General features: G+C 74.3%; 56 protein-coding genes and 2 pseudogenes (1 of these 58 only partly in view). 15 read left to right on the top strand and 43 right to left on the bottom strand.

The window, feature by feature from the left end:
- Positions 1–2,741: 2,741 nt before the first annotated feature.
- The 8 genes from AB0O11_RS10625 to AB0O11_RS10590 all read right to left on the bottom strand — a co-directional run bounded on the left by AB0O11_RS10625 (position 2,742) and on the right by AB0O11_RS10590 (position 12,759).
- Positions 2,742–2,900 (bottom strand): DUF6760 family protein, encoded by a 159-nt coding sequence (locus tag AB0O11_RS10625; RefSeq protein ID WP_181970396.1) that lies wholly within the window; start codon positions 2,898–2,900, stop codon positions 2,742–2,744.
- Positions 2,897–3,376 (bottom strand): hypothetical protein, encoded by a 480-nt coding sequence (locus AB0O11_RS10620; RefSeq protein WP_363383966.1) that lies wholly within the window; start codon positions 3,374–3,376, stop codon positions 2,897–2,899. The genes AB0O11_RS10625 and AB0O11_RS10620 overlap by 4 nt, the downstream gene beginning before the upstream one ends.
- A complete protein-coding gene (locus AB0O11_RS10615) occupies positions 3,373–3,813 on the bottom strand; it encodes a phage tail protein (protein ID WP_049660364.1) in 441 nt (146 codons plus the stop codon). Before AB0O11_RS10615 ends, AB0O11_RS10620 begins: the two co-directional genes overlap by 4 nt.
- Positions 3,814–3,870: 57 nt before the next feature.
- Positions 3,871–5,403, bottom strand: coding sequence for a phage tail sheath family protein (locus tag AB0O11_RS10610; protein ID WP_363383964.1), 1,533 nt, complete (start codon positions 5,401–5,403; stop codon positions 3,871–3,873).
- A 169-nt stretch (positions 5,404–5,572) separates the two neighbouring features.
- Positions 5,573–7,660, bottom strand: a complete 2,088-nt coding sequence (locus AB0O11_RS10605) for an ATP-binding protein (RefSeq protein WP_363383962.1) — start codon at positions 7,658–7,660, stop codon at positions 5,573–5,575.
- On the bottom strand, positions 7,657–8,367 hold the full coding sequence (locus tag AB0O11_RS10600; RefSeq protein ID WP_363383960.1) for a DUF4255 domain-containing protein: 711 nt from the start codon (positions 8,365–8,367) through the stop codon (positions 7,657–7,659). Before AB0O11_RS10600 ends, AB0O11_RS10605 begins: the two co-directional genes overlap by 4 nt.
- Positions 8,364–11,612 carry a hypothetical protein gene (locus AB0O11_RS10595; RefSeq protein ID WP_363383958.1) on the bottom strand — a complete coding sequence of 1,083 codons (3,249 nt, stop codon included), beginning with the start codon at positions 11,610–11,612 and terminating at the stop codon, positions 8,364–8,366. The genes AB0O11_RS10600 and AB0O11_RS10595 overlap by 4 nt, the downstream gene beginning before the upstream one ends.
- A gap of 409 nt (positions 11,613–12,021) precedes the next feature.
- Positions 12,022–12,759 carry a LuxR C-terminal-related transcriptional regulator gene (locus tag AB0O11_RS10590; protein WP_363383957.1) on the bottom strand — a complete coding sequence of 246 codons (738 nt, stop codon included), beginning with the start codon at positions 12,757–12,759 and terminating at the stop codon, positions 12,022–12,024.
- A 215-nt stretch (positions 12,760–12,974) separates the two neighbouring features.
- Here AB0O11_RS10590 and AB0O11_RS10585 point away from each other — a divergent pair, with 215 nt between their 5' ends.
- From AB0O11_RS10585 to AB0O11_RS10560, 6 genes are all read left to right on the top strand, one after another.
- Positions 12,975–14,363: a hydrolytic protein gene (locus AB0O11_RS10585; protein WP_363383955.1), complete on the top strand. Its 1,389-nt coding sequence runs from the start codon at positions 12,975–12,977 to the stop codon at positions 14,361–14,363.
- Between the two features lie 359 nt (positions 14,364–14,722).
- Positions 14,723–15,391, top strand: a complete 669-nt coding sequence (locus tag AB0O11_RS10580) for a DedA family protein (protein ID WP_363383953.1) — start codon at positions 14,723–14,725, stop codon at positions 15,389–15,391.
- 248 nt (positions 15,392–15,639) lie between these two features.
- Complete coding sequence (locus AB0O11_RS10575; RefSeq protein ID WP_363383951.1) at positions 15,640–16,974, top strand: deoxyribodipyrimidine photo-lyase; 1,335 nt, start codon at positions 15,640–15,642, stop codon at positions 16,972–16,974.
- Positions 16,975–17,097: 123 nt separating this feature from the next.
- Positions 17,098–18,588, top strand: coding sequence for a Dyp-type peroxidase (locus AB0O11_RS10570; protein ID WP_363383949.1), 1,491 nt, complete (start codon positions 17,098–17,100; stop codon positions 18,586–18,588).
- 19 nt (positions 18,589–18,607) lie between these two features.
- Complete coding sequence (locus tag AB0O11_RS10565) at positions 18,608–20,719, top strand: FAD-dependent oxidoreductase (protein ID WP_363383947.1); 2,112 nt, start codon at positions 18,608–18,610, stop codon at positions 20,717–20,719.
- Positions 20,716–22,548 carry a thiamine pyrophosphate-binding protein gene (locus AB0O11_RS10560; protein ID WP_363383945.1) on the top strand — a complete coding sequence of 611 codons (1,833 nt, stop codon included), beginning with the start codon at positions 20,716–20,718 and terminating at the stop codon, positions 22,546–22,548. The genes AB0O11_RS10565 and AB0O11_RS10560 overlap by 4 nt, the downstream gene beginning before the upstream one ends.
- A gap of 99 nt (positions 22,549–22,647) precedes the next feature.
- Here the strand turns inward: AB0O11_RS10560 and adhP are convergent, their stop codons facing one another.
- The 5 genes from adhP to AB0O11_RS10535 form a co-directional block, all read right to left on the bottom strand.
- Positions 22,648–23,664, bottom strand: coding sequence for an alcohol dehydrogenase AdhP (gene adhP / locus AB0O11_RS10555; RefSeq protein WP_363383943.1), 1,017 nt, complete (start codon positions 23,662–23,664; stop codon positions 22,648–22,650).
- A 191-nt stretch (positions 23,665–23,855) separates the two neighbouring features.
- Entirely contained in the window at positions 23,856–24,680 is an 825-nt protein-coding gene (locus AB0O11_RS10550; protein WP_363383941.1) for a GntR family transcriptional regulator, read from the bottom strand.
- Positions 24,681–24,802: 122 nt separating this feature from the next.
- A complete protein-coding gene (locus AB0O11_RS10545) occupies positions 24,803–25,600 on the bottom strand; it encodes a sulfite exporter TauE/SafE family protein (RefSeq protein ID WP_363383940.1) in 798 nt (265 codons plus the stop codon).
- A complete protein-coding gene (locus AB0O11_RS10540) occupies positions 25,597–27,021 on the bottom strand; it encodes a rhodanese-like domain-containing protein (RefSeq protein WP_363383939.1) in 1,425 nt (474 codons plus the stop codon). The genes AB0O11_RS10545 and AB0O11_RS10540 overlap by 4 nt, the downstream gene beginning before the upstream one ends.
- 160 nt (positions 27,022–27,181) lie before the next feature.
- Positions 27,182–28,381, bottom strand: a complete 1,200-nt coding sequence (locus AB0O11_RS10535; RefSeq protein WP_363383937.1) for an FAD/NAD(P)-binding oxidoreductase — start codon at positions 28,379–28,381, stop codon at positions 27,182–27,184.
- Positions 28,382–28,456: 75 nt separating this feature from the next.
- On the opposite strand from AB0O11_RS10535, the gene AB0O11_RS10530 reads away from it, so the two are divergent.
- Positions 28,457–28,669, top strand: a complete 213-nt coding sequence (locus tag AB0O11_RS10530) for a hypothetical protein (RefSeq protein ID WP_363383936.1) — start codon at positions 28,457–28,459, stop codon at positions 28,667–28,669.
- A gap of 106 nt (positions 28,670–28,775) precedes the next feature.
- Here the strand turns inward: AB0O11_RS10530 and AB0O11_RS10525 are convergent, their stop codons facing one another.
- Entirely contained in the window at positions 28,776–31,262 is a 2,487-nt protein-coding gene (locus AB0O11_RS10525; protein WP_363383935.1) for a SpoIIE family protein phosphatase, read from the bottom strand.
- A 359-nt stretch (positions 31,263–31,621) separates the two neighbouring features.
- Between AB0O11_RS10525 and AB0O11_RS10520 the strand changes: the two genes are divergently transcribed.
- Positions 31,622–32,845, top strand: a complete 1,224-nt coding sequence (locus tag AB0O11_RS10520) for an MFS transporter (RefSeq protein WP_363383934.1) — start codon at positions 31,622–31,624, stop codon at positions 32,843–32,845.
- A gap of 235 nt (positions 32,846–33,080) precedes the next feature.
- Here the strand turns inward: AB0O11_RS10520 and AB0O11_RS10515 are convergent, their stop codons facing one another.
- From AB0O11_RS10515 to AB0O11_RS10440, 16 genes are all read right to left on the bottom strand, one after another.
- Positions 33,081–33,764, bottom strand: a complete 684-nt coding sequence (locus AB0O11_RS10515; protein ID WP_363383932.1) for a phosphatase PAP2 family protein — start codon at positions 33,762–33,764, stop codon at positions 33,081–33,083.
- Between the two features lie 323 nt (positions 33,765–34,087).
- Complete coding sequence (locus AB0O11_RS10510; RefSeq protein ID WP_363383930.1) at positions 34,088–34,600, bottom strand: GNAT family N-acetyltransferase; 513 nt, start codon at positions 34,598–34,600, stop codon at positions 34,088–34,090.
- A 93-nt stretch (positions 34,601–34,693) separates the two neighbouring features.
- On the bottom strand, positions 34,694–34,897 hold the full coding sequence (locus AB0O11_RS10505; RefSeq protein ID WP_363384014.1) for an MbtH family NRPS accessory protein: 204 nt from the start codon (positions 34,895–34,897) through the stop codon (positions 34,694–34,696).
- 61 nt (positions 34,898–34,958) lie between these two features.
- Positions 34,959–54,857: a non-ribosomal peptide synthase/polyketide synthase gene (locus tag AB0O11_RS10500; RefSeq protein ID WP_363383928.1), complete on the bottom strand. Its 19,899-nt coding sequence runs from the start codon at positions 54,855–54,857 to the stop codon at positions 34,959–34,961.
- A 10-nt stretch (positions 54,858–54,867) separates the two neighbouring features.
- Positions 54,868–72,462 (bottom strand): non-ribosomal peptide synthase/polyketide synthase, encoded by a 17,595-nt coding sequence (locus AB0O11_RS10495; RefSeq protein WP_363383927.1) that lies wholly within the window; start codon positions 72,460–72,462, stop codon positions 54,868–54,870.
- 128 nt (positions 72,463–72,590) lie between these two features.
- Positions 72,591–73,958, bottom strand: a complete 1,368-nt coding sequence (locus tag AB0O11_RS10490) for a serine hydrolase domain-containing protein (RefSeq protein WP_363383926.1) — start codon at positions 73,956–73,958, stop codon at positions 72,591–72,593.
- Positions 73,959–74,840: 882 nt separating this feature from the next.
- Entirely contained in the window at positions 74,841–75,029 is a 189-nt protein-coding gene (locus tag AB0O11_RS10485; RefSeq protein ID WP_363383924.1) for a hypothetical protein, read from the bottom strand.
- A gap of 120 nt (positions 75,030–75,149) precedes the next feature.
- Entirely contained in the window at positions 75,150–77,900 is a 2,751-nt protein-coding gene (locus tag AB0O11_RS10480; protein WP_363383922.1) for an alkaline phosphatase family protein, read from the bottom strand.
- Positions 77,901–77,904: 4 nt separating this feature from the next.
- Entirely contained in the window at positions 77,905–79,317 is a 1,413-nt protein-coding gene (locus AB0O11_RS10475) for an ABC transporter permease (RefSeq protein ID WP_363383920.1), read from the bottom strand.
- Complete coding sequence (locus tag AB0O11_RS10470) at positions 79,314–80,258, bottom strand: ABC transporter ATP-binding protein (RefSeq protein WP_363383918.1); 945 nt, start codon at positions 80,256–80,258, stop codon at positions 79,314–79,316. Before AB0O11_RS10470 ends, AB0O11_RS10475 begins: the two co-directional genes overlap by 4 nt.
- 358 nt (positions 80,259–80,616) lie before the next feature.
- Positions 80,617–81,450, bottom strand: coding sequence for a PIG-L family deacetylase (locus tag AB0O11_RS10465; protein WP_363383917.1), 834 nt, complete (start codon positions 81,448–81,450; stop codon positions 80,617–80,619).
- A 44-nt stretch (positions 81,451–81,494) separates the two neighbouring features.
- Complete coding sequence (locus AB0O11_RS10460) at positions 81,495–82,175, bottom strand: hypothetical protein (protein WP_363383915.1); 681 nt, start codon at positions 82,173–82,175, stop codon at positions 81,495–81,497.
- A 60-nt stretch (positions 82,176–82,235) separates the two neighbouring features.
- Positions 82,236–83,684: a carboxylesterase family protein gene (locus tag AB0O11_RS10455; protein ID WP_363383913.1), complete on the bottom strand. Its 1,449-nt coding sequence runs from the start codon at positions 83,682–83,684 to the stop codon at positions 82,236–82,238.
- A gap of 20 nt (positions 83,685–83,704) precedes the next feature.
- Positions 83,705–83,839, bottom strand: a complete 135-nt coding sequence (locus AB0O11_RS10450) for a hypothetical protein (RefSeq protein ID WP_363383911.1) — start codon at positions 83,837–83,839, stop codon at positions 83,705–83,707.
- On the bottom strand, positions 83,836–85,647 hold the full coding sequence (locus tag AB0O11_RS10445) for a glycoside hydrolase family 3 N-terminal domain-containing protein (protein ID WP_363383909.1): 1,812 nt from the start codon (positions 85,645–85,647) through the stop codon (positions 83,836–83,838). Before AB0O11_RS10445 ends, AB0O11_RS10450 begins: the two co-directional genes overlap by 4 nt.
- Positions 85,648–85,697: 50 nt before the next feature.
- Positions 85,698–86,960, bottom strand: coding sequence for an MFS transporter (locus tag AB0O11_RS10440; protein WP_363383908.1), 1,263 nt, complete (start codon positions 86,958–86,960; stop codon positions 85,698–85,700).
- A 233-nt stretch (positions 86,961–87,193) separates the two neighbouring features.
- Between AB0O11_RS10440 and AB0O11_RS10435 the strand changes: the two genes are divergently transcribed.
- Positions 87,194–87,868 carry a TetR/AcrR family transcriptional regulator gene (locus AB0O11_RS10435; RefSeq protein ID WP_363383906.1) on the top strand — a complete coding sequence of 225 codons (675 nt, stop codon included), beginning with the start codon at positions 87,194–87,196 and terminating at the stop codon, positions 87,866–87,868.
- 61 nt (positions 87,869–87,929) lie between these two features.
- On the opposite strand, the gene AB0O11_RS10430 is transcribed toward AB0O11_RS10435, so the two are convergent.
- Entirely contained in the window at positions 87,930–88,805 is an 876-nt protein-coding gene (locus tag AB0O11_RS10430; RefSeq protein WP_363383905.1) for an ATP-binding cassette domain-containing protein, read from the bottom strand.
- A 40-nt stretch (positions 88,806–88,845) separates the two neighbouring features.
- Between AB0O11_RS10430 and AB0O11_RS10425 the strand changes: the two genes are divergently transcribed.
- Positions 88,846–90,243 carry an FAD-dependent oxidoreductase gene (locus tag AB0O11_RS10425; RefSeq protein WP_363383904.1) on the top strand — a complete coding sequence of 466 codons (1,398 nt, stop codon included), beginning with the start codon at positions 88,846–88,848 and terminating at the stop codon, positions 90,241–90,243.
- Between the two features lie 199 nt (positions 90,244–90,442).
- Here AB0O11_RS10425 and AB0O11_RS10420 read toward each other — a convergent pair whose 3' ends face one another.
- Together AB0O11_RS10420 and AB0O11_RS10415 are read right to left on the bottom strand one after the other, a co-directional pair.
- Positions 90,443–91,522, bottom strand: coding sequence for an inosamine-phosphate amidinotransferase 1 (locus AB0O11_RS10420; protein WP_363383902.1), 1,080 nt, complete (start codon positions 91,520–91,522; stop codon positions 90,443–90,445).
- Positions 91,523–91,971: 449 nt separating this feature from the next.
- Positions 91,972–93,816: a hypothetical protein gene (locus AB0O11_RS10415; RefSeq protein WP_363383900.1), complete on the bottom strand. Its 1,845-nt coding sequence runs from the start codon at positions 93,814–93,816 to the stop codon at positions 91,972–91,974.
- Between the two features lie 245 nt (positions 93,817–94,061).
- On the opposite strand from AB0O11_RS10415, the gene AB0O11_RS10410 reads away from it, so the two are divergent.
- From AB0O11_RS10410 to AB0O11_RS10400, 3 genes are read left to right on the top strand one after another with little or no spacing between them, the layout of a single operon-like run.
- Positions 94,062–94,997, top strand: a complete 936-nt coding sequence (locus tag AB0O11_RS10410) for a CoA ester lyase (protein WP_363383898.1) — start codon at positions 94,062–94,064, stop codon at positions 94,995–94,997.
- 2 nt (positions 94,998–94,999) lie between these two features.
- On the top strand, positions 95,000–96,235 hold the full coding sequence (locus tag AB0O11_RS10405; protein WP_363383897.1) for an aminotransferase class I/II-fold pyridoxal phosphate-dependent enzyme: 1,236 nt from the start codon (positions 95,000–95,002) through the stop codon (positions 96,233–96,235).
- Positions 96,236–96,253: 18 nt separating this feature from the next.
- Positions 96,254–96,784, top strand: coding sequence for a MaoC family dehydratase (locus AB0O11_RS10400; RefSeq protein ID WP_363383895.1), 531 nt, complete (start codon positions 96,254–96,256; stop codon positions 96,782–96,784).
- An 87-nt stretch (positions 96,785–96,871) separates the two neighbouring features.
- Here AB0O11_RS10400 and AB0O11_RS10395 read toward each other — a convergent pair whose 3' ends face one another.
- The 4 genes and pseudogenes from AB0O11_RS10395 to AB0O11_RS10380 all read right to left on the bottom strand — a co-directional run bounded on the left by AB0O11_RS10395 (position 96,872) and on the right by AB0O11_RS10380 (position 103,251).
- The gene (locus AB0O11_RS10395) at positions 96,872–99,208 is read right to left on the bottom strand and encodes a zinc-binding dehydrogenase (protein ID WP_363383893.1); all 2,337 of its coding nucleotides are present in this window, start codon (positions 99,206–99,208) and stop codon (positions 96,872–96,874) included.
- A gap of 288 nt (positions 99,209–99,496) precedes the next feature.
- Positions 99,497–100,453: pseudogene (locus AB0O11_RS10390) on the bottom strand (chitinase); the annotation flags it as partial.
- Between the two features lie 177 nt (positions 100,454–100,630).
- A pseudogene (locus AB0O11_RS10385) lies at positions 100,631–101,248 on the bottom strand (carbohydrate binding domain-containing protein); the annotation flags it as partial.
- A 470-nt stretch (positions 101,249–101,718) separates the two neighbouring features.
- Positions 101,719–103,251 carry an FMN-binding glutamate synthase family protein gene (locus tag AB0O11_RS10380; protein ID WP_363383892.1) on the bottom strand — a complete coding sequence of 511 codons (1,533 nt, stop codon included), beginning with the start codon at positions 103,249–103,251 and terminating at the stop codon, positions 101,719–101,721.
- Between the two features lie 564 nt (positions 103,252–103,815).
- Here AB0O11_RS10380 and AB0O11_RS10375 point away from each other — a divergent pair.
- On the top strand, positions 103,816–105,831 hold the full coding sequence (locus AB0O11_RS10375) for a SpoIIE family protein phosphatase (RefSeq protein ID WP_363384012.1): 2,016 nt from the start codon (positions 103,816–103,818) through the stop codon (positions 105,829–105,831).
- 41 nt (positions 105,832–105,872) lie between these two features.
- Here the strand turns inward: AB0O11_RS10375 and AB0O11_RS10370 are convergent, their stop codons facing one another.
- From AB0O11_RS10370 to AB0O11_RS10360, 3 genes are read right to left on the bottom strand one after another with little or no spacing between them, the layout of a single operon-like run.
- Entirely contained in the window at positions 105,873–106,841 is a 969-nt protein-coding gene (locus tag AB0O11_RS10370) for an antibiotic biosynthesis monooxygenase (RefSeq protein ID WP_363383890.1), read from the bottom strand.
- Positions 106,838–109,576 (bottom strand): molybdopterin-dependent oxidoreductase, encoded by a 2,739-nt coding sequence (locus AB0O11_RS10365; protein ID WP_363383888.1) that lies wholly within the window; start codon positions 109,574–109,576, stop codon positions 106,838–106,840. Before AB0O11_RS10365 ends, AB0O11_RS10370 begins: the two co-directional genes overlap by 4 nt.
- Positions 109,573–110,400 (bottom strand): FAD binding domain-containing protein, encoded by an 828-nt coding sequence (locus AB0O11_RS10360; RefSeq protein WP_363383887.1) that lies wholly within the window; start codon positions 110,398–110,400, stop codon positions 109,573–109,575. The genes AB0O11_RS10365 and AB0O11_RS10360 overlap by 4 nt, the downstream gene beginning before the upstream one ends.
- A 486-nt stretch (positions 110,401–110,886) precedes the next feature.
- Here AB0O11_RS10360 and AB0O11_RS10355 point away from each other — a divergent pair, with 486 nt between their 5' ends.
- Complete coding sequence (locus AB0O11_RS10355; RefSeq protein ID WP_363383885.1) at positions 110,887–112,677, top strand: beta-galactosidase family protein; 1,791 nt, start codon at positions 110,887–110,889, stop codon at positions 112,675–112,677.
- A gap of 176 nt (positions 112,678–112,853) precedes the next feature.
- Here AB0O11_RS10355 and AB0O11_RS10350 read toward each other — a convergent pair whose 3' ends face one another.
- The 3 genes from AB0O11_RS10350 to AB0O11_RS10340 form a co-directional block, all read right to left on the bottom strand.
- Positions 112,854–113,834 (bottom strand): hydroxyacid dehydrogenase, encoded by a 981-nt coding sequence (locus AB0O11_RS10350; protein WP_363384010.1) that lies wholly within the window; start codon positions 113,832–113,834, stop codon positions 112,854–112,856.
- A gap of 122 nt (positions 113,835–113,956) precedes the next feature.
- Positions 113,957–114,871, bottom strand: a complete 915-nt coding sequence (locus tag AB0O11_RS10345; RefSeq protein ID WP_363383884.1) for a carbohydrate ABC transporter permease — start codon at positions 114,869–114,871, stop codon at positions 113,957–113,959.
- Positions 114,868–115,343, bottom strand: partial view of a sugar ABC transporter permease gene (locus tag AB0O11_RS10340; RefSeq protein ID WP_363384008.1) — the 3' portion only. The gene runs 391 nt beyond the window's last position; only the last 476 of its 867 coding nucleotides appear in the window; the start codon falls outside the window, past its right edge; it ends in the stop codon at positions 114,868–114,870. The genes AB0O11_RS10345 and AB0O11_RS10340 overlap by 4 nt, the downstream gene beginning before the upstream one ends.

Below are 115,343 nucleotides of genomic sequence, written 5' to 3'. Positions count from 1 at the left end.
CGGCTGCGGCTGCGGCTGCGGCTGCGGCTGCGATGGTCCTGCCCACGGCAGGACCGGGACGCTCACGTCCGGTACTGCGGCGCGGGGTTGACCGGGCAGGACGCGTGGCGCAGCCGCGGGTGCGACAGCGATCGGAGCGGCGACGGGTGCCGCCGGACCTCCGTGGGCCGTCGGGTGATCGGCCGCCGCCTGGCCGGCCGCCGGCTCAGACGAACGCCGGGAGAACACACGCTGCACAGCGGCAACCACTCCGCGCGGCGCAGCCGTACCCGGGGGACGGAGCCGTGCCGGACTCGCCTGCGCGCCCGGCTCCCCGGTGGCGGTGCCGCTGTCCCCGGCGCCGGACGAGCGCCGGGGGTGTGAGCGTGGACGCGAGCGTTGCACGGTGGTCGCGGTCGCGGCGACGGCTGCGGCTCCGGCCGGTTCGGCCGCCGGTTCGCCGTCCGGACGGGACGCGAGCGCGTGGGGCCAGACGGCCGGGACCACGGGCCGGGCGGCCGCCGCCGTGCCCCCGCCGACGGGCGCGCCGGCGCCGGGCCCGGGCGCCGCCGACGGGACGGCGAGGGCGACGGTCATCGGGCGCTCGCCGAGCAGTCCACGCCTCTGGCGGGTGAGTCGGACGGCGCGCTGCACGCCCAGGCCGCCGGAGACCGGACGCGCGGGAACCGTCAGGGGAACCACCGGTCCGCCACCGGTTCCGAGCGGGGCGGTGACCCGGTCCCCTGCTCCGGCAGGGCGGGTCCGGCTTGCGGGGACGACCGGCTGTGCCACGGTTCCGGGGCGCCGTTCCGGGCTGCTGCCGGACGGCCGCACGGCGGGGGCGGGTGCCGTCCCCGGCGAGGCGTTCGAGAGCACTGCGGGCCCGGCCGCCGGTCCGCTCCTGCCGCGCTCCGCACCCGGGTGCGCCGGTCGGCCACCGGCGGCCGGGTTCGCCGGACCCGCCGGGCTCCCGCCAACACCATGAGGCGATACGGCAGTTGAATCCGTCGGGCCGTCGGCGGGGCGCGTGGTGGCACGCTGAACGGGCAGCCCTTCACCGGCCACCGGCGAGGCCGTAGCAGGTGCGGCGTCGCCCACCGCCGGGGCCGGAATCCGCCGGACCGGTCGGCGCCCACCGAGCAGCGGTGCGGTGGCCCCCGCCACGGCCGCCGTCGGCGGCAGCGCGTCGAGCGGCGCGCCCAGGCCCGCACGCGTGCGGGCGGGGGTCGGTTCGGGCCGGACCGGTGCGGCAGGTTCGGGGGTCCGTACGGCAGGTTCGGGGGTCGGTGCGGACGGTGCGGGCGAGGAGGGAACGGCCCCGGACGCCGTGCGCTGCACGGGTGCGCCCTCGACGGGCCCGCGTTCGGGACGGGACGGTGCCGGGCTCCCCTTCTCGGCGGCCGTACGGGTGCGGCGAGCAGGGGCGGTGACGTCGCGGACGCCGCCGGACGGCCGGACGACGCCGTCGGTCCCGGCCGCCTCGGGACCGGCGGACCCGGCGTCGGCGGGGACCACGGGCATGGTCGGCGTACCCGAGGCGGCGTCAGCGGTCCGGGGGCCGTTGGCGGCCAGGGGTGAGGCGCTCGCGGGCAGCGCGGTCAGGGGCGCGCCGAGGACCGGACGGGTGGCTGCGCCGCCGCTCGGCACGGCGGCGCGCCGGACCGTCCCTCCGCTCTGCGCACCCTGCGCGGGCGCCGCGGTGGCGCCCGTACCCGGCGCCGTCCGTACGGCCGCTTCGGCGTTCACGGACGGGCGCGTACCGTCGGTGGGCTCTTCCGTCGCCGCTGCGGGCGGCAGCGGTGCGTCCGTGGCCCCGCTCGGCGGCTCGGCGACGGCGTCCGGCTTCCTGACCGGCCCCGGGACGGCCGTCACCGGGCGCGCGGGCAGGGACCGGGGGCGCCGCGCCACGATCAGCGGTTCACTGACGGCGCGCGGCCGCACCGGACGGTGGGCCCGGACCGCCGCCTCGCTCCGGCTCAGGGAGGCGGTGGCCGCATCGGGTGACGACGCAACGGGCGTCGGCGCACCCGGCACGACCGCTCCGGGCACCGCAGGAACCGGCGTCGGCGCAGCAGGCGTCGGCGTGGCGGGCTTCGGCGTGGCGGGCTTAGAGGCAGCAGGCGTCGGCGTGGCCGGCTTGGAGGCGGCGGGCCTCGGCACACCAGGCGCCGGAGCAGCAGGCCTCGCCGCACCAGGCGTCGGCGCGCCGCCGTCGGCGTTCTCCCGCACCGCCTGCCGGTCGGCCCCGCCCGGGCGCGGCGCGCGCGGCCCGGACCGCACCGGAAGCCGCCGGACCCCGACGGACCGCTGGACCGGCCGGGTCTGCCGCGCCGGCCTCGATGCCTCCGACGGCCTGGCCTCCACCGGCTCTTCGGCCCCGGCCTCCGCCGGGACGACCGGCACGACCAGCTCGTCCCCGCCGGTGAGCACGGGCGCCGCAGAGCCCGGCCCCGCCACCGCCCGCAGGATGCCGGCCGGGGCGGTCGGGAGGACCGCGTGGCCGAGCGGGCCGCAGAGCGAGGGGTCCTGCCATGCGGTGAGCCGGGACCGGAACCTCAGGCCGTCGCTGACGCCGCCGGCCGGTCCGGCCAGGGTCGGGACCAGCGGCGCGACCGCGCGCCATCCCCCGTCCCCGGCCGCCGGGCGCCGCCGGGCAGCCTCGCCCGTGCCGACGCCGCCGGCGGCATCACCGGAAGCACCACCGGTGCCACCGGGCTCGCCGCCCCTCCGGCGGCCGATCCAGTCCCGCAGCCCCACCCCGCTCACCCGCCTTCGCTGATGCGGGTGTTGAGCCGGGCGATCTCCCTGACCCACTGCCCGCGTTCGCGGTGGGTCAGGTCGAGGATGTCCTCCCGCTGCCAGTGGAAGTGGTAGGCGATGTACGCGATCTCCTCGTACAGCCGAGCAGGCGCGTACGTCACGATTCCCCCAGGCGCCCACCGGCGAGGTCGACCTCGAAGGCGCCGTCGCAGTGCGGGCAGGTCACCGCGGCGCGCGTGTGGCCTTCGCTGTTGATCCGCTGGTAGAGGTCCTGGAGGAAGGCCACGTCGGTGGCGTACATCCGCTCGACGACCCCGGCGTGCACGTCGGTGATGTCGCCCAGCCTGGTGATCACGTGGCTGAGCAGCACCACGCTGAGGTAGGCCGGGTTCTCCTTGACCCGCAGGTCGATCTGCGGCATCAGCTCGTCCCGGGCGGTGGCGAGGCGCATGGCACCGTGCCGGTGCACGGTGCCCTCGTCGTCGACGTAGCCGAGCGGCAGCTCGAACTCGAACTCGGTGTGCGGCGCCCGCCCCCGGGGCTGTGCCGCTGCCGCCGGGGCCTGCTGCTGCGGCGCTGCGTTCTGCGGGGCCGGAGCCCGCTCCAGCAGCTCCTCCAGGCCGATCTTCCGCCTCACTCGACCGAGATCTCCTCGAACACGATGGTCACGGTCTCGGTCGCGGCGCTGGACTCGCCGGCGCTGAGGGTGGGGCCCTCCCAGCGGCTGGCCCAGGCGTTGAGCAGCTGGATGCGCCGCAGGGTGGCACCGGTGGTGTCCTTGACCTCGATGGTGAGGTTCTGCCGCGCGGTGTTGATCGCCCCGTTGTTCAGGGTCTCCTTGATCCAGTCCGTGAACGCGCCGCTCTTGTCCAGGCCGCGGGTGATGGTCACCTCGCCGGGCAGCCGGGCGCCGGGCTGCTTGCGGACGATCAGTTTGCCCTCTTGGGTCACCTGCTTGTACTCGACGACGTCCTGTTCGACCGTCAGGTTGCTGATCTCCTTGACGGACTCGACGTTGTAGCCGCCGAGTTGGACGCCGAAGATATGTGTGGAGAGCGGATCGCCTTCAGCCATGGGTTTGTGTCACCTTCCGATGCGAGGGGTGCCGAGGGGTGGTGCCGACCGGGCCGGTCACTCGTTGACGAGGCTCGTGCTGTCGGAGAACTGGGACAGCCGGAACACCACGAACTCCGCGGGCTTCACCGGGGCGACGCCGATCTCGCAGATCACCTGGCCGAGGTCTATCGACTCCGGCGGGTTGTTGTCGCGGTCGCACTTGACGTAGAAGGCCTCGGCCGCGGTCTGGCCGAACAGCGCCCCGCGCCGCCACTCCTCGGTGAGGAACGCGGTGATGTTCCGGCGGATGCTGGACCACAGCCGGTCGTCGTTGGGTTCGAAGACCACCCACTGGGTCCCCAGGAGGATGGACTCCTCCAGGTAGTTGAAGAGCCGGCGCACGTTGAGGTAGCGCCACGCGGGGTCGGAGGAGAGGGTGCGCGCGCCCCAGATCCGGATGCCGCGCCCGGGGAAGGCCCGTACGCAGTTGACGCCGATCGGGTTGAGCAGGTCCTGCTCGCCCTTGCTGAGGCGGATCTCCAGGTCCACCGCGCCGCGGATGACCTCGTTGGCGGGCGCCTTGTGCACGCCGCGCTCGGCGTCGCTGCGCGCCCACACCCCGGCGACGTGCCCGCTCGGCGGGACCAGCACGTTGCGGCCGCTCGCCGGGTCGAACACCTTGATCCACGGGTAGTAGAGCGCGGCGTAGCGGGAGTCGAAGCCCGCCTCGTCGTTTCGCCAGGTGCGCATCCGCTGGGCGTTCAGACCGGGCGGAGGATCCAGGACGGCGATCCGGTCGCCCATCTGCTCGCAGTGCGACATCACCGCCAGCTGGACGGTGCGCAGGCCCTCGTCGTCGAGGTCACCGCGCTGGTAGGCGCTCATCAGGTCGGGCACCGCGACCATGGTGATCTCGTCGATCGCCTCCAGGCCGCCGAAGCCGGTCCTGGCGGCGGCGTCGCCGACGTACTCGGCGGGGTCGAGCCGACCGGCCGGGGCCGCGGCCGGCGCGGGGGCGGCCGCCAGGGCGTGGGTGCGGCGCTCGGGGCGGCTCGGCGCGGTGCCGGGCTGTTCGGCGACGGCGACCAGCTTCGACTCCCGCAGCTGGGTGACGAGGTAGCCCTTGGTGCTCTTGCGGGTCGAGACGTCGTAGGTCTCCACGACCTCGGCGCCCCGGCGCACCAGCAGCCGGAAGCGGTCGTCGGGGACGTTCTCCCCCTCCGGGTCGGCGACCTCGACGGACACGTCGGCGCCCGCGCCGGGCAGGGCGGAGAAGAGGAAGCCCGCGATCTCGACGGGCGGGGCCGCTGTGACGGCGGGGGCGGCGCCGGGCGCCTGCCGGGCCGGGTCGCCGACCCGCACGACGTAGGCGGAGCCGCCGCCGTTGGCGAAGAAGCCGTACACCGCGTGCGCCAGGTAGGTGCCCTCGGTGAAGCCGCCGAACCGCTGGACGTACTGGTCCCAGTTGGTTATCAGTGTGGGCTCGTGGAACGGTCCGGTCTCGGCGAAGCCGACGAACGCGGCGACGGCCGTGCCGACGCCCTCGATCGGCCGGGCACCGGACTGGACCTCCTCCACGTACACGCCCGGGGTGAGGTACGACGGCATACGCGCTCCTTCGGCTGGCCAACCATTTCGCCGGTCATTCGCCCCCGAGTCTGCTGCCCGGGCGCCACCCGGAAACATGTCCGCAGGTCCCGTACCGGGGGCAGGAACCGCTGCCCCCGGCGGACACCGCCGTTGGCCCCCACAGACGCCCCCGCCGTCCCGCGGGTGCTCAGCCGTGCCCGGTGTCCCCGAGGACGCCCAGCCACGGCCCGAACTCGCTCGCCAGCACCAGCCGGCCGAGCTTGCGGTACTCGCCGACCACCGCGGAGACCAGCTGCGCCATGCCCAGCGGGGTGCCCGTCCCGGCGGCCCGGTAGGCCGCGGAGACCGCGCAGGCCCGGATGGAGCCGCCGGTGAGCTCGAAGTGCCGGGCGCAGAAGTCCAGGTCGAGGTCGTCGCCGCGGGGCACCAGCGGCCCCAGGCAGCGGTCCCACAGCAGGCGCCGCTGCGCCTCGTCCGGCAGCGGGAACTCCGCGATGACGTCCAGCCGCCGGGTGAACGCCTCGTCGAGGTTGGCCCGCAGGTTGGACGTCAGCACCGCGATCCCGTCGAAGGACTCCATCCGCTGGAGCAGGTACGCCGTCTCCACGTTGGCGTGCCGGTCCCGGGCGTCCTTGACCTCCGAGCGCTTCCCGAACAGCGCGTCCGCCTCGTCGAACAGCAGGACGCCGTTCACCTGCGCGGCCTCGGTGAAGATGCGTTCCAGGTTCTTCTCGGTCTCGCCGATGTACTTGTCCACCACGGTGGCGAGGTCCACCACGTACAGCTCCATGCCGAGCTCGGCGGCGACCACCTCGGCCGACATCGTCTTGCCGGTGCCGGACTCCCCGGCGAACAGGGCGATCACCCCGTTCCCCCGGCCGCCGCCCGGGCGCATCCGCCAGCGTCCGAGCACCTGGTCGCGGTGCCGGGCCCGCAGCACGAGCTCCCGCAGCCGGCCCTCGGTGGGGGCGGGCAGCACCAGGTCGGCCCAGCCGACCGCGGGCTCGATCCGGCGGGCGAGCCGGGCCAGGCCCGCGGCGTTCTGCGCCCGCACCGCCGTCCGCAGGTCCTCGGCCCGCACCGGGCGCCGCTCGGCGGCCGCCGTCCGGCCCGCCACCGAGGCGGCCCGTGCCAGCTGTTCCTGGTCCAGCCGGTAGGCGGCCACCGCCTCGGCCAGTTCCTCGCTCAACTCCCCGCTCGACGCCTCGTCCAGCGCACGGGCCCACTGCTCGGCCCGCTCGGGTGGGTCCGGCGGCGCGACGGTGACCACCACCGGGCTCTGCGCCGCCCAGGCCGGATCCCAGACCTGCGGACCGTGCACGACCAGCGGGACACCGGCGAGTTCCGCACACAGCTCGCGCAACAGCGCGGCCCGCTCGGGCCGTTCGGGTTCGAGCCGGTCCAGCGGTCCGAGCACCACACCGCCGCCTCCCAGCCGCGCCTCGCGGGCGAGCACCCGTACGGTTCCCTCCGGCCGGCGGGCGGCGAGCGCGGCGGCGTCGACCATCAGGGGCGGCGGGCCGTCGGCCGCGAGGGCGGCCACCGCGAGCGGGCCGGCGTGGCCGCCCCGGTCCAACAGGTGCACCAGTCCGCCGTCCGCGGCCAGCGCGCGCAGCCGCTCGACGGGCTTCCGGGCACAGGGCCCGGGCCCGGGCGCGGCGCGGCGGGCCAGCCCGGCGAGCGTGCCGTCCGGCTCGTCGTCGCCGAGCAGATGGGCCGTCACCCGGTCCGGGACGCGCAGGGTGCGGGAGAGCAGCGGGCGGTCCGGCTCGGTGATCTCCAGCAGGCCGCCGGCGATCAGCGGGGCCCGGGTGGAGAAGCGGAAGCGGCCGGCGCCGGCCCCGGGCAGTCCGCACAGTTCGAGGGCCAGTCCGATGGTCGCCCGGCGGCGGGTCAGGTCGTCGTTGAGGTAGCCGTAGAGCTGCTCGAAGCGGGAGTCGAGGTCGGGGGCGAGCGCCACCAGCAGCAGGTCGAGGTCCACCGGGAGCAGCCCGAAGGCGGCGCTGAGCCGCCCGAGCCGGGAGCCGGGCGGCGGCGCGGGCCCGTCGGCGGGGCCTCCGGTGACCAGGCCCGCCGTGGCGGAGGCCGCGAGGATGCGCTCCACCGCCTCGGGGCCGAGGTACTGGCCGCGGTACGGGTCGTCCGGGTCCGGGTCGTCGGCGCGGCGCTCGCGCACCGCGGTACGGACCCGCTGTTCGATCCGGTGCAGCCGCTCCCAGAGGTGGTCGGGCTTCGGCGGCGCACCGTTCACCGCCTGGTCGAGGTCGAGGCTCATCGCGCCCTGCCCCGGGGCCGGCGGCCGGGCGGCAGCCCGCGTTCCCGGGGCGCGGCGAAGCCGTCCGGCCCGGGGTCCGCGGCGCCCTGGTAGCGCAGTCGGCGGCCCGGGCCGTCGGCGGGCGCCGGGCCCGCCGGGCTGGTGTCGCCGGCGTGCAGCACCAGCCCCTCGGTGACCGGCGGTCCCGCCGCACTGCGCTCGCCGGGCAGCGGGGCGAGCACCCGCAGGTCGACCGAGGGCCGCAGTTCCCCGCCGAGCGAGGACCAGACGTCGGAGACCGACGGCAGGCCGGTGTCGCGCCCCGCGATGTCCAGCCCGACGGTCAGTCCGAGTTCGGCGAGCGTGCCGGTGAGCAGCCGGGCGGGCAGCGTGTCGGTGGCGGTCAGGCACTGCAACACCTCGGCCAGCAGCCGGTGTTCGTCCTGCGGCCGGTTGGTCCAGGCGGTGACCAGGTAGGCCAGCTCGAACCAGCGGGGCGCCGGGCGGTGGCCGGTCACCAGGCCGTCCGCGTCGTACTCCGCGACGGTGCCGGCCTGCCGGCGGCCGGTGTCCTCGCGGATCCCGTAGAGGAAGACGCTGACCGTGGGCGCGTTGCGCCGGGCCGCGAAGTCCCGGGTGGGCGCGTCGAAGACCACCTCGATCCCGCGCTCGGGCAGACCGGTCTCGGCGAGCAGCTGCCGCAGCGCCTCGTCGACCTCGTGGATCACCGCCGCTCCACCTCTCCCGGCGGGCCGATGCTGCCCTCCACCACGAGGAAGGGGCAGGTCACCGGGGAGAACCCGGGGCCTTCGGCGGTGATGGTGCGCGGGCCCGTCTCGTCCTTGGGGAGGATGAGCAGCTGGCCGGCGAACGTCCCGTCGGCCTTCGGGCGGGTGGGCGCCGCCGCGGCGGTGATGCCGGGCTGCCAGGTGAACCGGACCGGCGCGCCGGGCGGGAAGTCCACGCCGCGCACCGAGGTCACGAAGCCGGGCTTGCCGATCGGCGGCACCGCGACGATGCGGGGCTGGAGGATGCGCAGCGGGGTGCTCGCCCGGTGCGGTCCCGGGGTGGCGTCGGTGCCGGTGGTGGTCAGCTCCGCGGTGATGGTGGTGTCCAGCGCCGCCACGGGTGAGAGCACCACCCGGACCACCGCGCTGCGGCCCGGGGCCAGGTCGCTCACCGTGCAGGTGCCTCCCCGGCAACCGGGGGGCAGGGCCTCGGTGGGCACCCCCGCGGGCAGGCCGAGCGTCAGCCGCAGGCCGGTCGCAAGGGCCTGGCCGCTGTTGCGCACCGTGTAGCTGACGGTCACGTGGCCGCCGACGTAGCCGGGGTTCGGCTGGGCGTCGACCGCGATGCCGGGGCCTGCCTGGGGCGGCGGAGCGGGGGCCGGGGGCGGCGGCGGGGCGGGGGTGGGCGTGACGGCCGGGGGCGGGGTCAGGGTGGGTGTGGGTGTCGGGGTCGGTGAGGCGGACGGCGACGGGGTTGCGGTCGGTGAGGGGGTCGGGGGCTCCAGCACCGGCAGGAAGGTCCGGGCGGAGTCGTCGTCGGGGTACGGGTCGACCACCGCCCCGGCGACGCTCCAGCCGAACTCCTGGGTGCCGGGCCGGGTGCCGATCAGGGTGGCCGTGATCCGGACCACCGCGCGCGGTGCCAGGGTGCCGAGTTCGCAGCGCAGCGCCGCGGCGTCGCACGATCCGGTCGGGGTGGTCAGCTTGTCGAGCCGGGCGCCGGTCGGCACCGAGACGGTGAGGGCGGTGCCGGGCGAGGGCGCGGGGCCCTTGTTGGTGACGGTGATCGTCACCTCGGTGCCGCCGTCGACGGGGACGGCCGGGGTCCGCTCGGGCACGCTGATCGCCAGGTCGACGGACTGCTGGACGGCCGGCTCCTTCTGGCGCCCGGGCAGGCGCCAGTCGAGCGGGGTGAGCGTGGCGGTCGCGAAGTCGTAGAGGCCGAGCCCCTCCGGCGAGTTCGGCGGCTGGGCCCGTCGGGAGGTGAGCACCAGCTGCGCGCTGTTCGCCGTCCAGGCGACGTCGCGGGGCTGGAAGGGGCCGGCGGTGGAGGCCTCGGGCAGCGGCCGGGTGCAGGCGCCCGCGCCGAGCCCGGTGGGCACGACCACCGTGCAGTCCTCGCCGGTCGGCGTGGTGACCACCACCCCGTCCTGCTGATTGTTCCCGCCGTCACCGGCCTTGCGGTTGAAGGCGATCCGGCGGCCGTCGGGGGCGAACGCGGGGCTGTCGTCGATGACGTTGCAGTTGCCCGGGCAGGCCGTGCGGCTCAGGTCGGTCTGCCGGGTGAGGTCGTCCGCGGCGACGGTCCAGACGTGCAGGTTGCCGGCGTTGCCGTTGACCACGGCGGTGCGGGAGAAGGCGATCAGCTTGCCGTCGGGGGACCAGAACGGCTGGCCGTCGGAGGCGCCCGGCCGGCCGGCCGGCGGCTGGACGGTGCCGACGATCTTCCCGGTGGACACCTCGGCTATCAGGACCCGCCCGGGCCGGGCCGGCTCCTGGCCGGTGGCCGGGGTGCTGCGGCTGAACACGATCAGCCTGCCGTCCGGTGAGAGGGCCGGGTCGGTGTCCCGGTCGCCGGGGCCGCGCCCGGCGAGGTTCATCGGCTGCGGGTTCGCCCCGTCGGCGTCGGCGAGCCAGATCCGCTGGATCCGGCCGGTGGGGCCGTCCTCGTAGCGGGTCACCACGATCTGGCGGCCGTCGGGCGTGTAGGTCTGGCGCTCGAACCAGGGGTCGAAGCCGGGGCGTGGGTGGAACAGCGGGTCGGCGCCGGGGTCGGTACTGGTGTTGGCGCCGGCGGCCGGGTCCTCCCGGAGCACGCTGATGCCGAGGTCGCGCGGGTCGCCCCCGTCGGGGCGGACGTCCTCGACGTTGGCGACGTTGGCGCCGGCGGCGCTGGTCTGCTCGACGACCGGGCCACCCTCGTTCTGGGTGCCCAGCCAGGTCGGCGTGGCGATCAACCGGTTGTCGCGGTAGAGCAGTTGGGGCGGGTTGCAGTCACAGGTCGGTGCCCGGTAGAGGTTCACCACCGGCGGCTGGGACGGGTCGGGCTGCGGGCTCGGGTTGTTGGGGTCGAGCAGGTCGGCGCTGAGGAAGAGCACCCCGCTGCCGTCGGCCAGCCAGGCGGCCGAGCCGGTCTTCCAGGTGGAGCCGGTGGAGGGGAAGAAGGCCTTGTCGCCACCGGTGGGCGAGGTGAGCATCAGGGTCCGGCCCTGGGCCCCCTGGTCCCAGGTGTAGACGATCTGGTTGCGGTGGGCGTCGTCGTTCACCGGGTTCCAGGTCGGGTCGATCGCGTCCCCGTTGGTCACGTTGGTGACCTTGACCGGAGTGCCGCCCTCGAACGGCCGCAGGTAGATCTGGCGGTGCTCCGGTTCACCGGTGCAGGAGTACGCGATCCACTTGCCGTCGGGCGAGACCGTCGGATGGGTCTCGTCGGCCGCGCCGTCGGTGATCCGGCGCAGTCCGCTGCCGTCCCGGTTGACCGCCCACAGGACCTTCTGGAGCCTGCCGTCGCTGCCGGTGGCGTCCAGGGATTCGAAGACGACGCCCTTGCCGTCCGGGGCCAGCGCGGGGTGGGCGGTGTCCATGCCGGTGGTGAGCCGGTGCACCGCGCCGGCCGCGTCGCGCAGGTACACCTGGGGCAGCGGGCCGTCGCGCAGGCTGGTGAAGACCAGTTCGTCGCCGCGGGCCGAGGGGTCGCGGTCGAAGTGGACCGGGCCGGGCCCGAACAGCGGGGTGCTCGACTCCGCGCCGGTCACCTTGCCGAGGCCGCGGTGGTTGGTGCCGGCGAAGACGATCCGCCCGGCCGCCGGGTCGACCGCGGCCACCGGGGCAGCGGCGGCACCCTGCCCGCCGGGGGCGGCGACGATGCCCAGGGTCACCAGGGCCGTCGCGAGCGCGAGCAGCACCGCGACGGCGGCCCGGGCCGGCCGCCGGATGGTGCGGGGAGTGCCGGTGGCGCCGATCACGCTCGACCTCACAGGTTGCAGGGGCGGTCTCCCCCGCAGTCTCCCCGGCCCGGCCGGGCGGCGGGAGAGCCCGGGCACCCTCGGCGGGGGAAACAACCGGTGTCCCCGAAGGGCAGGCCGCCCGCACCTCGCGTGAGAAGTCGGCCGGGCCGACTTCCTGTGTGCCTCCGCCGCCGGGGGCTCGGTCGAACCGGATGTGCTCGACCCCTCGGACCATCTCCTTCATCGGAGCGCCCGGGCGTGGTTCGGGCCGGGGCGCGTCGGGGGCCGTGACGGTGACCTCCGCCCGGCAAGGGCACGCTATTGATGCGGGGCTCCTGCGAGGATGCTGTGAGTGCACGGATGATTGTCCGTCAGAGAAGCGCGTCCGGGCGGTGCCCCGCCCCGGCCGGGCGAGGCACCGCTGCCCCTAGATCAGCCCGCGTCGCATCGCATAGCCCACCGCGTGTGCCCGGTTGCGCAGGCCGAGGCGGGTGATGATCTCGTGCAGCACGTTCTTGACGGTGCGTTCCGAGTACGACGTCTTGGTGGCGATCTCGCTGGTGTCGAAGCCCTCGGCTACCAGCCGCAGCATCTCCGTCTCCCGGGCCGTCAGCGTCGAGAGGGTCAGGCCCCGCCCGTCGAGCATGGTGCGCTGGAGCATCCCGATCCGGTCGAGCAGCTCGCCCAACAGGTCCCCCGGCATCACCCCCTCGCCGTTGGCCAGGGCGGTGATCAGGTGCACCAGCCGGTCCTGGTCGGCCTCCGAGCGGCGCAGCACGGCGGCGACCCCGCACTCGACGATGGTCTGCAGCCCGCCGGCCTCGAAGTGCCCCACCACCAGGCCCAGCCGGCCCGAGGTGGCGAGCCTCAGCCGGCGCAGGTGCTCGGTCACCGTCTCGGTCAGCGCGTCGACCACCAGCAGGGAGACCTCCGCCCGTCCGGCCTCGCTCTCGCTCAGCAGCTCCACCTCGGGCCGCTGGCGCAGTTGCTGGACCACGCCGGTCTGCAGGATGAGGTCCTCCGCGTACACCGCCACCCGCACCTGGCCCCGCCTGCCGCGCAGCTGCTCGGGGACGCGCGGCCCGGCAGCACTGCCGGGCCGCGGCGCCACCCGGGCCCGGCGGTTGGTGACGGCTTCCTCACGGGTTGTATCGGTCGACGTCATCGAACTACTCCATTCTCTGGTCCTGCGAGGGTGACGGCCGGCTGCCGCGAGGCGGGGCCGGCCGGGGGGAATGTGGGGGCGGGTCATGCGGAGTCGGGCCAGGCTCGCGACCGCGCCGGGCGGGGTCTCCGTTCGGTCCGTTCGGGCAAGGGGTGTGCCCCTAGCTTGCCCGTACGGCCCTCTCCCTCGGCGTCGAACGGCCCTACCGTCACGCTATGACCACATCCGCCGAACTCGGCCTGCCAGCACTGACGGTGGCCCCCGGTGGCGTGGCCACCACGACCCTGACGGTACGCAACGATCTTGACATCGTTGAGGCTTACACGTTCGAGGTGGTCGGCGACTGTGCCGCGTGGACGACGGTCGAGCCGGCCCGGGTCTCGCTCTTCCCGGGGACCTCCGAGACGGTGACGGTCCGGCTGGCTCCGCCGCGCTCCACCGCCACCCGGGCCGGCGAGTTCCCGCTCGGCATCCGGGTGCTGCCGGTCGAGCGCCCCGATCTGGTGACGGTCCCCGAGACCACGGTCACCGTGACGCCGTTCCACGAACTGCGGGCCGCGCTCGCACCGCGCCGTCGCCGCGGCTGGCTGCGCGGACGCTACCGGGCCTCGGTGCGCAACCTCGGGAACGCTCCCACCGGTGTGACGTTCTCTCCCGGGCAGGCGGGCGAGGAGCTGCGGTTCCGGGTCACCCCGGAGAAGCTGCGGCTGGAGCCCGGCGAGTCCGCGGAGGTGCGGGTGCAGGCGCGCACCCGCAAGCTGATCTGGTTCGGCAAACCGGCGACCTGGCCGTTCGAGGTGACGGTGGGCCCGGAGGAGCGGGCGGACGGCAAGGACGGAAAGAACGGCGACAGGGGGACGGAAGGCAAGCCCGAGACCGCTCCGGAGGCCGCACCGGCACCTGACCAGAAGCCCGTCCTGGAAGGCGAGTTCCTCCAGCTGCCGATCTTCCCCAAGTGGCTGCTCGCGCTCCTGGCGGCGCTGATCGCGCTGCTGCTGGCCTGGTTCGCCCTGGTCCGCCCGGCGGTGCGCAGCTCCGCGAAGCAGGCCGCCGAGCAGGCCGTCGCCCAGCAGAACGCCACCCCGACGCCGCCCGCCGGTGCTCCGGTCGGCGACGCGTCGGGCGCCCCCTCCAACGGGAACACGCCCGGCGGCCAGACCAAGCCGGGCGCCGGGAAGCCGGGCACCGGCCCGGGCAGTCAGGGCGGCCCCGGCGCAGGCCCGGCGGTGCCGGGGACCGGACAGCAGTTCTCCGAAACGATCGACGTGCAGACCGCGAACGGCGCCGCCGGGACGGGCAGTTACCCGGTGCCGCACGGCAAGGTCCTCGACATCACCGACATCGTGGTCGCCAACTTCCAGGGCGACCAGGGCGTGGTGACCATCACGGCCGGCAACAAGACGATCACCACCATCGCCTTGGAGACCTTCCGCAACCAGGACTACCACTGGGTGACTCCCATCCAGGTCCCCGAGGACCAGGCCGTGACGGCGAACGTGACCTGTGAGGCGCCGGGCACCCCGGCCTCGGGCAAGCAGGCGGCCGCGTGCCACGAACTCCTCAACATCAGCGGGACACTGAGCGACATCCGGCCGGGGAACTGAACGTTTCCGGGCCGTTCGTCTCCGGATTCCCCCTCCTCCCGCATGTCCCCTCACATCTCGTGATCATGTCAACACCCGACGGACACTGTTGCATCGTGCACCCGAACGGACCAAGCCGACCCGCCCGCAACACGCCGCGCTCTGCCCTCCCGGGGCAACCCGCCTGGCACTCCGGGGCAACCCGTCCGCCCCTACGGGCGAAGCGGTTGCCCGGGAACGCCGAACGCCGGCCCCGCCCGTTCAAGGGCGAGGCCGGCGTTCGGCGTTCGGGAGCACCGGCGGCGCACCGCGCCGGGTCACCGAAGACCGCAGGCGTTACATTGAGCGGAGAGGGACGTCGCTCCCGAACGGGGTGGCTGATGAGCTCGATCACCGACTGGCTGAGCGGCCTGTCCGGCCCGGTCGTGTACGCGGTCGTCGGGGCCCTCGTGTTCGCCGAGGACGCCCTCTTCTTCGGCTTCGTCATCCCCGGCGAGACCGCCGCCGTCCTCGGCGGGTTCCTCGCCCACCAGGGCAAGGTCTCCATCGGCTGGCTCGTCCTGGTCGTGGTCTGCGCCGCCGTTCTCGGCGACTCCACCGGATTCGAGATCGGCCGCCGGATCGGCCCGAAGATCCTCGACACCCGCCCCATGCGGCGCCATGCGAACCGGATCGACCAGGCCCAGGACCTGATCCGACGACGTGGGCCGGCCGCCGTCTTCTTCGGCCGGTTCGTCGCCTTCTTCCGCGCCATGATGCCCGCCCTGGCCGGCGCCTCCCGCATGCCGTACCCCCGCTTCCTGCTGTTCAACGCGCTCGGCGGCCTCATCTGGGGCGCCGGGTTCACCCTCCTCGGCTACTTCGCCGGAGCCGCCTACACCCAGGTCGAGGGCGCCGTCGGCCGTGCCCTCGCCCTCCTGATCGCCGCGTTCGTCGTCATCACCCTGCTCGTCTGGCGCCTGCGCCGACGCAGGTCCGAGACCCGTACCCCGACCCGGGACGACCATGACCACCAGGATGACCAGAACGACCGGGACGAGAAGCCCTGACGCCGCGCCGCCGGAAGCGGGACCCCGCCGCCGTTTCCCGGATGCTCGGAGCCCGCGGTTCTCGGGCAACCGCCGGGCGCCGACGGTCACCGGTTCGGGTGAAGGTGGGCGCACGGCGCCGAGTATCCGGCCGTCCGCGCACGGCATGCCGGTAAGGAGAAGGTTCGGCAATCCGCCACGCGGCCGGCTCCGACGACCGGGTGCGGACCGTCCGCGCACCCGACGGCACCACCTGTGAGGCCCCGCCCGTGACCGTATCGATCGCCCTGTTCACCCAGGACCTGCGGCTGCACGACAACCCCGTGCTGCACGCCGCCAGGGCCGCGGCCGACCAGGTCGTCCCGCTGTTCGTCCTGGACCCCGCCGTCGAGGGCGCCGGGTTCGCCGCGCCCAACCGGCAGGCGTTCCTGGCCGACTGCCTCGCCGACCTGGACGCCGCACTGCGCCGGACCGGCTCCCGGCTGATCGTGCGCCGCGGCGAGCCCGCCGAGCAGACGGCCCGGCTCGCCGTCCAGGCCGGTGCCGCCACCGTCCACGTCGCCGCGGGCGTCAGCGCCTTCGCGCACCGGCGGGAGTCGCGGCTGCGCAAGCAGTTCGGCGACCGCCTGCACGTCCACGACGCCTCGCTGACCGTGGTCCCGGCGGGCCGGATCACCCCGGCCGGCCGGGACCACTACGCGGTCTTCACCCCGTACCACCGCGCCTGGCAGCTGGCGCCCCGCCGTACGGTGCTGGGCGCACCCCGGGTGATCGACACCCCGAGCGGCCTCGGCAGCGAGAACCTGCTCCACACCGGGCCGCTCTCCCCCGCCCTGCCACCCGGGGGCGAGAGCGCCGCCCGCGAGCGGTGGCGGCGCTGGGACGTCGACGCGTACGCGCGGGTGCACGACGACCTCGCCGCCGACGCCACCTCCCGGCTCTCCCCGTACCTGCACTTCGGCTGCCTGTCCCCCACCGAACTCGTCGAGCGCGCCCTGCGGCACGGCGGTGAGGGGGCGCAGGCCTTCGTCCGGCAGCTCGCCTGGCGCGACTTCCACCACCAGGTCCTCGCCGCCCGCCCGGACGCCGCGCACCGCGACTACCGGGCCAGGGACGACCACTGGCACCGGGACGAGCGCGAGGCCGAGGCCTGGCGGCAGGGCCGCACCGGCTACCCGATCGTCGACGCCGGGATGCGTCAGCTCGCCGAGGAGGGCTGGATGCACAACCGGGCCCGTCTGGTGACGGCGGGCTTCCTCGCGAAGAACCTGTACCAGGACTGGCGGATCGGCGCCGCCCACTTCCTGTCGCTGCTGGTGGACGGGGACCTGGCCAACAACCAGCTCAACTGGCAGTGGGTCGCGGGCACCGGCACCGACACCCGCCCCAACCGGGTGCTCAACCCGCTGCGCCAGGCCGACCGGTACGACCCGGACGGGGCGTACGTGCGCCGCTGGGTGCCCGAACTCGCCCACCTGCCCGGGCCCGCCGTGCACCGCCCCTGGCAGCTCGCCCCCGACTACCCGGCCCCGCTCATCGCCCCGGACGCCCTCACGGACCGGTTCCGCCGCGCCCGCGGCAATCCCGTCGACTCCGTGCGGTGACACTGCGTGAGCCCGTCGGGCGGCTGACGTCCGGTTGACAGGGCTCTCGACGAGGAAGCTACGTTGAGTGTCGAACCCGTCGCATCCTGTGATCGCCCCTGCCTGCAACCGAGGAGCCCCAGCGTGACCACGACCCCCACCCGCCCCACTGCCGTACCGTCCATCGAGCAGCTGCCCCAGCCGAAGCTGCGTACGAACACCGACATCCAGGGCAACATCCTGGCGGCGTTCAACAAGGACTTCACGGACTTCCGCTACCTGCACTTCCCGGACGCCGCCAAGGGCCGCGGCTGGCTCTCCGCGATCCTCAACACCGTCGCGACGACCAGCGAGACCGAGGACTTCAACGAGCAGTTCTCGCTGGCCCGCCGGGCCTTCGGCCGCGACCCCGCCATCACGGCCGTCCGCTGCGGGGTCTCGCTCACCTTCGAGGGCCTGGTGACGGTCGCCAACAAGCCCGATCAGGTCAAGAAGGACCTCAGCACCTTCAAGTCGTTCTCCGCGGGCGCGGCCGCGCGGGCCACGGACCTCGGGGACACCGACGAGAGCGACCCCGAGCACTGGCTGTTCGGCACCGGGACCGGCGACAAGGTCGTGCACGCGGTCCTCATCGTCGCCGCGGACACCGAGGAACTGCTGAAGGAGAAGCTGAAGAACCTCGACGCGGTCGAGAACGCGCACCAGATCACACGCGTCCACGTGGACCAGGGCCGCACCCTGTCGGGCCCGCTGAAGGGACACGAGCACTTCGGCTACAAGGACGGCATCTCCCAGCCCGGCGTGAAGGACTTCCACCGGGAGAACCCGGAGAAGCAGGGTTTCCGCGACAACCACGCCGGAACCGAGCTGATCGAACCCGGCGAGTTCGTCTTCGGCCACAAGAGCGAGCAGGGCGACCGGAAGGCGCCCGAGTGGATGAAGAACGGTTCGCTCCAGGTGGTGCGCCGGCTGCGCCAGGACGTTGCGGGCTGGAACAAGGCCGTGGTGGACGGCGTCACGCAGTTCACCGGGACCATGGACGCCCCCCGGCTCGGCGCCTGCCTGGTCGGCCGCGCGAAGGACGGCACACCGCTCGCCCCGCCGGTCGGCGCCGTGACCGGTCTCGGCTCCGACCGCAACGACTTCGACTACGAGAACGACCCCATCGGCCAGCACACCCCCTGGATCGCCCACATCCGCCGCACCCACCCGCGCGCCTTCGCCGGCATCGTCGGCAACAAGCCGAAGAGCCACCGCCTGATGCGCCGGGGCATCCCGTACGGCCCGGAGTTCAAGGGCGGTGCGGACGACGGCAAGGACCGCGGGCTGATGTTCGTCTGTTACGGCACCTCGCTGGAGCAACAGTTCGAGCTGGTCCAGCAGCACTGGTCCAACTCCGACACGTTCACCCCGGGCAAGGGCGAGCCCGGCCAGGTGGTCGCCAACGGCTTCGACAAGGTCATCGGCCTCGCCGGCAAGGCCGCGATCGAGCTCGCGGACGGTACCCACGGCACGGTCGACATGAAGCGCTTCGTCCGCACCACGGGCGCGCTCTACGCCTTCACCCCCTCGATCAGCACGCTGCGACTGCTCGCCGAGGGCAAGGACCTCCCCAACAAGTCAATCGGCTCCTGAGCGGCGAGGAGAAGAAGCGATGAGCGAGAACCCCGTCATCGAGGGCACCGCCGGTGACCGCGCCCACTGGCAGACCTGTCGGCAGCTGGCGCGCGAGCTGCTGCTGGTCGGTCCGGACGACAAGGACCTGAAGCTGCGCTACCTCGACGTCCTGATCAAGGACGGCATCCCGGAGACGAACGAGCCCAAGGACGTGCTGATCGTCGGCGCGGGCATCGCGGGCCTGGTCGCCGGGAAGCTGCTCAAGGACGCCGGACACAACGTCACCATCCTGGAGGCCAACGCCAGCCGGGTGGGCGGGCGGATCAAGACCTTCCGTTCCACCGACGACGAGGTCGACGGACCGTTCTACGACCCGGAGCAGTACGCGGAAGCCGGGGCCATGCGGCTGCCCAGCTTCCACCCGCTCACCCTCGCGCTGGTCGACAGCCTCGGCCTGCGCCGACAGCTGTTCTTCAACGTCGACGTCGATCCTGACACCGGCAACCAGAACGCGCCCGTCCCACCGGTGGTCTACGAGTCCTTCGAGCCCGGCAAGGTCTGGAAGCACGGCGCGGACAGCCCGGAGTTCCGCGAACCGGTCAAGCGCTTCAACTCCTGGATCCGCACCAACCGGATCCAGGCCCGCCGCGGGGAGTACGCCGCCGACCCGAGCTGCGTCAACGAAGGCTTCCACCTCACCGGGGACGAGGTGCGGATCACTGTCGCCGATCTGGTCAACCAGGCTCTGGAGCCGATCCGCGACTACTACTCGGTGATCAGGGACGGCAAGCGGGTGAACAAGCCGTTCGCCGAGTGGCTGGACGGCTGGGCCCGGGTGATCCGCGACTTCGACGGCTACTCGATGGGCCGCTTCCTGCGCGAGTACGCGGGCTTCAGCGACGAGGCCATCGAGGCGATCGGCACGATCGAGAACATGACCTCGCGGCTGCACCTGGCCTTCTTCCACACCTTCCTGGGCCGCAGCGACATCAACCCGAACGCCACCTACTGGGAGATCGCGGGCGGCAGCTGGAAGCTGCCCGACGCGCTTGCCGAGGAGCTCCGGGAGGAGCTGCGGATGGGCGAGCGGATGATCCGCATGGAGTACTGGGATCCGCACCGGGACGGCGGGGGAGGCCGCAACGTCGGCCCGAACGGGCCGCAGGTCGCCGTTCTGACCGTCCCCGAGGACGACCCGGAGGCCGAACCCGGAGTCTGGAAGGGCGACTTCGCGATCGTCACGGTCCCCTTCTCCGCCATGCGGTTCGTCCAGGTGACGCCCCCGTTCTCGTACAAGAAGCGCCGGGCGATCATCGAGACCCACTACGACCAGGCCACCAAGGTGCTGCTGGAGTTCTCCCGCCGCTGGTGGGAGTTCACCGAGGCGGACTGGAAGGTGGAACTCGAATCCATCGCACCCGGCCTGTACGAGTACTACCAGCGGGCCGGCGAGGAGGACGCCGAGGCGGCCGTGGCCGCCGCCCACAACGGCCACCGGCCGCCGCGCAACCTGCCGGAGATGCTGCTCGGCGCGCACGCGAGCGTGGACGAGCGACGGATCAGCCAGGCCCAGCGGGAGGTCTACCAGCACACCGCACTGCTGCAGGCGAGCGTGCGCCCCGCCGCCAACTGCTTCGGCGGCGGTTCGACCACCGACAACCCGAACCGCTTCATGTACTACCCCTCGCACCCGGTGCCGGACGGCGACGGCGGCGGCGTGGTGCTGGCCAGCTACAGCTGGTCGGACGACGCGGTGCGCTGGGACTCCATGGAGGACTACGAGCGGTACGTCTACGCGCTGCGCAACCTCCAGTCGGTGCACGGCCGGCGGATCGAGGTGTTCTACACCGGCTACGGGAAGACCCAGAGCTGGCTGCGCGACCCGTACGCCTTCGGTGAGGCGGCGGTGTACACCCCACACCAGATGACCAGCTTCCACCTCGACGCGGTCAAGCCGGAGGGCCCGGTGCACTTCGCCGGCGAGCACGTCTCGCTCAAGCACGCCTGGATCGAGGGCGCGGTGGAGACCGCGGTCCGGGCGGCCATCGCCGTCCACGAGGCGCCCCCGCCGCCGCCTCCGGCTCAACCGGAGATCCGGCCCGAGGTGCAGGCCCGCCGGGAGAGCCGCAAGGAGGCGCTGAGCCGATGAGCGGCAACGACGAGTGGACGGTGGCCCGCTACCTGGCCACCAGGCTTGAGCAGTTGGGGATCCGGCACCTGTTCGGGGTGCCGGGGGACTTCCTCGGCCCGTTCCTGACGATCATGCAGGCCACCACCAAGGTGCGCTGGATCGGCACTCCGACCGAGATGGGCGGCGGCTACGCCGCGGACGCCTACGCCCGGGTGCGGGCCGCCGACGCAGACCCGGCCAAGCGCGAACAGGGCGTCGGAGCCGTTGCGGTGACGTACGGGGTGGGCGCGTTCAGCCTGCTCAACACCGTCGGCGGCGCGTACGTCGAGGACGTGCCGCTGATCGCGATCAACGCGGCGCCGTCCTACGAGCAATGGCTCAACTTCCAGGCGGTCGGCCTGCTCACCTCGCACATGAGCCCGCGCCGGGAGAGCAACCTGGACGTCTACCGGCAGGTCACGGTGGACGCACAGGTGCTCTCCAACCCGGGACTCGCGCCCTCGCAGATCGACAGCGCGATCACCGCGTGCCTGACCGAGCGCAAGCCGGTCTACCTGGAGGTCATGGAGGACCTCTGGCACGCACCCTGCGAGCCTCCGAAGGGTGAACTCCGCGCTCACGAGCGGCCGTTCACCAAGCGGAACAAGGACATGCTGGAGAAGGCCGTCACGGCGGCGGTGGAGCTGATCAGGAAATTCGGCACACCGATCGTCTGGGCCGGCGAGGAACTGGTCCGCCGGCGGCTGGAGAACGAGCTGCTGGAGTTCGTGCAGTCCACCCGGATGCAGTTCTGCACCACGGTCGGCGCGAAGTCCGTGGTGTCCGAACGGCACCCGCTGTTCGCCGGCGTCTACAACGGCAAGGCGAGCCTGCCGGAGATCCGGAAGGCCTTCAAGAACGCGGGGTGCCGGATCGGCCTGGGGACCTGGTCCACGTCCAAGAACCTCGGCGGCGAGCAGTCCATCGGCGACGACTGGATCGTGGCGGCACGCGACGGGGTCAGCGTCGGCGCCACGTACTTCCCCGAAGTGCAGCTCGGCCGGTTCGTCACCGCGTTGAGCAGTGCCCTGGCGGGAGAGACCTTCGCGGCCGACCACTTCGCGCTGGCGCACGCGGCGGGCCTGGACGTCCCGGCCAGCACGGCCGACTTCCTGGAGTCGCTGAGCACCGACCGGTACCCGCCGGAGCTGACCTACGACAGCTTCTTCCAGCACATCAACTTCTTCCTGGAGCACCAGGCCACCGGCGGGGATCCGCAGGCCGCCTCGCCGTTCACGGTGGTCTCGGACGCGGCGTTCGCGCTGCTCGGCTCGATGAACCTGCGGATCACCGAGCGGGCCGGCTTCCTGGCGCAGAACAGCTGGCTGTCCATCGGCTACTCCGTCGGCGCGGCCACCGGCGTGGCACTGGGCCGGCAGCAGCCGATGAAGCGCCCGCTGGTGTTCGTCGGGGACGGCTCGTTCCAGGAGATCTGCCAGGAGCTGTCCACCCAGGTACGTCACCACCTGCGGCCGGTGGTCTTCGTCCTGGACAACGAGGGCTTCTACGGCATCGAGCAGATGCTGGTCAGCCCCTGCTACTACAAGGAGAGGCCGTCCGACGGGGCCGACTTCTACAACGTGCTGCACCCGTGGCGCTACGAGAAGCTGGCCGAGGTCTTCGGCACGGACAAGGACCGGATGCACGGGTACGAGCTCACCACCCACGCCGAGCTCGACTCGCTCCTGCTGGACATCGCCGATCCCGGCAACGACATCAACCACGCGCCGATCCTGGCCCGCGTCCGGCTCAGCCGGCACGACTACCCGAAGGCGCTCCAGTACAAGATCGACGAGAACTGCAAGTAGCCGCCCCGAGCCCACCGGCCCCCGTCCCCCGACGAGGGCCGGTGCGTGCTGGACGGCGAGGGTGCCGCTCCGCACGTCGACCGCATCCGAACCCCGTCCTCAGCCGCGCAGGTCGAAGACCAGTCGGGCGGAGACCTTGCCGCTCAGGACCTCGTCGAAGCAGGCGTTCACGTCCTCGAGTCGGCGGGTCTCGCGGATCACCCGGGTGCGGCCGAGGGCGTGCAGGCGGAAGACCTCGGCAAGGTCCTCGCGGGTGCCGACGATCGAGCCGATCACCTTGGTGCCGTTCAGCACCGTCTCGAAGACGGGTAGTTCGAGCTTGCCGCCGGCCGGGAGGGCGACCAGGACGAGGGTGCCGCCGCGGCGCAGGGCGCCGTAGGCGGCCTGGAAGGAGGCGTTGCTGACGGCGAGGGCGATCGCGGCGTGGGCTCCGCCGAGGGCCTGGACCTCGGCGGCGACGTCCTGGGTGCGGGCGTCGATCACGTGGTCGGCGCCGAGGTCGCGGGCGAGGGCGAGCTTGTCGTCGGTGACGTCGACGGCGATGGTCTCGGCGCCGCAGATCCGGGCGTACTGGAGCGCGAGGTGACCGAGGCCGCCGATGCCGGAGATCAGGACCCGGGTGCCGGGGCGGGCGCCGGAGACCTTGAGGGCCTTGTAGGTGGTGACGCCCGCGCAGGACAGCGGTGCGGCGTCCATCGGGTCGATGCCTTCGGGGACGGGGACGACGTAGTCGCCGTGCGCGAGCGCGTACTGGGCGTAGGCGCCGTCCACCGAGTAGCCGCTGTTGTGCTGCTGGAGGCAGAGCGTCTCCCAGCCGGAGACGCACTGGTCGCAGCGCCCGCAGGCGTCCGCGAGCCAGGGGATGGCGACCCGCTCGCCCACCCGGACGTGCCGGACCAGGTCACCGGCCGCCTCGACGATGCCGACGCCCTCGTGCCCGGGGACGAACGGCGGGTTCGGCTGGACCGGCCAGTCGCCGTGGGCCGCGTGGATGTCGGTGTGGCAGAGGCCGGAGGCCTCGATCCGGACCCGGACCTGGTGCGGCCCCGGCGTCGGGACTGGGCGCTCCTCGACGACCAGCGGTGCGGCGAAGTCGTGGACGACGGCGGCCTTCATGGTGGTCCTGCCCTTCTGGCGGTGACGAAGGCGGTTCCGGTGTCCACCGGTACCGCGTTGTCTTCATCCCACCGCGTCGGCCCGGCGTCCGCTGGGGCCGGGAGGTACATCCGTTCAAGGACGAAGGTCCCCGTTCGCCGTGGTCAGCCGGTCTGCGGGGCAGCCGCCCGGCCCCGAGGTGCGTGTTCCCGTCAGGGCGTCTGGACCGAGGCACCCAGCCGGTAGTCGTGTGCGGAGAACGCGGCTGCGACGGCGAAGCGGTCCGCACGGACGAGCGTCTGGCGCCATTCGATCAGGCGCCCGCCGGCGTCGTGGCCGAGCCGGTCGATCGCGAGCAGCGCGGTGGTCTCGGGGCAGTCGAGCAGGATGCGCTCCCCCCGGCCCGGGACGACGGCTCGGATGCGTTCCCAGCCGCCGCAGACGCGGCTGCCGCAGTGGCGTTCGAGTTCGTCGTAGAGCGAGGTGTGGGTGAAGTCGACGTCCAGCAGCGGGTGTGCCACGTCCGCGGGGAGCCAGATCCGGTCGACCGCGAGTGGTTCCTCGTCGGCCAGACGGATGCGTTCGAGGTAGACGAGCGGTGTGGACTCCTCGAGTCCCAGCCGGGCGGCGATGACGCCGTCGGCGCGCCGGTCGAGCGCGCGCACGACGCTGCGCTGGACGGCGCCGACCTCCTCGACGGCACGGAAGAGGCTGTACGCCTCGCCGACGTCCTGCTCCAGTGGGCGGCTCGCGGTGAACCTGGAGGCCTTGCCGCGCTGCGCGGTGACGAGGCCTTCCTCGCGGAGCTTCCGGAGGGCCTCGCGGACCGTGTGCCGGCTGACCTGGTATTCCGCGACGAGGTCGTGCTCGCCGGGGAAGACGTCGCGGAACTCGCCCTCGTCGAGCCGGCGCAGCAGGTCGGCGCGCAGCTGCGCCCAGAGCGGATTGCCCGCGGATCGGGTGAGGGGCCTGGGGCCGGGCTCGGAGGTCACGGCGCCGTCCTGGGGGTCAGGGGTCGGATGGGTGGTGCGGGACACGGAGTGAATGTTCGTACCTTTGGGGGGACAGCACAAAATCGGCGCCCGCCGGTCGAGGCGGGCGCCGATGGGGGGCGACCGCTGCCCGGGCGGGGTGTCCCGGGCAGCGGGTGCGGGAGCCGTCAGGCGAGGACGCCGATCAGCATGAAGGCGGCCACCGCGAACAGGACGACGGCGAAGGCCCGCTGCAGTGCGGCGCCGGAGAGCTTGCCCGCCAGCCGCTTGCCGTCCCACGCACCGAGGACGGCGGCGCCCACGAACGGCCCGAAGATCGCCGGGTCGAGGGATATGCCCGTCACCGTCAGGCGGGTGGCGAGGGAGACGACCGAGTTGACGAGGATGACCACCAGGCTGGTGCCGACGGCCTTGCGCATCGGCAGCCGGAGCACGGACACCAGCGCGGGCACCGCGAGGAAGCCGCCGCCGACTCCCAGCAGCCCGGTCACCGCCCCCAGGCCGGCTCCGGCCGCGACCGTGCCCAGGGGGCCGGTCCCGCCGGCCGGCTTCGCGGGCGGACCGAGGGCGGCGCCGCCGTCCTCGGTCGGCGCGCGCTGCGCGGTTCGGGTGCCGCGCAGCATCGCCGCGGCAGCCAGTGCGGCCAGGACGGCGAACGCGGAGGTCAGCACCGACTGCGGGATGCGGTGGGCGAGCGCGGACGTCCCGATGGCGGGGAGCACGCCCGCCGCGGCGAACAGCGAGCCGGTCCGCCAGCTGATGTTGCCGGTGCCGGCGTGGCGGACGAGCGCGGTGACCGAGGTGGCGGTGACGATGACCAGGCTGGTGGTCCCGGCCTCGGAGGGTGCGACGCCCAGCAGGTACACCAGGGCCGGGACCGCGAGCACTCCCCCGCCGCCGCCCAGCGCGCCGAGGGCCACGCCGACCACGGCTCCGCAAAGCAGAGCGGTGATCAGGACGCTCACGCCGTGACGCCGTCCGGGGTCTGGTCGGCGGGGTGCGCGACCTCGCCGTGCCATGCGGCGAAGCCGCCGCGCAGGTCGATGGCCTCGAAGCCGCGGGCGCGCAGCACGGACGCGGCCACCGAGGAGCGGTTGCCGCCCGCGCAGATCACGGTCAGCGGCTGCTCGGTCGGCAGTTCGCTCAGGCGGGCGAGCAGTTCGGGCAGCGGGATGAGCCGGGCACCGGGGATGGTGCCCTTGTCCCGGACCTCGCCCGGGCCACGCACGTCCAGCAACTCGAAGTCGCGTGCGGTCTGGGCGAGTTGGTCGGCCAGAGCATCGGCATCCACCCGCGCGGTGGCGGTCAGGTGCGCAGCGCCGACAGCATCCACCGGGGCGGCCAGTGCACCCAGGACGCGGTCGAAGCCGATCCGGGCCAGGCGGGTTCGGGCCTCGGTCGCGGTGTCCGGGTCGCCGCACAGGACGATCGTGTCCTGGGCGTCGAGGACCTGGCCGGCGAGTTCGGCGAACCGTCCACCGAGGGGGATGTTGACCGCGCCGTGCAGGTGGGCGGCGGCGAAGGCCTCCGGATCCCGGGTGTCCAGCACGGTGGCGCCGCCCGCCCGGGCCTGGAGGAACGCCTCCGGGGTGAGCGGGGAGACCGGGGTGTCCTCGTCCAGGACCGGACGGGCCTGGCGGTTGCGCACCGACGTGAACGCGAAGTAGGCGGGCGCCGCGGGTTGACCGTCGGTCACGACGGAGACGAACTCGTCCTCGGTCATGTCGGCCAGGGCGTAGTTGCCGCGACGCTGGTTTCCGATCGTGCAACTCAGCTCGGTGGAGAGGTTCTTGCCGCAGGCCGAGCCGGCTCCGTGCGCCGGGTAGACGCGCGTGTCGTCGGGGAGGGCGAGCAGGGCGCGGGTGGAGTGGTACAGGGAGCGGGCCATCTCCTCGGCGGACCGGCCTCGCGAGCTGAGCAGGTCGGGGCGACCGACGTCGCCGATGAACAGCGTGTCGCCGGTGAGCACGCCGAACGGGACGGCGTCCCCGGCCTGTTCGCGCACGACGACGCAGATCGACTCCGGAGTGTGGCCCGGGGTGTGCAGGACCTCCAGGTCGACCTCGCCGAGGCTGAGGTGCTCGCCGTCGTCCAGGGGGTCGGTGTCGAAGTCGAGCGTGGCGGCGGAGCCGTAGGAGATGCGCGCGCCGGTGCGCTCGGCCAGCTCCAGGTGGCCGGAGAGGAAGTCCGCGTGGATGTGGGTCTCGATGACCCGCTCGATGGTCAGACCGTGCTGTTCCGCGGTGGTGATGTAGTCGTGGACGTCGCGCTGGGGGTCGACCACGACGGCCCGGCCGGTGGTGCGGTCACCGACGAGGTACGAGGCGTGGGAGAGGCAGTCGAGGTAGAACTGCACGAAGATCAGCGGTCCGGCGGGCTTCGTCATCGCAAGCTCCTGAGGATGGACGGTGATTGCGCCCCGTGGCCTTGGGGGCGGGGTGCGGGGTGGGATGTCGCACGGCCGCGCACCATGGGCGCGAGGCGGCGACGGTGAAGGGCCCGGGCGGTGGGCTGCGCGGGAAATCCGGGGTGCGACCCGAGGGGGGTCAGGCGAGCCCGCGGAGCATGAGGTTCCAGTAGAGGAACGGCAGACCGTGCCGCTTGAGGTACCACATGTCGGTGCGCTCGCGGATGGTGTTGATCACCGGGATCGACGGGGCGGGCCGACCGCTGTAGTCGAACTCGGCGAGCAGCATCTTGTTGCGGGCGGTGGTCAGCGGGCAGGAGGCGTAGCCGTGGTAGGCGGCCTCGGGTTCCCGGCCCTTGAGGGCGGCGAGGAGGTTCTCGACGAGCACGGGCGCCTGCTTGCGCACAGCGGCGCCGGTCTTGGAGTTCGGGGATGATCCGGCGTCACCGAGCGCCCACACGTTGGGGTAGCGGACGTGCCGCATGGTGTGCTTGTCGATCTCGACGTAGCCGGCCGGGTCGTCGGCACCGGCGAGCGGGCTGCGCTTGACCCAGTCCGGGGCGCTCTGCGGCGGCACCAGGTGAGCGACGTCGTACGGCAGGGTCGTCCTGCCCCCGGTCCCCAGATCGGTGACGACCACCTCGCGGGCCTCGGGCCGGACCTCGGTGACCTCGCTCCCGTAGTGGACCTTGATGCCGTACCGGCGCACCACGTCATCGAGCACGCGGGCGAACTCCGGGACGCCGAAGATGGCGGTGCCGGGGATCACCAGGTGGATGTCGATCCTGCCGAGCACGCCCTGCCGGCGCCAGTGGTCGGCGGCCAGGTAGGCGATCTTCTGCGGGGCGCCGCCACACTTGATGGCACCGGTCGGCATGCTGAACACCGCGCTGCCGGAGCGGGTCTCGCGGATGAAGCGCCAGGTCGCGGGGGCGTGCTGCGGCAGGTAGTTGCTGGACAGTCCGTCCTTGCCGAGCCCGGCCTCCAGGCCCGGCACCCGGTCCCAGTCCAGCTGGATGCCGGGGCAGACCACGAGGTGGTCGTAGGAGACGATGCCGCCGTCGTCGAGCGTCACTTCCCGGGCCTCGGGATCGACGGCGACCGCGGCGCGGCGGATCCACTGCACGCCCTTCGGCATGACGGACGCCTGCGGCCGGATGCTCTCCGCCAGCGGCGCCCGGCCGCCGCCGACGAGCGTCCACAACGGCTGGTAGTAGTGGCGATCGCTCGGATCGAGCACCGCGACGTCCCGCTCGCCGGCGCGGCGGAGCCGGGCCGCGACCGAGATCCCCGCGGTCCCGCCGCCGATGATCACGATCCGGTGATGCTTGGTTATCAAGGGGCCTCCCTGGCCAAATGTACGGACATTAATCTAGGCAGGGGCCACCCCGGCCGCAAACTATTGTCCGTACATTTGCCTCCGTGGCACGACGCCGGCGGGGCGCGCGAGCAGCGGACACAGATCACCGGCGCCGACGAAACCGTGATCGTTCACGAGACGGTGGCCTTCCTCGTCGAGCGCCGGCCCGTGATCGACATCCCGCCGATGATCGACCTCGACGACCTCGCGGACGCCTACGGCACCGGCTGCCTGAACGACCTCAGCCGGCGCCTCACCGCGCGGTAGGCCCCCGGGCGAATCGCAGGCAACGGCCGCCGGCCCGACGCGGGACACCGCCCGCGGTGCTCGCACCGGCGAACCGCGCCGTTCGCGCGTGGCGCCCCGCCGTCGCTCATCGGACGGACTGCTCGGCCCAGATGATCTTCCCCCGCGCGGTGTAGCGGGTGCCCCAGCGGTCGGTGAGCTGGGCGACCAGGAACAGGCCACGCCCGCCCTCGTCCTCCTCCGCCGCGTACCGCAGGTGCGGCGAGGTGCTGCTGCCGTCGGAGACCTCGCAGATCAGGCTGTGGTCGTAGAGCAGGCGCAGCCGGATCGGGGTGCGGCCGTAGCGGATGGCGTTGGTGACCAGCTCACTGAGGACCAGTTCGGTGGTGAACACCGCGTCGTCCAGACCCCAGCGGGTCAGCTGCGCCGCCGCGTCGGCCCGCACCTCCGCGACGACCGCGGGATCGGCCGGCAGGTCCCATTGGGCGATCCGGTCGGCGGCCAGCCTGCGGGTGCGGGCGACGAGCAGGACGACGTCGTCGCCGCTCCGGTCCGGCCGCAGCGCGTCCAGGACGGCCTCGCAGATCTCACGGGGCGTGCGGCCGGCCCCGGCGAGGGTCTCGGTCAGCGTGGAGAGCCGGTCCGGCGGGCCTTCCCCGCCGTCCTTGACCAGCCCGTCGGTGAACAGCACGAGCCTGCTGCCCTCGGGAAGCGTCAGCTCTGCGGTCCGGAACGGCAGACCGCCCAGCCCGAGCGGCGGCCCGGCGGGCAGTTCGGGGTACTCGACGGTGCCGCCCGGGTGGACGAGGACGGGCAGCGGGTGCCCGGCGCGGGCCAGGATGCAGGTGCCCCTGGTGGGGTCGTAGACCGCGTACAGGCAGGTGGCACCGGTGACCGGCGCTTCGCCGTCCGCCTCCTCGTCGATGAGGGTGACCAACTCGTCGAGATGGCCGAGGAGTTCGTCCGGCGACAGGTCGAGGGTCGAGAAGTTGCGGACGGCCGTGCGCAGCCGTCCCATCGTGGCGGCCGCGTGCAGGCCGTGGCCGACGACGTCGCCGACGACGAGCGCGACACGGGCGCCGGGCAGCGGGATGACGTCGTACCAGTCTCCGCCGACGCCGGTCCGCGCAGGCAGGTAGCGGGCGTCGACGTCGAGGGCGTCCTGTGCGGGGGTGGCGCTCGGCAGCAGGCTCCGTTGCAGGGCGACGGCGACGGCGTGTTCGCGGGTGAAGCGGCGGGCGTTGTCGATGCAGACGGCGGCGCGGGCAGCCAGCTCTCCGGCGAGTGACAGGTCGTCCTGGTCGAACGGCCCGCTCTCGTGCAGCCGCCACAGGTTCGCGATGCCGAGCAGCACGCCGCGGGCCTTCAACGGGACGGTGATCAGCGAGAGGAGGCCGTGTTCCAGGGTCTCCCGGGTACGCATCTGGGTTCGCCAGCCGACGTCGGCGGCCAGGTCGGGGACCAGGACGGGACGGCCGCTGACGAAGCCGACCGCGGGCGGGGTGGGGGCCGGGAAGCGGATCAGTTCGCCGGGGCGGTAGAGCGGGGAGTCGTCCGGGGCGCCGCTGCGCGCGACCCGGCGCAGCTCGACCGGCTCGCCCGGAGCGGGCAGCGGCGGTTCCTCCCCGCGCAGGACAGGGTCGACGAGGTCCACGGAGGCGTAGTCGGCGAAGCCGGCCGTGGCCAGCTCGGCGAGCTCCCGCGCCGTGGTGGTGACGTCGAGGGTGGTGCCGACGGCCGCGCCCGCCTCGTACAGCAGGCGCAGCCGGTCCTGCGCGATCTCGGCCCGGCCGGCCAGGGTGCGCAGTTCGGTGGAGTCCCGCAGGGTGGTGACGCTTCCGGCGCCGGCGAGGCGGACGTTCACGGCCAGCAGCCGCTGCCCGGCGGGGAGCATCCGGTCGCTGACGGCCCGGTGGGCGAGCAGGATCCCCGCCGTCCGGTCGTCGAGGCCGAGCTCGGTGACCGGACGGCCCTCGACGCCGGGTGGCAGGTCGAGCAGACGGCGTGCCTCGTCGTTGGCCAGCAGCAGCCGGCCGTCCTCGCCGACGATGACGACGCCCTCGCGGACGGCGTGCAGCACCGCGTCGTGGTGCTCGTACATCCTGGTCACCTCGGCCGGGCCGAGCCCGTGGGTCTGCCGTCGCAGCCGACGCACGGCGAACGCCGTACCCGCCACGGCCAGCGCGAGCGCGGCCACGCCGACCCCGATGATGACCGGCAGCTCCCGGCCGACCAGGCCGTCGGCACGGCTGAGGGGCAGGCCGGCGGACACCGCGCCGACGACCGCACCGCCCGCGTCCGCCACCGGGACGACCGCCTGCTCCTTCGGTCGGAGCGTCGCCGTCGGGTCGGGCTCCTGGAACGCGGCCACCAGGCCGGGGGCGTGCGCGAAGGCCTCGGCGGCGACAAGGGACCGGGCCCGCACCTCCTGCCACCGGCTGGTGCGGGCCTGTAGCACCAGCGCGACCACCGCCGCCGTGACCAGCAGGACGACGATCAGCACCTGCCCCAGGAACACCTGGCCGGCGACGCTGCCGATCGTCGCCCGAACACCGACGAGGCGGCCCGGCCGGCCGTCGCCGCGATCCCGATGGTGATTCAGGTTCTGTCGCATGCCCATGTCTTACCGCCCGGGCCCGCACCACCCCGCCCACCACACCGGCGCCCGTCCCGGCTCGACCCGGTCCGACCAGCACCGGTCGCCGGGCCCGTCGCTTCGCCTGTGGGGCCGTCACTTCGGCATCAGGGTGCCGACGGTGGCCCCCACGGAATCATCTCAGTTGCAGACGTCACTTTTCCGACTGATCCTTGGTCCACTCGGCGAACAGAGAGAGGCGAGACCGGCGACCCACTCCTTCGACAACACCTCGATGACGCCCGACAGCTGACGGCCGTCCTACGGCTCTGCCCATCTCCCCGCGATCAACCGGTAGACGCGGTCCGGCCCAAGAAAGTCCCGGGAGCATCCTTCTCATGACCGACGCGTTCACGACGAAGGCCACCTACGGCCAGGTCTTCGCGGTCACCCAGTTCCGTGCCGTATTCGCAGGCCGGCTGCTCGGCGTCATGTCGGACACGCTGCGGTCCGTCGCGCTGGCGGTGCTGGTGTTCAGCCGGACCAACTCGCCGTTGTTGACGGCGATGGCGATGACGATCGGCTTCCTCCCCCAGGCCGCAGGCGGCCTGTTCCTTGCCGCGATGGCGGACCGGTTCTCGCCGCGGACCCTCATCACCGCGGGCTACGCCCTCCAGTGCACGGTCGGGCTGCTGCTCGCGTTCGGGCACCTCCCGGTCGCGGCCGGCCTGCTCCTCGTCGCGGCCGTGGCCTGCCTGACACCGGTCACCACCGGGGCCGCGGGCCGAGTCCTGGCGGAGGTCCTCACCGGCGACACCTACGTGCTCGGGCGTTCGCTGTCCTACCTCGTCGCGGTTTCGGCGCAGATGGTGGGCATGGCCTCCGGTGGGGCGCTGGTCGCGTGGCTGGGCGTGGATCGGACGATGCTGGTCACCGCGGGGGCGCACCTGCTCGCGTCGGTGATCAGCCGCCTGTTCCTGTCACCCACCGAGGTGGTCCGCGCGGGCGGGTCGGCCGTGGCGGGCGGGTCGATCGTGCGTAAGACCCTGCAGGGTAACGCCGCACTCGTCGCCGCCCCCGGGGTCCTCCGGCTGATCATGGTCCAGTGCCTGCCCGCCGCGTACTTGGCCGCAGCAGGAAGCCTGCTCATCCCGTACTCCGCACAGCGTGCGTTCAGCCCGACGGAGACCGGCACCCTCCTGGCAGCCACGTCGGTCGGAATGCTCATCGGTGACGTCGTAGTCGGGCGGGCGTTCCCGCCCGCCACCCGGGAACGACTCGTCCTGCCACTGCTGTTGGTGATGGGCACGCCCCCGATCGCGCTCGTCCTGGACCTTCCGCATCCGGCGATCGCCGCGGTGTACACGATCACCGGCATGGGATCCGCCTACTTGCTCGGCCTGCAGCGGCGCTTCCTGGAGGCGGTCCCGTCCGACCTCCAGGGACAGGGTTTCGCCCTGCTCAACACCACCACCATGACCATCCAGGGGATCGGCCCCCTGGTCTTCGGCGTGTTCGCGGAATTCCTCCCGGTCGGCCTCGCGATCGCCCTGACCGGGTTGAGCAGCGTGACCACCACACTCCTCCTGCGCGACGCGATCCGCCCGCGCACGTCCGGCTGAGGCTGTCGTGACGCCCGAGCCCACGGCCTACCGCCCGTCCGTGGGGGCCGAGTTGCCTGCGGTGGTGCCGGCTTCGCCTACCAGGCCGACCCCGCTCAGGCGGTCGGGGGCGCCTCCAGCCGGCGGCGTGCGTCGGGGTCGGCGGTGTGGGCGGCGAGGACGGCGGCGAGGGCGGGTGGCTCGTACGGCGACGAGCCGGCCGAGGTCGCGGTGGAAGCCGGTGTGGGTGACCTCGCTACGGAGCCCTTGTCGAGCCGGACCTCTCCTTCTGCTCCGGCAGGAACGCGGAGAGTGCGGCTCCGGCGGCCAGCCAGCCGGCGGCGAGCAGCCAGCCGGCGAGGACGTCCAGCGGCCAGTGCACGCCGAGGTAGATGCGGCTCAGGCCGATCACGCCCGCGAACAGCACGGCGCCGGCGGCAGCCGTGCGGGCGGCGGAGGGCCGCGCGCGGGCGACGGCGAGGGCGAGCAGGCCGGCGCTGAGGGCGGACGTGAAGGCGTGCCCGGAGGGAAAGGCGAAGCCGGAGGCGGTGAACGCCCAGTCCGTCTCGGGTGGCCGGGGCCGGCCGAAGGCGTGCATCAGGCCCTGGCGCAGCAGTTGTCCCAGCGCCAGCCACACGACGGGCAGGAGCAGCGCCCGTGCCACCGTCCACCGGGACCTCGGTGATCCGGCGCTCCGGGCGGTGACGACGCCTGCGGCCAGGGCGAGGAGGTAGGGAACCACGCCGGTGCCGAGGGAGGTGACGACCATGGCCACGGCTCGGGCGAGCGGCGGCCGATGCGCGGCACTCCAGTCGATGGCGGCCCGCTCGAAGGCGAACGGCGCCCAGTCGTTGGCGGCGACCACGGCCGCGATCACCGCGAAGGCCGAACAGGTACCGGCGAGCACGGCCGGCCACCGTCGCGTCATACGGTCAGCCACCAGCTCAGTCCTCCTGCCCGCGCCCTGGCCACCGGAGCGCGGCCTCGCGCGGACAGGGTACGGCACGTACGCCCGGTTTCACCTCGGCCACAGCGACCGGAGCGGATCCGGTCGGGGCCGGTCGGCCCGGCTGGTGGGAGGCCCGGTGCGGACCGCGACCACCCGCACCGGGGACCGACGCCGGGCGCGGCACGGGCCCTGGAAACCGCCGACTCCGGCCGGGACCCGTCCCGGTCGAACGGCGAACGGGACCGGGTCGCCGGTGACCCGGGCGCGGCGCTCGTCCGACCCCGCCGCGCCCGTTCGTACCCCACGGGCCGGCGTCAGGCCGGGTCGGTGGTGGAGATGGCCAGCAGTCTGGTCACCGAGCCGTCGTCCCCGACGACGTCGCGCAGGTGGCGGAAGCCCAGCCGCCGGCCCATCGCCAGGCTCGGGGTGTTCTCCGCGCCGACCATGCCGTAGACCTCCTTGAGCCCCAACTCGTCGCGGGCGTAGCGGATCAGGCCGCGGACCGCCTCGCGGCCCAGGCCGCGGCCCCAGAACTCGGGGGCCAGCGCGGTGACCAGCTCATGGCCGTCGACGTTCCCCGCGCGCTTGACCTCGGCGTGGCCCGCGTACGTCCCGTCCAGCCACAGGCCCCAGACGTCGAAGAGGTTCTGGGGGTAGACGTCGCTCAGGATCGCGCGGAACAGCGCGCGAATGTCCGGCTCGGGCACGAGGTCCTGTCCCATCCAGCGGCACACGTCCGCTTTGCGGAGCAGGGAGACGAAGGCGTCCTCGTCCTCGGTCCGGTAGGGGATGAACTCCAGGTGCTCGGTGCGCAGCGGAGGGGTCATGGCGCTCTCCTCGGGGTCGTGGTGGTTCGGTGGTGCGGTGGCCGGACGGGGCCGGTCGGCGCGGACGCGACCGGCTGCCCTCCCTGCGGCCGGTCAGGCTCCGGCGTTCTCCATGCGCTCGCGCAGGCTCTTCGGGCGCATGTCGGTCCACACCTCGTCGACGTAGGCGGTGCACTCGGCCTCGGTGCCCTCGGTGCCGACGGGCTGCCAGCCGGCCGGTACCTCCAGGTCGGCGGGCCAGAGGGAGTACTGCTCCTCGTCGTTGCGCAGCACCTGGTAGCGGGTGTTCTCGTCCATGTCGGTCTCCTTCGTCATCGTCGGTTGGTGGTGGCGCAGTCGGCGCGGGCAGGTGGTGTCGTCACCGTCCTTCCCTGGCGTGCCGGGCGATCTGCCGCAGGGCCGCGGCGAACTCCTCGGCCGCCCGGCGGACGGCCTCGGTGCCGTGGACGGCGGGCCGGTGGTGCCAGGTGAAGGCGAGGCGTCCCTGCTGGGCCGCGCCGACCACCTCCAGCGGGTGGGAGCCGCCGTCCCGGGGGTCGTGGTCCTGGCCGAAGGAGCCGAGTTCGGCGCGTATGAGGCCGTCGCCGGCGGTCTCGGGCCGGGCGTCCCACTGGCCGAGGTAGTTGAAGACCACCTGGCCGTGCGCGCCTGCGGCGAGGCGCTCGCGGACCTCCGGCGGGCCGAAGGTGCGCAGTGCGCCGAAGCCCAGACCGTTGCCGGGCACCGCGCGCAACTGGCGGCGGACAGACTTCACCAGGGCGCGCCAGTCACGGTCCGGGCCGAGGTCCGCGGGGTCGGGGACGTGGAAGCTGACGGGGTGGACGGTGGTGAACCAGCCGACCGTACGGGACAGGTCGACGCCCTCCAACAGGTCCTCCCGGCCGTGCCCCTCCAGGTCCAGGCCGATCCGCTCCTGGCCGCTCCAGCGGGCCAGGGCGAGGGCCAGGGCGGCCAGCAGCACGTCGTTGGCCCGGGTGCGGTAGGCGGCGGGGGCGGCGCGCAGCAGCGCCTCGGTGTCCGCCTCGTCGAGTTCGACGGTGACCGCCGCGGTCGCGGTGTCGCCGGGCCGGGACGGGCTGCCGGGCAGGGCCACCCGGGCGCACACCGCCTCCTCCCAGTACGGGAGTTCGTGGTCCAGGCCGCCCTCGGCGACATGGCCGGCGAGCCGGTGCGCCCAGTCCCGGAAGGAGGTGCCGCGCTCCCCCAGGCTGATGGCCCCGCCCCGGACGGCCTGCCGGTGGGCGCTCTCCAGGTCGTCGCGCAGCACCCGCCAGGAGACGGCGTCGACGACCAGGTGGTGGGCGACCAGGAGCAGCAGCGCCGGGTGGTCCGGGTGACCGGTGAACAGGGCGGCGCGCAGCAGCGGGCCGCGGGCCAGGTCGAAGCCCGCGTGCAGTTCGTCGGCGGTCTTGGCCATGGCCGCGTCGGCGGCCTCGGCGCCCTGCCCGGTCAGGTCATGGCGGACCAGGAGGTCCTCGGCGGGGGCGGGCGGCGGGTTGAACTGGTGCCAGCCGGTTTCGTCGTGGGTGAAGCGCATCCGCAGGGCGTCGTGGTGTTCGAGCAGGGCGTCGAGTGCGGCGCGCAGCGCCTCCGGGTCGGGGTCGGCGCCGAGTTCGAGCAGGGTGGACTGGTTGAAGTGGTGGTGGGCGACGCGCGGGGCGGTCAGGAACCACTCCTGGATGGGGGTGAGCGGAACGTCCCCGGTCACCGGGCCGTCGTCCGCGCGCTCGGTGGCGGTGCGCACGACGGTGGCCAGTTCGGCCACGGTCTGGTGGCTGAACAGGTCCCGGGTGGCCAGGTGCAGTCCGTCGCGGCGCAGCCGGGACACAACCTGCATGCTGAGGATGGAGTCGCCGCCGAGCAGGAAGAAGTTGTCGTCGGCGCCGACCTCGTCGAGGCCGAGGACGTCGGCCCAGATCCGGGCGATCCGGCGTTCGAGGCCGGTCTCCGGTGCCCGGCCCGGGCCGGGGGTGGCCTGGGCGGGCCCGGGGTCGGGCAGGGCCCGCCGGTTGAGCTTGCCGTTGGGGGTGAGCGGTAGCGTCTCCAGCGGGACGAAGGCCGAGGGGACCAGGTGCGGTGGCAGCAACTCGGCCAGGTGGAGCCGCAGGTCGAGGGCGGGTGCCCCCTCGGCGGCGTCGGCCGGGACGACGTACCCGACGAGCCGGCCGCCGCCGGGTCCGTCGGCGCGGACGGTGACGACGGCGTCGCGCACCAGGGGGCTGCGGCGCAGCGCGCTCTCGATCTCCCCGGGTTCGATCCGGAAGCCGCGCAGCTTGATCTGCTCGTCGGCGCGGCCGGCGAACCGGAGCTGGCCGTCGGCGTCGCGGCGGGCGAGGTCTCCGGTGCGGTACATCCTCTCGCCGGGGGTGCCGTACGGGTCCGGGAGGAAGCGCTGGGCGGTGAGGCCCGGGCGGCCGAGGTAGCCGCGGGCGAGGCCGGGGCCGGCCAGGTAGAGCTCCCCGGTGACGCCGGGCGGCACCGGCCGCAGGGCGGTGTCCAGGACGTACGCGCGGGTGGCGCCGCTGGGGCGGCCGATCGCGGGGCGGCCGGTGCCGGGGGCGAGCGGGCCGGTCCAGGTGGCGACCACGGTGGCCTCGGTGGGGCCGTAGGAGTTGATCATCCGTCGGCCGGGGGCCCAGGTGTCGACCAGGTCGGCCGGGCAGGCCTCGGCGCCGACCACCAGGGTGCGCAGGTCGGACAGGGCCGCGGCGCTCTCCGGTTCCACGGTGGCCAGGGCCGCCGGGGGGATCAGGGTGTGGCTGATCCGACGTGCGGCCAGCACCTCGGCGAGCCGTTCGCCGACCAGCGGCCCCTGCTCCCCGGTGACCAGGGCGGCCCCGGAGAGCAGGGAGATGCACAGTTCCAGCACGGAGGCGTCGAAGCTGGGCGAGGCGAACTGGAGCACCCGGTCGCCGGGGCCGACGGCGTACTGCTCGGCGGCGGCCGCCGCGAAGACGGCGAGTCCGGCGTGGGTCACCAGGACGCCCTTGGGGGTGCCGGTGGAGCCGGAGGTGTAGATGGCGTAGGCGGGGTGGGCGGAGGTGAGGGCGGTGCCCCGGTCGGCGTCGGTGGGCGGGGTGTCGGGGCCTTCGGCGGCCCAGACCTGGGCCGGGTCGTCGAGGACCAGGTGAGCGGCAGCGTCGCGGACCATGAACTCGCGCCGGGGCGCCGGGTAGTCGGGGTCGACCGGGAGGAAGGCGCCGCCGGCCTTGGCGACGGCGAGCTGGGCGACCACCATGGCCGCCGAGCGGGGCAGGGCGAGGGCAACCAGCCGCTCGGGGCCGACGCCGCGTCCGATGAGGTGGTGGGCGAGCCTGTTGGCGGCCCGGTCCAGTTCGGCGTAGCTGAGTTCGCGCTCGCCGTCGAGCAGGGCGGGGGCGTCGGGGGTGGCGGCGGCCCAGCGTTCGAACAGCTCGGGCAGGGTCGCCTCGGGCACCGGGCGGAAGGTGCCGCCCGCTTCGGCGGGGGGCGTGTCCGGGTCGGCCAGCGGCAGCGCGCCCACGGCGCGGGACGGGTCCTGGGCGACGGCGGTCAGCAGGGTGGCGAGCTGGCCGGCCATCCGCTCGACGGTGGCCGTCTCGAACAGGTCGGTGCTGTACGTGAACAGGCCGTGCAGCGCGCCGCTCCCGGTCTCGACGAACTCCAGCACCAGCTCGAAGGCCGTCCGTACGGCGTCGGACTCGATGCCGGTCACGTCGAGGCCCGGCAGGTCGAGTTCGGCGGAGGGCGCGTTCTGGAGCACGACGTGGACCTGGAAGAGCGGGCTGCGGCTGGTGTCGCGCACCGGCTGGACCTCGTCGACCACCTTCTCGAAGGGCACGTCCTGGTGGGCGAAGGCGTCGAGGACGGTCTGCCGCACCTCGCCGAGGAGGGCGTCGAAGGACTGGCCGGGTTCCACCCGGGAGCGCAGCACCAGGGTGTTGACGAAGAATCCGACCAGCTGCTGGATCTCGGGCCGGTGCCGGCCGGAGGTGATGGTGCCGACGGTGATGTCGGTGTCCCCGCAGAGCCGGGCCAGGTAGGCCTGGGCCGCGGCGACCAGGGTGGTGAACAGCGTGGCGCCGCGCTCCCGGCCGACCTCGGCCAGCCGGCGGGCGGTGTCGGCGGGCAGCTCCAGCCGGACGGTGGCGGCGTTGGCGGCGTTGGCGGTGCGCACCGCGGACCGGGGCCGGTCGGTGGGCAGCAGCGGCGGCACCACGCCGGTCAGCTGGCGCTTCCAGTAGGCGAGCTGTTCCCCGGCGGGTGCCCCTGCGGTGCGCTGCCAGTGGGCGTAGTCGGCGTACTGCACCGGAAGTGGCGCCAACTCGGCTTCCGCGGAACCGAGTTCGGTACGGTAGAGATGGGCCAGGTCGGCGAGCAGCACACCGGTGGACCAGCCGTCGGTGACCATGTGGTGCAGGGTCAGCGCCAACACGTGGTCGCGGTCGTCCAGCCGGGCCAGGGTGGCGCGCAGCAGCGGTCCGCGGCGCAGGTCGAAGGAACGGGTGCGGTCGGCGGCGAGCATTTCACGCAGGGCCTGCGGCCGTTCGTCGGCGGGCCGGTCGCGGAGGTCGTGCAGTGGCAGCGGTACGACGTGCGGCGGGTGGACCAGTTGGACGCCGTGGCCGTCGACGCTGTCGAAGGTGGTGCGCAACGATTCGTGCCGGGCCGTCAGGGCGTCGAGGGCCGCCCCGAGGGCGCCGGGGTCGAGGGTGCCGCGAAGCCGCAGCGCGAGCGCGACGTTCTCGGCGACGCCGGGCGTGAACTCCTCCAGGAACCAGAGGCGTTGCTGGGCGTAGGACATCGGGGCGGCGCCCTCCCGGGGCACCGGGACCACCGGCGGGCGGGCCGGGGCGCCGGGCGCCTCGGTGAGCAGCCGGGCCAGGCCGGCCGGGGTCGGGTGGTCGAAGACCGCGCGGGGGCCGAGGTCGGCGCCGAAGGCCTCGGCCAGCCGGGCGGCGAGCCGGATGCTGAGGATGGAGTCGCCGCCGAGCTCGAAGAAGTCCTCGTCGGTGCCGGGTGGGCGGATGCCGAGGACGTCGGCGAAGACCTCGGCGGTGCGGCGTTCGGCGGCGGTGCGCGGTTCGACCCGCACACGGCGCTCGCCGCTGGGCTCCTCCGGTGCCGGGAGGGCAGACCGGTCGACCTTGCCGTTGCGGCTCAGCGGGAGGGCGGCGAGCGGGACGAAGGCGGCCGGGACGAGGTAGTCGGGCAGCGTGCGGGCGGCGAAGGCCCGCAACTCCCCGGGGTCGACGGCGCCGACCGAGTAGGCGACCAGTCGGCGGGCGCCGGGCCAGTCCTCGCGGACGACCACCGCGACGTCGGTGACCCGCGGGTGAGCAGCGAGTGCGGACTCCACCTCGGCGGGCTCGACCCGGAAGCCGCGGATCTTCACCTGGTCGTCCGCGCGGCCCAGGAACTCGACGGTGCCGTCGGCACGGCGCCGGACGAGGTCCCCGGTGCGGTACATCCGGGCACCGGACGGGCCGGAGGGGTCGGCGAGGAAGCGGGCGGCGGTCGCGCCGGGGCGGCCGAGGTAGCCGCGGGCCACACCCTCGCCGGCCAGGAACAGCTCGCCCGCGCAGCCCGGCGGGACGGGCCGCAGCCGGCCGTCCAGGACGTGCACCCGCCGGTCGTCCAGCGGGTGGCCGACGGGAACGGTGTCGGGCACGGCCGCGGCGTCCGGGAGGGCGTGGGCGGTGGTGAAGGTGGTGGTCTCGGTCGGTCCGTAGCCGTCGACCACGGTCAGCCCGGGGCAGGCGGCCAGGACGCGGCGCACGGCGGCGGCGGGCACCACGTCGCCGCCGGTCCACAGGGTCCGCAGGCCCGCGAAGCAGTCCGGCGCGTCCTGGGCGATCAGCCGGAAGAGCCCGGCCGTGAGCCAGAGCGCCGTCGGTCCGTCCGGTCCGGCGAGGCGGCGCAGCAGCGTCGCGTCCACCGGGCCGTCGGGGGCGACGAGGACGCAGCCGCCGTTCAGCAGCGGTGCCCAGACCTCGAAGGTGGCGGCGTCGAAGGCGACCGGGGAGTGCAGCAGGACCCGGGCGCAGCTGCCGTCGCCGAAGCGGCTGTCGGTGGCGAGCGAGGCCACGTCGCGGTGCCGGACGGCGACGGCCTTGGGCTCGCCGGTGGAGCCGGAGGTGTACATCACGTACGCCAGCCGGTCGGGGTCAGCGGGCGGCAGGGCCGGGGCGGGCGCACCGGTCCGGGCGGCGGCGACGTGTTCGGCGGTGAGCGGCGTGCCCGCGCCGGCCCGGTCGAGCAGGGTGCGGCGCCGTTCCTCAGGGGCGCGCGAGTCGACGGGCAGGTAGGCGCCTCCCGCCTTGAGGACGGCCAGCTGGGCGACGATGAGTTCGGTGCCACGGTCCATCGCCAGCGGCACCCGGTCCTCGGGGGCCAGGCCGTCGGCGAGCAGCCGGGCGGCCAGCCGGTCGGACCAGTCGTCGAGCCCGCGGTAGCTCAGCTCGCCGTCGCCGTCGCGCACGGCGGGGGCCTCGGGGGTGCGGGCGGCCTGCTCGGCGAAGACGTCCAGCGGGCTGCGCGGCACCGGCGGGCGGGCGGTGGTGTGCCAGGAGGCCAGCAGCTCGCGGTCGGCCGGGGTGAGCGGGTCCAGCGCGGCAAGGTCGCCGTCCAGGCCGTCGGCGAGGGCGGTCAGCAGCAGGGCCAGGCGGTCGGCGGCGTCCCGGACCGTACGGTGGTCGAAGAGTGCGGGGTCGTACGCCAGGTCGAAGGCGAGCTGCCCGCTGAGGTGGGCGCGCAGGCACCAGGGGAAGGTGGTGGCGTCGTCGGCGTGCACCTCGACCACCCGAACGCCGGTGCGGTCCGCGGCGGACTCGTCGACGGGATAGTTCTCGAACACCACCATGCTGTCGAACAGGGGCTCGCCGGCGGGCAGTTCGCTCAGGCCCTGGATCCGGGGCAGCGCCAGGTGGTCGTGGCGGCGGCCCTCGCTCTGCCGGTCCTGGAGGTCGCGCAGCCAGGGCAGCACTCCGCCGGCGGGCAGCTGGACCCGGGCCGGCACGGTGTTGATGAACAGGCCGATCATCGTCTCGACGCCGGGCAGTTCGGCCGGCCGCCCGGACACGGTGGTGCCGAAGACCACGTCCTCGGTGCCGCCGTAGCGGGCCAGCAGTAGCGCCCAGGCGCCCTCGACCAGGGTGTTGACGGTCAGTCCGGCGGCGGCAGCGTTCTCCCGCAGCCGGGCGGAGAGCGCTTCGTCCAGGACGCGGTGGACGGCGGCGGAGGAGCGGGCCCGGTGGGCGCCGGCGGGCCGGCGGTCGTAGGGCAGCGCGGTCCGTCCGGTGAACCCGGACAGGGCGCCGCTCCAGTGGTCCTCGGCGGCCTGCTCGTCCTGTTCGCGCAGCCAGGCCAGGAAGTCCGCGAACGGGCGCCGGACCGGGCGGGGCGCCTGCGGTCCGCCGGTCAGCGCGGCGTACTCCTCGCACACCTCGGTGAGCAGTTGCCCGGTGCTCCAGCCGTCCAGGATCACGTGGTGGGTGGACCAGAGCAGCAGCACCTCCTGGCCGGGCAGCGCGGCCAGGACCAGCCGGGTGAGCGGCGCGGCGCCCAGGTCCATCCCGGCGGCCCGCTCCTCGGCGAGCAGCCGCTCGGTCTCGGCGGCGCGCTGTTCGGGTGTCAGTGCGCGCCAGTCCAGCTGCCGGACGGGCAGCGCGGCACGGCGGGAGACCAGCTGGACGGGGTGCGGAAGGCCGCGCCAGTGCACGGCGGTGCGCAGCGCCGGCGTGCGATCGGCGACCTGCTGCCAGGCCTCGGCGAAGGCCGTCGGATCGGCGACGCCGGCCAGCCGCACGGCGATCCGGTCCACGTAGGCGCCGTCCTCGCCGACCAGGCCGTGGAAGAGCATGCCGGACTGCAGGGGGGTCAGCGGCAGCACGTCCTCGGCCTCGCGACCGTCGCCGACCAGGCGGTCCAGCTGCGCCTGGTCGAGGCCGGCCAGCGGGAAGTCGGACGGGGTGCGGCCGCCGGCGCCGGGGCTCGTGCAGTGCTCGGCCAGCTCGCGCAGCGCCTGGAGGGTCTGCTCGGCAAGGGTGCGGACGGTGGCCTCGTCGTAGCGGGCCGCGGGGTAGGTCCAGCCCAGTTCGAGCCGGCCCTCCTGAACCGCCCCGATGACGTCGAGCAGGTAGGGGCGGGGCTCGTCGGCGTCGGTGTCCCGCCCGGCCGGGGGCAGCGAGCCGCGCAGCAGTCCGTCGGCACCGCCCCGGGCGTCCCACTGGCCGTGGTAGTTGAAGCCGACCTGTGGCGCGGCCGCGCCGGCCGGCAGCGCGGACGGACGCAGGTGGCGCAGCGCTCCGTGGCTGAGCCCGCGCAGCGGGACGGCGCGCAGCTGCTCCTTGACCGAGCGCAGGGTGTCGTGCCAGTCGGCCTGCGGGTCGACGCGCAGGGCGAGCGGGAACTCGGCGGTGAACCAGCCGACCGTCCGGGAGAGGTCCTGGTCCGCGAACAGGTCCTCGCGGCCGTGGCCCTCCACCCCGATCAGCACGGTGTCGCGGCCGCACCAGCGGGCCAGGGTACGGCCCAGGGCGCTGAGCAGGACGTCGTTGACCTGGGTCCGGTAGACGGCCGGCGCCTGGCGCAGCAGCGCCTCGGTGGTCCGCTCGTCCAGCGTCACGGTGACGGTGGCGGCGGTGCCGTGGGTGTTGGGGCCGGGCCGCCCGGCGGGCAGTTCGGCCGGGGCCTCACCGGCGCGGGTCCAGTACGCGGTGTCGCCGTCGAGAGCGCCGGAGCGGGAGTGCCGCTCCAGCCGGGTGGCCCACCGGGCGTAGGAGGTTCCCGTCTCCGGCAGCTGGACGGGTGCGCCGGTCCGGGCCGTACGGTAGGCCGCTTCGAGGTCGGGCAGCAGGATGCGCCAGGAGACGCCGTCCACGGCCAGGTGGTGGACGGTCAGGACGAGTTGGCCGGGCTGCTGTTCGCCGCCTTCGAAGAACAGGGCGCGCAGCATCCGGCCCTCGACCGGGTCGAGGGAGCGCTGGGCCTCGTCGGCGGCGCGCTGCACCTCCGCCTCGACCGTGGTCGGGTGGTGGGTGAAGACGCCCTCCGGCGCGTGTTCCAGGACCTCCTGGCGCCAGCCGGACCCTCCGTGGCGAAAGCGGGTGCGCAGCGCCGGATGGTGCTCCGCCAGGGCGAGCACCGCGGTCCGCAGGGCGGCCGGGTCAGTGCCGGGGGCCAGTGCCAGCCGCTGGGTCATGGTGAAGCGCAGCGCCTCGCCGGGCCGGCGGCCGTCGAGGTACCAGTGCTGGATCGGAGTGAGCGGGGCCTCGGTGGGCTCGGCCTCCTCGCCGGGAGCCGAGGGGTCGGCCGGTTCCCCGGCGCACAGGGCGAGTTCGGCGACGTTCTGGTAGCGGAAGACGTCCTTGGTGGTGAGGGCGAGTCCGGCGGCGCGGGCGCGGGAGACGATCTGGATGCTGAGGATGGAGTCGCCGCCGAGCGCGAAGAAGTTGTCCCGGGCGCCGACCCGTTCCACGCCCAGCACCTCGGCCCAGATCGCGGCGAGCAGTTCCTCGGTGCCGGGGCGCGGGGCGACGTAGGGGGTGGTGCGGTCCGGCTGGGCGGGCGGGGCGGGCAGGGCGCGTCGGTCGGTCTTGCCGCTGGTGGTGCGCGGGATGCGGGCCAGCGGGACGAACGCGGTGGGCACCAGGTGGTCGGGCAGGCTGCGCCGCAGCCAGGCCCGCAGCTCCTCGGCGGGCGGCACCCGGCCGCCGGCCGGCACCGGATAGCCGACCAGCAGCGTCCGGCCGCCCTGTTCGAGGGCGGCGACCGCGCAGTCCGCGAGGTCCGGGTGGGTCAGCAGCGCGGCCTCCACCTCGCCGGGCTCGATCCGGAAGCCGCGGATCTTGACCTGGTCGTCGGCGCGGCCGAGGAACTCCAGCTGTCCTCCCCCAGCGCCCCCAGCCTGGCGGCTGGGAGGTGCCCCCACCGGCCGGGGGGACCCCCATGCGGTCCAGCGGGCCAGGTCGCCGGTGCGGTACATCCGGGTGCCGGGCGGACCGTACGGGTCGGCGAGGAAGCGTTCGGCGGTCGGTCCGGGCCGGTTGAGGTAGCCGCGGGCGACCTGCTCCCCGGCCAGGTACAGCTCCCCCGGCATGCCGGGCGGCACCGGGCGCAGCGTGCCGTCGAGCACGTAGGCGCTGAGGTTGCGGCCCGGCCGGCCGATGACCGGGCGCTCGGGGTGGTCCGCGCAGCGGGCGTAGGCGGCGTCGACGGTGCACTCGGTGGGCCCGTACAGGTTGTAGGTGCTGATGCCGTACTGGGCCTGGGCCGCGCGCAGGACCCGCCAGGTGGCGGCGGGGATCGCCTCGCCGCCGAGCTGCAGCAGCCGGGGGTGGTGGGGGGCGGGGCCGAGCAGTCCGGCGGCGGTGAGTTCGCGCAGGAGGGAGGGGGTGACGTTGACGACGTCGAGCCGCTGGTCGACGATCCGGTCGCGGAAGGCCTGCGGGTCCAGCCGGACGTCCTCGTCGATCAGGTGGAGTTCCTGGCCGGACACCAGCAGCAGCGGGCCCTCCCAGCTGGTGTCGAAGGAAAGGGAGGCGCTGAGGGCGACCTTCAGCCGGCGGCCGTCGGCGGTGTGCGGGGCAAGCATCCCCTCCCGGTGGTCGCGGCAGAGGTTGACCAGCTGGCGGTGCTCGACGACGACGCCCTTGGGGCGGCCGGTGGAGCCGGAGGTGTGGATCACGTACGCGGCGTTCCCCGGCAGCAGCGGGGCGGTCCGTTCGGCGTCGGTGAGGTCGTGGCCGGGCAGGGCCTCCCAGTGCACCTCGCGCAGGGTGTGCGCGGTGACGACCGTGCGCGGCCGGGTGTCGTCGAGCAGCAGGGCGGCCCGCTGCTCGGGCAGGTCCGGGTCGACGAACTGGAGGACGGCGCCGGCCTTGAGCACCCCGAACATCGCCACCAGCAGGTCGGAGGTGCGCGGCAGCCGGACGGCGACCACCTGCTCGGGTCCGGCGCCGAGTGCCGCCAGGTGGCGGGCGAGCCGGTTGGCCCGGGCGTTGAGCGCGGCGTAGTCCAGGGTGGTGTCGCGGGCGACCACCGCGGTGGCGTCCGGGGTGCGGGCGGCCTGCTCCTCGAACAGGGCGGTGAAGGTGGTGGCAGGCCCGGGCAGCGCCTCGCCCCGCCCCTGGCGCAGCACCTGCCGCCGCTCCTCCCCGGTCATCAGCGGGAGCGCCCCGACGGGCGTCCGCGGGTCGTCGGCGACGGCCGCGAGCAGGATGGTCAGCCGGTCGGCGAGCTGCCGGACGGTCCGGGCGTCGAACAGCCCGGTGCTGTACTCCAGGTAGCCGGTCAGGCCTCCGTCGTGCTCGGCGAAGTCGAAGGAGAGGTCGAAGGTGGCGTTGCGCACCGGCGGGGTGATCGGCTCCACCGTCAGACCGGGCAGCCGGGGCGCCTCGGCGCCGAGGTTGTGCAGTGCCACCATGGCCTGGAACAGCGGGGTGCGGCTGGTGTCGCGCTCCGGCTGGAGGGCGTCCACCAGCCGTTCGAAGGGCACCTCCTGGTGGGCCAGGGCGTCCAGCACGGTGCGCTGCGCGGTGGCCAGCAGCTCGTGGAAGGACAGCTCCGGGCGGATGTCGCCGCGCAGCACCAGGGTGTTGACGAACATGCCGACCACGTCGTGGAGTTCGCCCTGCTCGCGGCCGGAGGTAACGGTGCCGACGGCGATGTCCGTCTGCCCGGACCAGCGGGCCAGCAGCACCTGGCACGCGGCCAGCAGGACGGTGTAGAGGGTGCCGTCGGCCTCCCGGCCGCGCTCGCGCAGCCGGGCGGTCAGCTCGGCGGGCAGCGTGAAGGTGACCAGCGCGCCCTCCCGGGTCCGCACCGCCGGGCGCGGCCGGTCGGTGGGCAGCTCCAGCGGTGCCAGGCCGTCCAGGGACCGGCGCCAGTGGTCGAGGTCGGCCTCGGCGGCGGCGGTGCGGGTGCGCTGCCAGGCCGCGTAGTCGGTGTACCGGACCGGCAGCTCGGGCAGCTGCGGGCGGCGGCCTTCGAGCGCGGCCGCGTACAGTTCGCCGAGGTCGCGGCCCAGCACGCCCATCGACCAGCCGTCGGTGGCGATGTGGTGCACGGCGAGGACCAGGACGTGCTCGTCGGTGGCCGTACGGGCCAGGCGGGCCCGCAGCACGGGGCCGGCTTCGAGGTCGAAGGGGGTGGCGGCGATCCGCTCCAGCAGGGCGTCCAGCTCCGCCGGTTGCAGGTCCTCGCAGGGCAGGTCGACGGGGTGCGGCGGGCGTACCACCTGCCGGGCCCGGCCGTCCCGTTCGGCGTAGCCGGTCCGCAGCGCCTCGTGCCGCTCGACCAGGGCGTCCAGCGCGCCGCCCAGCGCGGCCCGGTCGAGGGCTCCACGCAGGCGCAGCACGGACAGCGAGGTGTACTCGGTGCTGCCGGGCTCGAAGCGGTCGAGGAACCAGAGCCGCTGCTGGGCGTAGGAGAGCGGTGCTTCGGCGTCCGGGTCGGCGGCCGGGATGACGGTCCGTGAGGTGTCCGGGCCCGGCGATCCGAGTGCCTCGGCCAGATCGGCGAGCACGGGGTGGGTGAACAGCAGCCGGGGCGAGAGGTCCGCGGAGCCGAAGGCCGCGCGCAGCCGGGCGGTGACCCGCACCGCGAGGATGGAGTCCCCGCCGAGGGCGAAGAAGTCGTCCTCGGCGCCGATCTCGCCGGTGTCCAGGACCTCTGTCCACGCCTCGGCGACCAGCCGCTCGGCGGGGGTGCGGGGCGCGGTGCGCTCGGGGCCGGCGGCGAAGCCGTCCGGGCCAGGCACCGGCAGGGCGCGCCGGTCGAGCTTGCCGTTGGGGGTGAGCGGCAGGGCGGCCAGCGGGACGTAGGCGGCGGGCACCAGGTAGGCGGGCAGCAGCCGTTCCAGGTGGGCGCGCAGCTCGGCGGCGCTCGGGGGCTGCGCCGGGCCCTCGCCGACGACGTGGGCCACCAGTCGGCGGGTGCCGGCGGCGTCCTGGTAGACACCGACGGTGGCCAGGCGCACGCCCGGGTGGGTCTGGAGGGCGGCCTCGATCTCGCCGGGTTCGATCCGGTAGCCGCGGATCTTGACCTGCTGGTCGGCGCGACCCAGGTAGCGCAGGGTGCCGTCGGCCTGCCGCCGGGCCCGGTCGCCGGTGCGGTACATCCGGGTGCCCGGGGCGCCGAACGGGTCGGCGAGGAAACGGGTGGCGGTCAGGCCGGGCCGGTTGAGGTAGCCGCGGGCCAGGCCCTCCCCTGCCACGTACAGTTCGCCGACCGCGCCCGCGGGCACCGGGGCCAGGTCGCCGTCGAGCACGTACAGCCGCAGGTCGGCGATGCCGGTGCCGATCGGGCCGGGGCCGCCGGCGGTGGCCGTCGCGCGGTCCAGGCCGGTGTGGGTGACGTGCACGGTGGTCTCGGTGATGCCGTACATGTTCACCAGGCGCGGCGCGTCCTCGGGGTGGCGCTCGTACCAGTCGGCGAGCCGGGTGACGTCCAGCGCCTCGCCGCCGAAGACCACCGTGCGCAGCGCCAGCCGGCCGGAGACGTCCGGGTGTTCGGCGTCGGCGCGGGCCAGCGGGTGGAACGCGGACGGGGTCTGGTTGAGGACGGTGACCCGCTCGTCGGCGAGCAGCCGCAGGAAGTCCTCCGGGGAGCGGGCGGTGGACTCGGGCACCACCACGAGCCGGCCGCCGTGCAGCAGCGGGCCCCACAGCTCCCAGACCGAGAAGTCGAAGGTGTAGGAGTGGAAGAGCGTCCAGACGTCCTCGGCGCCGAAGCCGACCAGCTCCCGGGTCTGCTCGAACAGCCGCACCACGTTGGCGTGCGGCACCACCACGCCCTTGGGGCGGCCGGTGGAGCCGGAGGTGAAGATGGCGTAGGCGGGGCTGTCGGGCAGCGGGCGGTGGCCGGGGCCGAGCGGGCCGGCCGGGCGCCGGGCCAGGTCGGCACGCACCTGCGGGTCGGTCAGGGCGAGGACGGGGACGTCGACGCCGCTCGGCTCCTCGACGGTCACCAGGGCCACCGGGGCGGCGTCGCGCAGCAGTTCGGCCCGGCGTTCGGCGGGCAGGCCCGGGTCGAGCGGCAGGTAGGCGGCGCCGGTCTTGAGGACGGCGAGGACGGCCACCACCAGGTCCGCCGTCCTGGGCAGCGCGAGGGCGACGTACCGTTCGGGGGCGGCGCCGAGCTCGGCCAGCCGGTGGGCGAGCCGGTCGGCGCGGGCGTCCAGCTCGGCGTAGTGGAGGTGCTCGTCACCACAGGTGACGGCCTCGGCCCGCGGGGTGTGGGCGGCCTGCGCCTCGAAGAGTTCGACCAGGGTGCGCTCGGGCCGGCCCTGCGCGGTGCCGTTCCAGTCGACCAGCAGCCGGTGCCGCTCCTCGGCGGTGGTCCAGGGCAGCGCGCGCAGTGGGCGCTCCAGCCCGGCGGCCAGCCCGGTGAGCAGCAGGCAGAGCCGCTCGGCGAGGCCGCGCACGGTCGCGGCGTCGAACAATTCGGGGTCGTAGGCGAGGTCGAAGCCGACCTGCCCGCCCTGGTACCCGCGCAGCACCAGCGGGAAGTTGGTGGCGTCCCGGGAGGCGACCTCCACCAGGCGCACCCCGGTCCCGGCGGCGCGGGCGTCGTCGAAGGGATAGTTCTCGAAGGCGACGATGCTGTCGAACAGTGCGCTGCCGGACGGGACGTCGCTGAAGCCGGTGAGCTCGGCGAGCGAGACCGCGGCGTGCCGACGGGCCTCGGCCTGGGCCTCCTGGAGTTCCCGCAGCCAGTCGGCGGCGGTGCGGGCGCCGTCCACCCGGACCCTGGTGGGCAGGGTGTTGATGAACATGCCGATCATCGACTCGACGCCGGGCAGCTCCTCGGGCCGGCCGGACACGGTGGTGCCGAACAGCACGTCCGGCTCGCCGCTGTAGCGGGACAGCAGCAGCGCCCAGGCGCCCTGCACCACGGTGCCGAGGGTCAGCCCGGACTGCCGTGCGGTGCGGGCGAGTTGCTCGGAGGCCTGCTCGGACAGGGCGGCGCTGTGGGTGCCGGCCGAGCGGGCCCTGTGGGCCTCCCGCCGGACCCGGTCGGCGGGCAGCGGGGTCGCGGTGGCGAAGCCGTCCAGGACCTCCCGCCAGTGGGTACGGGCGGCCTCGGTGTCCTGCTCGGCGAGCCAGCGCACGTAGTCGGCGAAGGGCCGGCGCACCGCCGGGGTCGGCGCGCCGCCGGTGGTGAGCGCCGCGTACTCCGCGAACACGTCGGTGAGCACCTGGGCGAGGCTCCAGCCGTCCAGGATCAGGTGGTGGGAGGTCCACAGCAGCTGGAGCCGGGCCTCGGGCAGCCGGACCAGGGTGAGCCGGGTGAGCGGGGCGGTGGCGATGTCCAGGCCGAGGGCGAGGTCCTCCGCGCGCAGCCGGGCCAGCCGTTCGGCGCGCTCGGCCGGGTCTGCGGCCCGCAGGTCGAGGTGGGTCACCGGCAGTCGGACGCCCCTGCGCACCACCTGGAGCGGGGCGGGGACGCCCTCCCAGACCACCGAGGTGCGCAGCGCGGGCGTACGGTCGGCGACCCGCTGCCAGGCCAGCGCGAGGGCGTGCGGGTCGGCGACGCCCTCCAGCAGCAGGGCGGCCTGGTCCACGTAGACGTCGTCGGGGCCGCCGACCAGCCGGTGGAAGAGCATGCCCTCCTGGAGCGGGGTGAGCGGCAGCAGGTCCGCCACGTCCCGGCCATCGCCGACGAGCCGCTCCAGCGCGGCCTGGTCGAGGCCGGCCAGCGGGAAGTCCGAGGGGGTGCGGCCGCCGGCGCCGGGGCCTGCGCAGTGTTCGACGATGCCGGTCAGCGCGGCGGTGGTGGCCCGGGCGAGGGCCCGGACGGTCTCCTCCCGGTGGACCTGCGCGCTGTAGTGCCAGGTGAGTTCCAGTTCGCCGTCGGCGACCACGGCGGAGACGTCGAGCAGGTGGTCCAGCGGCTCGTCCGGGGGGAGGTCCCGGCCGGGGGCCTGGCCGGCGGGGGCGAAGTCGCCGCCCTCGGGGGCGGTCCACTGCCCGTGGTAGTTGAAGCAGACCTGCGGCAGCGGGACGTCCCGCAACGCGTCGGCGCCGGGGGCGGAGGAGCCGAGCCGGGCGAGGGCCTCGTAGCCGAGGCCGCGGCGGGGTACGGCGCGCAGCCGCTCCTTGACCTGCTTGAGGGTGGTGGCCCAGTCCGGGGCGTCGGCCGGGCCGGCCGGGGTGAGGGTGACGGGGTACTGGGTGGTGAACCAGCCGACGGTGCGGGAGAGGTCGAGGCCGTCGAACAGCTCCTCGCGACCGTGGCCCTCCAGGGCGACGGTGACCCGTCCGGTGCCGGTCCGGTCGGCGAGGGCCCGGCCCAGCGCGCTGAGCAGCACGTCGTTGACCTGGGTCCGGTAGACCTCGGGGACCTTGCGCAGCAGCGCCTCGGTGGTGGCGCGGTCGAGCCGGGTGCGCAGGGTGCGCACCGAGCCGGCCGTGGGGGTGCCGGGCAGGTCGACGGGCAGCGGCTCGGCGGGGGTGGCGGTCTCGGCGGTCCAGTAGGGCAGGTCCTGGTCCAGGCCGCCGGCCCGGACGAGTCCGGCGAGCCGGTGGGCCCAGTCGGTGAACGCGGTGGGCTCGGGAGCCGGGTCGGGGGTGCCGCCCGCGGCCGCCTGCCGGTAGGCCTCGTGCAGGTCGGCGAGCAGCACCCGCCAGGAGACGCTGTCCACGGCGAGGTGGTGGGCGGTCAGGAACAGCTGGGGCCGGGACTCCCCGGCAGGGCGGAACAGGACGGCGCGCAGCAGGGCGCCGGCGGCCGGGTCCAGCTCGGCACGGGCGGCCTCGGCGGCCCGGAGCCGGGAGGCTTCCGGGTCGCTGCCGGAAGCGGGCGGGTCGAGCCGGGTGAGCAGTCCTCCGGCGTCCGCGACCGGCTCCTGGCGCCAGTCGGCCCCGGTGCGGGTGAATCGGGTGCGCAGTGCCGGGTGGGCGGCCACCACGGCGGTCAGCGCCCGTTCCAGGGCGGGTTCGTCGAGCCCGTACGGCAGGTCGAGCAGCATCGACATGGTGAAGTGGCGCAGTGGGCCGTGGGCGGCGAAGAACCACTCCTGGACGGGGGTGATCGGGGCGGGCCCGGCCGGGTGGCGCGGGGCGGGGACGGCCGGGGCCTCGACGGTGCGGGCCGCGGCGGCCAGGTCGGCGACGGTCTGGTGGCGGAAGACGTCCTGGGAGCCGATCCGCAGCCCGGCGGCGCGGGCCCGCGAGACGGCCTGGATGCTCAGGATCGAGTCGCCGCCGAGTTCGAAGAAGTTGTCGGTGACCCCGACCCTCGGCACGCCCAGCACCTCGGCCCAGATGGCGGCGAGGGCCTCCTCCTCGGGGGTGCGCGGGGCGACGAACTCCCCGTCCCGGCCGTCGGCTTCGGGGGCGGGCAGGGCTCTGCGGTCCAGCTTGCCGCTGGTGGTGAGCGGCAGGGCGTCGAGCACGGTGAAGGAGGACGGCACCAGGTGGTCGGGCAGCACCCGGCGCAGCGCCGCGCGCAGGTCGGCGGCGGGGCGGGCGGCGCCGTCGGCGAAGACCAGGTAGGCGGCCAGCCGGGTGTGGCCGTGGACGTCGGGTACCGCGAGGACGGCGGCCGCGGCGACCTCCGGCAGGTCGAGCAGGGCCGCCTCGATCTCGCCGGGTTCGATCCGGTGGCCGCGCACCTTGACCTGGTCGTCGGCGCGGCCGACGTACTCCAGGCGCCCGTCGGCGGTCCAGCGGGCCAGGTCGCCGGTGCGGTACATCCGGGTGCCGGGCGGGCCGTACGGGTCGGCGGTGAAGCGGGCGGCGGTCAGGCCGGAGCGGCCGGCGTAACCTCGGGCCACCTGCTCGCCGGCCAGGTGGAGTTCGCCGCTCACCCCGGGCGGCACCGGCTGGAGCCGGCCGTCCAGGACGTAGGCGCGGACGTTGGGCAGCGGGCGGCCCACCAACGGGCGGTCCCCGCCGTCGATCCGGCAGGCGAGCGCGTCGACGGTGCACTCGGTGGGGCCGTAGTAGTTGTAGGCGGCCACCTCGGGGCGTACGGCGAGCTCGCGCCAGAGCCGGGGCCCGACCGCCTCACCGCCGAGCATCAGCACCCGGGGGCGGTGGCGGGGGTCGTCGAGCAGTCCGGCGGGCAGCAGTTGGCGCAGGTAGGAGGGGGTCAGGTCGAGGAAGTCGATCCGGTGGTGCACGACGTACTCGACCAGGGCGGCCGGGTCCATCCGGGTCGTCTCGTCGACCAGGTGCAGCGGGTGGCCGTCGGCCAGCAGCAGCAGGCCCTCCAGCGAGGTGTCGAAGGAGAAGGAGGCGGTCAGCGCGACCCGCAGCGGCCCGCCGCCGGCGTCGGCGACGAAGCCCGCCCGGTGGGCGGCGAGCAGGTGGGCCAGGGAGCGGTGCGGGACGGCGACGCCCTTGGGGCGGCCGGTGGAGCCGGAGGTGTAGAGCACGTAGGCGGTGGTCGAGAGGTCCGCCGGGGCGAGCGGGCCGGCGTCCCCGGGGGCGGTGTCCGGCAGGGCGCGCAGCGTCTCCTCGTCCAGCAGCAGGGCCGGGCGGGCGTCCTCCAGCAGGTAGCGGATGCGGTCCTCGGGCAGCGCCGGGTCCAGCGGCAGGTAGCCGGCGCCGGCCTTCCAGACGGCGAGGACGGCCACCACCAGGTCGGCGGTGCGCGGCAGCCGCAGCGCGACCAGCCGCTCGGGGCCGGCGCCGCGGGCGACCAGGTGGCGGGCGAGCCGGTCGGCGCGGGCGTCGAGGGTCGCGTAGTCGAGCCGCTCCTCCCCGGCGACCAGGGCCAGGGCGTGCGGGGTCCGGGCGGCCCGGCGGCGGAACAGTTCGGGGTGGCTGACGGCTTCGACGGGCAGCGCGGTGGCGTTCCAGTCCCGGGTGACCTGTGCGGTCTCCCGTGCGGAGAGCAGCGGCAGGGTGGCGAGCGGGCGGTCCGGTTCGGCGGCGGCGCCCTCCAGCAGCCGCAGCAGCTGGTCGGCCATCCGGCGGGCGGTGGGCGCGTCGAAGAGGTCGGCGCGGTACTCCAGCACGCCGGTGAGCGCCTCGCCGTCGGGGACGAACTCCACGCTGAGGTCGAAGGTGGCGGCCTGCCGGGGCACGGTGACCGGGGCGGTGGTGAGTCCGTGCGGGTCGCCGGCCGCGGGCGGGGCCGGGTGCAGCAGGACCAGCACGTCGAACAGCGGGTTGCGGCCGGCCTCGCGGGGCGCGCCGACCGCCTCGACGAGCCGCTCGAAGGGCGTGTCGCCGTGCGCGAGGGCGTCGTTGCCGGTCTCGGTGGCGGCCGCGAGCAGCTCGCGGAAGGAGACGCCGGGCTCCACCCGGGTGCGCAGGACCACCGTGTTGACGAAGCAGCCGACGGCCCGTTCCAGCTCGGTGCGGGAGCGCCCGGCCATCAGCGAGCCGACGGTGACGTCCTCCTGGCCGGACCAACGGGCCAGCAGCGCCTGGGTGCCGGCCACCAGCGCGTTGTTGAGGGTGCCCTGCCGTTCGGCCGCGAGCTCGCGCAGCCGGGCGGTGAGCGGTGCGGGGACGGTGAAGGTGTGCAGGGCGCCGGGGCCGGACTCCTCGCCGCGGCGCGGGTGGTCCAGCGGCAGCTCGGGCGGCACCGCGCCGGACAGCTTCTCCCGCCAGTGGGCGAGTTGCCGCTCCAGCCGGGCGCCGGAGAGCTGCTCGCGCTGCCAGAGGGCGAAGTCCGGGTACTGGGCCGTGACCTCGGGCAGCTCGGGCTCGGCGCCGCGGGCCAGGGCGTCGTAGGCGGTGCACAGCTCGTCCAGCACGACGCCCATCGACCAGCCGTCGGTGACGATGTGGTGGGCGGTCAGCTGCAGGACGTGCGCGTGCTGCGACTCGGCCACCAGCAGGGCGCGCAGCAGCGGCCCCTGCGCGAGGTCGAAGGGCCGGGAGTACTCCCCGAGCAGGATCGCGTCGAGGCTCTCGCCGTCGGCCTGCTCGCGGACCGGCAGCTCCACCGGCCCGGTCGGCCGTACGGTCTGCACCGGCCGCCCGTCGCTCTCGGCGAAGGTGGTGCGCAGCGCCTCGTGGCGCGCCACCACGGTGCTCAGCGCCGCGGCGAGCGCCGCGCGGTCCAGCGGTCCGGTGAACCGCAGGGCGACGGCGCTGTTGTAGCGCGGGTCACCGGGCCGCAGCCGGTCCAGGAACCAGAGCCGCTGCTGGACGAAGGAGGGCGGCAGCGGGCGGCTGCGGTCGGCGCGCGGGATGGCCCGTTCGGCGGCGGCTCGGGCGCCGTCGGCCCGGCCGGCCAGCCGCTGCCGCAGCGCCTCGCGCAGGTCGGCGGGCAGGGCCGCGGCGCGGTCCCGCTTCGAAGGCGTCGAAGGCGTCATGGTCGGCTCCTCACCGTTCGTCATCGTCGGGGCCGCCCAGCGCGGCTGCTTCGAGTTCGCTCAGCACCAGGTCCTCCACCAGGTCCGCCAGGGCGGCCACGGTGCGGGAGACCAGCACGTCGCGGGGGGTGAGCGTGACGCCGAAGGCATCGTTGGCCCGGGAGGCGATCAACAGGGCGCGCATGGAGTCGCCGCCCAGCTGGAAGAAGTCGTCGGTGGCGCCGACGGCGGTGCGCAGGGCCTCGGCCCAGATCTCCGCCACCGCCTCCTCGGTCGGGGTGCGGGGCGCCACCCGTTCGACCGGCTCGGCCTCGCCCGGGCCGGGGGCGGGCAGGGCCGCGCGATCGGTCTTGCCGCTCGCGGTGAGCGGGAAGCGCGCCAGCACCGCGAAGGCCGAGGGGACCATGTGGCCGGGCAGCGAGCGGGCGGCCAGGGCCCGCAGTTCGGCGCCGGTCGGCGGTTCGGTGCCGGGGGCGGCCAGCAGGTGGGCGACCAGCCGGGGCAGCCCGGGCTCGTCCTCCCGGATGCTCACCACCGCGTCCAGCACGGCCGGGTGGCGCGCCAGCACGGCCTCCACTTCGCCCGCCTCGATCCGGTGGCCGCGCAGCTTCAACTGGTGGTCGGTGCGGCCCAGGTAGTGCAGTTCGCCGTGGCGGTCGCGGCGCACCAGGTCTCCGGTGCGGTACATCCGGCTGCCGGGCGGCCCGTACGGGTCGGCGGTGAAGCGGGCGGCGGTGAGGCCGGAGCGGCCGAGGTAGCCGCGGGCCAGGCCCGGTCCGCTCAGCCACAGTTCGCCGGGGACGCCGTCGGGCACCGGCCGCCGCCGGGCGTCCAGGACGTACGCGCCGGTGCCGGGCAACGGGCGGCCGATCGGCGGGGCGGCGCCGTCCGCGGTCAGCGGCGCGGACCAGGTGGCGACCACGGTGGCCTCGGTGGGGCCGTAGGAGTTGACCAGGCGGTGGTGCGGGGCCCAGCGGGCGACCAGGTCCGCGCCGCAGGCCTCCGCGCCGACGATCAGGGTCTTCAGCGCGGGCAGGCTGCCGGGGGTCTCGGCCGGCAGGGTGGCGAGGGCGGCGGGCGGCAGCAGGGTGTGGGTGATCCGCTCCGCCCGGAGCTGCCCGGCCAGCTGGGCGCCGAGCAGCGGGCCGGGCTCGGGCACCACCAGCCGGGCACCGTGCGGCAGGGCCAGGCACAGTTCGAGCACCGAGGCGTCGAAGCTGGGCGTGGCGAAGGCCAGCACCCGGTCCCCCGGGGCCACTTGGTAGTGCTCGGCCTCGGCGGCGGCGAAGGCGGCGAGGCCGCGGTGGGTGACGACGACGCCCTTGGGGGTGCCGGTGGAGCCGGAGGTGAAGATCACGTAGGCCGGGTCGTCCGGGTCGAGGGGACGGATCCGGTCGGTGTCGGTGGGACGGTGGCCGGGTGCGCCGTCCGGCTCGACGGCCAGGAGGTCGGCGACCTCCTTGGCGTCCAGGGTCAGCGCGGGGGCCGCGTCGCGCAGCATCGCCTCGATCCGTTCCTCGGGGTAGTGCGGGTCGACGGGCAGGAAGGCGGCGCCGGTCTTCGCCACCGCCAGTTCGGCGAGCACCGTGTCCGCCGAGCGGGGCAGCAGCAGGGCGACGGTCTCCCCGGGGCCGGCGCCGCGCGCGATCAGCCGGTGGGCCAGCCGGTTGGCGTGCGCCTCGGCCTCGGCGAAGGTCAGCTCCAGCCCGGCGGCGCTCAGCGCGACGGCCTGTGGCCACCGGTCCACGGCGGCCTCGATCAGCGCGGGCAGGGCCGCCGGGGGCACCGGGGCGAGCGCCGGGCGGGCCGGGCCGTGCAGCAGCCGCTCCCGTTCGCCGGGCGGCAGCAGGTCGAGCTCGTCCAGCCGGGTGGTGCCGTCCGAGGCGGCCAGCGCGGACAGGGTGTGCAGCAGCTGGTCGGCCAGCCGCCCGGCGGTCTCCCGGTCGAGGTAGCGGGGGTCGTGGCCGAATTCCACGGCGAGCCGCTCGCCGGGCGAGACGACCACGGTGAGCGGGTAGTTGGTGGCCTCCCGGGCGTCCAGCTCGCGTACCAGCAGGCCGTGGGCGCCGGCCGTGGCGTCGCCGACCGGGTAGTTCTCGAAGACCACCAGGCTGTCGAACAGCTCCGTGCCCGGCGGGACCTGACTCAGCCCGTGCATCCGTGCCAGCGGCAGGTGGTCGAACCGGCGGTCCTCGGCCTGCCCCTCCTGGAGGGTGCGCAGCCAGTCGGAGCAGGGCTGCCGGCCCTCGACGGCGACCCGGGCGGGCAGGGTGGTGATGAACAGGCCGACGATGCCGTCGGCGCCGGCCAGGTCGGCGGGCCGGCCGGAGACGGTGGTGCCGAAGCAGACCCGCTGCTCGCCGCTCCAGCGCGACAGCAGCAGCGCCCAGGCGCCCTGCACCACGGTGTTGAGGGTGAGGCGGTGGCGGCGGGCGAACTCCTGGAGCCGCTCGGTCTGCGCCTCGTCCAGCCGGTGCGAGAGCCAGTCCCCGGAGCGGGCCGTGTCACCCTGGGCGGGCCGGCGGTCGTAGGGCAGGGCGGTGGGCGCGGCGAGGTCGGCCAGCACGCCGCGCCAGTGCTCGACGGCGGCGTCGGTGTCCCGGCCGGCGAGCCAGCCGACGTAGTCCGCGTAGGGCCGGCGCTCGGACAGGGTGGGCCGCTCGCCCCGGGCGAGCGCGGCATGGGCGGCCAGCACGTCCGCGAGGACGTGGAAGACGCTCCAGCCGTCCAGCAGCACGTGGTGGAAGGCCCAGACCACGCGCACCGCGTCCGGGCCGAGCCGGATCAGGTCGAGCCGCAGCAGCGGGGCGCGGTCCAGGACCAGTGGGCGGGTCCGTCGTCCGGCGAGCAGTTCCTCCAGCCGGTCCCGCTGTTCCGCCGGGGTGAGGTCGCTCCAGTCGTGCTCGGTGACCGGGAGGACGGCCTGCCGGTGGACCACCTGGAGCGGCACCGGCACGTCGCGCAGCACCACCGAGGTGCGCAGCACCGGTGTGCGGTCGACGACGTGCTGCCAGGCGGCGGCCAGCAGGCCCGGGTCGCGGGCGCCGTCCAGGACGAAGGTGATCCGCTCGACGTACAGTCCGTGTTCGGCCTCGTCCAGGCCGTGCACCACCATGCCGGTCTGGGTCGGGGTGAGCGGCTGGATCTCCGTCACCTCCCGTCCGGTGCCGGCCAGCCGGTCGACGGCGGCCTGGTCCAGGCCGGCCAGCGGGAAGTCGGAGGGGGTGCGGCCGCCGGCGCCGGGTTCGGCGCAGTGGCGGACGATCTCCCGCAGCTCGTCCAGCAGTTCGGCGGCCAGCCGGGCGACCGTCCCGCCGTGGTGCACCTCGCGGGAGTAGGACCAGGTGAAGGAGAGCCGGCCCTCGGCGACCTGCCCGAGCACGTCCAGCAGGTGGGGGCGGCGGGCCGTTCGGTCCATGCCGCCGGTGAGCGGGCCGGCCGGGGCGTGCAGCAGGCCGCCGGGGGTGGCGGTCCAGTCCTGCCGGCCCAGGTAGTTGAAGCCGATCTGCGGCAGCTCCAGCCCCGGGGTCGGTGTGAGGTGGCGCAGGGCGCCGTGGCCGAGGCCGCCACCCGGGACGGCGCGCAGGCTCTCCTTGACGGCCTTCAGGGCGGTGCCGGTGTCCGCGCCCCGGGGCACGTCCAGGGCCACGGGGTACATCGTGGTGAACCAGCCGACGGTGCGGGACAGGTCGACGCCGTCGAACAGTTCCTCGCGGCCGTGGCCCTCCAGTGTGACCAGCACCCGGTCCCGTCCGGTCCAGCGGGCCAGCACCCGGCCGAGGGCGCAGAGCAGGACGTCGTTGACCCGGGTGCGGTACGCCTCCGGGACGTCCTGGAGCAGCCGGCGGGTGTCCTCGGCGCCCAGCGCGAAGGTCAGCGACTCCTCGGCCGCCGCCGTGTTGGCGCCGTCGAGGTCGGTGGGCAACGCGGCGGCGGCGCCGTCCGCCAGGCCGTGCCAGTACGGGAGTTCCGGGTCGAAGCCGCCGGCCGCGGTGTGGGCGGCGAGGCGTTCGGCCCAGGCCCGGAAGGAGGTGCTCTTGGCGCCGAGGTCGGGCCGCTCGCCCGCGCTCAGCGCGCGGTGGGCGCGCTCCAGGTCCTCCAGCAGGATCCGCCAGGACACCGCGTCGACCACCAGGTGGTGGGCGGCCAGCAGCAGCACCGGGCGGGGGTCGTCCGCGAAGCGGCAGAGCGCGGCCCGCAGCAGCGGTCCGGCGGCCAGGTCGTAGCCCTCGGCCAGGTGCCCGGCGAGTTCGCGCAGGACGGCCTCGCGTTCCTCGCCCTCGATGGCGGCCCGTTCGTGCAGGTGCAGCTCGGGGGCCTGGCCGGGTTCGGTGCCGTGCTGGCGCCACCGGCCGGCGGCGAGCGGTTCGTAGCGCATCCGCAGCGCGTCGTGGTGGTCCAGGACGGCGGCCAGGGCGGCCCGCAGCGTGCTCTCGTCGGTGCCGGGGGCGAGGGTGAAGGAGACGGACTGGGTGAAGCGGGCCGGGTCGCCGTCGAGGGTGTCCAGCAGCCAGTGCTGGACGGGCGTGAGCGGGGCCTCGCCGGTGACGGCACCCTGTTCGGCGGCGGTCCCGGGGTGCGGCGACCGGTCGGCGGCGCGGGCGAGTTCGGCCAGGGTCTGGTGGGCGAACAGGTGCCGGGGGGTCAGCGCGAGACCGGCCCGGCGGGCCGCCGAGACGATCTGGATGCCGAGGATCGAGTCCCCGCCGAGCGTGAAGTAGTTGTCGTCCGCGTTCACCCGGGGCACGCCGAGCACCTCGCACCAGATCGCGGCGAGGGCCCGCTCGGTGTTGGTGCGCGGTGGCCGCCCGCTCCCCGTGGCGGGGGCGGCCCGGAGCGGTTCGGGCAGGGCGCGCCGCTCCAGTTTGCCGGTGGCGCCGAGCGGCAGCCGATCCAGCGGCACCACCAGGGCGGGCACCAGGTGGTCGGGGAGGGTGCGACCGAGGAAGGCACGCCACTCGGCCGGGTCGGGCAGGGCGCCGTCGCGGGGCACCGCGTAGCCCACCAGCTGCTTGTGGCCGTCGTGGTCGACCACCCGGGCGGCCGCCGCCGACACCTGCGGGTGGCGGGCCAGCGCGGCCTCGACCTCGCCGAGTTCGATCCGGAAGCCGCGCACCTTGACCTGGTCGTCGACGCGGCCGAGGTAGTCGAGCTCACCGTCCGTGCTCCAGCGCGCCCGGTCGCCGGTGCGGTACATCCGGCTGCCGGGCGGGCCGTACGGGTCGGGCAGGAAGCGGGTGGCGGTCAGCCCGGGGCGGCGCAGGTAGCCGCGCGCCACGCCGGTGCCGGCCAGGTACAGCTCCCCCGGCGCGCCGGTGGGCACCGGGCGCAGCCGCCCGTCCAGCACGTAGGCCCGGGCACCGCCGACCGGCCGGCCGATCGGCGGGTCGCGGTCCGGGTCGGCGGGGTCGCAGGTGTGGGCGGTGGCGTAGACGGTGGCCTCGGTGGGGCCGTAGACGTTCAGCACCCGGCAGCCGGGGACGGCCTCGCGGACCCGGCGCACGGTGCGGGCGGGCAGCCCTTCGCCGGCCAGCACCACGGTGTCCGCGCCGAGTTGCACGGCGCCGTCGGCGAGCAGTCCGCCGAGGGCCGAGGGCACCGCACTGAGCAGGCCGGCCCGCCGGCGGCCGGGGCGCTCGGCCAGGGCCAGCAGGTCGCGCAGGAGCTCCACGCAGCCTCCGGACAGCAGCGGCGCGAAGATCTCGAACACCGACACGTCGAAGTTGAGCGAGGTCGCGGCGAGCACGTGGTCCAGGCCGCGGTCGGCGAACTCGGCGGCGGCCCAGTCGGTCAGCGCGAGCACCGAGGCGTGGGCGACCACCACGCCCTTGGGGCGGCCGGTGGAGCCGGAGGTGTGGATGACGTACGCGGGATGCTCCGGCCGCAGTGCGCCGCGCCGCTCCTCGTCGCCGACGGCGTCGGGGCGGGCGGCGGCCAGCTTCTCCCGGCAGGCCGGGTCGTCCGGCACGATCCGGGTGTACGGGCCGTCGGGCAGCCGTCCTTCGGTCGCGGCGGCGGTGACCACCGCATCGGGCCGGACGTCCTCGAAGAGGTAGGCGATCCGCTCGGCCGGGTAACCGGGGTCGACCGGCAGGTACGCGGCGCCGCTCTTGAGCACCGCGAGCAGCGTCACGGCCAGCTCGACGGTGCGGGGCAGCGCGAGCGCGACGTACCGCTCGGGGCCGGCCCCGGCCCCGATCAGCAGCCGGGCCAGCCGGTTGGAGCGTTCGTCGAGCTCCCGATAGGTCAGCTGCTCGTCGCCGGAGCGGACCGCGGGGGCGTCGGGGGTGCGGGCGGCCTGCCGGGCGAAGGCCTCGGGCAGGGTGCGCCGGGGTGCCTCGCGCACCGCCCCGCCGAGGCGGTCCAGGAGTTCGCGCCCCTGGGCCGGATCCAGCAGCGGCAGTTCGGCCGTCGGCCTGTCGAGGCCGGCCGCCATCCCCGCGAGCAGGGTGCGCAGGCTCGCCCCGAGCCCTTCGACGGTGGCGGTGTCGAAGGCGGCCGGGTCGTGGTCCAGGCCGACCTCGATGGACTCGCCGGGCGCCACCACCACGCTGAGCGGGTAACTGGTCGGCTCCAGCACGTGCTCGGTCTCCGCGCCCAAACCGTGCCGGGTCAGCGCCTGCGCGTCGAACGGGTAGTTCTCGAAGACCACGATGCTGTCGAACAGGGCGGTGCCGCCGGGCAGTTCGCTCCAGCCCTGGAGCTGGGCCAGCGAGACGGCGTCGTGCCGCCGGGCCTCGGACTGGTGGTCCTGGACCTCCCGCAGCCAGTCCAGCAGCGGGCGCCGGACGTCGATCCGCACCCGGGTGGGCAGGGCGTTGATGAACAGCCCCACCATCGAGGTGACGCCGGGGAGTTCGGCGGGCCGACCGGAGACGATGGTGCCGAACACCACGTCGTCCCCGCCGCCGTAGCGGGAGAGCAGCAGCGCCCAGGCGCCCTGGAGCACGGTGTTGACGGTCAGCCCGGCCTGCCGGGCGGTGGTGCGCAGCCGCTCGGACAGCTCGGGGCCGAGGGCGACCCGCACGGAGGCCGAGGAGGAGGCGCGGTGCGCCCCGGCCGGGCGGCGGTCCCGGGGCAGTTCGGTGGGGGCGGGGAAGCCGGCCAGGGTGTCGCGCCAGTACCGCTCGACCCCCGCCCGGTCCTGGCCGGCCAGCCAGCGCAGGTAGTCCGCGTAGGGCGCCCGCCGGACCGGGGCGGGCCGGCGTCCGGCGGTCAGGGCCGCGTAGCGTTCGCACACCTCGTCGAAGACCTGGGCGGCGCTCCAGCCGTCGAGCAGCACGTGGTGGAAGGTCCACACCACCCTGACCCGGTTCGGCGTCAGCCGGATCAGGGCCAGCCGCAGCAGCGGCGCGCTGCCGAGGTCGAGCCCGGCCGCCCGGTCCTCGGCGAGCAGCCGGGCGGTGTCCCGCTCGACCTGCTCGGCGGGGCGGCCGGTCCAGTCGTGGTGGGTCACCGGGACGACGGCCCGGTGCTGGACGACCTGGAGCGGTTCGGCGCCGTCCTGCCAGCTGAGCCGGGTGCGCAGCACCGGGTTGGCGTCGGCGGTCTGCTGCCAGGCCTCGGCCAGGGCGTGCGGGTCGGTGACCCCGGTCAGCACCAGCTGGACCTGGTTGACGTAGGTGTCGCCCTCCGGGTCGAGCAGGCTGTGGAAGAGCATCCCGGCCTGCATCGGCGTCAGCGGGTACACGTCGGCGACCGACCGGCCGTCCCCGGCGATCCGGTCCACCGCCGCCTGGTCGAGGCGGGCGAGCGGGAAGTCCGCGGGGGTGCGGCCGCCGGCGCCGGGCTCGGCGCAGTGGGCGACGATCTCCACCAGCGCGCGCAGCACGGCCTGCGCGAGCCCGGCGACAGTGCTCGAGCGGTGCCGGCCGGCACTGTAGTGCCAGCGGATCTCCAGCCGGCCGTCCTCGACCCGGGCGACCACGTCCAGCAGGTGCGGGCGCTCGGTGCCGGGGGCCTCCGCGCCGCCGAGGCCGCCGGGGACGGCGCGGACCAGGGCGGCGCCGTCGGCGGACCAGTCGAAGCGGCCCAGGTAGTTGAAGCTGATGCCGGGGGCGGGCGCGTCGACGAGTGCCCCGTCCCGGGCGAGGTGGCGCAGCGCGCCGTACCCGAGGCCGCGGTCGGGCACCGCCCGCAGCTGTTCCTTGACGGCCTTCAGGGCGGTGCCCCAGTCCCCCGCCGGGACGTCGAGGGCGACCGGGAAGAGCGAGGTGAACCAGCCGACCGTGCGGGACAGGTCGAGGCCGTCGAACAGCCGGTCCTCGCGGCCGTGCCCCTCCAGGCCGACCGCGACGGTGCTGCGCCCGGTCCACTCGGCGAGAACCCGGCCGAGCGCGGTGAGCAGCACGTCGTCGATCCGGGTGCGGTAGACCCCGGGGACCTTGCGCAGCAGGGCGTCGGTGCGTTCGCGGTCCAGGTGGACGGTCACCTCGCGCAGGTCGGCGGCGGTGTTGCCGCCGTCGCCGTCCACCGGCAGCGGCTGGGCGCAGGCCCGGGCGGCGGCCGCCCAGTGGGCGTGCTGCCCGGCGAAGCCGCCGGCCGCGGTGTGCCCGGCCAGTCGGCGGGCCCACTCGCGGACGGAGCTGGTGCGGGCGGGCAGCCGCAGCGGGCGGCCCTCGACGGCCTGCCGGTAGGCGGTCTCCAGGTCCTCCAGCAGCACCCGCCAGGAGACGCCGTCGACCACCAGGTGGTGGACGGCCAGCAGCAGCCGGTCGGGGCGGCCCTCGGCCGTGAACAGCCGGGCGGTGAGCAGCGGGCCGCCGTCCAGCCGGAAGGAGGCGTGGGCGGCCGCGGTCACCACCTCTTCCAGGCCTTGGTCGTGGACCTCCAGCAGCTCGGGCGCGGTCTCCTCGGCCGGGGCGCAGTGCTGCTGCCACGTACCGTCCTGGGCACGGGTGAAGCGGGAGCGCAGCGCGTCGTGGTGGGCCCAGAGGGCGGCCAGGGCGCGGCGCAGGGCCTGCGGGGCGACCTCGCCGGGAGCCTCCACCACGAGGCACTGGTCGAAGTGCTCGGCGTGCCGCGGGCCGGGGTCGAGGAACCAGTGCTGGATCGGCGTCAGGCCGACCTCGCCGCTGACCGGCCCGGTGCCGGCCACGGTCACGGCGCTGCCGGCGGCCGCGGCCAGGGCCGCGACGGTGGGGTGCCGGAACAGGTCGCGCGGGGAGAGCGCGAGTCCGGCGGCGCGGGCCCGGGAGACGACCTGGATGCTCAGGATGGAGTCGCCGCCGAGCAGGAAGAAGTCGTCGTCCAGCCCGACCCGTTCGACCCCGAGCAGCTCGGCCCAGATCGCGGCGAGCAGGCGCTCGCGGTCGGTACCGGGGGCGCGGTGGGGCCGGTCGCCGCCCGCCGACCAGTCGGGTGCGGGCAGCCGCCGGCGGTCCACCTTGCCGTTGGCGGTGAGCGGGAGTTCGGGCAGCGTGACGAAGGCCGCGGGCACCATGTAGTCGGGCAGGTCGGCGGCCAGGTGGGCGCGCAGTTCGGCGGCGGCGGGCGGCTCGGTGCCCTCGGCCGGCACCAGGTGGGCGGCGAGGCGCTTGCGTCCGGCGTCCTGGTGCAGCGAGACCACGGCTTCGGCGACGGCCGGGTGGGCGGTGAGCCGGGCCTCGATCTCGGCGGGTTCGATCCGGAAGCCGCGGATCTTGATCTGGTCGTCCGCGCGGCCGACGAAGTGCAGTTCGCCGTCCTCGCTCCACCGGACAGTGTCGCCGGTGCGGTACATCCGGCTGCCGGGCGGGCCGTACGGGTCGGCGAGGTAGCGGGCGGCGGTCTCGCCGGGGCGGCCCGCGTAGCCGCGGGCGAGGCCGGCCCCGGCGAGGTACAGCTCTCCGGTGACGCCTGGCGGCTGCGGCTGGAACGCGCCGTCCAGGACGTACACCCGGGTGTTGTCCAGCGGGCGGCCGATCGGCAGGACGGCGGGCAGCTCGTCACCGGCGCGGAAGGCCCGGCGGGTGGCGAAGGTGGTGGTCTCGGTCGGTCCGTAGCCGTCGACCACGATGAGGCCGGGGCAGGCCGCCAGGACCTTGCGGACGGCCGCGCCGGGCACCGCCTCGCCGCCGGTCCACACCTCGCGGACGCCGCGCAGGCAGCCCGGGTCCTCCTGGGCTAGCAGCCGGAACAGGCCGGCGGTCAGCCACAGGCAGCGCACGCCCTGCTCGGTGACGGCGCGCCGGATGGCGGCGGCGTCCAGGTCCTCCGGCGGGGCGAGCACGGCGGTGCCGCCGCGCAGCAGCGGCACCCACAGCTCGTAGGTGGAGGCGTCGAAGGCGTGCGGGGAGTGCACCAGCACCCGGTCGTGGCCGGTGAAGGCGCGGTCCAGGGCGAGCGCGGCGACGTCCCGGCGGCGCACCGCGACGCCCTTCGGGGTGCCGGTGGAGCCCGAGGTGAACATCAGGTACTGGACGTTGTCGGGGTGGACGGCCGCCGGGGCCTCGTTGCGCGGCGGATCGGTGGGGTCCGGCCGGTCGGCCCGCAGCACCCGGTCGGCGGGGAGCAGCTCGACGGCGGTGCCCGCCCGGTGGGCGTCGGTGAGCAGCAGGTCGGCGCCGGCCTCGGCGAGCATCCGGTGCAGCCGCTCGCGCGGTGCCCGGCCGTCCAGGGGCACGTAGACCCCGCCGGTGCGGACCAGCGCCAGCTGGGCGACGACCAGCTCGACGGAGCGCTCCATGAGCACCCCGACCGGCCGCTCCACCCGGACCCCGTGCGCGACCAGCCGTCCGGCCAGCTCGGCGGCGCGGGCGTCGAGTTCGCGGTACGTCAGGCGCCGGTCGCCGGTCTCCAGGGCGATGGCCTCGGGGGTGCGGAGCACCTGTTCGGCGAAGAGTTCGGCGATGTCGGCCGCGGGCTCCTCGACGGCGGTGGCGTTCCAGTCGACCAGGACGCGCCGGCGTTCCTCCCCGGTCAGCAGCGGCAGCCGCGCGGGCGGGCGGTGTGCGCCCGAGGGCAGGCCGGTCAGCACGGCGGCGAGCTGCCCGGCCAGCCGGCGCACCGTGGACTCGTCGAACAGCCGCGGGTCGTAGCAGAGCCGCAGGGACAGCTCCGGGCCCGGGTAGGCGAGCAGGGCGAGCGGGTAGTTGGTGGTCTCGATCCCGTCCAGGTCGCGCAGCCGCAGGCCGTGGGCCTCGGCGGCGTCCTCGTCGACCGGGTAGTTCTCGAAGACCACCAGGCTGTCGAACAGGCCGGTCTGCTCGGGCAGTTCGGTGTCGGCCCGCAGGCGGGTCAGCGGGACGAAGCCGTGCCTCCGGTCCTCGCTCTGCTCCCGCTGCAGGGTCCGGAGCCAGTCGAGCAGGGTGCCCTCGGCGGGCACCGTGGTGCGGGTCGGCAGGGTGGTGATGAACAGGCCGGTCATCGTCTCGACCCCGGGCAGCTCGGGCGGCCGCCCGGAGGAGGTGGTGCCGAAGACCACCTCGGCCCGCCCGGCCTGGCGGCCCAGCAGCACCGCCCAGGCGCCCTGGACCAGGGTGTTGAGGGTCAGCCCGGAGCCGCGCGCGAGGTCCTCCAGTGCCCGGGTCGCGGCGGCGGGCAGGGTGAACGGCACGGCCCGGGTGGACTCCGCTCGATGGCTCTGCACCGGCTCGCGGTCGTACGGCAGCGGCGTCGGCTCGGCCAGCCCGGCGAGGCGGCCGCGCCAGTACCGCTCGGCCTCCGCGTGGTCGCGCTCGCCCAGCCAGGCCAGGTAGTCGCGGTAGGGCCGACGCTCCGGCACGGTGCCGTACGGGACCTCGGTGTCCGGTCCGGAGCGGGCCAGGGCGGCGTGCACCGCGAAGACGTCCGAGAGCACCTGGAACAGGCTCCAGCCGTCCAGGACCAGGTGGTGGAAGGACCAGAGCACCCGTACCCGGCTGTCCGAGAGGCGGACGAGCAGCAGCCGCTGGAGCGGGGCCCGCACCAGGTCGAGGCCGCGGGCCCGGTCTCGGTCGAGCAGTTCGGCCAGCCGGCCGCGGCGCTCCTCCTCGGGCAGCGCGCGCCAGTCCAGGTGGGTGACCGGCACGGCCACCCGGCGGTGCACCACGAGCAGCGGCTCGGGCACCTCCTGCCAGCGGACGTGGGCACGCAGCACCGCGGTGCGGTCGGTGACCCGCTGCCAGGCCTCGGCGAGGCGCGCCGGGTCGGGCACGCCGTCCAGGACGAAGTCCAGCTGCTGGAAGTAGGCGCCGCTGTCCTCCTCGGCAAGGCTGTGGAAGAGCATGCCGGACTGGGTCGGGGTGAGCGGCAGGACGTCCTCCACCGCGCCCGGGTCGGCGCCGGTGATCCGGTCCACCGCCGCCTGGTCGAGCCGGGCCAGCGGGAAGTCCGACGGGGTGCGCCCGGCGGCGCCGGGGCGGACCGCGTGGCAGGCGAGGTCGGCCAGTTCCTCGGCGAAGCGCCGGGCCAGCGCCTCGACGGTCCCGCTCCGGTGCACGGCGGCGGAGTGGAACCAGGTGAACTCCAGCGCGTCGCCGTCCAGGCGACCGACCACCTCCAGCGGGTGGGGGCGCTCGACGGCCGGGTCCGCGTCCAGTTCCAGCGGCCGGTAGGTGCCACGGAACAGCCCGTCCTCGTCGTCGTCCGGAAGGGCGATGCGGCCCAGGTAGTTGAAGCCGATCCGGGCGGCCGGGGTGTCGGGCGCCGTGCCGGGGCGCCCGAGGTGGCGCAGCGCCTCGAAGCCGAGGCCGCGCCGGGGGACGGCGCGCAGTTGCTCCTTGACCTGCTTGAGGACGGTGTCCCAGCCGGCCCCGGCGGGGACGGCCAGGGCGACGGGGTGGCGGGTGGTGAACCAGCCGACCGTACGGCTGAGGTCGAGCTCGGCGAACAGTTCCTCGCGCCCGTGGCCCTCGACGTCCACCACGACCTGCTCCAGCCCGCTCGCCCCGCACAGCACGCGGCCGAGCGCGCTCAGCAGCACGTCGTTGGCCTGGGTGCGGTAGGTGTCGGGCAGGGTCCGCAGCAGGGCGGCGGTGTCGGCGGGGCTCAGGCGGACGGTGACGGAGCGTTCGGAGGCGTAGCTGTCGGGGCCGGCGAGCTCGGCGGCCGGAAACTCGTCGGGCAGCGGCTCGGCGGCGGGCTGCTCGGGCACGGCCCGGGCCCAGTACTCCGCCTCGTCCTCGAAGCCGCCCGCGGCGGCGAAGGCGCTCAGCCGCTCGGCCCACTGCCGCACCGGCGAGGACTTCGCCGGCAGGGCGCCCGCCCCGTCCCGGCCGTCGCGGCGAGCGCGGTAGGCGGTGTCCAGGTCCTCCAGCAGCACCCGCCAGGAGACGCCGTCGACCACCAGGTGGTGGACGGCCAGGTGCAGGACCGAAGGCCGGCCCTCGGCGCGCTCGTGCAGCACGGCGCGCAGCAGCGGCTCGCCGCCGCTCAGGTCGTGGGGTCCGAAGTGCGGGGTGTCCTGGTCCGGGCCGGTGTGCCGGGCCAGGACGATCCGGCGCGTCGGCTCCTGGATCCGCCACCGCACGGCCCCGCCGCCGTCCGGGGCGGTGAAGGCCGAGCGCAGCGCGTCGTGGTGGGCGACCAGGTCGTTCAGGGCCTCCTCCAGGGCCGCCCGGTCCAGGTCGCCGGGCAGCAGCAGGGAGAGCGCCTGGCCGAAGTGGCCGGGCCGGCCGGCGGCCCGGTCGAACCACCAGCGCTGGATCGGGGTCGGCACGGCCTCCCCGGTGGCGGCCACCGGTGCGGGCGCGGCCGGGGCCTCGGCGTCCTCCGCGGACCGGGCCAGCGCGGCGACCGTCTGGTGGCGGTAGAGGTCCCGGGAGGTCACCGCCAGCCCGGCCTGCCGGCAGCGGGCCACCACCTGGATGCCGAGGATGGAGTCCCCGCCGAGGTCGAAGAAGTTGTCGTCGGCGCCGACCCGCTCCAGCCGCAGCACCTCGGCCCAGATGCCGGCGAGCGCGCGTTCGGCGGGGGTGCGGGGGGCGACGTGGCGCACGGCTTGCGCGGCCGGACCGGGGTCGGGCAGCCGGCCGCAGTCGAGCGTGCCGTCGGGGCCCAGCGGCAGGGCGGGCAGCGGCACCACGACCGCGGGGACAAGGTGGTCGGGCAGGGTCAGGGCAAGTGCGCGGCGCACCGCCTCGGGCTCGATCCGGCCGCCCGGCACGGGCACCACGTAGCCGACCAGCCGCCGGGGGCCCTCGGCGAGGACGGCGGCCGCCTCGGCCACGCCCGCGCAGCGCCGCAGCGCCTCCGCCGCCTCGTCCGGATCGGTCCCGAGGCCGCGGGGCTTCGCCCGGTGCGCGACCCGGCCGAGGTACTCCAGTTCGCCGTCGGCGTTCCACCGCACCAGGTCCCCGGTGCGGTACATCCGGTCCCCCTGCGCGCCGTACGGGTCGGCGACGAACCGCTCGGCCGTCTCCCCCGGCTGGTCCGGGAAGCCGCCCGCGAGGTGCAACTCGCCGGGTACGCCGTCGGGCTGGGGGCGCAGCCCGCGGTCCAGGACGTAGGCGCGGGTCCAGGCGAGCGGCCCGGGCGGCGTGACCGGTGCGGGCAGCACGGGCGGCGCGCCCGCCGGGTTCCGGGCGTCGAGCAGCGCGCGCTGCTCCTCCTCGGGGATCATCGGCAGTTCGGCGAGGGTGCGCTGCGGCCCGTCCGCCATCCCGGCCAGCAGGCGGTGCAGGTGGCCCGCCAGCGCGGTCACGGTCCGCCGGTCGAACAGGTCGGTGTTGTACTCCACCGTCAGCGTGCAGCCGGCGGCGTCGTCCGGGGTGAACTCCAGCACCAGGTCGAAGCGGGCGGCCGGGCGGGGCAGCGGGTGGTCCGCGAAGCGCAGGCCCCCGGCGGGCGGCGGGGCGGTGGGGGTCTGCTGGACGACCACGACCTGGACCAGCGGGGTCCGGCTGGGGTCGCGGGGCGGGGCCAGTTCCTCGACCACCCGGTCGAAGGGCACCCCGGCGTGGGCGAAGGCGTCCAGCAGGGTGGTGCGCATGTCCTCCACGAAGCGGTCGACGGTGGCCTGCTCGTCCACGTCGCCGCGCAGCACCACGGTGTTGACGAAGAAGCCGGTCACCTCCTCCAGTTCCCGCCGGTCCCGCCCGTTGGTGACGGTGCCGAAGGCCACGTCCCGCTGGCCGGAGTAGCGCGAGAGCAGCAGTGCGGACGCCCCGGCGAACAGGGTGAACACCGTGGTGCCGCGGCCCGCGGCAAGGTGGCGCAGCCGGTCGACCAGCTCGGCCGGCAGGTGGTGACGGTGCGCCGCGCCGTTGCCGGTGCGCTGGTCGGGCCGGGGGCGGTCGGTGGGCAGCCGCAGGGTGGGCAGGTCCGCCAGGGTGCGCTTCCAGTAGGCGAGGTCCGGTGCGTGGTCGGTTCGGCGGTGCTGCTCCCAGTGTGCGAAGTCGGGGTACTGGAGGGCGGGGGCGGGCAGGGCGTCCGGTTCGCCGGTGGCCTCCGCCCGGTAGAGCGCGGCCAGTTCGCGGGTGAGGACCCCCACCGACCAGCCGTCGGTGACGATGTGGTGCTGCGCCAGCAGCAGGAGGTGCTCGTCGGCGGAGAGCCGGACCAGCAGCGCCCGGGCGAGCGGGCCCCGCGCCAGGTCGTACGGCCGCTCCAGCTCCTCGGTCAGCAGGCGTTCGGCCGCCTCGGCGCGCTCCCCGTCGGGCAGGGCGCCGAGGTCCTCGGTGCGCAGCGGCAGCCCGGACCGCTCGGCGACGTGCTGCACGAGCCGCCCATCGACGGTGGCGACGGTGGTGCGCAGCGAGTCGTGCCGGGCGGCGAGGCGGTGCAGGGCCCGGCCGAGGGCCTCCCGGTCGAGGGCACCGTGCAGCCGCAGGGCCACGCCGGTGTGGTTCCCGGTGCCGCTGGGGGCGAGGTCGTCCAGGAACCAGAGCCGGCGCTGGGCGCTGGACAGCGGCAGCGGCTCCCCGCGCGGGGCGGGCGGGATCGGCTCGGTCGGTGCGGCGGCGGGCGCCTCGTCGAACAGCGCGGCAAGGGCGGCGACGGTGCGGGCGGTGAAGACGTCCCGCAGGGTGAGCCGGACGCCCAGCCGCGCGGTCACCCGGGCCAGGGTGCGGGCGGCGAGGATCGAGTCGCCGCCGAGTTCGAAGAAGTCGTCCTCCGCGCCCACCGCGTCGAGGCCGAGGACCTCGGCCCAGACGGCGGCCAGGGCGCGCTCCCGCTCGGTGCGCGGGACGAGCCGTCCGGTGGCGGCCTGCCGGGCGGGCGCGGGCAGCGCCCGCTGGTCGATCTTGAGCTGGGGGGTGAGCGGGAACGCGGCCAGCACGACGACGGCGGCGGGCACCAGGTGGGCGGGCAGCGCGGCGGCCAGGGCGGTGCGCAGCTCGGCCGGGTCCGGGGCCCGCTCCGGGTCGGCGGGCGTGGCGTAGCCGACCAGCCGGGTGTGGCCCGGCTCGTCCTCGCGGACCATCACGACGGCCTGGTCGACGCCGGGGTGGGCGCGCAGCGCGGCCTCGATCTCGCCCGGCTCGATCCGGAAGCCGCGGACCTTGACCTGCCGGTCGAGCCGGCCGAGGAACTCCAGGTCCCCGTCGGCGTTCCACCGGGCCCGGTCGCCGGTGCGGTAGAGCCGGGCGCCGGGCGGCCCGAAGGGGTCGGCGACGAAGCGCGCGGCGGTCAGGCCGGGGCGGCCGAGGTAGCCGCGGGCGACGCCCTCGCCGCCGAGGTACAGCTCGCCGTCGGTGCCGGGCGGCTGGGGCCGCATGGCCTCGTCGAGCACGTACACCCGGGCGTGCGGCAGGGCGCTGCCGATGGCGGGTGTGCCGGTGCCGGCGGTGAGCGGGCCGGTCCAGGTGGCGACGATGGTGGCCTCGGTCGGGCCGTAGGAGTTGATCATGCGCCGGCCGGGCGCCCAGCGGTCGACCAGCTCGGCGGGGCAGGCCTCGGCCCCGACGATCAGGGTGCGCAGGTGGCGGCCCGCGCCGGCGGGCACGGTGGCCAGGGCGGCGGGCGGGATCAGGGTGTGGGTGATGCGGTGCTCGTCCAGGACGGCGGCGAGCTCCTCTCCCAGCCAGGGGCCGTCCGGGGGGATCACCAGGGTGGCGCCGGTGAGCACGGAGACGAACAGCTCCAGGACGGAGGCGTCGAAGCTGGGCGAGGAGAACTGGAGCACCCGGTCCCCGGGCCGTACCGCGTAGTTCTCGACGGCCGCCGCGGTGAAGCCGGCGATCCCCCGGTGGGTGACGACCACGCCCTTGGGCGTCCCGGTGGAGCCCGAGGTGTAGATCACGTACGCCGGGTGGTCGGTGCCGGCCGCGACCGGGGCGCCCGTCCCGTCCGGGTCGGCGGGCCCGGCCGCCTCCAGGAGCGCGCGGACGGCGGCCGGATCGTCCAGCACGATCGCGGGGGCGGCGTCGGCGAGCATCAGCGCCCGTCGCTCGGCGGGGTAGGCCGGGTCCACGGGCAGGAAGGCGGCGCCCGCCCGGACGGCGGCCAGCTCGGCGGCGACCAGCTCCATCGAGCGCGGCAGGACCAGGGCCACCGTCCGCTCCGGCCCGGCGCCGTGCCGGCGCAGGTCGCGGGCCAGCCGCTCGACGCGTTCGGCCAGGTCCCGGTAGGTCCAGGTGCGCCGGCCGTCGGTCACCGCGGGCGCGTGCGGCGTGCGGGCCGCCTGGGCGGCGAACAGCGCGTCGAGGGTCCGATGCCGCGGCGGAGCGGACGGACGCGCGGGCTGGGCAGGCCGGTCGGCCATGGCGGAAGGTCCTTCCGATGGGGGCGACGACGAGGGCACCGGGGCAGGCGGTAGCCGGCCCTCGGGCCCGGGGGAACGCTGGGGCGATGGTGCGGGGGGGCGGGCGTACGGCGGCGGGGTCGGGCGGCTCAGTCGGAGGCGGCCCGGCGGGCCGTGCGTCCGGAGACCTGCACCCGGTCGATCCGGCCGGTGGCCGGGTCCCGGTGGAAGCGTCCGCCGGGCTCGGGGCGGCCGGTGTCGGGGGCGATCAGGTCGTAGGAGAGGCCGGCGTAGCAGCGCAGCGGGAGCGGCAGGTCGCCGTCCACCGAGAGGGTGGCCGGTCCGTCGCCGGTCGACTCGACCCGGTAGCGGATCGAGCCGTTGCGGTAGTCGCCCGCGCACGCGGCCAGGGTCACGGGTTCGGCGAGCGGCACGGGCCCGCCCGCGCCCACCGGCTCGATCGCCGCGGGCACCCGCACCCCGGCCGACTCCTCCAGTTCGGCCGCGAGCTCGCGCCACAGGGCGGTGGCGGCGCCGGCGTTGCCGGTGAAGGCGACCACCACGCCGCTGTCCGGGTCGGCCCGCAGGTGGCAGGAGGTCCCCATGGCGTTGCCGTCGTGGCCCCACCAGAGCCGCGCGTCCTGCCGGTAGAGCGCCACCCCGGCGCCCCAGCCGTGCGCGAGCGCTCCCGGCCGGGCTCCGGACTGCGGACGGCGCATCTCCTCGGCGACGTCCGGGGGCAGCGTCTTGGCCCGGCCGGCCAGGGCGGCGCCGAGTGCGGCGAGGTCCGCGGCGCTCGCCAGCAGGGCGCCGGCCGGGGCCTCCAGCGGGGCCAGGTTCTGCCGGACCGCCCGGGCCAGGCCCGTCGCGGCGTTGAGCGCGTGCCCGGCGGCGACCGGTCGTCCGGGTGCGACCGTGTCGACGAACACCGGCCCGGTGCCGAAGGGTTCGAGCAGCAGGGCGCGCACCGCCTCTTGCCAGGGCATCCCGGTCACCGTCTCGACCAGGCGCCCGGCGGCGACGTAGCCGGCGTTGGAGTAGGAGAAGTCCGTCCCGGGCGGGAAGAGCGCATCCTTCTCGGTGCACACGGCGGACAGGTAGCGCGTCGCGGTGGTGCGGGCGGCGGCATCGGAGTCCGGCCCGGTGGGCAGTCCGCCGGTGTGGCCGAGTAGGTGACGAATCGTTACTTCGGGCAACTGCCGGAGCTCCGGAAGGTACTCGGCGGCCGGTTCGTCGAGGTCGAGGTCGCCGTCGTCGGCGAGCAGCATCACCAGGGCGGCCGTGTAGGGCTTGGTGAGCGACCCCACCGGGACGGCCGTGTCGTCGGTGAAGGGCGCCCCGGTTCTGACGTCGGCCACCCCGGTGTGCAGGACGACGGTCTCCGAGCCGGTGTCCAGCACCAGCTGGGCACCGGGCACCCGGTGGGCGCGCGCGAGCGTGTCGAGCCGGTGCTGCAGCTCGCTGCGCAGGAGGAGCGGCGCCCGCTCACGAGTGGGCGCCGGACTGGCGTACGGCATGACGGAAGCTCCCGTTGACTGGTTCTCGGGTGCGGGCGCGCCGGGCACCCGCAGTGGAATTGCGGATCGGGGTGCGGCGCAGCGGGAAATTTCCGGCCGCCGGCGCCGCCCACTTCAGGACGCGCGGGAACGAGGGGAATCGGCACAAGCCCGGCCGACGGTGGTCGGCCGGCCCGGGAACGGGAATCCCCGGGCGTCCGCCGCGGAGTGCCGCGCCCGCCCTCGTGGATCCGTTCCGGGGTCGCGCCGACGCTTCCGGACCGGACGGTGCGAATGCGACCAGAATTCGCCGCCGCCGGAATTCCCCACCGCACGATGAACGACGGACCTGCACGCGGTGAACCGCGAGCGACCGAATACCCCTACCCCGCCGGAACGGTCGGACAGAAACCCGTCCCCCGCCGACCGGCCGCCCTCTCGGCCCTCACCTGCGCAATGGCCGCATCCGGCATGCCCATCCCCCTCATTTGCGATCCGCCCCCGCATCCGCCGCGCGGAACGCGCCGACACGGCCGGGGAGCCGCACAATCCTTGCCGTCCCGAACGCCCGGACGACGAACGCGCAACAGTCTTCACTGCGGGTCAGCTGCTCGCAACCCCTTCCGATTGAACGGAAAGCGACCCCGCCGGTAATCGGAACCACAAAATCCCAGGTGCGCCTCCCGGCCACGCCCGGAACACCCGTGGGCGGGCGTCATTTCTTTGGCCGAAAATATGGCATCAGAACCTCCCCATCCACTCGAACAGTTATTCGCGAGAATATCTGAGCGATTTCTCGGACACCTGTGACGGCTGCGCCGGAATGCGACGGAATTCACCGGGTGGGACGCGAGTGACACCGCCGGGCCCCGGCCGGCGGCTCACCCGGCCGCGGTCGACCGGTCACCCGGGCTGCCCGCCCGGTCCCGGCAGCACGTCCCGCTCCCAGCCGGACAGCACGGGTTCGAGCACCCGCCGGGCCTCGTCGTCGCGGATGGACGGCGCCGGATCCCCGTTCAGGACCTCCAGCAGCAGCCGGCCGTCGGCGGGCAGCTGCTGCGGGCTCGGTGTCCGGCCTCGTACCGACCACACCGGGTGCGCGGTCCGGCAGGTCCGGACCGGGCCCGGGCGAGGGCGTGTCTCCACGGCCCACGACGAGCAGGCCCCCGGCCGGCGAGGTCGCCGGCCGGGGGCCTGGTGGAGAGCGGAGGGTCAGCCGTCGTTCTCCGGCGACGGCAGGTAGGCGCCGGGCACGTCGTCCGGGGCGAGGATCGCGTCCTCGCCCGGGTACGGTGTGGTCCAGTTGTGCGTCTGGTACCAGACCAGGTGCTCCATCTGCGCCGGGTTGGCCCGGTCCGGCGCCGCGTTCGGGCCGGTCAGCCGCTGGTGCGACTTCCAGGCGTCCCACTGGACCGCGACGGCCGACTCCGCCGCCGGCGGCGCGATCGTGGCGGGTGCCGCGGCCGCCCGGAGGTCCTGCTCCCCGGGCACGTCGAGGCCGCACGAGGGCGGCGTCTTCAGGCCGTCGGTCAGCGCGGTCCGGTTGGGCACCGCGGTGAACGGCGTGTAGTCCGGCCGGTCGGTGAAGGCCGCGGTCATCGGGCTGGCCGCGCTGTCCTTCTGGTTCATCGGGTGGATGCCGAGGATCTGCTCGATGGTGCGGATCATCGTGATCTGCGAGTAGTAGCGGCTGTCCACGGCCCCGTGCTGCGCCCAGGGGCTGATGATCTGGATCGGGGCACGGTGGCCGTCCACGTGGTCCAGGCCCGCCTGGGAGTCGTCCTCGACGACGAAGATCGCCGAGTCCTTCCAGTACTCGCTGTGGGTGATCTCGTCGACGATCTTCCCGGTGGCCAGGTCGTTGTCGGCGACCTGGGCGGCCGGGCTCGCCGGACCGCCGGTGTGGTCGCTGGACAGCCACAGCATGTTGAGGTTCGCCGGGCCGTTCTTCTCGAAGTCCTGCTTCCAGACCTGGTACCGGTACAGGTCCGGCACATCGGTGTCGAACTTCGGGAAGCCGGGCACCGAGACGCTGTTGAGCGAGGGGATCGGTGAGGAGGACTTGAGGGCGTAGGCGCTGCCCTGCCCGGTCTCGTCCATGGTCCTGGCGTCGCAGTACAGGTTCTGCCAGGTGGCGTCGGCGGGCTTGTCCAGGAACTGGTGGAACTCGCCGAAGTCGCGCACCGTCCTGCCCGCCGCCTGCGCGCCCGTCCACAGGAAGCCGGAGCGCTGGTGGCCCAGGGCGTCGTCCTCGGTGTCGTAGCTGCGCTCGTACTCGCCGGCCGAGGACTCGGTGTATTCCGGGTTGTCCGCCTGCATCAGCCAGTTGTGGCCCTCGGCGGAGTTGGTGCCGATGTCGTAGGTGTTGTCGTAGAGCCCGAACTGCTCGGCCAGCGCGTGCTGGTTGGGCGTCACGTTGGCGCCGAACTGGGCCAGCCCGGGATCGCCGTTGCCCTTGGCGATGTCACCGAAGACCTGGTCGTAGGTCCGGTTCTCCTTGACGATCAGGAAGACGTGCTTGATCGGCGACGGGTCGCCGATCCGCTTCGGCACCGGCTCCGCCTTCGCCTTGTGGCCGTTCGCCGGCTTGACCGCGTTGTTGGTCCAGCCGTTCTGCCGGAACACCTTGGCGGTCTGCGAGCGGATCTCCTTGTCGCCCGGCAGCGTGAACTGGGTGAGGCTGGAGGTGGTGTCGTGGGTCTTGTGGGCGCCGGTGCTGTTGGGCCGCCGGGCATCGATGCCACGGGTGTTGGAGACGATCACCTTCGAGCCGACGGTGGCGATCTCCGCCGGGAAGTAGTCCGTGGGCAGCAGGCCGACGTAGCCGACCGGCTCCTGCACGCCGGTGAAGCGGTAGACGGCCACCGCGTCGGCCCGGCCGAGGGTGACCAGCAGGCGGCCGTCGTCGGTGAGCGTCACCGCGGTGGGCTCGTAGCCGACGGAGGCCTCCGGCCACGGCTTGGTGGAGATGGTCTGGACGACCTGGTCGCGCGCGGTGTCGATCACCGACACCTCGTCGCCGGCGGTGTCGGCGACGAACAGCACCCCGTTCTTCGCGTACAGCGCGGTCGGGTGCAGGCCGACGGGGATGGAGCCGACGGCGGCGGCCGGGTCCGCGAGGTCGATCACGCTGACCGTGCCGGTGGTGGTGGCGGCGGTCACCGGGTCGGCCGGCACCTGGGTGCCGTAGGAGTTGACCGTGGTGTCCTCGGCGGTGGCCGCGCGCCCGCCCTCGTTGGAGACGTACAGCTTCCCGCCGACCCGCACCACGCCGCGCGGCGCGTTGCCGACCGTCCAGCTCTGCTTGACCGCGCCCGTCGCCGTGTCGATCGCGACCACCCGGTTCTGCCCGTTGACCGCGGCGTACACCGTCGAACCGTCCGCGGAGAACACCGCCCCGGAGGCCAGCGCGTGCTTCTCCCCGTCGGCCGGGATCTTCACCGCCACCGGGGCGGACAGCGTGCCGTCGGGCTTCACGGTGAACCGGGTGTAGCCGTCGAGCTGGCCCAGCCACAGCTGCTTGCCGTCCGGCGAGTAGACCGGGGACTCCTGGCCGACCGAGCCGCTGGGGATGCGCAGCTCGTCCGCCTTGTTGGTGCCGACGCGCTGCTGCACCTTCCCGGTCTTCAGGTCCACCACGACCAGCGCCGCGTCGCCGTCGGCGACCGCGGCGGCCAGGTGGCCGCCGTCCGGGCTGACCGTGGAGCCCATCAGCTTGCCGTTGTCGAGGACCTGCCGGCTCCCGTACGGGGCGAGGTACTGGTCGCTGGAGACGACCAGGCCGTCGGCGGTGGTCTGGCCCACCTGGTCCGTGCCGAACTGGTGGGTGGCCGCGAAAGCCGTGCCGGTGGCCACGGCCACCGCCGTGATGCAGGCCGTGGCGAGCGTGGCCCGGCGGCCCACCCGGCGGCCGAGGAGGACGAGGTGGCCGTTCCGGCTGCGTCGACGACGCGTCACCTGCATGGCGTCAGCCCTTCGTTGGATCGGTCGGATTCGTTGCGTCCGCTGCGTTCGGTGGGGAAGCGAGCAGCCCGACCTGACCGTCGAACTGCCACAGCGGGTTCGGTGCGTCCCCGGTCGGGGTGTGCACCAGGAAGTAGCCGTTCACTTCCTTCGGACCGTCGCCGTCGGCCATCAGCCGTCCGTCCGAGGCCACGTCGAGCTGGTAGACCGCCGTCCCCGGCGCGTCCGTCCCGGGCAGGTGCCAGGTGACCACGCAGCGCCAGTCGTTGCCCGGCCCCTCCGGGTCGACCTGGCCGTCGCCCCGCCGGCAGGCCGCGGTGGCCCGCAGCTCGGCCTCCGTCACGGCGGGGCGGTGCAGCTGCTCGGTCTGCAGCCGGTACAGGTGCGCGAACACGGTGGCGACCTCCTGCTGCACCTTCGCCTGCGAGATCCCCGAGCCGGTCGAGGGCGTGGCCACCGCGACCGCGCCGGAGGTCAGCGCGAGCAGCCCGGCCAGCGGCAGCACCCCGAAGGAGAGCGTGCGGCGCCCCACCCCGTCCTCGCTGCCGGTGGTGAAGTCCCGCCGGACGAACAGCAGGTAGGCCGCCGCGGTGGCGACCGCGGCCCAGAGCAGGCTGACGGCGACGGCGATCAGCAGTTCGTCGAGCCGGCCCGGGTCGGCGAACAGCCCGTTCCAGGAGACGAAGGCGTAGCCGGGCAGCGCCAGGCGCAGCGCCACCGGCAGGGGCAGCACCTGCGCGAGCTGCATCGCCACCGCCGCCAGCGCGGGGACCAGCAGCCCCATCGGCGAGCGGCCCAGCAGGACGGAGCCGAGCAGCCCGAGCGCCGCCAGCGCCAGGGTGGGCGCCAGTGCGCACGCCCAGGCCAGCAGCACGCTGCCGGCTGCGTCCGACGGCGACAGCAGGTGTCCGTCCACGCCGACCAGCGGTTCGTCGCCGACCGCCGCCAGCCCGCCGACCGTGCTCGACGCCACCAGTGCGGCCATCAGCAGCACGATCACGGTGGTGCCGGCCAGCGCCTTCGCCGCGAAGATCCTTCGCGGCGAGCGGACCGTCACCAGCAGGTGCCGCCAGGTCCCGAGCCGGTCCTCGGCGGCGAACACGTCGCCCGCGACCACGGAGGTCAACAGGGGCAGCGCCCACGAGCCCGCGAAGCCCAGCACCACCAGCGGGCCGGCCCAGCCCGTGGCGTGCATCCAGCGGCCGAACAGGGTGTCGGAGGGCAGCGTCCCCTGCTGGGCCACCGCGGCCGTGAACAGGCCCGGCACGATCCAGCAGGCCAGCATCAGCAGTCGGATCCGCCACTGCGACAGCAGCTTGACCAGCTCGAAGCGGTACACCCGGCCCACCGGCACCGGGCGCGCCCCCGGTCCGACGCCGGCGGCGGCCACCGTGCGCCCGGCCGTGACCGTACTCATCGCCCGTCCTCCTGCTGCTCGGTCAGGGCGAGGAACGCCGCCTCCAGGGCCGGGACCACCGGTGCGACCTCGCGCACCCGGACGCCCGCGTGCACCAGCACCGCCACCAGCTCCTCGACGGCCTGCCCCGACGCGTGCACCACCAGCGCCTCGGCCGCGCGTCCCGCCTCGGCCTGCGCCAGGACCCTCACTCCGGCCACCCCGGCGGCCACCCGCCGTGCGGCCGCCGGATCGGAGGTGAGCAGCCGGTGGTCGAGCGCGCGGTTCTCCGCGGCCAGCTCGCCGAGCGGGCCGGAGAAGCGGACCCGCCCGGTCGCCAGGATGGTGACCTCGTCGCAGAGCGCCTCCAGGTCGTCCATCCGGTGGCTGGACAGCACCACCGTCACCCCGTCGGCCGCGAGCCGCCGCAGTGCCCCGTGCACGTGCTGCTTGCCGGCCGGGTCCAGGCCGTTGGACGGCTCGTCGAGCACCAGCAGCCGGGGGTCCGTGAGCAGCGCCGCGGCCAGTCCCAGCCGCTGCCGCATGCCCAGCGAGAAGCCCCGCACCCGGTCGTCGGCGACCTCGGTCAGCCCGACCTCGGCCAGCACCTCGTCGATCCGGCCCGCCCGGGTGTCCTGCCCGCGCAGCCTCGCCGGTGCGGCCAGGTTCGTCCGTGCGGTCAGCGACGGGTAGAGCCCGGGCCCGTCCACGAAGCCGGCCACTGCGTGCGGCGCCGGCAGCGCCCGGCCGACCGGTCTGCCCAGCACCTCCAGCTCGCCGCCGTCGGCGACGGCCAGCCCGAGCAGCAGCCCGAGCAGCGTGGTCTTCCCGGCCCCGTTCGGCCCGGCCAGCCCGTGGATCCGCCCGGGTGCCAGCTCCAGCCCGACGGCGTCGAGCGCCACGACATCACCGAAACACTTCGTCAGTTCTCTTGCCCGCACGGCATATTGCGTGTCCTTCATGGCCCCTTCTCGCAGTTCCCCAGGGAACTTAGGGGCTTGATCGGGCACAGTCAGGAGCGCCCGGTTGAACAGCGCAGGAACAGCAGCGGCCGGCCCTGTGGCGGTCCTGCGACCACCCGCGCGGGCCGTACCGGCCTGGGCCGGGCCCGGGAGCGCACACCTCCGCGATGGACACGCGCACGCCGGCGACCGTCGGGCAGCCGGCAGGTGAACAGCGGGCGACAATCCCGCTGTCAACGTCCGATGATCTGATGTCACATCGGACAGCGGACCCCGGCGACCTCCACGGACGCCGCGTCCACCCGGTGCCGGCTGCGAGGCCCACCCGCCCCGCAGCCGGCACGTCACTGCTCCGGGATCAGCGCAGGCCGGCGAAGAGGTCGTTCTCGGGGACGGCCGCGCCCGTGGTGTCCTTGACCCGCACGAAGGTCTCCACGCCCATCAGCTCGGTGAACCGCTCCTTGCCCATCCTCAGGAAGAAGATGTTCTCGCCCTGGCTGGCGTGCGCGGCCAGGGCGTCGAACTTCCGGCCACCGAACGCGGTGGTGTCCACCCAGGTGGTGATCTCCTCGTCGGGCAGACCGATCTCGGGCATCTCGCCCGCCTCCGCCGGGTCCGGGGCCTCCCAGTCCGCGCCGGCCTCGCGCAGGACCTCCCCGAACCGCTGCATGGCCGAGCGCGGCGCCGTCGTCCAGTAGACCTTCGGCGTCAGGTCGGTCAGCTCCAGCGCCGCCATCGTGATGCGGTGGGCCTGGATGTGGTCGGGGTGGCCGTAGAAACCGTTCTCGTCGTAGGTGACGACCACGTCGGGCTGATAGTGCCGCATCAGTTCGGCGAGGCGGGCGGCGCCGTCCGCCACCGGCGTGTGCCAGAACGAACCGGGCTCGTCGTTGCTCGGCCAGCCCATCATCCCGGAGTCGGCGTACTCCAGCAGCTCCAGGTGACTCACCTTCAGCACCTCGCAGCTGGCCTCCAGTTCCTGCCGGCGTATCGCGGCGACGGCCACCGGGTCGTGCCCGGGCTCGCCCGGCTTGGCCCCTCCCGGCCCGTCACCGCACCTGCCGTCCGTGCACGTGACGAGAACCGTGCGGATGCCCTCCGCCGCATAGCGGGCGAGGACACCCCCGGTCCCGGTGGCCTCGTCGTCGGGGTGGGCGTGCACTGCCATCAGTGTCAAAGGCCGGTCGGCCATGTGATTCATCCTCCGTCTGAGACATTCTCGCCCCCCAGTCTGCGTCACGCGGGCGGGTGGTCGCTCGCACGGTCCCGTCCGGCGGCCAGGGTGACGGGAAGACCGGCCTCGATGCGGCGCAGCAGCCGGCCGCCGTGGACGCCGGGGGCGTCGAAGCCGCGCACGTCGTCGGGGTCGTCGTCGGTGCCGGTGCACAGGACCTCGGGCACGAGCACGGTCTCGGGAGCGGCGGGTGCTTCGGCACCGGCGGGCGCCAGGTACGCGGGGGCGAGGACGGGGCCGTGCAGAGTGCCTTCGATCAGGTCGGGCTCGAACTCGGCGGACAGCACCGTGACCCGGGCGTGCAGGTCGCCGTGGAGCATGACCAGCTTGTCGGTCATGTTGCCGACGAAGGCCTCCACGTGGACGCTGCCGCGGACCAGCAGCTTGGCGTCCCCCTCCAGGTAGACGGCGGCGGCCCGGAGGTCGCCGAGCACGATCAGCGCGGGGCAGCCGTCGTCGGTGTTGAGGACGGCGCCGGTCACGTCGAGGTCGCCGTCGACGATGTAGCCGGTGCCCTCCGGATCCGCGGCGTCGAGGTCGAGGTGCCCCGCGATCGACAGGGGGCCGGAGTGGACGTCGTACTCCTCCTCGTAGAGGTTCTGGTACGAGGAGACGGGCAGTCCGCGGCGCTCGAAGAGCGCCACGGACTCGTCCCAACTGTGCGTGGTGGTGGCGATGTTCATGAGGCGAACTCTGCCACGCGGCACTGTCATCCTCGCCCCGGCCGGACCGGCCGGGCGCCCTCAGGAGAGCCAGATGTCCCGGACGCCGCGCAGCGGGTCGCGCTCCACCCGGGGTTCGGCGTGCCAGCGCATGGTCGCGCGGCCGTCCCGGTACGCGGGCCAGGCGGCGCCCGGGTCGAGGTCGCGGACGAAGGCGACCCAGGCTCCGTGGACGGCGTCGGCCAGCGCCTGCGGCGGCTCGGTGCCGAGGGCCGCCGCCACGCCCTCGGCGTCCAGCAGGTCGAAGGCGAACGGCAGGTCGATGCAGTGGTAGGCCTGCCCGGCACGGCCCGGGGCGGTGCCGGACCAGTCGAACTGGTAGAGCCAGGTGGGCCGTCCGCGTTCGGCGCGGGCCTCGGCGATGGCCAGGGCGGGGGCGCGGAACAGCCAGTCGGTGATCGCGTCGCCGCCGTTCGCACCCGGGTGCTCGGTGAGGAAGCGCGCCACGCCACGCTCGTCCAGGCCCAAGGCACCGAGCAAGCCGCGCAGTTCGTCCTCCGTCTCGGCATCGCCGTCCTCCGCGGGGGAGGCGAACTCGTGTGCGGTGAAGCCGAGCAGCAGCGGAATCTCCGTGTCCGGCAGCGCCTCCGGCCCCGGCAGCGGCACCAGCTCGCCGTCCGCGAAGGGGGCGAGGGAGAGTGCGGGCAGGGTGTCCCCGTCCGGGCCGGCCCCGCTGAGCGCGTCCTGGAGGTCGAGCAGGTTCTCGTCGGACAGGTCGCGCAGGGCGGCGGCGGTCGCGGGCACGCCCGTGCGGGCGGTGAGGGTCCGGCTGACGGCTTCGACGGTCGCGCGGTCCTGCGGGCGCATCACCGCGCCGGAGACGGAGATCGCGGCACGGAACAGTCCCTGGGCGGACGGGGTGGCGAGCAGGGTCTGGACGGCGCCGCCGCCCGCGGACTGCCCGGCGACGGTCACCTTGGCCGGGTCGCCCCCGAAGGAGGTGATGTTGTCGCGGACCCACTCCAGCGCGGCGATCCAGTCCCGCACGCCCCGGTTGTCGGGGGCGTCGGGCAGGTGCAGGAAGCCCTCGATGCCGAGCCGGTAGCCGATCGACACCACGACCACGCCGTCCCGGTTGAAGGCCGCGCCGTCGTACCACGGGCTCGCCGAGCAGCCGGCGACGAAACCGCCGCCGTGGATCCAGACCAGTACCGGCAGACCGGCCGCCGGGGCGAGGTCCGGGGTGAAGACGTTGAGGTTGAGGATGTCCGCGCCGGGGACGGTCGGTTCGGGGATGGTGGTGACCTCGCCGAACGGACGGCGCTGTGCGGTCGGCCCGTAGGCGGTCGCGTCCAGCACCTCGGTCCACGGCCGGGGCGGCACCGGGGCGGCGAACCGCAGCTCGCCGACCGGCGGTTGGGCGTACGGGATGCCCAGGAAACGGACGCTGCCGTCCGCGCGGCGCTCCCCGCGCACCGGGCCCCAGCCGGTGGGGACGACCGGGTGCTGTCGAGATCCTTCGGTGCTCATGCGGTGCTCTCCTGTGTGGGTCACGGGCGCGGCGCCTCGTGGTCGAGGTGGTGCCGGAGCCGGTTCGGCTCCTGGAGGTCGGTCGTGCGGACACCGTAGGTCCGGTCGGGGGTGACCGGGGCGACGGTGGGGAGTCCTCGGGCCGCGGGTCTCATGCGGGGCGTCCTTCCGGACCGGGAAGGACCAGGTCCAGCCCCGCCCCGTACGGGAAGACCGGGTCGGCGGTGTCGTTCGGGACGTCCGGGCGGGAGGCCTCGACGGCGGCCATCGAGCGCGGCAGTTCGAAGGGCAGCCGGCCCTCGGCGCGGGCGCGGCCGAAGAGGACGTCGAGCATCGCGTCGTCGCTCGCACCGTAGTCGGCGACCACGGCGGCGGCCCGCCCGGCGATCTCCGGGATGACGGCGGGCCGCTCCAGGTTGATCAGGACGACGGTCGGGACTTCGTCCGCCACCCGGAGGATCGCCGCCAGTTCGGCCTCGGGGAAGTCGAGCCGCCCGGAGTGGAACATCGACTCGAAGCGGTTCGGGCGGTACTCGTACGGGGTGAACAGCCGAAGCACCGCGAGGTCGGCCTCGGCCGGGGTGGCGGCGAGGCGGCCGTAGCGGGAGACGACCGCGCGGTCGAGGCCCTCGGTGTAGAGCCGGGGGGCGGTCCGGGTGACCGGCAGGGTGCGCTCGCGGTTGACCAGGACGGTGAGCGAGCGGCGCTGGGCGGCGGCCCCGGCGGCGCGGAACCCACCGTTGCCGACGGTCTCCTCTGCGGCATCCGGGTCGACGTAGCGCCGGTCGTCGAAGAGCCCGAGCACGAACTTCTCGCGCAGCAGCCGCCGGACCGAGTCGTCGATCCGCTGTTCGGCGATCCGCCCGGAGCGGACCAGTTCGACGACCACCTCGGGGCACTCCTCGCCACCGAACTGGTCCACGCCCGCGTCCAGCGCCTTCGCCGCGCGCTCGGCGACGGTGAGGTGCTCGACGCCCCACGCCCGGGCCTGGTGCGGTTCTCCGAAGATCTCGTCGTCGTTGAGCAGCCCCCAGTCGGTGCAGACGATGCCGCCGAAGCCCAGCTGCTCGCGCAGCAGACCGGTGACCACGCCCCGGTTGAACCCGAAGCCGACCTCCTCCCAGTCGGTGCCGATCGGCTGGCCGTAGTACGGCATCATCTGCGCGGCGCCGGCCGCGATCGCGGCGCGGAACGGCGCGAGGTGCAGCTCCCGCATGCCGCCGGGGTAGACCTGCTCCTTGCCGTGCGGGAAGTGCGGGTCCTCGCCGTCCTTCTGCGGGCCGCCGCCGGGGAAGTGCTTGACCATGGTGGCGACGCTGTCCGGGCCGAGGCGCTCGCCCTGGAAGCCGCGGATGTAGGCCTGGACGAGCTCCGAGGTGAGGGCGGCGTCGGCGCCGAAGGTGCCCGTCTGGCGGGACCACCGGGGCTCGGTGGCGAGGTCGATCTGCGGGTGCAGGGCGACCCGCAGCCCGACGGCCAGGTACTCCTGGCGCGCGATGTCGGCGAAGCGGTGGACCAGTTCGGGGTCGCGGACGGCCGCCAGGCCGATCGCCTCCGGCCAGGCGGAGAAGGCGCCGGCCTGGATGGAGGCGCCGATGTTGAGGGTGAAGGAGTGCCGGGGGTCGGTCGAGACGGTGACCGGGATGCCGAGCCGGGTGCCGGCGGCGATCTCCTGCACGGCGTTGTGCCATTCGGCCAACTGCCTCGGGCCTGCGGTGCCGACCAGGTTGAAGTGGTTCAGCCCCTGGCTGCGGATCAGTCCGGTGGTGTCGGCGGGGAATTCGAGGCCGTCCCCGTCCGCCGCCTCGACCGGGCGGCCGTCCTGGTGCATCGGGATCATGGTGTGGAAGAGAAGGCCGGCCTTCTCCTCCAGGGTCATCCGGGCCAGCAGGTCGGCGACCCGCTCCTCGACCGGGCGGGTCGGGTCCTGGTACGGGTGGACGGCGGGGGCGATGGTGTGCACGGGGTGGAACTCCTGGGTGGTGCGGGTGTGTTGCGGGCGGCGGGCGCGGTTCAGCGGACGGTCTTGATCGGGGCCACCGCGAGCGCCCCGGCAAGGATGATCAGCGCGCCGACCAGGTAGAGGGCGTCGTAGCCGGCCGAACCGACGACCAGCGAGGCCACGAAGGGCGCGATGATCTGCGGGCCGGCGTTGGCGATGTTCAGCACGCCGAGGTCGCGGGCGGCGTCGTCGGCGCTCGGCAGCACCAGGGTGACCAGCGCGGTGTCCACCGCCATGTAGCAGCCGAAGGCGATGCCGACGAGGGCGGTGAAGAGCAGGATCCCGGTCCAGTCGGGCATCAGCACCGGGACCGTCATGGTCGCGGCGGCCAGCACGCAGGAGACCGCGATCAGCGGCTTGCGCCGCCCGAGCCGGTCGGAGAGCCAGCCGCCGAGGACGGTGGCGGCCAGGGTGGACACGGCGTCGACCGGTGCGAGCACGGCCTGGGCGCCGGCCGCGTCCATGCCGTCGGGCAGGGTGATGTGGTCCTGGAGGATGTAGAACTGGAACAGCGAGACCGCGAAGAAGCCGAGCATCATCAGGAACCGGCCGATGAAGGCCCAGCGGAAGTCGGCGACCCGCAAGGTGTCGGCGAAGGCGGCCAACTGCCGTCGCAGCGGCACGGGTTCGACGGCCGGCAGCCGCTCCTCCCGGACCAGCGCGACGAACAGCACGGCCGCGACGGCGACGGTCGCGCCGAGCACGAGGTAGCCGGTGCCGAGCGAGTCCGGGACGTAGCGGGTGGCGAGGGTGACGCCGATGACCGAGCCGATCGGGGTGCCGATGCCGACCATGGCCGAGGCCAGCCCGCGCCGTTCGACGGGCACCCGGTCGGGCACGACGGCGGTGAGCGCGGCCTGGTAGACGTTCATCGCGGCCTGGACCAGGCACCAGACGATGGTGACCAGCAGGATGGTGCGGACCTGGCCGAGCAGCGCGAGGGCCGCGAAGGACGCGAGGCCGCCGCCGAGGATCCACGGGTTGCGGCGCCGGGAGCGGTCGGAGAGCAGTCCGGCGAGCGGGTTGAACAGCGTCGCGAAGACGGCCGCGACGCCGGAGACCCAGCCGAGCGCGGCGACCTTGCCGTCGGGGTCGACGAGTTCGATCTGGGCGGGCAGCAGCACCTGCCCGATGCCCAGGTAGACGAGGTAGAGCACGGCGTTGCCGAGGGTGAGCATCGGCAGCAGGCGTCCGATGCGGCGGCCGCCGTCCGGGGCCGGGGGCGGGGCCGCCTGGGCTCTCGGGGCGCCGACTGCGCTGTCGGTGGTGGTCATGGCCGGTTCTCCTGGGCCGCTGGTCCCGTGGGAGGGAGGGTGGGGAGGGGAGCCCGGAGGACGGCGCGGCTCGGCTCCGGCCGGGGCAGGGTGGGGCCGGCCGGGCGGCTCAGGGCGCCGCCTCGGGGTGCGCACCCAGCGAACCATGAAAACCGAGTGGGCAGTAGGTTTTCATCATGTGACCCAGGTCACGTGATCGCGGCCGACCGGCGCCGATGGCTAAGGTGGCAGCCATGGACGTCAAGGACGGGTCGGCGACCCGTGACACCGGCAGGGGCGCGGCACGCGGCACGTACGCGGTGGGCGACGAGCGGCGCTCGCGCATCCTGGACGCCGCCGTCGAGCACTTCGCCCAGTGGGGCTTCCACGCGACCTCACTGGCCCGGATCGCCAAGGACGTCGGCATCACCCAGGGCGGGCTGCTGCACCACTTCCGCACCAAGGAGGCCCTGCTGGTCTCGGTGCTGGAGGCCAGCGACGAGCACGACACCGAGCGGTTCTTCGCGGAGGAGTGCACAAGCGTCGCCGAGTGGTTCCACCGCCTCCTCGACCTGACCGACCACAACAGCCGCCGCCCGGGCCGCACCCGGATGTTCAACGCCCTGGTCGGCGAGTCCGGCGACCCGGACCACCCGGCCCACGCCTTCTTCGCCCGCCGCTACCGCACCCTGGTCGACGACGCCGCGCAGTCGCTGCGGCGGGGCGTGGACAGCGGTGAACTGCGCCCTGACACCGACTGCGCGGCCGAGGCCCGACAGCTGCTGGCGGTCATGGACGGGCTGCAGCTCCAGTGGGTGCTCGACCCGGAGGCGGTGGACATGACCGCCCAGCTGGGCGGATATCTGGCGCGGCTGTACCGGGGGCTCTCCACGACCGGGTCGGACCTGCCGCCGCGCCCGGTGGAGTAGCGGGAACTCGCCGCAGGGCCGGGTCCCTCCCCCACTGAAGGGGCCCGGCGGTCCGCGTGCCTCAGGCCGGTTCGGCCCGGGCCAGGGCCCGGCGGCCCTCGGCGATCCGGCCCGGATCCCACCCGCGCCGGGGAACGGAGTCGAGCAGCAGCCGGGTGTAGGCGTGCCGGGGCTCGGTGAGCACCCGGACGGTCGGCCCGGCCTCGACGACGCGCCCGCCCCGTAGCACCGCGACCTCGTCGGTCAGGTGCCGCACCACCGCGAGGTCGTGGCTGACGAACAGGAAGGCGATCCCGGACTCCCGGCGGATCCCGGCGAGCAGGTCGAGGATCTGCGCCTGGATCGACACGTCGAGCGCGGCCACCGCCTCGTCCAGGATCAGCACCTTCGGTTCGGCGGCCAGCGCCCGGGCGATGGCGACGCGTTGGCGCTGCCCGCCGGAGAGCGCGCGGGGCAGTGCGGCGGCCTCACGCCCGCCGAGGCCGACCTGGTCGAGGAGTTCGGCGACCCGGTGGCGGCGGCCGGCCGGGTCGAGCGCGAAGTGCAGCCGCAGCACCTCCTCGATGCACGCGCCGACCGGGATCCGCGGGTCGAGCGACAGGTACGGGTCCTGGAAGACCAGCTGGATGCCGCGGGCCCGGGCCGGCCGTTCGGCACGCCTGCGCGGGCGCACCGAGCGGTCCGCGCCGTCCAGGTGGACGGTGCCCCCGTCGGGCTCCTCCAGCCCGACGAGGATGCGGGCGGTGGTGGTCTTGCCGCAGCCGGACTCCCCGACGATGCCGAGCGCACCGCCGGGCGGCAGGGTGAAGGAGACGCCGTCCACCACCCCGAGGCGATCGCCGCCACGATCCTGGACCGGATCGAGCTCGCGCCCGCCTGGCAGCCTTATGTCAACAGCATTGACGTTGAAGCGGATGCGGGGATCTGATGGCGGCATTCGGAGGCCAGATCCTCCATGCACCGAAGGAGCCCCCGCCATGGCCGACCCCGTCCACGCCCTCCGGGACGCCCAGCCCGTACCGTTCTGGCTCGACGACCCCGACCGGCCCACGCCCGCCTCCGCCCTGGTCGGCGACGTACGCTGCGACCTGCTGGTGGTGGGCGGCGGCTACAGCGGCCTGTGGACCGCGCTCATCGCCAAGGAGCGCGACCCCTCGCTCGACGTCGTCCTCGTCGAGGCGCAGGAGACCGGCTGGGCCGCGTCCGGCCGCAACGGCGGCTTCTGCGAGGCCAGCCTCACCCACGGCCTCGCCAACGGACACCAGCGCTGGCCCGGCGAACTCGACGCCCTGGAGCGGCTCGGCGCCGCCAACCTCCAGGCCATGGAGGACACCGTCAAGCGCCACGGCATCGACTGCGACTGGGAGCGCACCGGCTCCCTCGTCGTCGCCACCGAGCCCTACCAGGTCGACGGGCTGCACGAGTTCGCCGAACTCGCCGCCCGCTACGGCAGCCGGCTCGACTTCCTGGACCGCGAGGCCGTCCGCGCCGAGATCGACTCCCCCACCTTCCTCGGCGCCCTGTGGGACCGTGAGGGCGTCGCCATGCTCAACCCCGCCCGCCTCGCCTGGGGCCTCAAGCAGGCCTGCCTCGACCAGGGCGTGCGGATCTTCGAGAACACCCGCGCGACCGGCCTGACCGACTCCCCGCGCGGGATCACCGTCCGCACCCCGTACGGCCGCATCGGCGCCCGCCGCGTCGCACTCGCCACCAACGTCTTCCCCTCGCTGCTGCGCCGCCACCGCCCGTACACCGTGCCGGTCTACGACTACGCGCTGATGACCGAGCCGCTGACCGAGGCGCAGCTCGCCTCGGTGGGCTGGCAGGGCCGCCAGGGCTTCTCCGACAGCGCCAACCACTTCCACTACGTCCGGCTCTCCGCCGACAACCGCATCCTGTTCGGCGGCTACGACGTGGTCCACCAGTTCCGCGGCCGGGTGCGGGCCGAACGCGACCAGCGGCCGGAGACCTTCGCCACCCTCGCCCTGCACTTCTTCCGGACCTTCCCCCAGCTGGAGGGCCTGCGCTTCACCCACGCCTGGGGCGGCGCCATCGACACCTGCACCCGGTTCAGTGCCTTCTTCGACCTCTCCCACGACGGCCGGGTCGCCTACGCCGCCGGATTCACCGGCCTCGGCGTCGGCGCCACCCGCTTCGGGGCCGAGGTGATGCTCGACCTCCTGGCCGGCGCCCGCACCGAACGCACCGTCCTCGACCTGGTCCGCCGCAAGCCGCTGCCCTTCCCGCCCGAACCCGCCCGCTCGATCGGCATCGGCATCACCCAGTGGGCCCTCACGCGCGCCGACGCCAACGCCGGCCACCGCAACCTCTGGCTGCGCACCCTCGACCGCTTCGGCCTCGGCTTCGACAGCTGACGGCTCCGGCCGCCGCCCCGCCCGACCTCGGCCGGGGCCAGGAGGCTCGCGCCGCGGCGGCGGCCGCCCGGACAACGGGCTCGCCTCGGACGTCGTGACCCTCCTCGGCCACCGTTCCCGGGCGGGCGCAGCCGTCCGGTACCGAGCCGCCCCCGCCCGCTGCCGCCCGACCGCCGACGCCCGCACCACGCCGGTGCGGTCAGGACAGGTAGTCCTCCAGCCCGCCGTCGCGCCGGATGTCCAGGGTGACGCAGTGGATACCGCCGCCGAGCGCCCGGGAGTGCCGCAGCCGGATCGGCAGGACGGTGATCCCGGCGTGCTCCAGCAGCTTGATCAGGCTCTCCTGGCCTGCCTCGACGATCGCCGTGTCCGGGGAGACCATCAGCAGGTTCATGCTGATCCAGCTCTCGCTGAGCGCGTGCTCGGGCGTGTCGCCGGAGGGCTCGGCCGGCGGGCACCACAGGATGTCCCAGCCCCGCAGCGGCTCGGGGACGGTCTCCGGGGTGATCCGCTCGGGGTTGAGCAGCACCAGCCCCGGCCGCAGCAGCGCGATGGTGCTGTCGATGTGGGTGTAGCCGTAGATGTCGCGCAGCGGGTGCAGCCGCAGGCCGCCGTCGCCGAGCAGGCCGAGGGTCGATTCGAGCCACCGCAGGCCGAGTTCGTTCCCGCTGCGGGAGACCTGGTAGAAGACGTCCCGGCCGAGCCGCAGGACGTTCGCGGCGTCGAAGACCGGCTCGGCCTCGCCCAGCAGCGGAAGCCCGTCCGCGTCGAACTCGAAGAGCTCGTCCTTCAGTTGCGGACGGGGCGCGGCCAGCCAGCGCGCGCCGCGGCGCAGGTAGTCCTGGAAGAGCCCGCGCAGCCCGAAGACCTCGAAGTAGCGCTGCCGCATCGGGCTCGCGACCTCGATCAGGGTCTCGCCGACCACCAGGGTGAGGTCCCGCGGGCAGTAGGAGTGGAAGCCGCCGTCGGCCTTCCAGAGCGGGGAGGCGAACTCGGCGGCGTGGTCGACCGCTTCGGGCTGGTGGACGGTCACGCCGAGGCCGCGCAGGGTGGCCGCCAGCGCGTCCAGGTCCTCCTCGGTCTCCTCCACGACCTGCTGCGGGTAGGGGCCGATCTCGATCGAGGCGAGGTCGGCGGCGCTGGTCTTCGGGAAGCAGGACAGCCAGGAGGACGGTTCGGTCTGCTCGGGCAGCCGGGCGCCGACGGCGGTCCCGACCACGACCTCCCGCAGGGTGGTGAACTCGTCCCAGCTGTGCACCGGACGGGCCGAATCGGACATGACTCCCCCTTGACACGGGTTAAGGGAAACGCGGATGAGGCGGCGAATGCGACGGCTTCGAACCGCACCTCGGACGGCGGGGCCGGGCCGGCACCGAGCGAGCGCGAGCCGCCGACGGAGCCGGGTCCCCCCGAACATGCGGAACCAGCAATGGAAATCGGAACGGATTCATCGCCGGAGCGGCTCCGGCCGACCACCGCGTACGGGAAATCACCGGCCGGGCAGCCGAATTCGCTTTTCGGAGGGCCGGGATCGACCGTCAAGCTACCCGGATGACCGACGGCGGCGCAAGGACCGTGATCGGCATCGAATGCGCCGCCGTGGTGAACCGCCGGTCGATCCGACCGTTGTTCGACTCCCTTGTTCCGATGCTGATCAATACCCGGGCGAGGGCCTGGCCGAGGCACTCGCGCGACCGGCCACCGCCCCTCCGCGCCGCGGCCCGGCGCTCACCACCGCCAGGCCCGACGGATCCGGCTCCCGCCCGCCAGGGCCAGCAGCGCCCCGCCCGCCGCGGCGACCCCGGCCACTGCGAGGTTCTGGCGCTGCGCGCGGCGCCGGTCGGCGACGGCCGCCCGGGCCGAGGCCGCCAGGAAGGCCCGCTCGATCCCGGCCGCGGCCAGCTCGCCGGCCGCCACCTGCCGCATGAGCTGCTCCAACCGGACGCCCCGGTAGAGCAGTTCCGGATCCCGGTCGCCGGCTGCCCAGCCCCGCGCGGCCGCGGTGAGCCTGCGCTGCTCCCCCAGCGCCTCGCGACCCTCCGCCAGCCACCCGCGCAGCCTGGGCCAGGCCTGCGGCAGCGCGTGGTGGGACAGCTCGACGGTGTCCCGGTCCACCATCACGAGCCGTGCCCGGATCAGCCGTTCCATCACCTCGGGGACGCCGGGGTCGTCGAACTCGGCCCGCCGGACCGGCTTGCGGGTGCCCTCGTCGCTTCCCGCCCCCAGGCCGTCATCCGGCACCGGCTCGCCACCGGGCGTCAGCCCGTCGCCCAGGGCCGTCGCACCACCGGCGGCGTCCTCGCCGGCACCGGGCAGCTCCCCGCCGAGCCGCAGGAACACCGCCTGCGCCCGCGCCTGATCGGCTGCCTCCAGCCCGTTGTACAGCGCCTCCGCCGTCCGGGCCAGCGCGCCCTCGAAGCCTCCGGTGGCCTGGAACCCGGCCAGGGTGAGCGCGTTGCCGCTGCGCCGTCGCCAGGTCTCCAGCAGGGCCGCGGACACCAGCGGGAGCGCGCCCGGCTGTTGTGCGGCGGTCGAGATGAGGACGGCCAGCAGGGCACCCTCGACGGTGCAGCCGGACCGTAACGCCGGCTCGGTGATCGCCCGCCGCAGCTCGTCCGGCGCCGGACGACCCACCGACAGCACCGCGTGCCGGCCGGCCTCGGCCAGCCCCTGGTGCTCGGCGAACAGCGGCCCGCACTGGTCCGAGCGGAGCACCAGCACCACCCGGCAACGAGCCGGCGCCGCCACCGGCAGCCCGTCCGGTGCCTCGCCCGGAGTGCCCGTGGCGGTCGCCACCAGCGCGTCCAGGAAGCGCGCCCGCTCGGCGGCGTCCCGGCAGCGGGTGCGCAGTTGCTCGCCCTGGTCCACCACCAGCACCGGATCTCCGGCCGGCGGTCCGAAGACGCCTCGCGCCGTCTCCCCGACTCGCTGCCCGAGCCGGGCGAGCGCGAGCGCGTACGCCTCCATCGGTCGTTCACCGGGAGTCAGCAGCGCCACCGGGACACCGCCGTCGGCCGGGGGCCGGCCCGCTCCGCCCCCGGCCCCGGTTCTCCCCCCAGTAGCCGCACCGGTGCCGGGAGGCCCGCCGAGCCGGGCCGGCAGACCGGCCCTGACCAGCGAGGACTTGCCTGCCCCGGACGGCCCGGAGAGGATCACCAGCCGCCGCTCGGCCAGCAGGGCGGCCAGCCGGTCCAGCAGCGCCTCGCGGCCGAAGAACCGCTCGGCGTCGGCCGCCTCGAACGCCGCCGCACCGGGGTAAGGGGCCCGTCCGGCGTCCTGGACGCGCCGCCGGGCGGCGGTGTCGGCGGCCAGTTCGGCGGCGAGCAGCTGCCAGCGGTGCCGCCACTCCCGCACGTCCCCGCCGCAGGCCTGCACATAGGCGAGGGTGACGGCGAGACTGGGCAGCCGCCGGCCGCCCGCGGCCACCGACAGACTGGCCGCCGAACAGTGCGCCCGGAGGGCGAGTTGACGGTACGGCGGACATCCGGCGCGCTCCCGCAGGGCCCGCAGATCACCCGCGAAGCTCAGCAGCGGCCCGTCCCCGGGGTCCAGTGGACTTTCCCGACGAGGCACTACGGCCCCCTTCTCCCTTGAAGCGGTGTCCTGAAATCCCTGAGTGCCCACGCGCCACTCGCGCCGCGCGCGCCTCGTGTCGATCCCCCCCGGTGATTCATCATGCACAGCAGCGCTGGCGTCAAACAATGGTGCGTGCGGGTCGGTTGTTCCGAGTTGATGTTCAATGTCCAGCCGCACGGCGCCGAACAAAGCCGGTGGGATAGAACCGGAACCCGCAGCCTTCGCTGACTTCGGAGATATCCATGAAGTTCACGCGGTACTGCCGTTCCCTCCTGTCCACACCCGCGATGGCGGTGGAGCGGTACACCAAGAGCCACCAGTCCGGGGCCGACATCGCCATGGTCGATCTGGAGGATTCGGTCCCACCCGCCCGAAAGGAGGAGGCTCGTCGGCTCGCCGAGGAGTTCTTCGCGCTCCCGTCCACCAAGCTCGCGCGCAGCGCGGTGCGCATCAACGCCCTTTCCGGACCGGACGGTCTGCGTGACCTGATCGCCATCACCCGGTACCGCGTCAAGCCGGACCTGGTGCTCATCCCGATGGCCGAGTCCCCCCGGGACATCGGGATCGCCGCCGGCGCGCTCGCTGCGGACTGTCCGGAGACGGAGTTCCTGGCCGTCGTGGAGACCCCGCTGGGCATCGAGCACGCGCCCGCCATCGCGGCCGCCGGGCACCGGCTGCGCGGGCTGGTCTTCGGCTCGGCCGACTACGCCTTCGCGGTCGGCGCCCGGCTCTCCTGGGAGGCCCTGGCCCACGCCCGCGCCCGGGTGGTCAACAGCGCCCGGGCCACGGGCGTGGAGGCGATGGACGCGCCGTTCTTCGAGGTCTCCGACCTCGCCGGGCTGCGCCGGGAGGCGGGGCTCGCCCGGGACTTCGGGTTCAGCGGCAAGATCGCCGTCCACCCGCGCCAACTCGCAATGATCAACGACACGTTCAGCCCGGACGAGGAGCTGCTGGCGCGCGCCCGCCGGGTGGTCGCGGCGGGGCTGGAGAACGGCCGCTCGGTCACCGTGGTGGACGGGGTGATGGTCGGCATGCCGTTCTTCGAGGCCTCGCAGCGTCTGATCGACCAGTTCGACCCGCCCCGGCCCGACGGCTCGCACCACTCGCCGCAGCAGCCACAGCACCACCCGCAGGACCACGCGCCCACCGACTCCCCGAACCACGCGACGGAGAAGTGACGATGACCGAAGAATCCATCCTCGGCCCGCGCCGGTACCGCAACGCCGAGGCCATGCTGGCCACCGCCGACCCGGTCTGGCAGGCGGCCGCCGCCAACGGCCTGATCGGCATCACGGTGGACTCGGAGTCCAACAACCGGCTGATCGTCCGCGAGACCGGCCACGAGTTCGCCAACATGGTCTCCTGCGCCTACCTGGGCCTGAACAACCACCCCTCGGTCGCGGCCGCCGCGGTGGACGCGCTGGCCGAGTCCCGCAGCACCTGGCTGGTCACCTCCACCACCCGGATCCGGCACAACCTGCTGGTGCGCCTGGAGGAGGAGCTGGGCGAGCTGTTCGGCGCGCACATCCTGCCCGGAGCGTCCTGCACCGCGCTCACCGCCGGCATCCTGCCGCTGATCGCCTCCGGCCACCTGGACGGCACCTGTCAGGGCGGCGGCGGGCCCCGGGTGATGGTCTTCGACCGCTTCTGCCACTTCTGCATGGCGTACGTGAAGCCGATCTGCGCCGACGAGTCGCTGGTGCTGACCTGCCCGCACAACGACCTGAACTACCTGGAGGACATCTGCCGCAAGTACCCGCGGGTCGCGTACGTGGCCGACGGCGCGTACTCGATGGGCGGCGCGGCGGCCCTCGACGGCCTGCTCGAACTCCAGGACCGCTACGGGCTGTTCCTCTACATCGACGACTCCCACTCGCTGTCCATCATGGGCGAGCGCGGCGAGGGCTTCGTCCGCTCCCGGCTGGAGATGAACCCGCTGACGGTCATCGTCGCCAGCCTCGGCAAGGGCTTCGGCACCGGCGGCGGCGTCGCGATGCTCGGCAACCGCGAGCAGTTCGAGTTCCTGCACCGGCACGCCGGCCCGGTCGGCTGGTCGCAGAACGTCGCGCTGCCGCTGGTCGGCGCCTCGCTGGGCAGTGCCGCCATCCACCGCTCGCCCGAACTGGCCGAACTTCAGGCCCGGTTGAACCGCAACATCGACCTCTTCGACGAGCTGCTGCCGACCACCTTCGCGGGCAACGGCCTGCCGGTGCGCCGGGTCGACGTCGGGGACGCCGAGCGCGCGGTCAAGCTGTCCGCCCAGCTCTACGAACGCGGCTACTACAGCTCGGCGGTGTTCTTCCCGATCGTGCCCAAGGGCGAGGCCGGGCTCCGGCTGATGATGCGCGCCGACATGGACGAGCGGCTGATCCGCGACTTCGCCGGCCACGTCAAGGAACTCACCGCCGACCTCTAGGACCTGGGAGCAGCCGCGATGGACGCAACCGAACCCGCCGGCTACCGGCGGATCGGCGAACGCCGCTACCGCGAGGTGGTCGGGCGCTACTACGAGGAGTTCGAGGTCGGCGAGGTGGTCGAGCACCGCCCCGGGCGGACCGTCACCGAGCTCGACAACGTGCTGATGAGCATGCTGAGCATGAACGACGCCCCACTGCACATCGACGCCGCCTACAGCGAGCACACCCCGTGGGGGAAGCCGATCGTCTCCAGCCTGGTGACGCTCAGCATCGTCGGCGGGATGACCGCCCGCTCGACGAGCGGGCGCACCATCGCCAACCTCGGCTGGGAGAACATCCGGATGACCCACCCGGTGTTCGCCGGCGACACCCTCTACGCGGAGACCGAGACCCTCGCCAAGCGGCTGTCCAAGAGCCGTGCCGGGCAGGGCATCGTGCGCTGCCGCACCACCGGGACGAAGTCCACCGGCGAGGCCGTGGTGGTGTTCGAACGCAGCTTCCTCGTCCCGCTGCGCGGCCACGGCCTGGACGAGGTCGCCGGGTACTGACGTACCGCCGGGCCCGGCGGTCTCCACCGTCGGGCCCGGTGCGCAGGCGGGGAGGGCGGCCGGCCGGCCGCCCTCCCCGCACGTCGCTCACTTCTCGCGGCGGACGTCCACCAGCACCTTGCCCACCGTCTCCCGCGCGGCCATCGCCCGGTGCGCCGCGGCCACCCCGGACAGCGACACGGTCCGGTCGATCCGCGCCACCAGCCGCCGCTCGGCGGCGAGCCGGAACAGGTGGTCGGCGATGCCCTCGAACAGCGCCCGGTCCGTCAGGACGTGCTTGAGCCAGAAGCCCTGCACCCCTGCCGAGCGCTCGGTCAGCTCGCCCATCGTGAAGCCGTCCTCCACCCCGCCCCGCGCCCCGACCGACACCAGCCGCCCGAAGGGGGCCAGTCCGGCCAGCCCGGCACGCAGCACCCGGCCGCCGACCGAGTCGAAGAACAGATCCAGCCCGCCCGACTCCGCGAGCCGCCCGGCCAGCTCGGGGTCCTCGGGGTCGAGCACGGAGTCGGCGCCCAGCGAGCGCACGAACTCCCGCTTCTCCGGGGTGGAGGCCAGGCCGACCACCCGGCCCGCGCCCAGCGCCCTGGCCAGCTGCACCGCCAGGTGACCGACCCCGCCCGCGGCTGCGGTCACCGCGACGGCCTCGCCCGGCCGCAGCCGCCCCGCCAGGGTCAGCGCGCCGTAGGCCGTCGCGCCCTGCTCCAGCAGCGCGAGCGCCTGCTCGTCGTCCACGCCGTCCGGCACCTCCACCGTGTGCGCCGCCTCGGGGACGGCCACCGGGGCGTACCCGCCACCGGTGCGCAGCAGCGCGACGACCCTCCGGCCGTCCTCGCGGCGCCGCCCGACCACGTCGACGCCGAGCACCGCCGGCAGCGGGAAGCGGAGGTACTCGCCGGTGCGGCACTCCAGGTCGGCGTAGTTGAGCCCGGCCAGGGTGACGTCGACCAGCACCCGGCCCGGGCCGGCCACCGGTTCCGGCACCGTCCCGATGCGGAGCTCCTCCGGCCCGCCGTAGCGGTGGATCACCAGCGCACGCATCCCGTTCCCGTCCCCTTCCACCTCGTCCACGGTCGCCTCGTCCACGTCCGCCTCGGGCCTCATGCCGGCGAACAGCGCGAGCAGCGCGGTCTCCAGGGTGCGGACGGCCTCCGGGCTCTCGCCGACCACGCAGTACATCACCGAGCCGTCGGCCGGCCCGAAGTCGCTGCTGTACAGCACGCCGGTGCCGGTCCGCGGGTCGAAGGCCAGTCCGGCCGCGCCGACCGCCTCCACGGCCTGCGCGAAGGACGGCACCTTGAGGCCGCCGAGCTCCAGGATGTAGCGCGAGCCGCGGTGTTCCTCGCGCAGCAGGCGGCCGAAGAAGACGTCGTGCAGGTGGCTGGAGCCGGTGAGCCGGCCGTTGGTCTCGTGGAAGTAGATCTCGCCCTTGGGGGTCAGCACGGCGTCCGCACTGACCGTGCCCCGGTACCCGATCACCCGCAGTGCCTCGCACAACCGGGCACCCTGGTCGACGAGTTCGGCCAGGACGCCCGAGTCCGGGGTGACCGGCGGGGTGATCTCCCCGACCACCACCGGCCGCATGACCATCTCGCCGCAGCCGGCGAGCACCACGGCCGTGTCGTCGACGACGAACTGGGCGTACAGCGGCGCGCAGTCGGCGAAGTACCGCTCCACCACCACCCGCTGGCCGCGCCCGCCGGTCAGCCAGGTCCACCGATCGGCCACGTACGCGGCCACCGCTGCCCGGTCCGGCAGCGGCACCACCCGCTCGGCGCCGACCGCCTCCACCTGCTCGTCCCGGGCGAGGATCTCGTTGCCGAAGCCGCCCGCCTGGTACTCGACCTTCACCATCACGCTGTGCCCCTGCGCCAGCAGGTGCTCGACGGCGGCCTCCACCTCCGCGGGTGAGCCGGCCACCCTCCCCGGCGGGATCGGCACCCCGGCACCGGCGGCCAGCGCCCGGAACCCCGCCTTGCTGTTGACCAGGGCGTTGCCGCCCTGCGCGGCGAAGGGCTGACCGGGCATGGCCTGCGCCACGCCGAGCGCGGCCGCCAGCTCGGCCACCGCGCCGTTCGGCGAGATGGCCAGCACCTCGTCGAGGGTGCGCCCGTCCAGGACGCGGCGCAGCTCCGCCCGGAAGCCCGGGTCGGCCAGGCGGTCGGTGGTGAGCACCTGGTCGCCCTGGGCGCCCGGCGGCGGTACCACGAAGGTCAGGCTGTCGGCCCGCACACCGGTCAGCCCGGTGACGTACGCCAGGTACTCCGGGTCGGGCTCCCTGGGCAGCACCAGGACGTCGCCGTCCTCGGCCCACCAGAGCATCCGCTGCGCCCCGCACCCGGCGAACAGCTGCTCCGGCGGCGTCATCCCGGTGAGGTCCCCGACCATCTCCTCGGTGCGGCTGTTCGCGATGCAGAGCGTCGTCATCTGGTGAACTCTCCCGGTGTTCGGCGCTGTTGCGACCCAAGGTCCTGGTCCCGCGCACGGCACGGATGTGGCGTGCGCTACTGGTGTAGCGCACCGGGGTTGTTCCGGCTCGGCCCTCGGTCATTGAACAAAACGCCGAACAACCGGCGGCCCCGCCGTCCTCCTGGCGCGGAAGGGCTCGGCCGCCGTCGGCCGCGGTCCGGAGCCGGCCGCTGACCGGCTCCGGACCGCGACGGTGCACCGGGGTGCGGGAGGTCAGCGGGACCTCAGTGGGACGTCAGCGGGACCTCAGCGGCCCTGGAGGCGCTTGACGTTGTCGCCGAAGCTCCAGCCCTTCGAGCCGTCCCAGTTGACCGACCACGTCATGAGCCCCTTCAGCGAGCCGCTGAAGGCGTTCCACGACTGGCCGACCAGGCCCGGGTCCAGGTAGCCGCCGCCCGCGCCGGGCTGGGCCGGCAGGCCGGGCACCTGCTTGTCGTAGGGCACCTTGATGGTGGTGCCCTGGATGGTCAGGCCGTTGTTCAGGCAGCTGGTCTGCGCGGTGAAGCCCTGTACGGTACCGGCCTGGTAGGAGTCCCCGGAGCAGCCGTACATGCTGCCGTTGTAGTACTGCATGTTCAGCCACCACAGTTGCCCGTTGTCGGCGTACTTCTTGACGATCGGCAGGTAGGCACCCCAGATCGACCCGTAGTTGACGCTTCCGCCGGTGACGTACGCGGTTTCGGGGGCCATCGTCAGGCCGAAGCCCGCGGGCATCTGGGCCAGCACGCCGTCGATGATGCGCATCAGGTTGGCCTGGGAGGCGGACAGCGTGGTGATGTTGCCGCTCCCGGACAGGCCGGTCTCGATGTCGATGTCGATCCCGTCGAAGTTGTACTTCTTGAGGATCGGGACGACGGTCGCCACGAACCGGTCGGCGACGGTGCTGGAGCTCAGGTCGATGCCGGCGGCGGCACCGCCGATCGACATCAGGATCGTCGCCCCGGCCGCCTTGGCCTGGCACATCTCGGCGGGGGTCGAGACCTTGACGTTGCTGTCCATGCCGTCCTGCCACAGGACGGTGCCGTCCGAGAGGATCACCGGGAAGGCGGCGTTGATGACGTTGTAGCCGTGTGCGGCCATCCGGCTGTCCGTGATGGGGACCCAGCCCATGCCGGGGTGGACGCCGTTCAGGGCGCCGTCCCAGTTCTCCCAGTACCCCTGCAGGACCTTGCCCGACGGCTTGGGCTTCGTGGGGCAGGTGTCGCCCGGCGGCGTGGTGGTGGGCGGCGTGGTGGTCGGCGGGGCCGTGGTGGTCGGCGGGGTCGTGGTGGGCGGGGCGCTGGTCGTCGGGGTGGCGGTCGGCGTGGGGCTGCTGCCGCCGGGGCCGGTGAGCGTCACGTCGTCCGCGTAGTACGCGGGCTGTCCGTACCAGCCGTGCAGGTAGACGGTCACCGAGGTGGTGTTCGCCCCGGTGGTGAAGCCGACGCCGAGCTGGCCGTACGACGGGCTGCTCGCCGTCCAGGTGGACGCGGTACCGCTGATGCCGGTGCCGGTGGCGCCCAGGTAGACGTAGCTGCCCTGGACGTAGGCGCTCAGCGTGTACTGGGAGTTGGGCTGCACGCTGACGGTCTGGGTGCACTGGGCGTTGTCCAGGCCGGTCGGCGTGGCCTGTAGCGCGGAGGCGCCCGAGTGGACCGGGCTCCCGACGGCCGCGCCGGAGCCGCCGGTGCAGGTCCAGTCGGAGAGTCCGTTCTCGAAGCCGGGGTTGGCCACCAGGTTCGGGGTGGCGGCCCCGGCCGTGACGGTGCCGGCCACGGCGATGCCGGCACCGATGACGGCGGCGGCGCAGACCCCGGCGAGGGAGCGCCTCAGGGCGGTCGGTCCGTGCTGGGCGCCACCGGTCCGGTTCGGCTGCGATGCGCGTTCCACGGTCGTCCGCTGCGGGCGGGGAACTCGGAGCGGCTCGTTCCCGGCCTGCTCGCCTTCGAGGCGGCCGGGATCCGGGCAGGGGCGGAAAGCGCCCGGCGGACGCGGAGTGCGCGACCTTCGACGGAACATGCTGTGCTCCCTTTTCCGCCGAGCGTCATGGACATGACCGACGCGTGGGGGCGTGACGCCCGGCTCTGGGTGAGGTGGGGGACGTGCGAGGCTGTGCCGGACCGGATCGTAGGAGGGGCGGCAATGACCGTCAATAGGTCTGGACCAATCGCGGGAATTGCGGCTCGCCGGCCCCTCCCCCGCGGGCGACCGGGCCCGCGACGTTCCGGCTCGTCGGCGGCGGTCAGCCGCGTCCCCGGGGTCGTCGTGGCACAGCATCCCGCCCCGCCTCGCGTGCCGGCTGCTTGCCGACACGCGAGGCGGCCGGGAACCTCCTACCGCATGTGAATCCGTCGCCGAGGACTCCCCGGCCCCCGGATCCCGGCTTCCGGCAGGTCGCTCGACCCGGCCGACCGGGGCCGCCGACGCCCTGCTGTCCCACTTCTCACGGCACGCCGTCGCTCACCCCGGTCGGCGCGTCGGACGGCCTGCTACCGGGCGGAGTCCGGCTTGGCGGTGAGCAGCGCCGTGATCTCGTCGGCGAGATGCGGGCCGAGCTCGCCCCAGCCGTCCTTGTAGCCGTAGACGCCGGCCAGGGTGCGGGCCTCGTAGTCGCCGTTCATGATCTCGATGTCGTTGGCCGTGATGAGTGCCGGGTGGGCGACGCCCACGGCCGCCGAGACCTTCATCAGCTCCTTGCGCAGGGTCCGCAGGTAGACAGCGGCCCGGGTGGCCTTCGAGGCCGGGTCGAGGCCGCGGGCCAGCCACGGGTTCTGGGTCGCGATGCCGGTGGGGCACTTGTCGGTGTGGCACTTCTGCGCCTGGATGCAGCCGATCGACAGCATCGCCTCACGGGCCACGTTGATCATGTCGACGCCCAGGGCGAAGGCGACCGCGGCGTTCTCGGGCAAGCCGAGCTTGCCGGAGCCGATGAAGGTCAGGTCGTCGGTCAGGCCCAGCTCGGCGAAGGTGCCGTAGACCCGGGAGAAGCCCATCCGGAACGGCAGCGACACCGAGTCGGCGAAGATCCGCGGCGCCGCGCCGGTACCGCCCTCGCCGCCGTCGATCGTCACGAAGTCGACCCCGCGGTCACCACGGGCCATCAGCGTGGCCAGCTCCTGCCAGAAGCCCATCTCCCCCACCGCGCTCTTGACCCCGACCGGCAGACCGGTCTCGGTGGCGAGCAACTCGACGAAGTCGAGCATCGAGTCGACGTCGCTGAACGCGGTGTGCCGCGACGGGGAGGCGCAGTCCTTGCCGACCGGGATGCCGCGGATCCCGGCGATCTCCGGGGTCACCTTCGCGCCCGGCAGCATCCCGCCCAACCCCGGCTTGGCGCCTTGGGAGAGCTTGATCTCTATCGCCTTGACCGGAGCACCGGCGACCACCTCCTTGAGCTTGTCAAGGTTGAAACTGCCGTCCTCGTCGCGGCAGCCGAAGTACGCCGTGCCGAGCTGGAGGACGAGGTCACCGCCGTTGCGGTGGTGCGGCGAGAGGCCGCCCTCGCCCGTGTTGTGCATCGTGCCCGCCAGCGCCGCCCCCTTGTTGAGCGCCGTGATGGCCGCGCCGGAGAGCGATCCGAAGCTCATCGCCGAGATGTTCACCACGCTCGCCGGCCGGAACGCCCCGGCCCGCCCGCGCGGCCCGCCCAGCACCTTGGCCGAGGGCAGCGGAGCCTGCGGATCGTGCAGGTCGGGCAGCGTGTCGGCGAACGTGCGCTGCTTCAGGTAGGCGTGCCCCTGGACGTGCTCGACGTCGACCTCGGTTCCGAAGCCGAAGTAGTTGTTCTCCTCCTTCGCCGACGCGTAGATCCACGTGCGCTGGTCACGGCTGAACGGGCGCTCCTCCTCGTTGGAGGTCACGATGTACTGCCGCAGCTCCGGCCCGATCGTCTCCAACAGGTACCGGGCGTGCCCGATCACCGGGAAGTTCCGGAGCAGCGCGTGCCTCTTCTGGATGAGGTCGCGGGCAGCCAGAACCGCCACCGCTGTTGCGGCGGCCGCGCCGATCTTCCGGGCTCGCATGGACGTTCCTCCTCGATGCACGACTCCGTCGCCGGACGTGGAGCCGTTGTCGTGTTGGCTGTTGGACGGCGCGCACACGGCCGAACGGGCAGCAGCGTCCGTCGAAGGACTGCGGAACGATGTTAGGAGGCCCCGCGGACGGGCCTGCCGTCAGGGGGCTAATCCGGAACAAGAACTGGCTGTCCAAGCTGGTCAGGAGCAGCGGCAAGTGGATCCCGGACCCGTCGTGGAGCGCGACCGGCAACCGGATCCGCTTCGCGGGCGGCTCGGCGCGCCGGGCTCCGAGGGGCTGACGGTCGGCGGCAACGGGCCACGTCTACGTGACCTCCGAGCGCGACGACACCGACAACACGGCCCCCCGGACACGATCGTGACTCCTCCGGACCGGTCGGTGTGCGGGGCGGGCCGTCCGGACTGCCACCGGTACGTCCCGCGGTCGGGCTGGCCGATTGCCGCACATGGGGCGGACGATGGAGGGACCATCCGCACGCGCCCGGGAGGAGTGTGGGAGTGGCTCGCAGCACGGCACAGGGGGGCGACCGGCCGGGGCCGGCGGATGCGACGATGGCCGCCGGCGGGCTGCTGGACGTGCTGGGGGTCGCCGCAGTGGTCCTGGACGAGCGGGGCCGGATCGTGCTGTGGAGCCCGCAGGCCGAGGAGATGTTCGGCTTCAGCGCCCAGGAGGCACTGGGCCGGCCCGCGGCGCAGCTGTTGGTGGAGGAGGAGCGGCGGCCCCAGGTGCTGGAGCTGTTCGGCCGCGTGATGTCCGGGCAGGGGCCGTGGGCGGGGGTGTTCCCCGTCCGGCACCGGGACGGGAACGTCATTCGGGTGGAGTTCCGCAACATGCGCCTGGTGGCCGAGGGGGGCCGTCTGTTCGCGCTGGGCATCGCTTCGAAGGAGCGGACGCTGCGCCGGGTGGAGCGGGACGTGGCGCTGTCCTCGCGGTTGGTGGACCAGTCACCGATCGGGCTCGCCGTGCTGGACACCGGGTTGCGGTACGTGCTGGTGAACGCGGCACTGGAACGGATCGACGGCGTGCCCTCCGGGGAGCACCTGGGCCGTACGCCCTGTGAGGTGCTGCCGCACCTGGACACCGCGATCGAGGTGCGCATGCGGGAGGTGTTGGCGTCCGGTGAGCCGGTGCTGGACGAGGTCACCACCGGGATCAGGCCGGCCGATCCGCACCGGGAGCACGCGTGGAGCGCCTCGTTCTACCGGCTGGAGGACCAGGCCGGGCGGATCATCGGGGTGGCGGTCTCGGTGGTGGACGTCACCGAGCAGCACCAGGCGGCGTTGACCGCGGCGCGGGCCCGTCGACGCCTGTCACTGATCGCGGACGCCTCGATCCGGATCGGCACCACCCTCGATCTGCCCACCACGGCGCGCGAGCTCGCCGACGTGACCGTGCCCGAGGTCGCCGACGTCGCCGCCGTCGACCTTCTGGACGCCGTCCTCGCCGGCCCCGCGCCCGGCGGTGACCCGGGCGAGGTGCGGTTCCGCGCCATGGCGATCAAGGCCGCGGATCGCAGCCCCGCACTCCGGGCCGCCGACCCGATCGGAGAGGTCGCCCGCTACGGAGCGCGGCGGCTGGTCGCCCAGTGTGTGCGCACCGGCCATCCGGTGCTGGTCCCGCAGGTGCGCGACCCGGACTTCGCCCGCGTCGCCCGCGATGCCGACGCCGCTGAGCTGCTCCGGCAGGCCGGGCTGCACTCGTACCTCGCCGTGCCGCTGATCGCCCGCGGCGAAGTCCTGGGCGCCCTGGACCTGAAGCGGACCCGAACCCCCGCCCCGTTCGACGCCGACGACATGGTGCTGGCCACCGAACTCGCCGCCCGCGCCGCCGTCTGCATCGACAACGCCCGCTGGTACCAGCAGCAGCGCCACGCGACGCTCGTCCTCCAGCGCCACCTGCTGCCGCCGCGCCACACCGCCGATCCGCCCGGCCTCGCCATCGCCCACCGGTACCAGCCCGCCACCACCGCGCACGAGACCGGCGGCGACTGGTTCGACGCCATCCCGCTGCCCGGCGAGCGCACCGCGCTCGTCGTCGGCGACGTCATGGGCTCCGGCATCACCGCGGCCGCCACCATGGGACAGCTGCGCACCAACACGCGCACCCTGGCCCGCCTGGGGCTCGACCCCGACGAGGTCCTGACGCACCTGGACGAGACCACCCGCGACCTCGGCGAGGCCATGGCCACCTGTCTCCTCGCCGTCTACGACCCGCACATCCGCACGTGCCGTCTGGCCTGCGCCGGCCACCTCCCGCCCGTCCTGGTCCGCGGCAACCACCCGCCGCGCCTGATCGACCTCGACCCCGGCGCACCGCTGGGCGTCGGCGACGTCCCCTTCCGCACCACCGACCTGCACCTGCGGGCCGGCGACGACCTGGTCCTCTACACGGACGGGCTGGTCGAGGTCCGCGACCAGGACATCGACCAGCGTCTGGAAGCCCTCACCGACCTCCTGGCCGGCCCCCACCGGGACCTGGAGGACACCTGCGACCTCCTGCTCTCCGCCCTGCGCCGCCCCGACACCGCCGACGACGTCGCCCTGCTCATCGCCCGCGTCCTGTCCTGACCGGCACGCCGTCGTCTCTTCGGTCCAGGCCCCCCTGAAGGTCAGGGCAGTGTCCAGAACTGGGTCGTGACGAGGTAGAAGAGGACGGCCCAGAACGCGGTCACGCCGGCGACGGTGCCGAGACCGATGCGGTTGTTCCTCATCGCAGGCTCGCCCGGCGGGGGCCGGAGCCACCGCTTGAGCAGCGGGTTCACGTAGAAGGGCATGGTCAGGAAGCTCATGGTGAAGCTCGACAGCAGGTTGCCCACCAGCAGTCCGATCCAGAGCGGCATCCTCAGCGGCGACAGGGCGAGCGTCAGCAGCACGACGGTCGGGTACAGGCCGACCCACACCGCGATGGCGGTTCTGGTTTCCGACGGTGTCGGCGCCTCCTTGCCGTTCTCCTCGAAGGCGAACCAGCTGCCGAAGGAGTTGTCGATCGTCCGAAGCCTGAACTCGTTGAACCTGTTGCCCTCGGCGAGCAGCTTCCGCCGCGCGCCCGACGTCAGCCAGGCGTCGAGGTGCTCGGCGCTGTCGAACCGGTACAGCGTGGTCCACTCGTCCTGGAGCCCCTCGATCGGGCGGAAGAGCTCCGTACCGCGAAAGCCCTCGAATGTCCGCTCCTCCTGGTTCATCCGCCGCTGCCAGTCGAGGAACTCGTCGACGTGGTCGGGGTGGACGCGGTGGGTGACCACGACGGTCACGAGCGGATCCGGTGCCTGCGCGCCGCCTCTGACGACCTGCTGGGTTCCCGGGCCGTCGAAGTACCTGCTGCCGGTGTCGAGCAGGTTCTGCCTGGTCGCGCTGTTGATCCAGGCCTGCAGATGGGCTATCGAGTCGAACCGGTAGACGACGATCCAGTCGGGCTGCAGGGACGTCGGCGGGGAGACCTCCGCGCCGAGGTAGCCGGGGTAGTCGGCGGCGGCGGCGTTGACGTCCTGCTGCCACGCCTCGTACTCGTGCTCCAGCCCCGGCCGGACTCTCAGACCGATGATGGCCGTCGCCGCAGTGTCCCCGTCCAGGGGCTTCACGGTGTTCCTTTCGGCCCGGCCGCCGTCGCCACCGGCCTGGCTTCGTTCAGCCGACCGTAGATCCGTTCCGGGGTCAGCGGCAGCGCGCGGTAGCGGACACCCGTGGCGTCGTGGAGCGCGTTCGCCAACGCGGGGGCCACCGGATTGATGCAGCACTCCGCGATCCCCTTCGAGCGCATCGGCCCGACCGAGTCCGAGGACGCCACCAGGAGCACGTCGGTACGGGGGATGTCGGCGTAGGTGGGGATGCGGTAGTTGCGGAGGTTCGGGTTGACCATGACACCGTTCGCGTCGATCCGGTGGTTCTCGGTCAGCGCGAAGCCGATCCCCTGGGCGACACCGCCCTCCACCTGTCCCCGGACCTGTACGGGGTTGATGACGTCGCCGGCGTCGGTGGCCTGCACGCTGTGGAGGATGCGGATCTCGCCCGTCACCCGGTGGACGGCGATCCGGAATCCCTGCGTGTTGGAGGTGACGCTTCGCGGCGAGCCGTAGCCCTTGCGGGCGGCGGTGAAGCGGATACCGCGCGCGCGGGCCAGGGCGACGAGGTCCGCCAGCGACACGCGCTGCTCGCCGCAGAGGACGCCGTCGTCGTCCATCGAGCACATCACGACGTGGACGCCCGTGTGGGCGGCGGCGAACTCCAGGATCCGGTCCCGCACCGCGTTGGCCGCACGGAGGACGGCGTTGCCCGCCACGAAGAGTCCCGCGCTCGCGAAGGCGCCGGTGTCGAATCCCGTGCGGTCGGTGTCGGACTGCACCAGGCGGATCCGCTCCGGCGTCGTGCCCAACTGGTTGGCCGCGATCTGGACATGGGCGGTGGGGGTGCCCTGGCCGAACTCGACCGTCCCGACGGCCAGCTCGTACACCAGGTCGTCCCCGAGCGTGACCCAGGCCTCCGAGATGTGCTCGGTCGGGGGCGCGGTCTCGTGCAGGGAACTCGCCACGCCGGCCCCGACGAGCCAGTCGGGCCCCGGTGACGGCTCGTGAGCCGTCCGGGCCAGCGCGGCGTCCACCAGGTCGACGCACCTGGCGAGTCCGTCCTCGCTGAACATCACGTCGTCGGGTCCCTCGTGCAGGGCGACGAGCGGATCGCCCGGTCGGACGATGTTGCGGCGCCGCAGTTCGAGCGGGTCGAGGTGCAGGGCACGGGCCAGTTCGTCCATCGCCGATTCCACGGCGAACGCCGGCTGTGTCATCCCGTATCCGCGCAGTGCCCCGCTCGGAACGGTGTTCGTGTAGACGGCGTAGGCGTCGTACTTCTTGTTGGGACAGCGGTAGAGCATGACGGCGCCGCCTCCCCCGTACAGCGTCTCGCCGCCGTGATTGCCGTAGGCGCCGGTGTTCGACACGTTGCGGACCTGGAGCGCCGTCAGCGTTCCGTCCGCCTTCGCGCCGAGCTTGACCGTCAGCGTCATCGGGTGCCGGGGCGAGGCCGTGGTGAACTCCTCCTCGCGGGTGTACTCGAAGCTGACCGGCCGCCCGGTGTCCAGCGTGGCGAGCGCGGCCAGATCCTCCGAGAACACCTCCTGTTTGCCGCCGAAGGCGCCGCCCACGCGCTTGCAGAACACGCGCAGCTGGTCCGGCCGCAGCGCGAACAGGTAGGCGAGTTTGACCTTGGCGATCGACGGCGACTGCGAACTGGTACGGACGTTCAGGCGGCCGTCCTCCATCCAGGCGATCGAACCGTGGGTCTCCAGGTGCGCCTGCTGCACGCGCGGGGAGGAGTACGTGCCCTCGTGGATCACGTCGGCGTCGGCGAATCCGGCATCGACGTCACCGATGTGCGAATGGATCTCCACCAGGATGTTGTGGACCGGATCCCGGACGAAGGGGTCGTGGGCGCCGTGCAGTTGCGGCGCCCCCTCGGCCATCGCCTCCTCGGGGTCGAACACGGCCGGCATGACGTCGTAGTCGACGACGACCCTCCGGCAGCCTTCCTCCGCCGCTCCGACGGTGTCGGCCAGGACGGCCGCGACGCGCTGGCCGACGAAGCGCACCGTGTCGTCGAGGATGAAGGTGTCGTCCGGATCGACGAGATGGTCGGTGTGGATCGCCGTGGTGAAGCGCTTGCGCGGCACGTCCTCCCAGGTGTAGACCCGGCGCACGCCGGGAACCGCGAGTGCGGCGGTCCTGTCGATCGAGACGATCCGGGCGTGCGCGTGCGGTGAGTGCAGCACCTTGAGGTGCAGCATGCCGTCGAGACGGGTGTCCATGGTGAACTCGGCGCGGCCGGTCACCACGTCGTCGGCCGCCGGCGCGCCGACACTCGTCCCCACCGCCTTCCCCGGGGCCGCCGTCTGCACGCCGGTGACGCCCCGCACGGCGTCCTCGATCGCCCGGTAGCCGGTGCAGCGACAGAGGTTGCCCTTCAACGCCCGGGGCAGGTCATCCTTCTGAGCCTCGGTGAGCGCCGCCGACGTCATGATCATCCCGGCTGTGCAGAAGCCGCACTGGAATCCCGGGGCGTCACGGAACTGCCGCTGCATCGGATGCAGGTCGCCCGGTGATCCGAGCCCCTCGATCGTCGTCACCTCGTGACCGTCCGCGCGGAACGCGGGGGTGATGCAGCTGTGCACGGGATCGCCGTCCAGCCACACCGTGCACGCGCCGCAATCGCCCGCGTCGCACCCCTTCTTGACACCGAAGTGGCCGAGCGAGCGGAGGAAGGTGCGCAGGCACTGGCCGGGTTGCGGCTCGTCGTCGAAGCTCCTGCCGTTCACGATGAAGGTCATGCCGGGCCCCCAGCCATGAGTTCGTGACGAATTTCCTCGGTGAAGTGCCTGGTCAGGTGGCGGCGGTGTTCGGGAGTCCCGTTCGGATCGGCGAACCAGCAGTCGGCGGGGATGACATCGATGCTGTGCTGAAGGGTCCGTGCGTCGGGCATGCTGTCGAAGGCGATCCGCACCGGCCGCGTGGTGCCGGCGGTGACGGTGAGCGTCAGGTCGTTCGTCCCGGGCGTCCGGGTGCCGACGAGGAACACCGTCGAGCGGCCGAGCCGGGTCAGTGCGAAGCGGCGGTGCGCGGTGCGCTTCCGCAGGGCACTCGCCGGAATCCTGACGCGGCGCAGCAGTTCGCCCGGTGCGAGGACGTTGCGGTTGTCGCCGGTCACGAAGTCGAGGGCATCGACGACGCGGATCGACCCGTCGGGAGCCCACAGCTCGTACCCGGCCTCCAGGGCGACCGTCAGCGTGATCATCGGGCCGGCAGGCAACGACAGGCAGATGTTGCCGCCGACGGTCGCCGAGTTCCACACCTTGAACGAGGACAAGAAGGCCTCGCAGCCCGTGGCGAAGAGGGCACCCGCGGTCCACTCACGCGGCGGCTCGAAGGCGTACAGGTCGCGGATGGTGCAGGTCGCACCGATCTCCAGGCCGGTGTCGCTCGGAACGAGCGGATCCCAGCCCAAGGACGTCAGGTCGATCAGGCGGCGCAGGCTCGGCTGCTCGGCGGAGAACAGGAACGTGCCGCCCGCGAGCCAGGCATCGCCTTCACGCCACTCCAGGCCGGGTCGACCGGGCGGGCGCCGGACGACTTCGGTGATGGTGTTGAGGTCCATGGGAACCGTTCTCCCTCATGACGACCACCACGCGACGGGCCGCCCCCGGATTCGCCCATGGGCCGCTGCGGTCGAACGCCCGAGGGGGAGCCTTGGCGGGCGCTGGCATACGTTTCAAGCGTATAGCCGGACGAGCCGGGCCCGCCAAGTCGGCACCTTGGGTGCCGTCGAGCCGTCGGGGCCGGTGCGATGGTGCTGGTCGGGTCGGTCTGGACGGGCGGGCCGGCGGAGGGCTCCCGCTCTCGCGGGTCAGGGCTGATGCGGCCGAGGCGGCGGGCCGTTCCCGAAGCAGGCCGTGGCCTACTCGGCGAAGCGGACACCCTCGGAAAGCGCTTTCCAAGTGCCCTCGGACTGGGTAGGCTCGATCACCGTGGCAGGCACCCTGCCTCCCCTCCCGCAGCGTGCCGCGTCGCCGACGGGCCGGGCCGGCCGGCGGCCGCTCCCGCCCCCGAAGCCCTCTGCAAGTCCTCTGAAAGCTGGCCCCTGATGCTCGACCACGACGAAACCGGGTACCTCCGCGACGGGGCGCCGCACCGCGTCGTCTCCGGTGCCCTGCACTACTTCCGCGTCCACCCCGACCTCTGGGAGGACCGCCTGCGCCGGCTTCGCGCGATGGGCGCCAACACCGTCGACACCTACATCCCCTGGAACTTCCACGAGCTGCCCTCCGGTGCCTTCGACTTCACCGGCTGGCGCGACCTCGCCCGCTTCTGCCGCATCGCCCAGGGGCAGGGCCTCGACGTCATCCTGCGGCCCGGCCCCTACATCTGCGCGGAGTGGGAGTTCGGCGGCCTGCCGGCCCGGCTGCTCGCCGCCGACGGGCTGCGGCTGCGCTGCGCCGACCCGGCCTACCTGGCCGAGGTGGACGGCTGGTTCGACGCCGTCGTGCCCGAGATCCTGCCCCTCCTGGCCGGCCGGGGCGGCCCGGTGGTGGCGGTGCAGATCGAGAACGAGTACGGCAGTTTCGGCAACGACCGCGACTACCTCCTCCACCTGCGCGACGGCCTGCTCGAACGCGGCGTCGACTGCCTGCTGTTCACGGCGGACGGCGCCGAGGACGCGATGCAGCAGGGCGGCGGCGTTCCGGGCCACCTCGCCACGGCGACGTTCGGCTCCCGGGCCGCCGAGCGGTTCGAGGTGCTGCGGCGCTACCAGCCCAAGGGCCCGATGACGGCGATGGAGTTCTGGATCGGCTGGTTCGACCACTGGGGCGAGCCGCACCACGTGCGCGACGCCGCCGAGTCCGCCCAGGCGCTGGACGACCTCCTCGCCACCGGCGCCTCCGTCAACCTCTACATGGCCCACGGCGGCACCAACTTCGGCTTCTGGGCCGGCGCCAACCACACCGGCACCCGCCCGTTCGACACCGGCTTCCAGCCGACCGTCACCAGCTACGACTACGACGCTCCGATCGGCGAGGCCGGCGAGCTCACCGAGAAGTTCCACGCCTTTCGCGCCGTCATCGGCAAGTACGTCCCCCTGCCCGAGGGCGAGCTGCCCGAGCCCGCCCCCCGCGTCGCTCCGCAGCGCGTCCGGCGCCGCGCCACCGCCGCTCGGCTCCTGGCGAACCTCGACGCCCTGTCCGAGCCGGTGCGCAGCCCGACGCCCGAGCCCATGGAGAAGGTCGGCCAGTCCCTCGGCCTCATCCACTACCGCACCCGGATCTCCGGCCCGCGGCCGTCCATGCCGCTGCGCATCGACGGCATCGGCGACCGCGCCCACGTGTTCGCGGACGGACGGCCGCTCGGCGTCCTGCACCGCGACGCCCCGGCGGAGACCCTGCCGCTGGAGGTCGGACCGGACGGCGTCGTGCTCGACATCCTGGTCGAGGCGCTCGGCCGGGTGAACTACGGCCCCCTGCTGGACGACCGCAAGGGCATCAGCCGCGGCGTCTCCCACGGCCACCAGCGGCTGTTCGACTGGGAGATCCGCCCCCTGCCGCTCTCCGACCTCGACCGCCTCGCCTACGAGAACGCGGACCCGGTGGGCGACGCGGACCCGGCCTTCCACCGCTTCGAGGCCTCGCTCGCCGAGCCCGCCGACGCCTTCGTCGCCCTGCCCGGCTGGGGCCGCGGACTCCTCTGGCTCAACGGCTTCCTGCTCGGCCGCTACTCCGCGCAGGGCCCGCAGCAGACCCTCTACGCCCCGGCTCCGCTGTGGCGCGAGGGCGTCAACGAACTCGTCCTGCTCGAACTGGACGGCCACGGCGAGGAGATCGAGCTTCGCGACCAGCCCGACCTCGGGCCGCTCGCCGCCGCCCCCAGCTCCGAGTACTGAGCCCGGCGAGGTCCGGCTCGCACCACCAGGCCGTTGGCGGCCGTGCCCCTCCGGGGAGGCATGGCCGCCAACGGCCTTTCGGGGCAGGGGCTCTCACCACGGAGCGCCGAGGGCCGTAGGAGTCGGGGGGACTCCTACGGCCCTCGGCGCACCGCCGGACGGGGGTTCCCGCCCGGTCAGGCGGTGCGGTCCAGATCGCCGCGCAGCACCGGGTGGGTGAAGGGGCTGCCGTTCGCGTAGCGGGCCAGCTCGTCCGCCGCCGCGGCCGCCATCCGCCGCAGCTCGCCGCCGAGCGAGCCGGCGACGTGCGGGGTGAGCAGGACGTTGGGCAGGTCGTAGAGCGGCGAGTCCTCGGGCAGCACCTCCGGGACGGTGACGTCCAGGACGGCGTTGAGGCGGCCCGAGACCAGCTCCTCGACCAGGGCGTCCTGGTCGATCAGCGACCCGCGCGAGGTGTTCACCAGCGTCGCCCCGTCGCGCATCAGGGTGAGCCTGCGGCGGTCGATCATGTGCCGGGTGCTGGGCAGTTCGGGCGCGTGCACGCTCACCACGTCGCTGCGCTCGCACAGTTCGTCGAGCGTCACCGAGCGCGCGCCCAGCGCAGCCGCCTCGGCCTCGTCCACGTACGGGTCGTGGAGCAGCAGCTCCAGGTCGAAGGGACGCAGCAGTTCGAGGACGCGTCGCCCGATCCGGGAGGCGCCGACGACGCCCGTGGTGCGCCGGTAGTTGCCGGCCTCGGGGTAGGCGGCCTGCCAGTCGTGCGGGGCCCGCCGCTCGCGGTAGTCGGCGCTGAGCCGCAGCACCTGCTTGTTGGCGAACAGCACGTTGGCGACGGTGTACTCGGCGACCGGCAGGGCGTTGGCCCAGGCGGCCGAGGAGACCTGGATTCCGCGCTCCCAGCAGGCCTCGGTGACATGGTGCTTGACCGATCCGGCGGCATGGACGACGGCGCGCAGCCGGGGCGCGGCGGCGAGGACGGCCTCGTCGAGCGGCGGGCAGCCCCAGCTGCTGACGATCACCTCGGTCTCGGCGAGCACGGCGGCCGCCTCCGGGGTGGTGAAGTCGTCGACGACGAACACGGGATCGAGTTCGGCGAGGGTGGTGAGCCGGTCCATGGTCTCGTCGTCGACCAGCCGGCCGACGAGGTCCGGGGTCATGGCCAGCAGGGCGCGCGGGCGCCGGCGTGGCGAGGTGGGTGAACTCCCGTTCACGGCGGTCGGGTTCGGCGGGTTGGACACGTGGTTCTCCGGCGCGGTCGTGGAGCTTGCTGTCTGGTGGGTCACTTGACGCTTCCCGCGGTCAGGCCGGCCTTCCAGTGGCGCTGGAGGGCGACGAAGGCGACGACCAGCGGCACGACGGCCAGCAGCGAGCCGGTGACGACCAGCGGGTAGTACTCGGGGAACGCGTGGGTCTGGGTGTTCCACGAGTAGAGGCCGAGGCTGACCGGGAAGAGCCGGTTGTCGGAGAGCATCACCAGCGGCAGGAAGAAGTTGTTCCAGATCGCGGTGAACTGGAACAGGAACACGGTGACGAAGCCGGGCATGACCATCCTGAGCCCGATCGACCAGAAGGCGCGCAACTCGCTCGCACCGTCCGTGCGGGCGGCCTCCAGCACCTCGCCGGGGATGTAGCCGGCGCAGAACACGCGGGAGAGGTAGACGCCGAAGGGGTTCACCAGGGAGGGCAGGAAGACCGCCCAGAAGGTGTTGGCGAGGCCGAGTTCGGAGGCGAGCAGGTACATCGGCAGGGCCAGGGCCGTGGTCGGCACCAGCACGCCGAGCAGGACCAGCCCGAACAGCTTCTCCTTGCCGCGGAAGCCGTACACGTGGAAGGCGTAGCCGGCGCAGACGCAGACGAGGGCGCAGAGCAGGGCCCCGATGCCCGCGTAGAGCAGCGAGTTGAGGTACCAGCGGAAGTAGATGCCGTCGCCGGTGGTGGCGAGGGCGTGCAGGTTGGCGCCGAGGTTCCAGTTGGACGGCGTGAGGCTGTGGCCGCCGAGGAGGTCGCCGGTGTTCTTGGCGGCGGCGGTGAGCAGCCAGCCGAGCGGCAGCAGCGTGTAGGCGGCCGCCAGCACGAGGGCGCCGTTGACGGCGGCCCTGGACAGCGTCCAGGGCGTGTGCGGGGCGCGGGCGCGGCCGGCCCGGGGAGCGCGCGGGCGCCGGCGGGTGTCGCGTTCGGGGGCGAGGGTGGTCATGCCGAGGCCTCCGTCCGGCGGGCGGGGCGGGTGCGGGTCGCCCAGGTGACGAGGAAGGACAGGGCGGCCGCGGTGATGGCGAGCAGCACCGAGGAGGCGGCGGCGAGGCCGTAGTCGCCGCGGTCGAAGGCGGCGGTGTAGGAGTACATGTTGGGGGTCCAGGTGCTGACGACGCCAGGTGAGGCGCCGTGCAGGATCATCGGTTCGGTGAACAGCTGGAGGGAGCCGATCACGGTGAACAGGCCGACCATCACGACCGAGGCGCGGATCAGCGGGATCTTGATGCTGAGGACGGTGCGCAGCGGGCCGGCGCCGTCCACGATGGCGGCCTCCAGCACCTCGCGCGGGACGGCCTGGAGCGCGGCGTAGAAGATGACGGTGTTGTAGCCGACCCACTCCCAGAGCGCGATGTTGACCACGGCGGGCAGCGGGTTGCCGAGCAGGTCGGGGCTGGTGCCCGCGGAGTTCAGCG

This window comes from Kitasatospora sp. NPDC093102 (assembly GCF_040683915.1).
Classification (GTDB): Bacteria; Actinomycetota; Actinomycetes; order Streptomycetales; family Streptomycetaceae; genus Kitasatospora.
Note: the sequence above shows the minus strand (reverse complement) of the source record. Positions and strands in the feature narration are given on the sequence as shown.

What these genes read in the sequence shown, in the direction of transcription:
- AB0O11_RS10410 (WP_363383898.1), top strand. Translation starts at nt 94,062, where the DNA reads ATGAAGTTCACGCGGTACTGCCGTTCCCTCCTGTCCACACCCGCGATG.
- AB0O11_RS10420 (WP_363383902.1), bottom strand. Translation starts at nt 91,522, where the DNA reads ATGTCCGATTCGGCCCGTCCGGTGCACAGCTGGGACGAGTTCACCACC.
- AB0O11_RS10565 (WP_363383947.1), top strand. Translation starts at nt 18,608, where the DNA reads ATGAGCGAGAACCCCGTCATCGAGGGCACCGCCGGTGACCGCGCCCAC.
- AB0O11_RS10590 (WP_363383957.1), bottom strand. Translation starts at nt 12,759, where the DNA reads ATGACGTCGACCGATACAACCCGTGAGGAAGCCGTCACCAACCGCCGG.
- AB0O11_RS10520 (WP_363383934.1), top strand. Translation starts at nt 31,622, where the DNA reads ATGACCGACGCGTTCACGACGAAGGCCACCTACGGCCAGGTCTTCGCG.
- AB0O11_RS10510 (WP_363383930.1), bottom strand. Translation starts at nt 34,600, where the DNA reads ATGACCCCTCCGCTGCGCACCGAGCACCTGGAGTTCATCCCCTACCGG.
- AB0O11_RS10360 (WP_363383887.1), bottom strand. Translation starts at nt 110,400, where the DNA reads ATGGACCTCAACACCATCACCGAAGTCGTCCGGCGCCCGCCCGGTCGA.
- AB0O11_RS10400 (WP_363383895.1), top strand. Translation starts at nt 96,254, where the DNA reads ATGGACGCAACCGAACCCGCCGGCTACCGGCGGATCGGCGAACGCCGC.
- AB0O11_RS10475 (WP_363383920.1), bottom strand. Translation starts at nt 79,317, where the DNA reads ATGAGTACGGTCACGGCCGGGCGCACGGTGGCCGCCGCCGGCGTCGGA.
- AB0O11_RS10490 (WP_363383926.1), bottom strand. Translation starts at nt 73,958, where the DNA reads ATGCCGTACGCCAGTCCGGCGCCCACTCGTGAGCGGGCGCCGCTCCTC.
- AB0O11_RS10525 (WP_363383935.1), bottom strand. Translation starts at nt 31,262, where the DNA reads ATGCGACAGAACCTGAATCACCATCGGGATCGCGGCGACGGCCGGCCG.
- AB0O11_RS10350 (WP_363384010.1), bottom strand. Translation starts at nt 113,834, where the DNA reads ATGACCCCGGACCTCGTCGGCCGGCTGGTCGACGACGAGACCATGGAC.
- AB0O11_RS10355 (WP_363383885.1), top strand. Translation starts at nt 110,887, where the DNA reads ATGCTCGACCACGACGAAACCGGGTACCTCCGCGACGGGGCGCCGCAC.
- AB0O11_RS10560 (WP_363383945.1), top strand. Translation starts at nt 20,716, where the DNA reads ATGAGCGGCAACGACGAGTGGACGGTGGCCCGCTACCTGGCCACCAGG.
- AB0O11_RS10585 (WP_363383955.1), top strand. Translation starts at nt 12,975, where the DNA reads ATGACCACATCCGCCGAACTCGGCCTGCCAGCACTGACGGTGGCCCCC.
- AB0O11_RS10465 (WP_363383917.1), bottom strand. Translation starts at nt 81,450, where the DNA reads ATGGCCGACCGGCCTTTGACACTGATGGCAGTGCACGCCCACCCCGAC.
- AB0O11_RS10380 (WP_363383892.1), bottom strand. Translation starts at nt 103,251, where the DNA reads ATGCGAGCCCGGAAGATCGGCGCGGCCGCCGCAACAGCGGTGGCGGTT.
- adhP (WP_363383943.1), bottom strand. Translation starts at nt 23,664, where the DNA reads ATGAAGGCCGCCGTCGTCCACGACTTCGCCGCACCGCTGGTCGTCGAG.
- AB0O11_RS10505 (WP_363384014.1), bottom strand. Translation starts at nt 34,897, where the DNA reads ATGGACGAGAACACCCGCTACCAGGTGCTGCGCAACGACGAGGAGCAG.
- AB0O11_RS10455 (WP_363383913.1), bottom strand. Translation starts at nt 83,684, where the DNA reads ATGAGCACCGAAGGATCTCGACAGCACCCGGTCGTCCCCACCGGCTGG.
- AB0O11_RS10460 (WP_363383915.1), bottom strand. Translation starts at nt 82,175, where the DNA reads ATGAACATCGCCACCACCACGCACAGTTGGGACGAGTCCGTGGCGCTC.
- AB0O11_RS10500 (WP_363383928.1), bottom strand. Translation starts at nt 54,857, where the DNA reads ATGACGCCTTCGACGCCTTCGAAGCGGGACCGCGCCGCGGCCCTGCCC.
- AB0O11_RS10470 (WP_363383918.1), bottom strand. Translation starts at nt 80,258, where the DNA reads ATGAAGGACACGCAATATGCCGTGCGGGCAAGAGAACTGACGAAGTGT.
- AB0O11_RS10435 (WP_363383906.1), top strand. Translation starts at nt 87,194, where the DNA reads ATGGACGTCAAGGACGGGTCGGCGACCCGTGACACCGGCAGGGGCGCG.
- AB0O11_RS10615 (WP_049660364.1), bottom strand. Translation starts at nt 3,813, where the DNA reads ATGGCTGAAGGCGATCCGCTCTCCACACATATCTTCGGCGTCCAACTC.
- AB0O11_RS10480 (WP_363383922.1), bottom strand. Translation starts at nt 77,900, where the DNA reads ATGCAGGTGACGCGTCGTCGACGCAGCCGGAACGGCCACCTCGTCCTC.
- AB0O11_RS10610 (WP_363383964.1), bottom strand. Translation starts at nt 5,403, where the DNA reads ATGCCGTCGTACCTCACCCCGGGCGTGTACGTGGAGGAGGTCCAGTCC.
- AB0O11_RS10580 (WP_363383953.1), top strand. Translation starts at nt 14,723, where the DNA reads ATGAGCTCGATCACCGACTGGCTGAGCGGCCTGTCCGGCCCGGTCGTG.
- AB0O11_RS10450 (WP_363383911.1), bottom strand. Translation starts at nt 83,839, where the DNA reads ATGAGACCCGCGGCCCGAGGACTCCCCACCGTCGCCCCGGTCACCCCC.
- AB0O11_RS10425 (WP_363383904.1), top strand. Translation starts at nt 88,846, where the DNA reads ATGGCCGACCCCGTCCACGCCCTCCGGGACGCCCAGCCCGTACCGTTC.
- AB0O11_RS10365 (WP_363383888.1), bottom strand. Translation starts at nt 109,576, where the DNA reads ATGACCTTCATCGTGAACGGCAGGAGCTTCGACGACGAGCCGCAACCC.
- AB0O11_RS10345 (WP_363383884.1), bottom strand. Translation starts at nt 114,871, where the DNA reads ATGACCACCCTCGCCCCCGAACGCGACACCCGCCGGCGCCCGCGCGCT.
- AB0O11_RS10395 (WP_363383893.1), bottom strand. Translation starts at nt 99,208, where the DNA reads ATGACGACGCTCTGCATCGCGAACAGCCGCACCGAGGAGATGGTCGGG.
- AB0O11_RS10430 (WP_363383905.1), bottom strand. Translation starts at nt 88,805, where the DNA reads ATGCCGCCATCAGATCCCCGCATCCGCTTCAACGTCAATGCTGTTGAC.
- AB0O11_RS10495 (WP_363383927.1), bottom strand. Translation starts at nt 72,462, where the DNA reads ATGGCCGACCGGCCTGCCCAGCCCGCGCGTCCGTCCGCTCCGCCGCGG.
- AB0O11_RS10375 (WP_363384012.1), top strand. Translation starts at nt 103,816, where the DNA reads ATGGCCGCCGGCGGGCTGCTGGACGTGCTGGGGGTCGCCGCAGTGGTC.
- AB0O11_RS10405 (WP_363383897.1), top strand. Translation starts at nt 95,000, where the DNA reads ATGACCGAAGAATCCATCCTCGGCCCGCGCCGGTACCGCAACGCCGAG.
- AB0O11_RS10440 (WP_363383908.1), bottom strand. Translation starts at nt 86,960, where the DNA reads ATGACCACCACCGACAGCGCAGTCGGCGCCCCGAGAGCCCAGGCGGCC.
- AB0O11_RS10605 (WP_363383962.1), bottom strand. Translation starts at nt 7,660, where the DNA reads ATGAGCCTCGACCTCGACCAGGCGGTGAACGGTGCGCCGCCGAAGCCC.
- AB0O11_RS10540 (WP_363383939.1), bottom strand. Translation starts at nt 27,021, where the DNA reads ATGACGAAGCCCGCCGGACCGCTGATCTTCGTGCAGTTCTACCTCGAC.